This window comes from Agaribacillus sp. DX54 (assembly GCF_056858335.1).
In genome coordinates this window covers 1-115,343 of the sequence record NZ_JBXEQE010000020.1, presented here as the reverse complement: position 1 = coordinate 115,343, position 115,343 = coordinate 1, and the positions used below count along the sequence as shown (strand labels likewise).

Annotated in this window: 93 protein-coding genes and 1 pseudogene (1 of these 94 running past the window's edge); 35 read left to right on the top strand and 59 right to left on the bottom strand. The window is 41.5% G+C overall.

Annotation, left to right across the window (positions count from 1 at the left end; genetic code table 11):
• A protein-coding gene (hemH, locus tag AC04NP_RS19835) for a ferrochelatase (RefSeq protein ID WP_482861676.1) crosses the window boundary here: on the top strand, positions 1-904 show its 3' portion. Its footprint begins 143 nt before the window's first position; the window shows 904 of its 1,047 coding nt (coding positions 144-1,047); the start codon falls outside the window, past its left edge; it ends in the stop codon at positions 902-904.
• A gap of 24 nt (positions 905-928) precedes the next feature.
• On the opposite strand, the gene AC04NP_RS19830 is transcribed toward hemH, so the two are convergent.
• The 3 genes from AC04NP_RS19830 to AC04NP_RS19820 form a co-directional block, all read right to left on the bottom strand.
• Complete coding sequence (locus AC04NP_RS19830; protein WP_482861675.1) at positions 929-2,065, bottom strand: cysteine desulfurase family protein; 1,137 nt, start codon at positions 2,063-2,065, stop codon at positions 929-931.
• A 35-nt stretch (positions 2,066-2,100) separates the two neighbouring features.
• Entirely contained in the window at positions 2,101-3,495 is a 1,395-nt protein-coding gene (gene glmM / locus AC04NP_RS19825; protein WP_482861674.1) for a phosphoglucosamine mutase, read from the bottom strand.
• A gap of 77 nt (positions 3,496-3,572) precedes the next feature.
• Positions 3,573-3,800 (bottom strand): hypothetical protein, encoded by a 228-nt coding sequence (locus AC04NP_RS19820; protein WP_482861673.1) that lies wholly within the window; start codon positions 3,798-3,800, stop codon positions 3,573-3,575.
• A gap of 94 nt (positions 3,801-3,894) precedes the next feature.
• Between AC04NP_RS19820 and mazG the strand changes: the two genes are divergently transcribed.
• Complete coding sequence (gene mazG, locus AC04NP_RS19815) at positions 3,895-4,710, top strand: nucleoside triphosphate pyrophosphohydrolase (RefSeq protein WP_482861672.1); 816 nt, start codon at positions 3,895-3,897, stop codon at positions 4,708-4,710.
• Positions 4,711-4,818: 108 nt separating this feature from the next.
• Here mazG and AC04NP_RS19810 read toward each other — a convergent pair whose 3' ends face one another.
• The 3 genes from AC04NP_RS19810 to AC04NP_RS19800 form a co-directional block, all read right to left on the bottom strand.
• On the bottom strand, positions 4,819-5,889 hold the full coding sequence (locus AC04NP_RS19810; protein WP_482861671.1) for a hypothetical protein: 1,071 nt from the start codon (positions 5,887-5,889) through the stop codon (positions 4,819-4,821).
• Positions 5,890-5,956: 67 nt separating this feature from the next.
• Positions 5,957-6,901: a hypothetical protein gene (locus tag AC04NP_RS19805; protein WP_482861670.1), complete on the bottom strand. Its 945-nt coding sequence runs from the start codon at positions 6,899-6,901 to the stop codon at positions 5,957-5,959.
• Between the two features lie 278 nt (positions 6,902-7,179).
• On the bottom strand, positions 7,180-8,205 hold the full coding sequence (locus tag AC04NP_RS19800; protein ID WP_482861669.1) for an RluA family pseudouridine synthase: 1,026 nt from the start codon (positions 8,203-8,205) through the stop codon (positions 7,180-7,182).
• On the opposite strand from AC04NP_RS19800, the gene AC04NP_RS19795 reads away from it, so the two are divergent.
• Both AC04NP_RS19795 and AC04NP_RS19790 read left to right on the top strand, forming a co-directional pair.
• Positions 8,204-9,097 carry a lysophospholipid acyltransferase family protein gene (locus AC04NP_RS19795; RefSeq protein WP_482861668.1) on the top strand — a complete coding sequence of 298 codons (894 nt, stop codon included), beginning with the start codon at positions 8,204-8,206 and terminating at the stop codon, positions 9,095-9,097. The two genes, AC04NP_RS19800 and AC04NP_RS19795, sit on opposite strands and share 2 nt — an antisense overlap.
• A gap of 235 nt (positions 9,098-9,332) precedes the next feature.
• On the top strand, positions 9,333-10,295 hold the full coding sequence (locus AC04NP_RS19790; protein WP_482861667.1) for a 1-aminocyclopropane-1-carboxylate deaminase/D-cysteine desulfhydrase: 963 nt from the start codon (positions 9,333-9,335) through the stop codon (positions 10,293-10,295).
• A gap of 136 nt (positions 10,296-10,431) precedes the next feature.
• Here the strand turns inward: AC04NP_RS19790 and radA are convergent, their stop codons facing one another.
• The 6 genes from radA to uvrA all read right to left on the bottom strand — a co-directional run bounded on the left by radA (position 10,432) and on the right by uvrA (position 21,736).
• Positions 10,432-11,805: a DNA repair protein RadA gene (gene radA, locus AC04NP_RS19785; RefSeq protein WP_482861666.1), complete on the bottom strand. Its 1,374-nt coding sequence runs from the start codon at positions 11,803-11,805 to the stop codon at positions 10,432-10,434.
• A 157-nt stretch (positions 11,806-11,962) separates the two neighbouring features.
• The gene (locus AC04NP_RS19780; RefSeq protein WP_482861665.1) at positions 11,963-16,771 is read right to left on the bottom strand and encodes a hypothetical protein; all 4,809 of its coding nucleotides are present in this window, start codon (positions 16,769-16,771) and stop codon (positions 11,963-11,965) included.
• 142 nt (positions 16,772-16,913) lie between these two features.
• Positions 16,914-17,738, bottom strand: a complete 825-nt coding sequence (gene prmA / locus AC04NP_RS19775; protein ID WP_482861664.1) for a 50S ribosomal protein L11 methyltransferase — start codon at positions 17,736-17,738, stop codon at positions 16,914-16,916.
• 20 nt (positions 17,739-17,758) lie between these two features.
• Positions 17,759-18,109 (bottom strand): 7(1) septoil knot domain-containing protein, encoded by a 351-nt coding sequence (locus AC04NP_RS19770; RefSeq protein ID WP_482861663.1) that lies wholly within the window; start codon positions 18,107-18,109, stop codon positions 17,759-17,761.
• The gene (gene tpiA, locus AC04NP_RS19765) at positions 18,106-18,870 is read right to left on the bottom strand and encodes a triose-phosphate isomerase (RefSeq protein WP_482861662.1); all 765 of its coding nucleotides are present in this window, start codon (positions 18,868-18,870) and stop codon (positions 18,106-18,108) included. Before tpiA ends, AC04NP_RS19770 begins: the two co-directional genes overlap by 4 nt.
• A gap of 43 nt (positions 18,871-18,913) precedes the next feature.
• Positions 18,914-21,736, bottom strand: coding sequence for an excinuclease ABC subunit UvrA (gene uvrA / locus AC04NP_RS19760; RefSeq protein WP_482861661.1), 2,823 nt, complete (start codon positions 21,734-21,736; stop codon positions 18,914-18,916).
• Positions 21,737-22,092: 356 nt separating this feature from the next.
• On the opposite strand from uvrA, the gene AC04NP_RS19755 reads away from it, so the two are divergent.
• The 5 genes from AC04NP_RS19755 to AC04NP_RS19735 are packed head-to-tail and all read left to right on the top strand — an operon-like array spanning position 22,093 to position 26,694.
• Positions 22,093-22,692 (top strand): RNA polymerase sigma factor, encoded by a 600-nt coding sequence (locus tag AC04NP_RS19755; protein ID WP_482861660.1) that lies wholly within the window; start codon positions 22,093-22,095, stop codon positions 22,690-22,692.
• Complete coding sequence (locus AC04NP_RS19750; RefSeq protein WP_482861659.1) at positions 22,667-22,903, top strand: hypothetical protein; 237 nt, start codon at positions 22,667-22,669, stop codon at positions 22,901-22,903. The genes AC04NP_RS19755 and AC04NP_RS19750 overlap by 26 nt, the downstream gene beginning before the upstream one ends.
• Before the next feature lie 41 nt (positions 22,904-22,944).
• Positions 22,945-23,586 carry an endonuclease III gene (nth, locus tag AC04NP_RS19745; RefSeq protein WP_482861658.1) on the top strand — a complete coding sequence of 214 codons (642 nt, stop codon included), beginning with the start codon at positions 22,945-22,947 and terminating at the stop codon, positions 23,584-23,586.
• A 20-nt stretch (positions 23,587-23,606) separates the two neighbouring features.
• Positions 23,607-25,466 carry an asparagine synthase (glutamine-hydrolyzing) gene (gene asnB / locus AC04NP_RS19740; RefSeq protein ID WP_482861657.1) on the top strand — a complete coding sequence of 620 codons (1,860 nt, stop codon included), beginning with the start codon at positions 23,607-23,609 and terminating at the stop codon, positions 25,464-25,466.
• A 4-nt stretch (positions 25,467-25,470) separates the two neighbouring features.
• Positions 25,471-26,694 (top strand): glycosyltransferase family 4 protein, encoded by a 1,224-nt coding sequence (locus AC04NP_RS19735; RefSeq protein ID WP_482861656.1) that lies wholly within the window; start codon positions 25,471-25,473, stop codon positions 26,692-26,694.
• Here the strand turns inward: AC04NP_RS19735 and gldB are convergent.
• On the bottom strand, positions 26,660-27,667 hold the full coding sequence (gene gldB, locus AC04NP_RS19730; RefSeq protein ID WP_482861655.1) for a gliding motility lipoprotein GldB: 1,008 nt from the start codon (positions 27,665-27,667) through the stop codon (positions 26,660-26,662). The genes AC04NP_RS19735 and gldB overlap by 35 nt on opposite strands.
• Before the next feature lie 157 nt (positions 27,668-27,824).
• On the bottom strand, positions 27,825-28,622 hold the full coding sequence (locus AC04NP_RS19725; RefSeq protein WP_482861654.1) for an FkbM family methyltransferase: 798 nt from the start codon (positions 28,620-28,622) through the stop codon (positions 27,825-27,827).
• A gap of 905 nt (positions 28,623-29,527) precedes the next feature.
• On the opposite strand from AC04NP_RS19725, the gene AC04NP_RS19720 reads away from it, so the two are divergent.
• The gene (locus AC04NP_RS19720; protein ID WP_482861653.1) at positions 29,528-30,529 is read left to right on the top strand and encodes a hypothetical protein; all 1,002 of its coding nucleotides are present in this window, start codon (positions 29,528-29,530) and stop codon (positions 30,527-30,529) included.
• Positions 30,530-31,150: 621 nt separating this feature from the next.
• On the opposite strand, the gene AC04NP_RS19715 is transcribed toward AC04NP_RS19720, so the two are convergent.
• From AC04NP_RS19715 to AC04NP_RS19665, 11 genes and pseudogenes are all read right to left on the bottom strand, one after another.
• Positions 31,151-31,654 (bottom strand): hypothetical protein, encoded by a 504-nt coding sequence (locus AC04NP_RS19715; RefSeq protein WP_482861652.1) that lies wholly within the window; start codon positions 31,652-31,654, stop codon positions 31,151-31,153.
• Between the two features lie 42 nt (positions 31,655-31,696).
• Positions 31,697-33,925, bottom strand: a pseudogene (locus AC04NP_RS19710) (bifunctional UDP-N-acetylmuramoyl-tripeptide:D-alanyl-D-alanine ligase/alanine racemase).
• 125 nt (positions 33,926-34,050) lie between these two features.
• The gene (locus AC04NP_RS19705; protein WP_482861651.1) at positions 34,051-34,785 is read right to left on the bottom strand and encodes a gliding motility protein GldB-related protein; all 735 of its coding nucleotides are present in this window, start codon (positions 34,783-34,785) and stop codon (positions 34,051-34,053) included.
• 156 nt (positions 34,786-34,941) lie between these two features.
• Positions 34,942-35,739 (bottom strand): FkbM family methyltransferase, encoded by a 798-nt coding sequence (locus AC04NP_RS19700; RefSeq protein ID WP_482861650.1) that lies wholly within the window; start codon positions 35,737-35,739, stop codon positions 34,942-34,944.
• A gap of 156 nt (positions 35,740-35,895) precedes the next feature.
• On the bottom strand, positions 35,896-36,852 hold the full coding sequence (locus tag AC04NP_RS19695) for a DUF4249 domain-containing protein (RefSeq protein ID WP_482861649.1): 957 nt from the start codon (positions 36,850-36,852) through the stop codon (positions 35,896-35,898).
• Positions 36,853-36,871: 19 nt separating this feature from the next.
• Positions 36,872-39,514: a TonB-dependent receptor gene (locus tag AC04NP_RS19690; protein WP_482861648.1), complete on the bottom strand. Its 2,643-nt coding sequence runs from the start codon at positions 39,512-39,514 to the stop codon at positions 36,872-36,874.
• Complete coding sequence (locus AC04NP_RS19685) at positions 39,501-40,442, bottom strand: FecR family protein (RefSeq protein ID WP_482861647.1); 942 nt, start codon at positions 40,440-40,442, stop codon at positions 39,501-39,503. The genes AC04NP_RS19690 and AC04NP_RS19685 overlap by 14 nt, the downstream gene beginning before the upstream one ends.
• A gap of 125 nt (positions 40,443-40,567) precedes the next feature.
• Positions 40,568-41,125 carry an RNA polymerase sigma-70 factor gene (locus tag AC04NP_RS19680; RefSeq protein WP_482861646.1) on the bottom strand — a complete coding sequence of 186 codons (558 nt, stop codon included), beginning with the start codon at positions 41,123-41,125 and terminating at the stop codon, positions 40,568-40,570.
• A 31-nt stretch (positions 41,126-41,156) separates the two neighbouring features.
• Positions 41,157-41,669, bottom strand: coding sequence for a hypothetical protein (locus AC04NP_RS19675; RefSeq protein WP_482861645.1), 513 nt, complete (start codon positions 41,667-41,669; stop codon positions 41,157-41,159).
• Between the two features lie 32 nt (positions 41,670-41,701).
• A complete protein-coding gene (locus tag AC04NP_RS19670) occupies positions 41,702-44,170 on the bottom strand; it encodes a bifunctional UDP-N-acetylmuramoyl-tripeptide:D-alanyl-D-alanine ligase/alanine racemase (RefSeq protein ID WP_482861644.1) in 2,469 nt (822 codons plus the stop codon).
• Between the two features lie 19 nt (positions 44,171-44,189).
• The gene (locus AC04NP_RS19665; RefSeq protein WP_482861643.1) at positions 44,190-45,050 is read right to left on the bottom strand and encodes a GNAT family N-acetyltransferase; all 861 of its coding nucleotides are present in this window, start codon (positions 45,048-45,050) and stop codon (positions 44,190-44,192) included.
• Between the two features lie 128 nt (positions 45,051-45,178).
• Here AC04NP_RS19665 and AC04NP_RS19660 point away from each other — a divergent pair, with 128 nt between their 5' ends.
• Positions 45,179-45,628 carry a hypothetical protein gene (locus AC04NP_RS19660; RefSeq protein WP_482861642.1) on the top strand — a complete coding sequence of 150 codons (450 nt, stop codon included), beginning with the start codon at positions 45,179-45,181 and terminating at the stop codon, positions 45,626-45,628.
• Positions 45,629-45,706: 78 nt separating this feature from the next.
• Here AC04NP_RS19660 and AC04NP_RS19655 read toward each other — a convergent pair whose 3' ends face one another.
• From AC04NP_RS19655 to AC04NP_RS19640, 4 genes are all read right to left on the bottom strand, one after another.
• Positions 45,707-46,435 carry a 1-(5-phosphoribosyl)-5-[(5-phosphoribosylamino)methylideneamino]imidazole-4-carboxamide isomerase gene (locus tag AC04NP_RS19655; protein ID WP_482861641.1) on the bottom strand — a complete coding sequence of 243 codons (729 nt, stop codon included), beginning with the start codon at positions 46,433-46,435 and terminating at the stop codon, positions 45,707-45,709.
• Between the two features lie 354 nt (positions 46,436-46,789).
• Positions 46,790-47,488: a response regulator transcription factor gene (locus AC04NP_RS19650; protein WP_482861640.1), complete on the bottom strand. Its 699-nt coding sequence runs from the start codon at positions 47,486-47,488 to the stop codon at positions 46,790-46,792.
• Positions 47,460-49,106 carry a sensor histidine kinase gene (locus tag AC04NP_RS19645; RefSeq protein ID WP_482861639.1) on the bottom strand — a complete coding sequence of 549 codons (1,647 nt, stop codon included), beginning with the start codon at positions 49,104-49,106 and terminating at the stop codon, positions 47,460-47,462. The genes AC04NP_RS19650 and AC04NP_RS19645 overlap by 29 nt, the downstream gene beginning before the upstream one ends.
• Positions 49,107-49,211: 105 nt before the next feature.
• Positions 49,212-50,105 (bottom strand): DUF3078 domain-containing protein, encoded by an 894-nt coding sequence (locus tag AC04NP_RS19640; RefSeq protein WP_482861638.1) that lies wholly within the window; start codon positions 50,103-50,105, stop codon positions 49,212-49,214.
• 355 nt (positions 50,106-50,460) lie between these two features.
• Here AC04NP_RS19640 and lysA point away from each other — a divergent pair, with 355 nt between their 5' ends.
• Entirely contained in the window at positions 50,461-51,693 is a 1,233-nt protein-coding gene (gene lysA / locus AC04NP_RS19635; RefSeq protein WP_482861637.1) for a diaminopimelate decarboxylase, read from the top strand.
• Position 51,694: 1 nt separating this feature from the next.
• On the opposite strand, the gene AC04NP_RS19630 is transcribed toward lysA, so the two are convergent.
• Both AC04NP_RS19630 and AC04NP_RS19625 read right to left on the bottom strand, forming a co-directional pair.
• Positions 51,695-53,932: a tetratricopeptide repeat-containing sensor histidine kinase gene (locus AC04NP_RS19630; protein ID WP_482861636.1), complete on the bottom strand. Its 2,238-nt coding sequence runs from the start codon at positions 53,930-53,932 to the stop codon at positions 51,695-51,697.
• 552 nt (positions 53,933-54,484) lie between these two features.
• Positions 54,485-55,705, bottom strand: coding sequence for a Pycsar system effector family protein (locus tag AC04NP_RS19625; RefSeq protein ID WP_482861635.1), 1,221 nt, complete (start codon positions 55,703-55,705; stop codon positions 54,485-54,487).
• 218 nt (positions 55,706-55,923) lie between these two features.
• Between AC04NP_RS19625 and AC04NP_RS19620 the strand changes: the two genes are divergently transcribed.
• Complete coding sequence (locus AC04NP_RS19620; protein WP_482861634.1) at positions 55,924-56,856, top strand: SdiA-regulated domain-containing protein; 933 nt, start codon at positions 55,924-55,926, stop codon at positions 56,854-56,856.
• Positions 56,857-56,869: 13 nt separating this feature from the next.
• Here the strand turns inward: AC04NP_RS19620 and AC04NP_RS19615 are convergent, their stop codons facing one another.
• Positions 56,870-57,832 (bottom strand): hypothetical protein, encoded by a 963-nt coding sequence (locus AC04NP_RS19615; protein ID WP_482861633.1) that lies wholly within the window; start codon positions 57,830-57,832, stop codon positions 56,870-56,872.
• 137 nt (positions 57,833-57,969) lie between these two features.
• Here AC04NP_RS19615 and AC04NP_RS19610 point away from each other — a divergent pair, with 137 nt between their 5' ends.
• Genes AC04NP_RS19610 through AC04NP_RS19600 form a run of 3 tightly spaced genes read left to right on the top strand, consistent with a single transcriptional unit; the run spans position 57,970 to position 61,125 of the window.
• Positions 57,970-59,049 carry an N-acetyltransferase DgcN family protein gene (locus AC04NP_RS19610; RefSeq protein WP_482861632.1) on the top strand — a complete coding sequence of 360 codons (1,080 nt, stop codon included), beginning with the start codon at positions 57,970-57,972 and terminating at the stop codon, positions 59,047-59,049.
• 30 nt (positions 59,050-59,079) lie between these two features.
• Positions 59,080-59,787: a metallophosphoesterase family protein gene (locus AC04NP_RS19605; protein WP_482861631.1), complete on the top strand. Its 708-nt coding sequence runs from the start codon at positions 59,080-59,082 to the stop codon at positions 59,785-59,787.
• 12 nt (positions 59,788-59,799) lie between these two features.
• Positions 59,800-61,125 carry a D-alanyl-D-alanine carboxypeptidase/D-alanyl-D-alanine-endopeptidase gene (locus AC04NP_RS19600; RefSeq protein ID WP_482861630.1) on the top strand — a complete coding sequence of 442 codons (1,326 nt, stop codon included), beginning with the start codon at positions 59,800-59,802 and terminating at the stop codon, positions 61,123-61,125.
• A gap of 163 nt (positions 61,126-61,288) precedes the next feature.
• Here the strand turns inward: AC04NP_RS19600 and AC04NP_RS19595 are convergent, their stop codons facing one another.
• The 7 genes from AC04NP_RS19595 to AC04NP_RS19565 all read right to left on the bottom strand — a co-directional run bounded on the left by AC04NP_RS19595 (position 61,289) and on the right by AC04NP_RS19565 (position 66,089).
• Positions 61,289-62,401 carry a Gfo/Idh/MocA family protein gene (locus tag AC04NP_RS19595; RefSeq protein ID WP_482861629.1) on the bottom strand — a complete coding sequence of 371 codons (1,113 nt, stop codon included), beginning with the start codon at positions 62,399-62,401 and terminating at the stop codon, positions 61,289-61,291.
• 25 nt (positions 62,402-62,426) lie between these two features.
• Complete coding sequence (locus tag AC04NP_RS19590; protein ID WP_482861628.1) at positions 62,427-62,846, bottom strand: 3-hydroxyacyl-ACP dehydratase FabZ family protein; 420 nt, start codon at positions 62,844-62,846, stop codon at positions 62,427-62,429.
• A 69-nt stretch (positions 62,847-62,915) separates the two neighbouring features.
• Positions 62,916-63,152, bottom strand: coding sequence for a helix-turn-helix domain-containing protein (locus tag AC04NP_RS19585; protein ID WP_482861627.1), 237 nt, complete (start codon positions 63,150-63,152; stop codon positions 62,916-62,918).
• Between the two features lie 196 nt (positions 63,153-63,348).
• Positions 63,349-63,972 carry an NUDIX hydrolase gene (locus AC04NP_RS19580; protein WP_482861626.1) on the bottom strand — a complete coding sequence of 208 codons (624 nt, stop codon included), beginning with the start codon at positions 63,970-63,972 and terminating at the stop codon, positions 63,349-63,351.
• A complete protein-coding gene (locus AC04NP_RS19575) occupies positions 63,969-64,226 on the bottom strand; it encodes a SemiSWEET transporter (RefSeq protein ID WP_482861625.1) in 258 nt (85 codons plus the stop codon). The genes AC04NP_RS19580 and AC04NP_RS19575 overlap by 4 nt, the downstream gene beginning before the upstream one ends.
• A gap of 12 nt (positions 64,227-64,238) precedes the next feature.
• Positions 64,239-65,387 (bottom strand): MFS transporter, encoded by a 1,149-nt coding sequence (locus AC04NP_RS19570; RefSeq protein WP_482861624.1) that lies wholly within the window; start codon positions 65,385-65,387, stop codon positions 64,239-64,241.
• A 12-nt stretch (positions 65,388-65,399) separates the two neighbouring features.
• Positions 65,400-66,089, bottom strand: a complete 690-nt coding sequence (locus tag AC04NP_RS19565; protein ID WP_482861623.1) for an HAD family hydrolase — start codon at positions 66,087-66,089, stop codon at positions 65,400-65,402.
• Between the two features lie 108 nt (positions 66,090-66,197).
• Between AC04NP_RS19565 and AC04NP_RS19560 the strand changes: the two genes are divergently transcribed.
• The 9 genes from AC04NP_RS19560 (at position 66,198) to AC04NP_RS19520 (ending at position 81,355) form a co-directional block, all read left to right on the top strand.
• On the top strand, positions 66,198-66,947 hold the full coding sequence (locus AC04NP_RS19560; protein ID WP_482861622.1) for a DeoR/GlpR family DNA-binding transcription regulator: 750 nt from the start codon (positions 66,198-66,200) through the stop codon (positions 66,945-66,947).
• Between the two features lie 22 nt (positions 66,948-66,969).
• The gene (locus AC04NP_RS19555; RefSeq protein WP_482861621.1) at positions 66,970-67,152 is read left to right on the top strand and encodes a VOC family protein; all 183 of its coding nucleotides are present in this window, start codon (positions 66,970-66,972) and stop codon (positions 67,150-67,152) included.
• A gap of 204 nt (positions 67,153-67,356) precedes the next feature.
• Positions 67,357-67,620, top strand: a complete 264-nt coding sequence (locus tag AC04NP_RS19550; protein ID WP_482861620.1) for an ATP-binding cassette domain-containing protein — start codon at positions 67,357-67,359, stop codon at positions 67,618-67,620.
• A 52-nt stretch (positions 67,621-67,672) separates the two neighbouring features.
• On the top strand, positions 67,673-70,165 hold the full coding sequence (locus AC04NP_RS19545) for a M1 aminopeptidase family protein (protein WP_482861619.1): 2,493 nt from the start codon (positions 67,673-67,675) through the stop codon (positions 70,163-70,165).
• Positions 70,166-70,181: 16 nt separating this feature from the next.
• Positions 70,182-71,678, top strand: coding sequence for a TolC family protein (locus AC04NP_RS19540; RefSeq protein ID WP_482861618.1), 1,497 nt, complete (start codon positions 70,182-70,184; stop codon positions 71,676-71,678).
• Between the two features lie 12 nt (positions 71,679-71,690).
• A complete protein-coding gene (locus AC04NP_RS19535) occupies positions 71,691-72,758 on the top strand; it encodes an efflux RND transporter periplasmic adaptor subunit (RefSeq protein ID WP_482861617.1) in 1,068 nt (355 codons plus the stop codon).
• A gap of 27 nt (positions 72,759-72,785) precedes the next feature.
• Positions 72,786-75,917 carry an efflux RND transporter permease subunit gene (locus AC04NP_RS19530; protein WP_482861616.1) on the top strand — a complete coding sequence of 1,044 codons (3,132 nt, stop codon included), beginning with the start codon at positions 72,786-72,788 and terminating at the stop codon, positions 75,915-75,917.
• 1 nt (position 75,918) lies between these two features.
• Positions 75,919-80,658, top strand: a complete 4,740-nt coding sequence (locus AC04NP_RS19525; protein WP_482861615.1) for an efflux RND transporter permease subunit — start codon at positions 75,919-75,921, stop codon at positions 80,656-80,658.
• Positions 80,636-81,355, top strand: a complete 720-nt coding sequence (locus tag AC04NP_RS19520) for a hypothetical protein (protein WP_482861614.1) — start codon at positions 80,636-80,638, stop codon at positions 81,353-81,355. The genes AC04NP_RS19525 and AC04NP_RS19520 overlap by 23 nt, the downstream gene beginning before the upstream one ends.
• Positions 81,356-81,403: 48 nt before the next feature.
• Here the strand turns inward: AC04NP_RS19520 and AC04NP_RS19515 are convergent, their stop codons facing one another.
• From AC04NP_RS19515 to AC04NP_RS19505, 3 genes are all read right to left on the bottom strand, one after another.
• The gene (locus AC04NP_RS19515; protein WP_482861613.1) at positions 81,404-82,141 is read right to left on the bottom strand and encodes a PmeII family type II restriction endonuclease; all 738 of its coding nucleotides are present in this window, start codon (positions 82,139-82,141) and stop codon (positions 81,404-81,406) included.
• Complete coding sequence (locus tag AC04NP_RS19510) at positions 82,101-82,979, bottom strand: DNA-methyltransferase (RefSeq protein WP_482861612.1); 879 nt, start codon at positions 82,977-82,979, stop codon at positions 82,101-82,103. The genes AC04NP_RS19515 and AC04NP_RS19510 overlap by 41 nt, the downstream gene beginning before the upstream one ends.
• A 388-nt stretch (positions 82,980-83,367) precedes the next feature.
• Positions 83,368-83,547, bottom strand: a complete 180-nt coding sequence (locus AC04NP_RS19505; protein ID WP_482861611.1) for a helix-turn-helix domain-containing protein — start codon at positions 83,545-83,547, stop codon at positions 83,368-83,370.
• A gap of 890 nt (positions 83,548-84,437) precedes the next feature.
• Here AC04NP_RS19505 and AC04NP_RS19500 point away from each other — a divergent pair.
• Positions 84,438-85,172, top strand: coding sequence for a DUF6065 family protein (locus AC04NP_RS19500; protein ID WP_482861610.1), 735 nt, complete (start codon positions 84,438-84,440; stop codon positions 85,170-85,172).
• A 40-nt stretch (positions 85,173-85,212) separates the two neighbouring features.
• Here AC04NP_RS19500 and AC04NP_RS19495 read toward each other — a convergent pair whose 3' ends face one another.
• On the bottom strand, positions 85,213-86,070 hold the full coding sequence (locus AC04NP_RS19495) for an inositol oxygenase family protein (protein WP_482861609.1): 858 nt from the start codon (positions 86,068-86,070) through the stop codon (positions 85,213-85,215).
• A 190-nt stretch (positions 86,071-86,260) separates the two neighbouring features.
• On the opposite strand from AC04NP_RS19495, the gene AC04NP_RS19490 reads away from it, so the two are divergent.
• Entirely contained in the window at positions 86,261-88,060 is a 1,800-nt protein-coding gene (locus AC04NP_RS19490; RefSeq protein ID WP_482861608.1) for a glycoside hydrolase family 3 protein, read from the top strand.
• Positions 88,061-88,063: 3 nt separating this feature from the next.
• Positions 88,064-88,483 (top strand): helix-turn-helix domain-containing protein, encoded by a 420-nt coding sequence (locus tag AC04NP_RS19485; protein ID WP_482861607.1) that lies wholly within the window; start codon positions 88,064-88,066, stop codon positions 88,481-88,483.
• A gap of 462 nt (positions 88,484-88,945) precedes the next feature.
• Here the strand turns inward: AC04NP_RS19485 and AC04NP_RS19480 are convergent, their stop codons facing one another.
• The 6 genes from AC04NP_RS19480 to AC04NP_RS19455 all read right to left on the bottom strand — a co-directional run bounded on the left by AC04NP_RS19480 (position 88,946) and on the right by AC04NP_RS19455 (position 93,821).
• The gene (locus tag AC04NP_RS19480) at positions 88,946-89,314 is read right to left on the bottom strand and encodes a hypothetical protein (RefSeq protein WP_482861606.1); all 369 of its coding nucleotides are present in this window, start codon (positions 89,312-89,314) and stop codon (positions 88,946-88,948) included.
• A 35-nt stretch (positions 89,315-89,349) separates the two neighbouring features.
• Positions 89,350-89,865 (bottom strand): hypothetical protein, encoded by a 516-nt coding sequence (locus AC04NP_RS19475; protein ID WP_482861605.1) that lies wholly within the window; start codon positions 89,863-89,865, stop codon positions 89,350-89,352.
• A gap of 622 nt (positions 89,866-90,487) precedes the next feature.
• The gene (locus AC04NP_RS19470; RefSeq protein WP_482861604.1) at positions 90,488-91,195 is read right to left on the bottom strand and encodes a hypothetical protein; all 708 of its coding nucleotides are present in this window, start codon (positions 91,193-91,195) and stop codon (positions 90,488-90,490) included.
• A 1-nt stretch (position 91,196) separates the two neighbouring features.
• Positions 91,197-91,946 carry an LVIVD repeat-containing protein gene (locus AC04NP_RS19465; protein WP_482861603.1) on the bottom strand — a complete coding sequence of 250 codons (750 nt, stop codon included), beginning with the start codon at positions 91,944-91,946 and terminating at the stop codon, positions 91,197-91,199.
• A gap of 11 nt (positions 91,947-91,957) precedes the next feature.
• Positions 91,958-92,494, bottom strand: coding sequence for an LVIVD repeat-containing protein (locus AC04NP_RS19460; RefSeq protein WP_482861602.1), 537 nt, complete (start codon positions 92,492-92,494; stop codon positions 91,958-91,960).
• A gap of 94 nt (positions 92,495-92,588) precedes the next feature.
• Positions 92,589-93,821: a M14 family metallopeptidase gene (locus AC04NP_RS19455; protein WP_482861601.1), complete on the bottom strand. Its 1,233-nt coding sequence runs from the start codon at positions 93,819-93,821 to the stop codon at positions 92,589-92,591.
• 125 nt (positions 93,822-93,946) lie between these two features.
• Here AC04NP_RS19455 and AC04NP_RS19450 point away from each other — a divergent pair, with 125 nt between their 5' ends.
• Positions 93,947-94,828 carry a hydroxypyruvate isomerase family protein gene (locus tag AC04NP_RS19450; protein WP_482861600.1) on the top strand — a complete coding sequence of 294 codons (882 nt, stop codon included), beginning with the start codon at positions 93,947-93,949 and terminating at the stop codon, positions 94,826-94,828.
• 59 nt (positions 94,829-94,887) lie between these two features.
• On the opposite strand, the gene AC04NP_RS19445 is transcribed toward AC04NP_RS19450, so the two are convergent.
• Together AC04NP_RS19445 and AC04NP_RS19440 are read right to left on the bottom strand one after the other, a co-directional pair.
• Positions 94,888-95,832, bottom strand: a complete 945-nt coding sequence (locus tag AC04NP_RS19445) for a 3-oxoacyl-ACP synthase III family protein (RefSeq protein WP_482861599.1) — start codon at positions 95,830-95,832, stop codon at positions 94,888-94,890.
• 110 nt (positions 95,833-95,942) lie between these two features.
• The gene (locus AC04NP_RS19440; RefSeq protein ID WP_482861598.1) at positions 95,943-96,740 is read right to left on the bottom strand and encodes a T9SS type A sorting domain-containing protein; all 798 of its coding nucleotides are present in this window, start codon (positions 96,738-96,740) and stop codon (positions 95,943-95,945) included.
• Positions 96,741-97,193: 453 nt separating this feature from the next.
• Here AC04NP_RS19440 and AC04NP_RS19435 point away from each other — a divergent pair, with 453 nt between their 5' ends.
• Together AC04NP_RS19435 and AC04NP_RS19430 are read left to right on the top strand one after the other, a co-directional pair.
• Positions 97,194-97,379, top strand: coding sequence for a hypothetical protein (locus AC04NP_RS19435; protein ID WP_482861597.1), 186 nt, complete (start codon positions 97,194-97,196; stop codon positions 97,377-97,379).
• A 169-nt stretch (positions 97,380-97,548) separates the two neighbouring features.
• On the top strand, positions 97,549-98,568 hold the full coding sequence (locus AC04NP_RS19430) for a Gfo/Idh/MocA family protein (RefSeq protein WP_482861596.1): 1,020 nt from the start codon (positions 97,549-97,551) through the stop codon (positions 98,566-98,568).
• 6 nt (positions 98,569-98,574) lie between these two features.
• Here AC04NP_RS19430 and AC04NP_RS19425 read toward each other — a convergent pair whose 3' ends face one another.
• The 8 genes from AC04NP_RS19425 to AC04NP_RS19390 all read right to left on the bottom strand — a co-directional run bounded on the left by AC04NP_RS19425 (position 98,575) and on the right by AC04NP_RS19390 (position 107,451).
• Positions 98,575-99,762: a M20 metallopeptidase family protein gene (locus tag AC04NP_RS19425; RefSeq protein WP_482861595.1), complete on the bottom strand. Its 1,188-nt coding sequence runs from the start codon at positions 99,760-99,762 to the stop codon at positions 98,575-98,577.
• The gene (locus AC04NP_RS19420; RefSeq protein WP_482861594.1) at positions 99,763-100,290 is read right to left on the bottom strand and encodes an SPOR domain-containing protein; all 528 of its coding nucleotides are present in this window, start codon (positions 100,288-100,290) and stop codon (positions 99,763-99,765) included.
• 49 nt (positions 100,291-100,339) lie between these two features.
• A complete protein-coding gene (gene secA / locus AC04NP_RS19415) occupies positions 100,340-103,702 on the bottom strand; it encodes a preprotein translocase subunit SecA (RefSeq protein WP_482861593.1) in 3,363 nt (1,120 codons plus the stop codon).
• Positions 103,703-103,756: 54 nt separating this feature from the next.
• Positions 103,757-104,557, bottom strand: a complete 801-nt coding sequence (gene dapF / locus AC04NP_RS19410; protein ID WP_482861592.1) for a diaminopimelate epimerase — start codon at positions 104,555-104,557, stop codon at positions 103,757-103,759.
• 147 nt (positions 104,558-104,704) lie between these two features.
• Positions 104,705-105,058, bottom strand: coding sequence for a 50S ribosomal protein L19 (gene rplS / locus AC04NP_RS19405; RefSeq protein ID WP_482861591.1), 354 nt, complete (start codon positions 105,056-105,058; stop codon positions 104,705-104,707).
• 102 nt (positions 105,059-105,160) lie between these two features.
• A complete protein-coding gene (gene trmD, locus AC04NP_RS19400; RefSeq protein WP_482861687.1) occupies positions 105,161-105,838 on the bottom strand; it encodes a tRNA (guanosine(37)-N1)-methyltransferase TrmD in 678 nt (225 codons plus the stop codon).
• Entirely contained in the window at positions 105,828-106,376 is a 549-nt protein-coding gene (gene rimM, locus AC04NP_RS19395) for a ribosome maturation factor RimM (protein WP_482861590.1), read from the bottom strand. Before rimM ends, trmD begins: the two co-directional genes overlap by 11 nt.
• 10 nt (positions 106,377-106,386) lie before the next feature.
• Positions 106,387-107,451, bottom strand: a complete 1,065-nt coding sequence (locus tag AC04NP_RS19390; RefSeq protein ID WP_482861589.1) for a 30S ribosomal protein S16 — start codon at positions 107,449-107,451, stop codon at positions 106,387-106,389.
• A gap of 244 nt (positions 107,452-107,695) precedes the next feature.
• Between AC04NP_RS19390 and AC04NP_RS19385 the strand changes: the two genes are divergently transcribed.
• The 4 genes from AC04NP_RS19385 to lpdA all read left to right on the top strand — a co-directional run bounded on the left by AC04NP_RS19385 (position 107,696) and on the right by lpdA (position 115,080).
• The gene (locus tag AC04NP_RS19385) at positions 107,696-109,117 is read left to right on the top strand and encodes a redoxin domain-containing protein (protein WP_482861588.1); all 1,422 of its coding nucleotides are present in this window, start codon (positions 107,696-107,698) and stop codon (positions 109,115-109,117) included.
• Positions 109,118-109,263: 146 nt separating this feature from the next.
• A complete protein-coding gene (locus AC04NP_RS19380) occupies positions 109,264-111,981 on the top strand; it encodes a 2-oxoglutarate dehydrogenase E1 component (RefSeq protein ID WP_482861587.1) in 2,718 nt (905 codons plus the stop codon).
• Between the two features lie 52 nt (positions 111,982-112,033).
• Positions 112,034-113,617 carry a 2-oxoglutarate dehydrogenase complex dihydrolipoyllysine-residue succinyltransferase gene (gene odhB / locus AC04NP_RS19375; RefSeq protein ID WP_482861586.1) on the top strand — a complete coding sequence of 528 codons (1,584 nt, stop codon included), beginning with the start codon at positions 112,034-112,036 and terminating at the stop codon, positions 113,615-113,617.
• Positions 113,618-113,679: 62 nt separating this feature from the next.
• Positions 113,680-115,080, top strand: a complete 1,401-nt coding sequence (gene lpdA / locus AC04NP_RS19370) for a dihydrolipoyl dehydrogenase (RefSeq protein WP_482861585.1) — start codon at positions 113,680-113,682, stop codon at positions 115,078-115,080.
• The last annotated feature ends 263 nt before the right edge of the window (positions 115,081-115,343 follow it).

The following is a 115,343-nucleotide window of genomic DNA, read 5'->3' as shown; positions in this document are numbered from 1 at the left end:
GATGTTGGTAAATCTGATCATTGCCCCTTTCCGTGCCCCCAAATCGGCCAAAGTATATAAGGAACTGTGGGAGGAGCGCGGTTCTCCTTTATTGTTTTATGGTGAAGATGTCCAAAAACTGCTTCAGGAGGCGCTGGGTAATCGATATATAGTTGAATTGGCCATGCGTTATCAAAAACCTTCGATTAAAGATGGTCTGTTAAACTTAATGAACCGGCAAGTAGGTGAAATCATCATTATTCCTCTTTTCCCCCAATATGCTTCAGCTACTACAGGCTCAGTGATCGACAAGGTGATGGAAATAAGTAAAGAATGGCAAATAATTCCAAATCTCAGGTTTGTAAGTAACTTTGTCAACAATGATTTATTCATAAGCGCATTTGCAGCAATTGGCAAAAAATACATGGATCGAACCGACTATGATCATGTTATTTTCAGCTATCATGGAATCCCCGAGCGGCAAATAAAAAAAGGCTCTGTAGACAATTATTGCCGGCTGGCGGATTGCTGTAGCGTTTATCACAAAAAAAACCGGTTTTGTTACCGGGCTCAATGCTTTCATACTTCCAGGCTCCTGGCTGAAAAACTGGATTTGGATGAGAGCCGGTATACGGTTTCTTTTCAATCCAGGCTGGGTAAAGACCCCTGGATACAGCCCTATACGGATGACATAATCAAGCAACTACCCAGGGAAGGGAAAAAAAAGGTGCTGGCCTTTTCGCCAGCCTTTATTGCAGATTGCCTGGAAACCACCATAGAGGTGGGCGATGAGTTTAAGGAAATATTCATGGAAGAAGGCGGGGAGCACTGGCAGTTAGTAGAAAGCCTGAATGACCACCCGCTTTGGATTGAATGCCTGAAATCTTTAGTCATTCAAAATGAGACGGAGGTAGTAACCTCGTAGTATTTCTCCTGTGCCCACCAATATTTACACATTAACCTTGTAGAACTCCGCAAGTTTTTCTACGGTATAATCGATTTCTTCAGCAGTATTATACTTACTGAATGAAAACCTTATGGCACCTCTGTTCGGATCAGTTTTCAAAGCTGTTAGAACATGTGACCCTGCGTTGCTGCCACTGGAACAAGCACTACCACCCGAGGCACTTATTTTGTTAATATCCAGGTTAAATAATAACATTTCATTGTCACCTGATTCAGGAAGACATACGTTCAATACTGTGTACAGGCTTTTGTCACTTTCACAACCACCGTTAAAGCCAATCCCAGGTATGGCTTCTTTCAGTGATCTTATCATTCTTGTTTTAAGGCCTTGAATGTGTTTTCTGTGCTGGTCCATGTTCTCATAAGCCACCTCCATGGCCCTGACCAGCCCAATGATACCGCAAACATTTTCCGTCCCGCCCCGCATATTTCTTTCCTGAGCCCCTCCATAAATGAAGGGATGTATTTTATGGTCTCTGTTGACATACAAAAACCCAACTCCTTTCGGCCCGTGAAATTTATGGGCTGATCCTACAATACACTGGATGTTTAATTGCTGAAGGTCATGGACATAATGACCCATGGTTTGTACGGTGTCTGAATGAAAAACAGCCCCATATTCTTTACATAATTCACTAACTGCGGCAATATCGGTTATGTTGGCTATTTCATTATTGGCATGCATCAACGAAACGAGGGACTTGCTGTTTTGTTGAAGTAGTTGCTCCAGATGATTGAAGTCGATATAACCTTCTTCCAGAAGATTAACGTAACTCAACTTGACTTTTCCCTGTTTTTCGAGATGTTCCATGGTATGCATTACGGCATGATGCTCTACGCGGGAAGTGATACAATGTTGTATGTCTAGCGTTTCGACAGAACATCTGATGGCAGTATTGTCGGCTTCCGTGCCACCTGATGTAAAAAAAATCTCAGATGGTGTGGTATTTAGCAGGTCGGCTATGGTTTTACGGCTTTTTTCAATGGCGGCCTTCGCTTCTCTGCCGTGGGTATGAATTGAAGATGGGTTGCCAAAGATACTCGTAAAATACGGTTTCATGGCCTCGAATACCTGCACATCAACCGGAGTAGTGGCAGCATTATCCAGATAAACTCTCATTGTTGTTTGAATTATTTGTTGGGTTATTGTTTATGTTATTCCACCTTTGTAGTAATTATTTCCTTAATGTCGGAAATAATTTTATTGGCTAGATTATCTGCAGTTGCTAAAAGTGAAGATTCTGCATAAATGCGGATAATTGGTTCAGTGTTAGACTTTCTGAGATGCACCCATTCTTTGTCAAACTCAATTTTTACTCCATCGGTGGTATTTATGGGTTGTCTTGAGTATTTGTCTTTCACCCGGTTCAAGACATTATCGACATCGATTTCCGGAGTAAGCTCAATTTTGTTTTTGGAAATCTGATAATTAGGGTAAATACCTCTCAAATGTGTTATTGACTTGCCAAATTTTGCCAGATGGGTTAAAAATAAGGCTATACCTACCAGGGCATCCCGCCCATAATGCAATTCGGGATAGATAATACCGCCGTTACCTTCTCCGCCAATCACGGCCTGATTTTTTTTCATAGCCTCTACCACGTTGACCTCACCCACGGCTGCGGCAGCATAATTACCACCGTGCTTCTCAGTCACATCTCTTAGAGCCCTGGTAGAAGAAAGATTGGATACCGTATTGCCTTTCTTTTGGCTTAACACATAGTCTGCCACAGCCACCAAAGTATATTCTTCACCAAACGGCGTGCCATCGTTATTTATCAGGGCCAGCCTGTCAACATCCGGATCAACCACAATGCCTAAATCATATTGCCCCTTTTGCATTTCAGTACAGATGTGTGTAAGATTCTCCGGCAGAGGTTCAGGATTATGCGGAAATTGTCCATTAGGCTCACAATAGATCTCCTTGACCCTATCTACACCCAGGGCCTTTAACAACCTGGGCACGGCAATGCCCCCCGTAGAATTAACCGCATCGACCACCACTGAGAAGTTACTTTGCCTGATAGCTTCTGCATCTACCAATGGAAGTGCTGCTATCATCTCAATATGGCTGTCAATGTAGCTGTCATTCTTGGTATAGAAGCCTAATTTGTTTACACCGGCAAATTCAAATGTTTCCTCCGCAGCAATATTCAAAACATCTGCACCGTCTTTGGCCGATATAAACTCCCCCTTATGATTGAGCAGTTTAAGCGCATTCCATTGTACAGGATTATGGCTGGCAGTAAGTATTATTCCACCTCCGGCCTTTTCCAAAGGTACAGCAATTTCTACCGTGGGCGTGGTTGACAACCCCAGATCGATCACATCTATACCAAGCCCCTGCAAGGTGCCAACCACCAGACGGGTAAACATATCGCCAGATGGTCTGGCATCTCTGCCAATCACGATTTTCCGAATGTCCGTATGCTTAACCGCCCATGTGCCAAACGCTGCTGTAAATTTTACGACATCCAGCGGCGTTAATGAATTTCCTGCACTTCCGCCAATCGTTCCCCTTATTCCCGAAATAGACTTGATTAAAGACACCTGATAAAATATTTATTTTACTTTGAACAAAAGTAAATAAAATATTTATTAATTGAGTGAGGTAGCTGGTAGATAAGCTAAAATTTTGACATGACCTTGTTTACCTCGGAATCAGGGTTGGCACATGCTTCTCCGGCCGCTACATCTTTTCCGCAGTATCCACAGGTTCCCCCTTCTTTCTGTAAAAACGGGCTCTGCGAAGCACAAGTACCTTTAAATTCTCCATTCTTCAAAAAAATCAACCTCACCGACATGAGAATAAAAAACAGTGCAAGAAATCCTATTCCTAATAAAACCGTTGCCATAACTAAATTTATTTATGCAAATTTACATAATCGATAGTATAACACATAACCTAAGCCGAAAGTTTCTTTAAAACACAAAAGATATACAAATGATATGGCTAAAATAAAGGCAAAAAAAGATAAAAACAGGGAGGCAAAACTGGCCGCTTTTGACAGATTGCTAACCATTATGGACGAGCTACGGGAAAACTGTCCCTGGGACCGGAAACAAACAATGGAAAGCCTGAGACATTTGACTATTGAAGAAACCTATGAACTGTCAGACGCGATCATTGAAAATGACATGGAAGAAATAAAAAAGGAACTTGGTGATATCACACTGCATATGATTTTTTATGCGCGTATCGCTTCTGAATCCAACCAGTTCGATATAGGCGATGTGTTAAATGCAGTCTCTGAAAAATTGATCAGGAGGCATCCCCATATCTATGGCGATACGGTGGTAGAAAATGAAGAGGAGGTAAAACAAAACTGGGAAAAAATTAAATTAAGAGAAAAAGGTAACAAATCGGTTCTGGGTGGGGTTCCTGGCTCCCTGCCCGCCTTGGTTAAGGCAATGCGTATTCAGGAAAAGGCCCGTGGAGTGGGGTTCGATTGGGAAAAAAAGGAGCAGGTTTGGAAAAAGGTGGAAGAAGAAATGAGTGAATTCGAGGCTGAGCATAATGTGAAAAATGGCAAACCATTGAATCAGCAAAAAGCACAGGAAGAATTTGGAGATTTGTTATTTTCACTTATTAATTATGCCCGCTTCATCGGTATCAACCCTGAAGAAGCCCTGGAAAAAACAAACAAAAAGTTTATCAGGCGATTCAATTTCCTGGAAACAGCCTCCCGGCAGGATGGTAAGAACATAGCAGATATGACCTTGTCAGAAATGGATGAATACTGGGAGAAGGCCAAGAAGCTTTAGCCACCCAAGGATTTTCGTTTTTCCTCCCGGGAGGTACTTATTCATAAAATATCCGGTTTTTGGAAAAACATCGGTGGAAATGGTAATAAAAATGGGTTTTAACTGGTTTTAGTCGTTGTTTATTGGGTCATCTCCTTTTCCAATATAATTTTTCAATTCGCTATTTTGGTAGAAATCATAGTGAACAATCAACCAAAGCTTTTCAACTTCATCTTCTGTTTTGAAAATCTTTCTTGCTACCAACCTGTCATCTTTATCGTATATAAGTTGTTCTGTTATTGTCATGAAACCATTCTGATGGATTTCCTTCCTTTCAACAACCCCCAGTTTACTGAATAATCTGATCACATCTTTTTTGTCCTGCCCCGGATAGCGAATCACAATCCTTTTTAAAGAATTTACCCGGTTTAGGTCATAGACAAAACGGCAGTTTTTAAGCTTCCAATCTGTTGTTTTAAAGTAGGCTCTTTTTACTACTTTGTTGTCATAAGTCCTGTACCCCCAATTAGCCTGTTGGTTGATGAGATGATGCAAACTAAAGGCTTCTACATAATTGTCATGAATATGAATGGCAACCTGCTCATCAAAGTCTATCGATTTCGTTTCCCCATTTAAAAAAAATTCTTTGAGATATAATAGTTCGCCTGGCTTGTCAGCTAAATAAACTTTTTCAGATTTTACCGAATTTTCAATAGTATGGATATTGTCCACGTATTTTATACCTATTCCTTCTAATACCGAATGGCTGTATGTTTCAAACTCCTCTCCAGAAGACCCTCCCTCACCTTCCTGGCCCAATACCCCAGCTACCACACCATCTACGGCGCCCAACACCATTGCTTCACCAGGATTTGCCCCCCGTGATCCTTCATTAATCCTTTCCCCCACAATAACGGCATCAAGCCCCAGGTGCTGCGCTTTTGTTCTCAATTGTGCTGCCAGGTGCTGCGTTCTGAGGTGCCCTCTGACCGATACCCTCACTAAGCCTGCTTCAATATATGGTCGTTCAGGCTTCAAATCATCCGGGAAATAAATCCTGGTATAATCTTGTTTTTGTTCTTTCAGCGGAATTTCCGTGAAATACTGGATATCGTCCTGGTAGAAACGGATTGGATTACATTGTTGAAAAATTATCATTACAATAAATCCGGAAAGAAGGTAGTGTTGACGGGCATTCATAATCTAAGCAGGTTTGTTTTTACCTGAATAAGCTCAAATAATATGCCATTTTGCTCAAAAAAATCACCTAAAATTCCAGGATACCAACGATATTGTCATCTAAAAATCTGCCCCCCGGATAGTTGTTGGTATAATCAAAATTTAACCAGATATCGCCCTCCGGATCGGTATGGTAAAAAATACTGTTGTTATAGGCTTCCTGCTTAAAGGCTTCCTTTCTTATGAAATTCACGATCCTATTCAGCTCTTCTTCACTGGAAATTTTTAATTCGGGATATACATGGGTGGGTGTCCTTACCAACCTCACCCTGGCACCCACAAATTTTAAGCTCGCAGCCATCAGAATGGCATGATCATCACAATCGCCGTTGAACCTGCCATCGATCGACAGGTGTTCGATAGTTTCATGTGGGGAGGCGAAATATTCTTCCCCCTCAGGATCTGCGACATATACCCATTTTGAATTTATTTCCTTAAACACAGAGAGGTATTGAACCATTTTTCTGTCTGCAGGCTTATCTATTTTGTCCTGAAAGTGTTTGGTAGCAGCCTTTACGGCAAAATTTCTGGTGATGGCACTTTTTTCGCTGATAAGTTCCTGTAACTTAATAGCATTGATAAAGGGCTCATGATCAGAAGACATCACTGAAACCAACTGAGATTGATTTTGCAAGTCGCTTACCAATCCAAAATAATCTTTCACCAAATCTTTGTAGCCGTATTGTCCATACAAGGTGCTGATACCAAGCCCAAACACCACCAAAACCATCACAGCGTAAATCAGCATCCTGATTCTTTTTACCACGTACAGTAAAACCACCACAAAAAACAAAAAGGCAATCACATATCCGGCATAGGATCCTCCTAATACCGGCCAGTTCCATTTGCTGAAATAGGGTACTGTCCATAACAACAAGGGCCAGGCCGTGATAAAAACAATACCCAGAAGAAACACATTAGTTGTAAAATAATCGTTGAGTAATTTAACTTTCTGCCGCAATAACTCTTTCATAGTCCCGCAAAATATTTAGTTAAAAAAATAACCTTTTTTTAGGTGAGGTTCTAAACAGTTTAACGAATAGAAATCAAAAACCGCTCCAAAAATTTGTAAATACCGAAGATTTTAAGTTTTCAACCTGACCGAAGCCCAATTTTTGACTGGTTATGTCGCAGTATCCTGTTTTGGTTCAGCTAATTCTTCCTTTCATTATCATAATATTAATAATAGAAATTAATATATTCATATAAAAAAATGATAATAACAATACAGACTTAAGAATTATACCAAAATTACACGTGGTTCACATAATGTTCCCACTTTTCCAAAACACCACGGAAGTCTTCAGGAAAATCTGAGTCGAAAGCGATGTGTCTGGCAGTCTCAGGATGTACAAATCCAAGAGATTTGGCATGTAACGCCTGGCGGGGCATCATTTTGAAACAGTTATCCACAAAGGATTTGTATTTGCTAAATGAAGTACCTTTTAAGATTTTATCGCCACCATAAGTGGCATCATTAAACAAAGGATGCCCCAGATATTTCATATGAGCCCTTATCTGGTGGGTACGTCCGGTTTCCAGGGTACATTGGATTAATGACACATAGCGTAGTGGCTTAATAAGCTTGTAATGGGTAACGGCCCTTCTGCCAAACTCTCCTTCCGGAAACGCAGTAGTTACCCTTCTGTCTTTCAGACTCCTTCCCAGATTTACATCGATGGTACCTTCGCTGAGTTTTGGTTCACCCCAGACAAGGGCATGGTAGGTTCGTTCGATAGAATGATCGAAAAATTGTCTGGCGAGGCTATTCATGGCCGCTTCCGTCTTTGCAATAACCAGAAGGCCGGAAGTATCCTTGTCTATACGGTGAACCAGACCCGGCCTGCCTTCATTGGCTTCCATGGTCGGCAAATGCTGAAAATAGTAGACCAAGGCATTGACCAGCGTGCCGGTCCAGTTATTGTAAGCCGGATGAACCACCATACCGGCCCGTTTATTGACCACCAGAATCGACGCATCCTCATAGACAATATCCAGAGGGATGTTTTCAGGAATCACCTCTGTGTCCCGGGGAGGCTTTGGTAACATGATTTGTATGGAATCCTTGGGCTTTACCTTGTAATTGGCCTTTACTGTAGAATTGTTGACCAGCACAAACTTGTTTTTTATGCCTTCCTGAATCTTGTTTCTGGTGATGTTTGGTAGACGGTCTAATAAAAATTTGTCAATACGCAATGGCTCCTGGCCAGGATCGACTACCAGGTGATGATGCTCAAACAACTCCTCCTCTTCACTATTGATATGTTCGGAATCCATGAGGTATTTCTTTATTTTTGCCAATTATTTAACAAAATCAATGATATTCCTGAAATTATTATCCCGAATTCCATTGGGGGTCCTTTATTTACTTTCAAAGCTAGTGTATTTTATAACTTTTCATATTGTGGGTTACCGAAAAAAGGTGGTCTATGAAAACCTGAAAAACGCTTTTCCCCAAAAATCAGATAAAGAAGTTAAAACCATCGCCCGGGAATTTTACAAGCGATTTTCAGATTTCATAGTAGAAGCACTTAAAGGCATCACGATCAGTTCGGCAGAACTAAACAGAAGAGTCAAATTTATTAATGTGGAAGTTCTGGAGCCTTACAGAAGCAGGAACCAATCAGTGGTAGTGCTGGCATCGCATCAGTTTAACTGGGAGTGGAGTTTGCTGGCTGGTTGTTTACAGTTGCCCTTTCCAATCGATGTTATTTATCAGAAACTTAGCAGCCAGGCTTTTGATAAGTTAATGCTTTCCACCAGATCACGATTTGGTGGAAACCCGATAGAAAAAGACAGTGCGTTATTGGAAATCATGAGGCGCAAAAACAGATTAAAAGCTTTAGGCATTGTTGCCGACCAATCACCCACGCCTGATGCACCTAAACATTGGACCCATTTTTTAAATCAGGAAACCGCTTTCTATCTGGGGGCGCAGCAGATTTCAAGAGTAACCAAATATCCGGCCTTTTTCATGAAGGTTAAAAACATAAAGAGAGGAAAATATGAAGTGGAACTTATAAACATCGGGTTGCCTCCTTATGAAAAAAATGGTTTTGACATCATAGAAAACTATGCACGGGAAACGGAAAAAGCCATCAATGAGGACCCCGCCGGCTGGTTATGGTCGCACCGGCGATGGAAACTTGAAAAACCACTTTACACCTGAATGAATTATCGCAACATTGATCCCCGAATCATAATACCTCCCGGAGCCTACGGCATACAACCTTGGCGCATACCATAAATCCTTCGTAACAATAAATGTCAAAGACAAATCAAATGACGCAGTAGCTGATGCTTATTGTAAAATTATTGGGAATAGATAACGGTTTTAATACGCTTATTTACGAAAAGTCCGGTGGTAAAGAGTATATTTATTAGCGTTTTATGATGACAAAGAATTGGAAGATTTAACATCCAGGCATATTTTTTTTTCAAGCAAGGATAAAATTCCTATTGAAAACATACAAGACAGCATTACCAGAGACAGTGGAGTAAATTTGCTAATCAAGCGGGAAGACCTGCTGCACCCCTTTGTTTCGGGAAATAAATTCAGAAAATTAAAATATAATCTTGTGGAGGCGAAGAGACAAAATGCCTCCCGGCTCATCACCTTTGGCGGTGCTTATTCAAACCATATCCTGGCCGTAGCTGCAGCAGGCTATGACAACAATTTTCAAACCAAAGGTATTATCCGCGGGGAAGAAACCCAACCGCTCAATCCGACCCTCGCCAAGGCCCAAAATAGCTTTGGTATGAAGCTGTATTATGCAAACAGATCAAGTTATCGTACAAAGTCAAAGGAAGACCTGCCGGATATGCTGGGGATCAACCGCAGGCATACTTATATTATCCCTGAAGGAGGCACCAACACCCTCGCGGTTAAAGGTTGTGCTGAAATAGTGGAAGACCTGCAAATCGATCCCGATTTCATCTGCTGTAGCTGTGGTACCGGGGGTACCCTAGCCGGCATTATCTGTGCCGTCAATGCGAAAACCAAGGTTACAGGCTTCTCCGCTCTGAAAGGTGATTTTTTAAAGGATGATATTGAAAAACTGGTGAATGCCTGTAACAACAACAAACATGACAACAATAAGTCTATAAACTGGGAAGTGAATACCGATTTCCACTTTGGCGGTTACGCTAAATTTAATGATCGGTTAATTGAGTTTATCAACCATTTCCGGACATCACACGGCATACCCTTAGACCCCATTTACACCGGCAAAATGATGTACGGGATTTATGCGCTAATGAAAAGTGGTTATTTTAAGAAGGGAGATACAGTGCTGGCCATTCATACCGGCGGCCTGCAGGGCATCGAAGGGTTTAATCAGCGCTTTGGAAAATTGATTCGAAATTAAATAGCTTTTGGTTTTATTAATGTGCCCTACCGGGCTATTGAAATGATCAGGTGTTTTCGAATTGTCAACTAAGTCCACCAATTTTCCAATTAAGCGAACTTTGCCAACCATATTCTTGTTATAATGCCCAAAAAATTCACATCAAAACCTGCAACACCTGATCAAGCTTACTAAAATGCCTGATAGCAATTTTATACTTCTTTTGTGACACCGCCTTGGCGTTGAATTTTGAAATAAAAATCTCCTTAAACCCCATTTTTTCGGCCTCGGTGATCCGGTTTCCCACACGATTTACCGCACGGATTTCTCCCCCTAAACCGACTTCTGCGGCAAAACAAAGGTTATCGGGTATTGGAATTTCGTTCATTGATGAAACAATGGAGACGCAAACAGCGAGGTCGATGGCAGGATCCTCCACCTTGAGGCCGCCTGCAATGTTGAGGAATACATCCTGCGTACCCAATCTGAACCCACCTCTCTTTTCCAAAACTGCCAGCAGCATATTAAGTCTTTTAGCATCAAACCCTGTGGAACTGCGTTGCGGCGTTCCGTAGTTGGCCGTACTGACCAACGATTGGACTTCTATAAGCAGCGAGCGGTTACCTTCAAGCGTTGCACCAATCGCAATGCCACTCAGATCCTGATCCTTTTGGGATATAAGAATCTCAGAGGGATTACTTACCTCTCTTAAACCTTGTCCAAGCATTTCATATATTCCCAATTCAGCGGTGGAGCCAAACCGGTTTTTAGTGGTACGCAGAATACGGTAAGCCAGGTGGCGATCCCCTTCAAATTGTAAAACCGTATCCACCATATGCTCCAGCACCTTGGGGCCTGCTATTGCGCCATCTTTGGTAATATGGCCAATCAAAAAAACAGGTGTGTTGGTTTGTTTGGCATATTTCATTAATTCGGTGGCACAATTTTTTACCTGCGAAATACTTCCGGCGGTAGCCTCTATGTAGCTGGTATGCAGGGTCTGAATAGAATCGATAATCACCAGGTCAGGTTTTAGTGACGTTATCTGTGTGAATATGTTTTGTGTAGCTGTTTCAGTCAGAATGAAACAACTCTCGGAAGTCATTTGCATGCGCTCAGCACGCATTTTTATTTGCTGTTCGCTTTCCTCACCTGACACGTACAATACCTTAAACCCCTGAAGGTGGACGGCCAATTGCAGCATTAAAGTTGATTTTCCGATTCCCGGTTCCCCCCCGATCAAAATCAGTGAGCCAGGCACGATACCTCCGCCCAATACCCGGTTTAGTTCCCGGTCAGGAGTGATTATTCTCTGCTCATTTTTAGACGTTATATGCTCCAAAGGTTGCGGCCGGCCCGCCGGCTGTGAGGCTGCCTGATCTGTATGCCAGCCAGGCTGACCATTATTCTCTTTGGAAATAACCTCTTCAACAATGGTATTCCACTCATGACACGAAGAGCATTTACCCTGCCATTTGGCGTACTGAGTGCCACAGTTTTGGCAAAAAAAAGCTGTTTTTACCTTCGTCATTTGTTGAGTAATTAGCAGTTGGCAATGGACAATTTTTGAAGCTAAGTTGTCAATTGTCAATTAAAAATAAGATTATTGTATCTGTTGCCAAGATAACAATACAATACATTTAATGGTAAAATTGTTGGTTGAATTTAACCGGAAACAAAAACAATTATCAGAAACCTTCGTCATCATCCTCCACCTCTTCAGTGGTCTCCTCAGGGGTGAGTTCGGTAGGAGGTTTATCGTCAATGACCACTTCGGTGGGTCGGTCTAATTCAAAAGGCTCGTCAATGTCGTAATACACCTTTCTGAACTCGTCAACAAAGTTCTGCACCTCATTCATCTCGCCTAAAATGAAGACGTATTCACCAATTTTGGCTTTTGCCACGTTGGTTTTGTTTTTGATAATGTCGTTAAACTCGTCGTTGTTAGAGTATAAAACCAACCTGTTATCTGAAAAACCCAAATAGTACCAGCTTGAAGATATTTTTAAGAAGACATTGACCACCTCGCCATTTTCGGTTTTCCTGATTTCCACAAACCCGTCAACCATCGCATTGATATCATCCCGGAAAATATTGGAAATACCAATTTTGGAATCAAGTGGATTGTAAAACGCTTTGTCTGTTTCTGACCATACCAGGTCAATATCAGAAATAGCCAGGGCTTTTGCCAGTTCATTTGATACCGAAACGAGCGCTACGTAATCTTCTTCTGTTTTATCATCGTATAAAGAGGCCGCCCGTTCGCCGATTATTTCTGAGGCTTTATAAAGCAATTTGGTTTTGTCCTCATGAGCCTCGGGTATACCCAGCCTTTCAATCAAATCCTGAATATCCAGTGCCATGCTGCTCATGGCCGGGGCAGGCAGGTTGTAATCAAAAACCAAAAAGGCGTTGAGGTTGAATTCGTTGGTCTCTATGTTTCCTTCTCCTTTACCTGCCGCTAATAGTTTTACCTGGGTGGTGTTGGGCGATAGAAATTGTAAAGGGCCTTCGAAGGTAACTCTGGAATTTTCTTCATCATAGGTAAATGATCTTCCGGAGAAAGACTGCCCGCTGCTTTTTGCAGTCTCTTCAATTTTAAAAGCGTTAGCCTTTTCATCAAACAGTAACATTCCCCTGGGAATGAAAAAGTCCTCGTCGCCAAGACTTTTGCGTTCGCTGACAAATGTCGTATAAAGGCCGTAGTCACCCGCATCAAAATGCAGGCCTGAGGACGGATCGGTACCATCACTTGTAACTATCTGGTCATAATTGATGATCACCTGCTGGGTATCGGAGATGGATTTATATGCTATCCACGTGTCGTAACCGCTCATCTTTTTCAAATCCAGCTTGACAAATCCTTCCAATTCTAAAGCCTGATTGGTGGCATACATAGTGGCTGTTCCCTTAAATATCATCCTGGGCGAAACCAGGATCTTATCGGCTTCTTCAATAGTTCCCCTGGAAACTGTTTGTAATTTTTCCTTTTTCTTGCCTTCACCAACAGATTCCAACTCAAAGCTGTTGAACTTAATACCAAAAGTATCTGCGGCGGCTACAAGGTCGTAGGTTGCGTCTCCTACAAATTCGTTTCTGGAAATAATGGTTATGTGACCATCACTAAGGTTATGGTAGCCATTTAATGTATCAATAACCAGGGTCGCATTTTCCAGCGGTTGCAGCTCTGAATTCTCCAACACCGTCAATTCATTGTTTTCCGGAGTAATTTTGGCATCTGCCACCTTAATAAAGGGGATGCCAGTCACGTGCAACTTCAGTTCGTTAATGTCATAGGTCGCTGCGGACCCATTAAAAGCCAAAGAATCAAGTTCTTCCCTGGTACTGTAAAAATAGGAGCTGTTGATATCGACCTCCTCGGGTTTTTCCATATTGACTGACCGGTCCTCCAAATTCCATTTGGCGTTGGTGATGGATGTCTTCATCTGCGCATAAGGAAAATTGATGGCAGCCACTCCTTCGATTTCCGGACTGACATCTGCGATGTTGTTTATTAAATCGAAATGCAATCGAATGTCATCACCCGATAATGCGGGCTTTTCGGGATTGCTGGATTTAATTTCAAATTTTGCGTGGCGGGCTGAGTAATAGTTGGAGGTAAAGGCGAGTTCATCGGAAATGGCCTCTGAACCCCTTGTCAATAACTGCCCTCCGCCAAGCACTCCTTGGGGTGTAATGTTCATAAACCCGTTTAATGAAGCTGTTGATTGATAGAGTTGCACAGGCTGATCAATATTATGAACATACATGCTATCTTTATCAGGGATCCACTTCATTTTGTAGTTTTCCACATATGCATCCGGAAAATCGGCTACCCCTATGGTTTGATTTTCCATAGTCATTTTTGAACCCTGCGTAACGATAGAATCAACGTAAAATACAAAGTCCTCAGATTCCAGTGTGGAGCTTAAATATTCAATCCTTCCATTCCCTCTCAGGCCATTTTGATCCAGGGTCAATTTTTTAAAGAACTTTCCTTTATTACCTTTTATTTCATAACCTTCAATGGGCACCTGATGCTCGAAGCCAAGGGAATTATCAGGCATTATTTTTAACTTTTCCTGAAAATCCGGTAGCACCCCACTCGTCACAAAAGTTCCCTCAAAGCCAACCGACCTAACATCACTCCCGCTAAGGCTGTCCATTTTGAAAGGTGGTATGACAAAATATACAGACATGTCCCTGTAAGCCCCCCCCAGAATTTCTTCACCGTCAAAATATACAATGGCCCCATTAGTGGCGCTAAATGACGGATAGCCCGGATATACTCTTCGGGCCGATTTATTGTTGGGTTTGTTAATCAGCAAAGTTCCGGAGGTCTGGTTCATCTTACTATTGGCCATGGCATTTTGAACATCGAGAGAATCTTGCCCCACCAGTTTATTATCCAGTTTGGATTTCTCTCCTCCGATTTCATCCTGCTCCTGGATGTAAAACCTTACCGAATCGATGGTTTGCATATCCACCAGAAAACTATCATATTTAAACGTAAAATTTCTGCCTATATACTCAAAATTGCCCACAAACAATTGGCCGTCAAAGACGAAATCACGATTTTTCATGAGGCGCACTTCCTTGTTTTCGGGAATAATATACACATCCAGCATTTCGCTTATGTAAAACTTATCGACACCTCTCACAGTCATCTCCCGATCTTCGAAACGATAAGTAGCGTTGGGTTTATTAGTCAACCTGGAAGCGATCAGCAGATTATCATAATCCTTTCTCCGGTTTTTTGATAAAACATTGTGATAGGCTTTGCGGCGTACCTTTATATCGCCGCTTCCCACACTGTAATCGATAAAATGATAACTCATCAAAAACTCCATAGCCGACCGTACAACATTACCCGGTTGCTTTGAAAACCTGATAAGATCTTCGACATTAAATTCGGATGAATTAATTTTGCGTGAGTAGCCAATTACCAAAAACAAAGGATGAAACTTATAAATACCGGCCATTTCTCCAAACCGGTCAGGGTTAAAATACTCTCGCGACTCAAAATAGGCAGATATCTGGCTTCTGGCATTTAAAATCGAGATATCGAGACTGTCTGAATTTAAATCCCATTTAATCATATCGGCGGTAACATCCATGTTGAAGTATGAAGCAAAAAATGGAGCATACTTATATCTGCCCTGATCTTTCAACACGACCAGGTGATTATTGAGAAAATTGTATTTTATTCGTATGGCCGGGTGTGTGATTGAATCACCATTTTGATAGATGACTACCGAGGCTACATCCGCTTCTACCAGCGAGTCACTCATAAAATAACGGAATGCTTTGGAACGGAATTTCCGCTGCCCGTTTTTACTCACCTCAATCGAGGCAGGCCCCGCATATAAGGAAGAGCTTGATATTTTTTGGCCTTCCAGAGAAAAGCCACCTTTGTAAACCAATTCATCGTTGTTGGCAAGCTTTACTTTTACATTATTTTCGTAAGACTTAAACCTGGGGAATTTTGCCTTTTCTTTGCGCTCATGGCGGCGGCTTTCAAAATCAAAAACACCTTCCACCACCTTATCCAGTTTTCCCATATAACTCATCTTAACATTTTCTGCCGACAGTTTCGGTTTGGTTACATCAAAATTGTATTTATCAAAGTTACAATAAACCGAGTCGGGTCCCAGACCCGCTACCGACCAATCAAATTTACCTCCGGAGCCGACAAAAGTATAATCCTTTAACATCAACGATCCACTGCTGTTGACCAGAGCCGTGGAGTCAAAGGAAGTAACAAAAATCATATCAATACTTTCGAAAGTTATAACAGGACCTTCAAGCGCTGGTTGGGGTGCTCCAGCCAGCAGTAGCTGTTCAGGCCCAGGTTCCTCTACTTCTTCCTGGTTATCCCAATTGGTATCCCAGTCATCATTGCTTTCTTCTTCGTCCCAGTCGCTAAACCAATCTTCGCTATCTTCAGCTTCATCCTTAATTTCAGTTTCCTCCGGGATTACTTCCTCCACCGCCGACTCTATAAAATCAAACTGATAACTGGCATTTTCAAAATATAATTTGTTAAAGGGCGAATGATAAAGGGCCTTGTGGTCAAATATGGTTCGCAAGGTGGAAAAGAGATTTTTGATTTCCTTACTGTCATATTGTTCAACCGTTTTGTGACTTATTTCCAATAATTTGGAGAGGCTTTGTCCACTAAGGTTTTCTTTACTCACTGCGTAAACCAGCGATGCAAAAAGATTTTCAAAATGCGGTCTGACAGGTACACCTTTATCGTATAAATCGGAAGCTATTTCCATGATCTTTTTCTTCTGATCCTGCGAAAAAGCGTTTCCGTTCCAAAGTTCCTTAAAACCTGCCCCTACCTCCTGGGCGGTAGGGATTTTGGTACGATTCATCATTTCCACTACCTGTGTTGAAAAGGCCGTATCAACCTCAAATTTGTGGTCCTGTGAAAATGCCTGGTAACTACTTACCAAAAACAATGTCAATATACAGTGTATGCTAAATTTCATTCACTCACCATTCAACAGAACTATGTTAGCTCCAGTCAATTTATTACATTTTTTTAACGTTCGGATACACAAAAAAATGTAATTTTTATGGATTATTACTTTCAATTTGCTGATTTATAGCGTCATGTAAGTTATTACGGTACTATTTCTCAAATAATAAGCAGGACCAGTCGTTTTTGCATGAAGTCACGGAAAGTGTAAAACCCAGCTCAGTCGCAAGCCTGATCAGCATATCTTCATCATGGCGGTAAAAACCACTCAGAAGTAGTTTTCCACCGGAAGATTCAATTTTCTTCGCATAATGAGGCAGATCATGTATCAACACATTACGGTTAATATTGCCCACAATGATATCATACTTTCCTGAGACAGTGGTCACATCACCTTTTTGAACCCGGATCTGACCGCATTGATTGAGTTCGATGTTTTCAAGGCAGTTTTCAATGCTCCATTCATCAATGTCACAGGCAGTAATCAGCCTGGCACCCCGCAGTTTTGCCATGATCGCTAAAACACCGGTGCCACAACCCACATCCAACACACTTTTATTTTGATGGTCGATAACCAATTGGTTTTTCAGCATCAGATAAGTAGTTTCATGGTGTCCGGTACCGAAGGACATTTTCGGGTTGATAACAATTTCATAAGGATATGATTTTTCGAACTGATGAAATGACGCCCTCACAACACATTCATCTCCGATAAAAATAGGTTCGTAATTGCTTTCCCACTGCTGATTCCAATTCTTTTTTTCTACCGCATTCAACTCATAAGAGAAAGAAAAGACCGGCAGGTATTTCTCCCGGATTGCGTTGAGTAAGTCCTGGTCTGCTTCACCGGCTTCGAGATAGGCGTAAAACCCGTTTTCATTTTCAACAAATGAGTCAAATCCCATTGTTGAAATTTCTGCGATCAGAATATCGTTGAATTCAGCAGGGCAGTTTATCTTAATCTCCAGGAAATCCATGGCGAAAAGTGTCAAATCCGCTAATCACACCCGGCATAGGAAATTACATCCGTGTAGTAAATAGTAAAATCGGCATTGGAGGGTTGGTTCTGGACAAAAATAGTGAAGTCAGCAAAGTCTCTTTTATCAGTAAAATACCATAGTCCGGTGTCATCAGCCAGTAGCCGGTTTTCCTCTCTAAATACTCGCAAATCGGCAAAGGCCTCTGTTTTTTCCTCATAAACAATATAATCGGCCCTCTTTTTTACTGGTTCTAGGTAAACCACACCAAAAATGCTGCAGGGGTCTGCCTGCCGTTTTGCCAGGTTTTGATCAATCGGCAAAAGGCCGGTGCACCATTGGGCCAGTAACCAAATAACGCCAATACTCATTGAAACGATTTTACAATATCAACAAAATCCCTGGATTTAAGGGAAGCGCCACCGATCAGACCACCGTCGACATCTTTTCCCGCAAATAGCTCTCCTGCATTTGCGGGTTTAGCACTTCCTCCGTAAAGGATACTCAATCCTTCAGCAATTTCCCGGCCAAATTTCCCGGCCAAATGATTTCGAAGCACTTCATGCATTTCCTGTGCCTGTCCCGCTGTTGCGGTTTTCCCTGTACCTATGGCCCATATGGGTTCATAGGCAATAACAATCCCGGTGATTTCTTCCTCATTTAAATGAAACAGGCTCTCCGTCAATTGTTGGCAGACAAAGTCGAAATGAGTGTCATTTTCCCTGATTTCCAGTGACTCGCCACAGCAAAAAATAGGCTTTAACCCATGAGCGAGGGCCGTGTTGACTTTTTTAGTCAGCAGTTCGTTGGTTTCGTTGAAATATTCCCTTCTTTCACTGTGCCCTAAAATAACATATTCAGCCTGGACTGATTTAAGCATGGCTGCAGAAACCTCACCGGTGTAAGCACCGGACACGTGCTCATTGCAGTTCTGTGCACCGAGAAAAATGTTGGTTGCCCCATCCAATAACCTGGATACGCCTGAAAGATGAACAAAAGGGGTGGCCAATATCACGGTTACTTCATCATTGACCTCGTCTTTTACCATATGAACGATTTCAGAGGTGAGTTGAAGACCTTCTTGCAGGTCATTGTTCATTTTCCAGTTGCCAGCAACAATTTTTTTTCTCATTATGATGAAGTTTTTAGTGAAAATCGAAGGCCAAATATAGGCATTAATTTAATTTCTGTTTTAAAAAGCCTGCGGTATAACCCTCTTTAATTTCCACCATTTCTTCCGGGGTACCTGAGAATACAACATTACCCCCTTTTTCACCACCTTCAGGGCCTAAATCTATGATCCAGTCTGCGGATTTTATGACCTCCATGTTATGTTCTATAATTACCGCGGTATTGCCCTGATCAATCAGGGCATTGATCGCTTTAAGTAACTTTCTGATGTCGTGAAAATGTAATCCGGTAGTAGGCTCGTCAAAGATAAATAAAATATGTTCCCTGGCATTTCCTGATCCTTTACCTAAATAGGACGCCAGTTTTACCCTTTGAGCCTCACCTCCACTCAGTGAGCTCGACGATTGTCCTAAACGGACGTACCCCATCCCAACTTCCTGAAGTGGCAACAGTTTATTGAGAATGGCAGTTTTGTCATTAAAAAACTCAACACTTTCATCAACAGTCATGTCGAGGATCTCCGAAACTGTCTTTTCCTTGTAGGTAATCTCCAATATCTCACTTTTAAAACGTTTGCCTTTACAGCTTTCACAGGTCAGTTGAATATCGGCCATAAATTGCATTTCTATTTTGACGATGCCTTCACCCTGGCAGGTTTCACAACGGCCTCCATCAACATTAAAAGAGAAATATGAAGGTTTGTAGCCCCTTTGTTTGGCCAGAGGTTGTTCGGCAAATAATTGTCTGATGCCGTCGTAGGCTTTTACATAGGTGACAGGGTTGGAGCGGGAAGATTTACCAATTGGGTTTTGATCAATGAACTCTATGCGATCAATGCGTTTGTAATCACCTGCCAACTTGTCGTATTTACCTGACATATCACCTACGGTACCCAGGATTTTGCCGATGGCAGGGTACAAGATTTTCTTGAGTAAAGTGGACTTACCCGAGCCACTGACACCTGTTATCGCTGTTAGGACATCAAGGGGTATTTTAACATCAATGTTTTTGAGATTATTTTCCCTGGCGCCGATAATTTCGACCGCATCGCGCCATTTTCGCCTTATCTTGGAGATTTCAATCGTATCTACACCCATCAGGAAGTTGGCCGTGTGGGTATTTGTACCATCCAAATCGCTCACTTTTCCCTGGAATACCAACCGCCCCCCCAGGGTACCTGCGCCTGGTCCAATGTCTATCAACTGATCCGCTTCACGCATTATCTCTTCTTCATGCTCCACGACAATAACCGTGTTGCCTAAATCTCTCAAAGATTTTAAAACACTGATAAGACGTGCCGTATCCCTTGGATGCAAGCCTATACTAGGCTCATCCAAAATATACATAGAGCCTACCAGTGCGCTGCCCAGAGAGGTAGCTAACTTAATCCTCTGAAATTCACCTCCTGACAAAGTACTTGACAATCTATTGAGAGTCAGGTAACCTAAACCTACCCGTGACATGTAATCCAGCCGGTTGTTGATTTCCTTTAAAATTCTGGCAGCAATTTTTCGGTGAAAAGTGTTTAACTTCAGTTGTGCAAAATAGTCTTGAACCCGCTCGATAGGCAGCAACACGAGGTCAATGATCGAACGACCATCAATTTTGACATACGCGGCATCCTTTCGCAACCGGCTGCCACGGCAATCAGGACAGACGGTTCGCCCCCGGTAACGGGAAAGTAGTACACGGTATTGGATTTTGTGCGTTTTGGATTCGAGATGTTTGAAAAAAGCATTTAAGCCTTTAAAATATTTGTTCCCCTTCCACAGTAACTCCTGTTCTTCTTCGGTAAGTTCGTTGAATGGCCGGTGTATGGGGAAATCGAATTCCATAGCACTATTAATCAGAGGATCCAGCCATTTTTTCATGGTTTCGCTACGCCAGGGAGCAACAGCACCTTCAAAAACCGACAACCCTTTATCCGGAATGACAAGATCCCGGTCTATACCCAATATTCTGCCAAAACCTTCGCATGTACGACAAGCCCCATAGGGATTGTTGAAGCTGAACAAATTGACACCGGGGATTTCAAACCGCTGTCCATCCAGTTCAAATTTGTCTGAAAATACCTTCTTCTTACCCCCTGCAATGGTAACCTGGCAGCTTCCCTCGCCTTCAAAAAAAGCCGTCTGAACCGAATCCGCCAACCTGAATTGCGTTTCCTCGTCATCTTTTTTTACTATAGCACGGTCTATGAGAATAAATCGCGCGCCGGCATTTTCAAATACATCTGCATTTTTTTGCAGGTCTTCAATAAAGTAAAGATCATCATCAACAACCAGACGGGTATAACCTTTACTTAACAATATATTTAATTCCTGTTCTGCCGTTCTGTCCCTCCTTAGATGAAAAGGGCTTAATATCATAATCTTACTCCCCTCTTTCAGCCCCTTTATAAATTCTACCACATCCGTAACGGTATCTTTGGTGACTTTCTCTCCGGAAATCGGTGAGTATGTGACGCCTATTCTGGCGAATAATAGCTTCAGGTAATCATAAATCTCGGTAGTTGTACCTACGGTCGACCGGGGATTCCGGGTGCTCACCTTTTGTTCAATGGCAATGGCGGGTGAAACACCCCTGATATAATCAACCTCTGGTTTTTCCATACGCCCCAGAAACTGTCTGGCATAAGAACTAAGGCTTTCTACATACATTCTTTGACCTTCGGCAAACAAGGTATCAAAAGCCAGGGAAGATTTGCCTGAACCCGATAGTCCCGTGATGACCACAAATTTGTATCTGGGTATGGCGACAGAAACATTTTTCAGATTGTTTACCCTGGCCCCTTTAATGATAATGTATCTTTTGGGATCTAATTTTTCAAGGTCATGAATTTCTTGTACTGCTAATGCCTCCTTCATAGTCCGACAAAGATAATATAATAGGTTAAATTTTGGATATTACAAATCTTGAATTATCAAAATCTACAATTGAACAAGAAAACATACATTAAAGTTAAATACAAACAAAATTTTTTGAGGCATTGTTTTTGTTGTTAAAAAAGTACCGAATTATCAATGAGATCGAAACAATCGACTATTTTAACGACATATAACCAAATTATTATTTTTACTTTTTCAAAAAAATAAGTACATTTAATTTGCATCTTAGACGCATTTTGCTAGTTTTGATAGTTGTTTAAATATTTTTTTCTAACCATAAACATTGCTTCACAATATGAAATAGACCTCTACGTTAACTAAAATGTGTGATTATAATGAAGAAGTATTCAGTAAGTGATAGCAAATTAATATCACAGTACAAAAACGGTAACGAAGAGGCTTTTGAACTACTATTAACGAGGCATAAGTCCAGAATTTTTACAAGTATTTATTTAATCGTAAAAGATCAGTATATTGCTGAAGATCTTTTACAAGAAACGTTCATTAAGGTCGTTAACACTATTAAGAATGGTAAATACAACGAGGAGGGAAAGTTTTTACCATGGGTAATGAGGATAGCGCACAATTTATCTATCGATCACTTTAGAAAAGTGAAACGCTATCCGACTATTGTAATGGAAGACGGAACTAATGTATTTAATAACTTAGAGTTTTCCGAGGAGTCCTTCGAGACTCAACAAATCAGGAAGGAGACGCACAAAAAGTTAAGGAATTTGATTAAGGAGTTGCCTTCCACCCAAAAAGAAGTGTTAATAATGAGGCACTACATGCAGATGAGCTTCCAGGAAATCGCTGATGCAACCGGAGTGAGCATCAATACGGCACTTGGAAGAATGCGCTATGCCTTGATCAATTTAAGGAAGAAAATGCTCAAATATAATATCGCCTATGATCAAAACATTTACCCCAAATGATGTCATCAGATACTTATACAATGAAACATCAGAGGAAGAAAACAAAGCAATAGCTCAAGCACTGATTATTGACGCAGAGCTGCTCGAAATATATATGCAATTGAAGCAATCTGCCGAAAAACTGGATGAAATAGAGAAGAATCCTTCTGAAAATGTCATCAATAACATTTTAAACTATTCAAAATCAAAGGATTTAGATTCTGTTTGCTAGCAAAGGCAAGGCTCAGTAGAATTATTTGGTGAGAGATTCGTATGACAAGAAGGGAGCGCTACCAGGCTTTTATAGCGCATTTTTCGGAAAATAATCCCGATGCTGAGACCGAGCTAAACTTTAGCAACCCATATGAGTTGCTGATAGCAGTGATATTGAGTGCGCAATGCACAGATAAGCGCATCAATATCGTCACCCCTGCTATCTTCAGGGATTTTCCTTCCCCTGAACATCTCGCCTCCAGTAATTTTGACGAATTATTTCCCTATATTAAAAGTGTGTCGTATCCAAACAATAAAACCAAACATTTATTGGGTATGGCTAAAATGTTGGTGGAAGACTTCAACTCGGAAATCCCTTCTGATCTGAAAGACTTGCAGAAACTTCCGGGAGTGGGCCGGAAAACGGCCAATGTTATCGCTTCGGTTATATTCAACCAACCGGCCATGGCGGTAGATACCCATGTATTCAGGGTTTCTAAAAGAGTGGGCCTTGTTACACAAAATGCTAAAACACCACTGGACGCTGAACGTCAGTTAGTAAAATACATTCCCGAGGAACATATTTCCAAGGCGCACCACTGGCTGATTTTGCATGGAAGGTATGTATGCCTGGCCCGGAAACCCAAATGCGAAATTTGTAAAATCGACTCCTTTTGCCGTTATTATGAGAAAAATTATTAGCAAACAGGCTTCTTTTTTCCATGTGTGGAATCAATGTCATCATAGATAAAAAAAACCAGCTTACCCCGTCGAACATCTTAAAAATGAACCGGGCCCTCGCCCACAGGGGACCGGATACCAGCGAGTATAAAACATTTCCTTTTGGCAATCACAGCATTTACCTCGGCCATACCCGCCTCAAAATCATGGATCTAAGCGACCGGGCCAACCAGCCCATGACCATTGCACCGGATCGGTACTTTCTGATTTTCAATGGTGAAATTTATAATTTTTATGAATTAAGAAATGAACTGGTAGATTTAGGATGCCAATTTACTACCTCTTCAGACACGGAAGTACTGCTTCAGTGGTTGATTTGTAAGGGATCCAAGGGTTTGACAAGCCTGCGGGGTATGTTTGCGTTTGTTTTAATAGACGTGCAGGAAAACACTTTATTATGTGCCAGGGATCCGGCCGGTATGAAGCCTTTTTTTTACTTTGAAAATGAAACGTATTTTATCATCTCATCAGAAATCCATGGTCTGTTGGCTTCGGATTTAATAAACAGGGAACTTAACATAAGGCAGGTTCATCACTATCTGAATTTCCGGCATACACTGGGGCCTGATACTTTTTTTCAAAACATATTTGAACTTTCTCCAGGCCATCAGTTGACCTGGTCAGGGGAAAAAAATATCCTTCGATTTCATCACCATAGCAACAGCGGCGAGCCGGAGGCAAATGATAAGAACATCAGGGACCATGTCGAAGAATTATTAATCGATGCGGTGGGTACGCATTGGGTAGCAGATGTTCCGGTAGGGCTGTTTCTAAGTGGAGGCATTGACTCTACCTTGTTGCTCGCCCTGCTCAAAACCCATTACGGTCAGAAATGCCGGACTTTTGCAATCACCCACCGTCGTAGGGAGGGGTCATTTGGTACTCAGGACGGTCACTTTGCCAGGCTGGCAGCCAGGCAATTTGGTACCATTCACGAGGAACTGGAAGCAGAACCCGGTATGTTAAGCGATTTTCAGGACTTTATTTCAAAACTGGATCAGCCTGTCGGTGACAGTGCGGCCCTGCTGACTTTTTTTCTGAGTGAACTGGCAAAGAGGTCGGTAGGCGTAGTTTTATCAGGAGCAGGGGCTGACGAATGGTTTGGGGGATACAACAGACACCTGGCTTATTTTAAGTATTTGAAAAATTATGGTATATACACTAAGCTGATACCGCCACTTAAAAAAGTGCTAAATTGGTTCCCTTCCGGCTACAATCATCCCTTTAGAAAAAATTTTCAGCTTTGGAAAAAGTTTGCCACCAGCATTGACCCTGATCCTACGCAAACTTTTCAAAATATGACATCATTTGGATTTACGGAGCATAACGGAGCATTTGCGCACTGGAACAAAGAATTCACAGGAATTGACCGGGTTGACCACTATCTGGGACAAGGTTTAGATTATGACAGACAAAATTACCTGGTCAATGATATATTGAATCTCAATGACAGAATGACCATGCGACACAGCCTCGAAATGAGAATGCCATATTTATCCCATAATTTAACGCAATACATGCATAATATCCCTCCGGCCTGTCTTTTGGCAAAAGGAAGAAAATGGCTGTTGAAAGAGTTGCTTAAAAAATACGAGGGGCAGGCATTTGTGAACAGGTCTAAGGAAGGGTTCGGACTTCCTTTCGGCAATTGGTTAAGAAACGGGAAAGCAAACCACCTGCTGGAATTTTTATACAATGAAAAAAGTATTATTTTTGAAACCGGAAGCAAGGAACTAATTATTAACCAGTTAAAAAATCACAATGAAGGGAAAGCCGACAATACTTTGTTTTTATGGTCGGTGATTGTTTTAGGTAATTGGTTGGAAATACATTTTGGTTAATACATTGAAGATTTTATATATACATCAATACTTTAAAACCCCGGAAGAAGGAGGAGCCATCAGATCTTACTACCTTGCCAGGGGATTGGTTGAAGCGGGATATGAGGTAGAAATGATTACTGCGCATAACAGGCCAGCTTACGAAAAAAAGGACGTTGAAGGGATAACGGTACACTACCTGCCTGTTCCTTATGAAAATGCTTTTGGTTTTTTAAGACGCATTATTGCCTTTGTGAAGTTTTACTTCCTGGCTTATAAAAAGGCAAAATCGATAACCGGAACAGATATCATTTATGCCACATCCACACCGCTAACCGTAGGTTTACTAGCATTGCGGTTAAAAAAGAAATTGAAAGTTCCCTATTATTTTGAAGTAAGAGACCTGTGGCCGGAAGCCCCGGTGCAGATGGGCGTTATAAAAAATCAGTTTCTGAAGCGCTGGCTTAAAAAGCAGGAAGGTAGAATTTACCGGGAAGCTGATAAGATTGTCGCACTATCTCCCGGTATCAGGGATCATATTAAAAACATCGTTCCTCATAAACCGACCTATATCATTCCCAACATGTCGGATTGCCATTTTTTTAACCTAACACCGAAAAATAAAAAACTGGAACAGGAAATTGGTTTTAAGGATCAATTCGTTATCGGATACTTTGGTGCTATTGGAAGGGTCAATAAACTCGAATATTTTCTTGATTTTATTGAAATGCTTAATGAAACAAATAGTAAAGTTTCATTTTTAATTATCGGCAAGGGTGGCAGTTTATCCGGTTTGAAGGAAAAGGCTGAAAGGAAAAATATCAAAAATTTAAAATTTCTGCCTTTTCAGAATAAAGCAGGTGTCAGACGCCTGCTCGGTGTAATGGATGCAGTGTATATTTCATTTGATCAGAAAGCCGTTTTGGAAACCAATAGTCCCAATAAATATTTTGATGCTTTGGCCGCCGGTAAGTTGGTAATCACCAATACAGACGGATGGATACGAGAAATGGCAGAAAGCCATCAATGTGGATTTTACGCCGATCCGAATAATCCGAAATCTGTTTATGAAAAACTGGCCCCTTTTTTCAAGGACAAAAACCTGCTGTTACAACATCAAAGAAACGCCAGAAATCTGGCGGAGCTATATTATTCCAGGGAAATTCAGGTAAAAAAACTGATCCATATATTCGACAACAGGCAGCCCCTGAGAATTAACGAGGATCCGGTCTATATTTTGACTGCGTGAAAATTTTGTTCGCATCGGTTTCTTTCATCAATGCCGCGAATTCCGTACCGGTTTCCTCCCTGTACTTCCTGATGACCTGCCACCCGAGCCACCTGGCTATTCTGCCGGGACATTTATCTCCGATTTCCGGAATATTCGGGCGCTCATTCAGGTATTTGATCTTGACAAAATGGTTGGCCTCATACAGCAGCGATTCTTCAATGAAATGAGCCCAGATTCGCTCCTGGTTATAATTAATGCCATCAATTTCCTCCTGACTATACCCTAAAAGCACGCCGTCAGGAATACAAGGCAGCATTTCCCTGGTAAAAGCATAAGCCTTGCCGAAATAGATCATTTCAGCCAACATGGTTTTATTCTCCAGGTTGGTGGCATTAAAAGAATCCGATAAAAACAATATACAGGAAGAAACAAGGTGGGCCTTGTTTAACCTTCTTCGTATGTACTGCGGAATGTCCTTGGGGCGAAAGGTAGCACCTTCACCTAAAAACCAATCCAGCCCCAGGATAATTAAATCCGGTGACACATATAAGTCACTTCCATCTCCCAAACCGGTGATAATGGTTTGTATTTTAGGTGGCTCAAACCCGGGATAGTGGTATTTGATCCGCTTAAATGCCTCCTCGAATGAATCCCTGATATCGTTCAAATCACCAAAAAGCAAATCCACCTCCATGCGCACGGTATCCAGGTGGGGGCTGGAAGATAACCCCAACAGCTTATTTACCAAAACCGAGTCATGGGGATATTGCGAACGTTGATAAAATGCCTCGGCCAATACCGGGTGTGCATCCATGAATCCGATGGCTTCTTCTGCTGAGTTTAATGCAAAAAATGCATCTTCCAGTCTTTCTATTTCAACATTGACGGTTAAGTGTTCTGTATTGATATCCTCTCCACATTGCTTTTCCGCACATGAAGAAATTAACAGTAAGCTTAGTGGTATTATTAAAACCTGATAGGCGCTCTTCATACATGTTTCAATTAAATGATACCGGAAGCCAGATCCCGACAAAAAAACCCTCCTTATAACGTCAAAACTATAAAAATAATGCAATATTATTTATGCTATTGAGATCCATTCTTACACAAAAAACTAAAATACCCCTATGTCGAAATTTTAAGCTGGTCTATTTACTGCTCAGTAAATCAATCAGTTTGGGTTCTGATTTGCTGACGGCAATAAAATTAGGCCCTAGGAAGTCCTCATATTTAAATTCATACTTTCTGAACTCCACTACTTTTGGGAAAATTTTTCCTAGAACGTAGTTATGAGACTCGAAAAATTTGTAGTAATCGATCAACAACTTTTTCGTTGAAATATTTATGTATCCGTATTCAAACTGTATTGCTTTAATATTTCCATGTTTAAGGCTATTTTCAAATCCTTTCAAGGCATCGAATTCCGCTCCTTCGACATCAAGCTTTAAAAAATCCAGGCAATCTATTTGGCGTTCTCTCATAAAGTCATCACCCCGCACAAGCTCAATAACGACCTTTTGATTGGCATTATATGACAATCCTTCAATATCATATAAAGAGGAGTGGGCATCTGAATTGAATATGTTAATTTCCCTGGAGCAGTTGTCTTTGAATAACCCCCTTTTAATAGGAACAACATTTTGACAGTCTTGCAAATTTTCAACCAATTGCTGAAAAGTGCTTTCGACCGGTTCAAAAGAATAAAGCTTGCAATCAGGAATAACCTGCTTGATGGCAAGGGAATAGTCTCCGGTATTCGCTCCTCCATCCACGATGATCTGTGGGTCAATTTCCGATATTTTCTTCAATATGGTTAATTCGCCATTGCTGTATATATCGTGATTTCTGTTTTCATAAAACCGGTTTAACGACAGTCCAAAACCTGCCAGGCCTTTAAAAAATACGTTATGGCAATTCCTTTTAAGGAGTCTTTTTGCACCTATCATGTCAGTTTAGGGATTCTGTTATATTTAAATAATTGTCTACCTATATTGTCAGGCCAGAAAACAGGACAAATGCATTTAAAAATTTGATGAAAAAACTGCCATAAGGAGCCAATAAGTCCTGAGACACAAAGCATGTCTCATGATGTTTTATTTTTCCAAAATCGCCAGTCCGTTTGGCCAGCCTAGACTCGGTAAAGATAGATAATTAGCGCATTATTTCTAAGCGCTTTTCTGCTATTTTTGGACAAATGAAAGGCTCAGGAAGGATATCAAAAGGCACTAGGGGATACATCACCAGATCTGGAAATCTACCATTTCTAATGTCTTTCTCTCAGTATGAAAAGACAAAAATAGATAGAAGGTATCTGGAATTAAAGACAGAGTTTTGTTTGGATGTTTATGCCAAATTAGTTCTCTGATGACAATTCTCTGTTGAAGCAATACTTTTTGTTGTCGGATGGCTTGCTTTTTTAGTATTAATGTTTAGTTTTTAATTTTAGATATTTTTCTTAATGCTTTGTCAAATGACAAGCCATTTTGTTTGGGGCCTAGCTGTGGTTTTTCAATGAATACTTGTGAAAGATTTCCAAGAAAGAAAGGTGTAGCTATTAGTCTAACGTAAGCACAGAAAGAAGAATACCAGCTAAGGGTCCATGTGGTATTTGGATAAAGATAGTTGGGGTGTTAGCAGACATAGTCTTTTCATTAGGGAACAAACTAGCAACAGGAACCACTATGGAATACTTAACCGATTAGTGTTTGATATAATTCAGTGCTCGTGAAGATCCATGAGTATGGATTTTCACCAACCTGGAAACATTGGGAAAATACAATGGTGGGCAGGCGTGGCACACACTTAACAACTGGCATATAATAATAAATTAATCACCAAAACCCTTTCTAAAATGAGCAAACTAACATTTTTCTTAAGTCTATCATTATTGCTATTTGCATGCACCGATGATAATGAGGTATTACTCGCAGAGCGTAATTCTAACACTACCATCAAATCCATTGACGGAAGATTGGTTGTTAGTGACACAGATCAATTTTTTCAGATTTTTAGAGATCTTAGTGATTATACCCATGAACAATTAGAGGCCTGGTCCAAAAATTTTTCTTATAAATCTTTGAACAAGGCATTGAGTGATTTCTCCCAGGTTAATGGAGCGACAAATCCAGCTTTGGAAGATCTGTCAAGCTTTAATTTTCCCCAGGCCTACTTATATCTGCTGAATGAGCAAGGGTTGATGCAGGTGGGAGATGAAGTCATATTTTTCCAGAAGGGCCAACAACATTATGTGGATCATCAAAGTGTCCGGGATTTTCGCGAAATAAAAACGGATCCCGATCTTATCAAAAAGTCATTCGATGTGAAGGTAAGTTATTATTCTCCCGATATTTCCATCAATAACGGAAAGACTGATTTGGGTTTGATTGATTTGGATGCGAGGTGGCAAAATGAATTTGATATTAAATCTCATATGGGTGTGCCTATATCAGGTAGAAGAAAGTATGTTCATGAAATCTTAACATTTACTTCTATGAACATATCCGTAGTAGTGTTACAAGTAAAGCTAGAGTGGAAAGGAAGTGGTGGGTGGAAAGAAGCCGGGGAAAAAAGAAATATCACTCTCGCATTAAATACTAACACAAAAATGTTAAGAGCGAGTACCGGCTCTCTTTTCTGCGCCCCAACCACTAAAAGCATAAATTTAAGCCTAACAAATTATACAGGGATGTACAGTAATCAGATTGGGCTTTTTATGGATGAGCCGACACCTTGCGAATTCATTTATGATGATTCTTTCTGGCAAATAGAGGTTGCTGGGTTCATTAAACATGCCGTATCAGGCGATGATCCTGACAACGAATGGGTAATTATTATATCTAAGAAAACAAAGTAGACCAGAAAAGTAATAAAATTACAGCCAACCCCATTCTTTTAAACTTTTAAGCTATCAAAGTCAGTATTGATACAATGGGATTTCAAAAGGTCATTTTCGGTTAAATACACCTATACTAAACTGCAAAAAAAACACTAAATTAGTAAAAGGGAGTTTCTGCGGATTCTACTACTGGCGACTTCAGTTTTTTATTTTTAAATCTCTTATTAACAACAGGTTAACCCCTTAAGCAAACAACATTGAATACCCATCATTAATTAGGCCTTCCTTCTAATTAGATTTTGACAAGGTATGCAGAAGAATATTTGGTTCAATTCTTTCGTGTTTTTATAAAACATAGAAAAAAGCTTGTCAAGTGGTATTTTGGTAAGTGAATACCCTTTCACTGTTGTTAAATCTTGCAAATTCCAAAGATTGTTTGGAGTCCCTGATTACTGACCTTGTCTTAAAACCCCATTTTCGATATAAAATGGTTAAAAACGGGGGTTTTGTCTGCATTATAAAAGAGCAAAAACCCTGTCTAAGCGTCTTAAATGATGTTTTTTTCGTAATTATTAATTAGAAGGGAAGCCTAATTACAAATGCAGAACAAAAAAGTTTATTTATAAAAAATCCCTGATTTCAGGCAACGTGCATTTTCACGATCCCCTTGTAACGATAGAGTTTTAAACCAAAGTGATTGCCAATAAAATACTTCAACCTGTTTTCGGCCAAAACCGCGCTGTGCTCATTTTCGTAGAAAACGGTTAACGCCAAAACAGCTTTCAAAAACCTTGGCTCACGACAAAAATCTTTTGACCAGATGGTGAAGCACTCTTCCCAGTCCTCCTGGTATTTTTCATAATGTGTCTTACCATCAAAAAGTAATTCTAACTGGTTGGTTCCGATTTGATAACGGAATATTCCCGATATACAGTCATAGAATGCTTCAAGGTGCTTTATGCGATGAATTTTGTATGCCTGTATCCTCAGCACTGTATCATCCAGCAGCCCAAGGGGGTTGGATTGCTTCAGGTAGGCAGTTTTGACGTTTTCTATAAGTGCTTGTAAAAAAGGCACTTTTTTTTCAGCCTGAACTTCCTTTAACACATAATTTTTATCCAGCAGAAAATATTTTCGATTCATGCTTACGCTAAATAGTTGCTGCTTACAAATATAAACAACTGGCTACTCACTGTAAAACACTCTTTTCACACGCCCGCTCACTTCGGTTAGTATTTCATAGGGGATGGTGCCAATCTTTGAGGCAATTTCTCTAAGGGGCAATTCCTTGCCGAATATTACTACCTGATCTTCTTCCCGTGCCTCAATGCCGGTAATATCGATCATCGTCATGTCCATGCACACATTCCCAATTACCGGCGCCAATTGGCCGTTGACCCAGACAACACCTTTACCATTGCTGAACCTGCGGTCAAAACCATCGGCATAGCCAATGGCAAGAGTGGCAATCTTTTTTGGGCGATCGGCTTTTCCTACACGATCATAGCCAATTGTATCACCTTTTTTGACTTCCCGGATCTGTGAAATGGTCGTTTTCAGAGAGGCTACCGGCTCCAGTTCCTGTTGAATTTCCTGGTTGTAACCAATGCCATGTAATCCAATGCCCAACCGTACCATATCGTAATGGCGGTCAGGGAAACGGATAATACCTGAAGATTTGAGGATATGCTTTATGGCCCGCACTGACAATGATTGTTCGATAAATGACGCTCCCTGATCAAACAATTTAAACTGATTTTGCGAAAATTCATCATGTTCGGCACCTTCTGAGCCTGCCAGGTGGCTAAAAATCGATGCGATACTTATTTACGGATATTCTTTCAAAATTGCCACCAGGGCTTCCAGATCTCCCTGATCAAATCCCAGCCTGTGCATTCCCGTTTCAAGCTTAATGTGGATTTTGACGGATTTCCCGTTTGACCTTAAAAACTCAGCTAAAAATCTGGTCATTTTCAGGCTGTAAACCTCTGGCTCGAGATTGTATTCTATCAGTTTCCCAAAGCTTTCAGGAGCGGGATTCATGACCATGATGGGGAGGGTAATACCATTTTGTCTCAGAATGACTCCTTCATCAGGGTAGGCAACACCCAGGTAGTCCACCCTGTGAAACTGCAGCAGGTTGGCTATTTCCAAAAAACCGGAGCCATAGGCAAATGCCTTTATCATCACCAGTATTTTGGTGGAAGCTTCCAGTTTGTTCCGGTAAAAATTCAGGTTATGGGTAATGGAATCAAGGTTGATTTCCATGACTGTACCATGAATTTTTCTTTGTAAAAAATGAACAATTTCCTCCAGTGCAAACCTGCGGGCGCCTTTGATGAGAATAACTTCATCTCTGAAATCATCCCCTTGGGTTGTGCTGAAAAAAGTTGGTTTGTCAGCATAAAACGTAGCGGCACCATTAAAAAGCCGCGCATGTTTTTTTAGTTCCGGACCAATGCCAATAAACCGGTCGATCGACTTGCTGGCTACCAGGGCCGCAACTTTTTTGTATAATTCCGGTTTATCAGGCCCTGCCTCAAGAATATCAGAGAGAATGAGGGTTTTTTTTGCCTTTTGATTTTGTTGCGTCAAAAAATCAAGGGTGATTTTCAAGCCGGCAAAATCATTGTTATAGGTGTCGTCAATGAGGTAGCACCCATTAATTCCCTGCTTTAAAGCCAAACGCATCGACACCTGGCTCAAACCCATGAGCCCTTCCTGGATCAGCTTTTTGTCAAAATTAAGATACAGACACACACAAATGCAATTGATGATATTTTCGAGGGAAGCGGGATCATGAAAAGGAACTTTAAAAAAAAGCCGGTTGTCATTAAAATCCAGTTCCAGCGCTGTCATGTTGCCATGTGCGTATACGTCTTTTATCAAAACATTGGCCGGTTGGCTTTTAGACCAGGAGAACAGCTTTTGAGGAGGTCTGGTTTGGGCTAAAAGCACCTTGTAGACGGCCTCGTGGTCCCTGCAGCAGATGACTACCTGTGCATTTTTAAAAAGTTTTGCCTTTTCCTGAATTTTCTCCAGCTGCGAGGTAAAGCCCTTGTCATGGGCGGAGCCTATGTTGGTAAAAACGGCAATGGTAGGACGCAAAACCTTTTCTATCTTCTCCATTTCCCCAGGTTTGGAGATACCTGCTTCAAAAACCCCAACCTGATAGTGGTCACTAAGCTGCCACACTGAAAGGGGCACTCCTAGCTGGGAGTTATAGCTTTTGGGGCTTTTTACCACCCGCAATTTTCCTGAAAGCATTTGACTGAGCCATTCTTTGACAATGGTTTTGCCATTGCTGCCCGTAATTCCTATAATCGGAAAACGAAAACGTGACCGATGAAAAGCCGTTATCTTTTGAAGAGCTTCGAGGCTGTTTTGTGCCTTGATGACATTAGCGCCGGACAAGTGATTGTAGCGCGTTTTGTCTCCGGCTTCGACCAGAAACTGTCTGATTCCGTCCTCATAAAGCTTATCGATGTAGTCATGTCCGTCATGAAAGTCTCCCTTTTTTAAATAATTAACTTTCTGTTTTACCCCCCATAGTAACCTAAAATTATACTGTCAGGGGTGCAGGGCAGCATTTCCTTTGTGAAGGCGGCATAAGCTTTACCAAAATAAATCATTTCTGCCAACATTGTTTTATCTTCCAGGGCAGTAGCATTAAATGAATCGGATAAAAACAGAAGGCATGAGGGTACCAGGTATGCCTTGTTCAGCCTTTTCCGAATGTATTGCGGGATATCCTGAGGCTGATAGGTACCTTTTTCACCTAAAAACCAATCTAAACCCAGAATGATCAATTCCGGTGAAACATAAAGATCACTTCCGTCTCCCAGTCCGGTAATAATGGTCTTTATTTCAGGTGGCTCGAATTCGGGGTAATAGTATTTGATGCGTGCAAATGCATCCTCAAATGACTCCCTGACGTCAGCCAATTCGTCAAACAATAAATCCACTTCCGTTCGCACGGTATCTAAATAAGGGTTAGAAGATAGCGCCAGTAACTTATTTACCAAAATCGAATTGTGAGGATACTGTGAGCGCTGATAAAACGCCTCTGTCAATACCGGATTATCATCCATAAATCTAATGGCTTCGTCTTTTGACGTTAAGGCAAAAAAATCGTCCTCGAGTCTTTCAATTTCGAGATTGATATTAATATCACTGGTATTTATATGCTCACCACATCGTTTATTTCCACAGGAGGAAATCAATAGAATGCTTAAGAATAATGGCAATATTGATACCTGATAAATTTTCTTCATACATGTTTAACTAAAAAATACGAGCGCTACCACTTAGTGGCAATAAACCTTCGATATAACGCCAAAACTATAAAAAATTATGTTACAATTTTTATTGTATTTATGCCTGTCCTTACACAAAAAGGAAAATACGTCCCGGACGAAACTGTAGATAGTCTATTTTTTGCTCAATAAATCAATCAGCCTGGAATCCGATTGACTAACCGCAATGAAGTTAGGCCCCAAAAAGTCTTCATACTTAAAATCATACTTTCTGAATTCTACCAATTTGGGGAAAATTTTGCCTGCGATATAGCCATTTGATTCAAAAAATTTGTAGTAATCAATCAGCAACTTTTTGGTTGAAATATTGATATAGCCATATTTAAACTGTATCGCTTTAATGTTGGTATGTTTGATGCTATTTTCAAACCCTTTGAGCGCATCGAATTCCGCTCCCTCAATATCAAGCTTTAAAAAATCTATATAATCTATTTTATGCTTTTTCATGAAGTCATCTCCTCGCACAAGTTCAATCACAAGTTTTTGATTTATTTTATAGGGTAACCCTTCAATATCATACAAAGAGGAATGGGAATGTGCGTTAAACAAATTTATTTCCTTGAAGCAGTTATCTTTGAATAATTCCTTTTTGAGGGGAATAACATTTCGATGATCTTTTACATTGTCAACCAGTCGCTGAAATGTGCTCTCTACTGGTTCAAAAGAATATATTGTACAATCAGGAATAAACTGGTTGATTGACAAAGAATAATCTCCGGTGTTCGCTCCTCCATCCATAATAATCAAAGGGTTCAGCTTAGAGATTTTTTTCAAAATGGTTAGTTCGCCATTGCTGTATACATCATGGTTCCGGTTTTCATAGAACCGGTTTAATGATCGTCCAAAACCTGCAAGGCCTTTAAAAAATGTGTTATGGCAATTCCTTTTTAGGAACCTTTTTACGCTTGTCATGTCAGTTCGGCAATTCTGTTATATTTAAATTATTAGCTACCCAGGTTATTAATCCGGGAAAGACTTATCTGTGTCATAAGTTGAAATACCTGTCAAATGAAAAGCCGATTAGGCATTCCCCGTGATCTCATGAATTTCAATTTCTGAAAGAAAAAATCAGTTTGTCATCTTTATGGTGTTGAAAGATGCATTGTATCCTGAAAAAATACCAAGACCATTTTTCACATTGGTTCGAACTTGAACTGGTAATGAAAATGGATTTTCCCTGGTTTCAGCTTCCTGCAACCTCGCGGTGGTGGCATATTCAAAGTGGGCTTTGTTTATATGTTTCAAAATTGCCTTAAAGCTTGTGGTTTGATCCGATACTTGATACCAAAGAATGGCAAATTGATAGGTGTATAACTGGCCGTCAAATGAGGCATCACTTAAGTATATTTCCCGACTTAAAGCAGAATTTGACTCCGTAAACCCAATTTTTTGCTCCAATAGTGAAACGATTTCGGGACTAAACGTGTAGTGTATATCATCATGACCTCTCATTTCCACCATAATTTCAAGGGCATAGAAGTTTTCTTCACCAGGTGGATCCTGAAAAGATATTTGAGCAGGAAGACCTGCTCTCTCATCTGGTAAAGAGATCATTACCGGGTCTACCTCAAAATCTGTCAAAAGAATTTTAGAAGGTACATTTGTTGAGGCTTCTACCGGTTCAAAATCAGGAGCACTTACATTGATAGCATAAAGATTTCCTTCAGATGCAACAAAACCATTTGTTGTATAAACGTTTTGTTTTCTGATTGTATCCCCTAAATCCAAATAAGTTTGAGGTTTCAGTACCTCCAGAAATTCTCCGTTCTGATATAGTTCAATAGTGGCATTATTCACCTCAAAGGGGGTGCGCTCCAAATCGGTATAGGACAGAATATGCTCTGTTCTACTTACTCTTATGACCATGGTACTATCCGTATTGAATAACCCGCCAACTACAAGTTTGGATGGCTTCTCCGGTATTTCAAGTTCAATAGTATTTTCACAGGAAAAATTGAAAAGCATCAGGATACCACAGATGGTGAACCGGTTAAAATTTCTTTGTTTATTGCTATATGCTTTCATTGAACAAATAAGTTATTTTCTAAAATTCAAACAGATACGATACTGACGGCACAATAGGGAAAAGCGTACGTTCCCGGAATAGCCTGACCAGCCGGTTATCAGTAAAATCCTGGACCGGCCTGGTTTCTATAAAAAGAGGATTTCTTCGGTTATAGGCATTGTAAATCGTCACTAACCAGGTCCTTTTTCCCCATTTTTTCTCTTTGACAAAGCTGATACTAATGTCTAACCTGTGACTTGCCCTTTGCCTGAACGCATTTCTGGAATCAAAGTCTAATAGGTCTAAATATGCAACGTCTTCCTGGCCGACGAGACTCGTAGTTCCAAAGTATTCGGCAAAAGGTAATGTTAACGCAATTCCAGTACCATATACCCAATTAGCTGAAGCCTGAATATTATCCCTTAAATGACGGGTAAGTACCAGGTTAACGTCATGCCTTCTATCATATCTGTAGGGAAACGATTTACCAAAATTTATTTCCTCAAAAGTCCTGTTGGACCATGCCAGGGTATACCCCAGCCAACCTTCCATTTTGTCCCAGTTTCTGCGAATAAAAAATTCCATACCATAGCTTTCACCACGGCCACTGACAACCTTATCCTGCCAATCTTCATTTAATCTTAAAAAATTTGCCCCTTCCTGATACTCAATCAGGTTATCCAATTCTTTATAGTAACCTTCTATGGTTGCCTCCAGTCCTAATTCAGGAAGTGAATATGCAAACCCCAATGAATACTGGGAGGACTCCTGGGGGGCTATTTTGTCTGTGGCAGGTACCCAAAGATCTGTAGGCAAACCCAATCCGGGATTTGTAAGCAAATGCAAAAATTGAGCCATCTGTGAGTAAGACGCCTTCACTGAAAAATTTTCATTTAACAGGTAGCGCAATGAAATCCGTGGTTGAATAGACTTGTAAAATTTGGAATTTACATCAAACCCTGATAGATGCACCCCCATGTTTGCCTGAAATTTGGCCGACAGCTTAAAATCATCCTCCACATAAAACGAATATTCCCTGGCGTTAATGTCTGAAGTGTTGAAGGTGGTATCTACCCTTTCACTTGCCAGCATTCCTACCACATTTGGTTTAAAGTTATGATCAATAGCTTGTAATCCAAATCTCACATAATGATCGGGGTGAGGGAAAAAATCAAAATCAAGCTTTACGCCCAAATCCCGAATATCTGATGAGGTTCGGAAGTATTGAAACTGAGTAAGGGTATCTGTAGCATTTTTGGTTTCCTGGAAGAACTCATCGGAAGCTTCAAAATCATACGAACTTCGGGTCAGGCTCAGGTTGCTGAACAATTTCGGCGTAATGACATAATTCCAGCGTAACAATGCAATCGAGTTACCCCATTCGACCCTTGACTTATTTTGGTTTTCGACATGAATCGGGTCAAATGGTACTACACTCTCTAGTGTTTGCTGACTATCTAATAAAGATCCCTTATCCCTTCCGGCATAAGCGCTAAAATAAACCCTGCTTCTGTCAGAAAACCTGTGGTTTATTTTAGCATTTATGTCAAAGAAATTATAGCTGTCATCTGTAAATGGTTTGGCTATCAAATCAAGGTAGGTACGACGGCCGGAAACCATAAATGAAGTTTTATCTTTAACAATCGGTCCTTCTAAAGTAAGGCTGCTTGTCATAAGACCTACATTCCCGGATCCCCGAAGCTCCTTCATATTTCCTTCTTTCATACTCATTTCAACCACCGACGACAGCCTTCCACCATACCGGGCAGGAAATGCTCCTTTAATCAATTTAATATTATTGATAGCATCGGAGTTAAATACAGAAACAAATCCAAAAAGATGAGAAGTATTATAAACAGGTACGCCGTCTAATAGTATAAGATTTTGATCCGGACCACCCCCTCTTACATAGAAGCCTGCACTTCCTTCATTGCCTGCCTGCACACCGGGTAACAGTTGCAGTACCTTAATAACATCTGTTTCACCACCGATGGCAGGCCTTGTTTGCATTTGCTTTCTGGTGAGATTGATGGTTCCCATTTCAGTAGTTTCCTGTATAGCAACCTGTTTATCAGCAGATATAATTATCTCTTCAAGCAATGTACTAAGATCCAATCCTACATTGACAGTAGTATCTTTGCTTAAGTAAAATGTTAACAGACTTTTCGGTGCCCCAACATATGAATAATCGAGTGATACCTCTCCCACCGGAAGCGTTAAGCTATAATAACCATAATAATTGGTGGTAGATCCTAACCCGCTGTTTCGGTCAAAAACAGTGGCTCCTATTAAATTCTCACCGCTGCCATTTTCCCTTAGATATCCATTGATAGTAGCTTTCTTTGGAGATGGTTTTCCGGTCGATAGTCTCTTTTTTAAGATTACTTTATCATTTTTTACAATGTATTGAACCATTTTTCCCTCAAAAAGCAAATCCAGGTACTCTCTTACGGCACCACTATCTTTAGAGATGATCACCTTCTGATTTACATCAATTTTTCCATTATCGTAGATAAACTTTATGTCCGTTAATCGCTCAATTTGTGATAGAACCTCCTTAATTGTACCTTCTTTTAAGGACAATTTGACAGGTGCATCCAAGACTGTTTGTGCAGTAAGCATATTGCTAGTCAAAAGTACTAATGACACCACTATGATCTTGCGTGTGTTAATTAATTTCATTGATAGTTTCAGTGATTCTGATTTCAGCTTCCGTACTAAGAATTATAAGTGAGATGATTTCCTCCAGCGGCTGATTGTCGAAGGTGGCTGTCAACCGGGATGTAGTGGATTCATCCCATTCAAGATTTACATCAAAATGTTCTGTCAATACACCGATCACCTGTTCCATAGGGGTATCATCAAATATCAGTATTCCGGTTTTCCAGGCTAAAAAATTGGGATCTGTGTTTTGTTTTTCGGTCAAGTTTTTAGAGGATAAATCAAAGCTTCCGATTTCTCCTTCTGTGAGAAATAATGAATCTTTACTATTATTAAATAATAATACCTTGCCTGATAAGACCACAACATTAATAAATTCCTTACCAGCGGCATCTACATTAAATGAAGTACCAACTACCTGTGTGGTTAGCTCACCGGTATGTATGGTGAAAGGCCTTCTACTATCCGGATTTACTTCAAAATATGCTTCTCCTGTAAGAAATACATGTCTTGAGGACTTACTTTCTTTAAAAGTAATTTCACTATCCCTGTTTAGCCAGGCCAAAGACCCATCGGGTAATTCAATATTAAATTGTCTTTCATGTTGCGTTACGATTTTTACTGGCGCCTCATTGAAAATAAAAAGGTATAACAAAGTTACCATTATCAGTATTGAGGCCGCCGTGCCTGCAATCCATCGATATAAGTGTGGATAATAGTTTTGCCTGGGTCTTTCTTTTACCTTGTCTAAAAATTGTTCCCAGGCATTTTCAACATTTGGTGAAAATGGGCTGCGGGTTTTGGTGGCCTGCTCCCATATCATTTTGGTTTCTTCAAAATAATGTCGGTTTTCAGCTTTTTTGGAAAGCCATGTTAAAAACGCTCTTTCTTCATCTTCCTCCAACTCTCCCCGAAGAAACCGGCCGATACGAATGTCCAAGTAGTTCATTTGATAAATAGTAATTGTTTACCTTCACAAATAGGACATTCAAAAGCAGGTGCAATACCCAAATAGAGAATAAAAAATTTTAGGGCATACCCTGATGATTAGATCAGCAGCAGTACATCAGGTTATCATGATATGAGTAAATACAATATCCAAAGGATTGCCAGGATTATTCCTTCTATAATCAGGTATGGTTTTAATTCCTCACGCAATTTTTTCAGTGCTATTCCTATTTGATTGTCCACTGTCTTTTTACTCACTCCAAGATGTTTGGCAATTTCACTACCGGACATATGTTCAAATCGACTCAGATTAAAAATCACCTGGCATTTTGGAGGCAGTCTTTTAATGGCCAGATCAATTCTTTGTTGCAGCTCATTTAACTTAACTTTCTTTTCGGTAACATTATCACTATGATCCGTAAGCGAAGCAAGGCTGACTATGGTTCTGCTCTTTGAAGACTTTAGATAGTTAAGGCTGGCATTAATCGTTGATTTTTTAACGTAGGCATTAATATCACTGACAACTATCATATCTCTTTTATTCCAGATTTTGATAAAAAGATTTTGTACAACGTCTTCGGAGGCTGACTGATCACCAATAATATTGAAGGCCAGGCCACAAAGCTGTTTGTAATAAGATTTATAGATAGATTCAAAAGAGGTCAGATCTTTAAAAACTTTCATAACTATTCCTAAAGTAAAAAAATACCTCTATTCAGGCAACATGCATGCTCATGATTCCTTTATAACGATAGAGCTTTAACCCAAAATAATGACTGATAAAATATTTAAGCCTGTTTTCGGCCAGGAGGGCGCTCTGTTCATTTTCATAAAAAACAGTTACAGCCAGCACCGCTTTTAAAAATCTGTCCTGATGACAAAAATCTTTCACCCAGGTGGTAAAACATGTTTCCCAATCTTCCTGATATTTTTCATAGTGCGTCTTTCCATCAAAAAGTAATTCCAACTGGTTGGTTCCTATCCGGTACCTGAATATTCCCGACAGGTGGTCATAAAACTCCTCCAGATGCCTGGTTTCGTGAATTTTATATGCTTGTATATGCAGCACGGTATCATCGATAAGGCCAAGGGGGTTACACCGGCTCAAATAATTGATTTTTACATTTTCAATTAATTTTTGCAGAAAAATTACTTTTTTTTCAGCCTGAACTTGCTTTAACAAATAGTTCTTATCCAGGAGAAAATATTTTCGATTCATTGTCATCATAATGGGTACCAGCTACAAATATAAACAACCAACTACTCAATGTAAAACACCCTTTTTACGCGACCGCTCACTTTGGTCAATATCTCATAGGGAATAGTACCAATTTTTGAGGCGATTTTACGCAAGGGCAATTCTTTGCCAAATACTACCACCTGGTCTTCTTCTTGTGCTTCGATACCGGTGACATCGATCATAGTCATATCCATACAAACATTTCCTATCACTGGTGCCAGCTTACCATTGACCCAGACGACACCCTTCCCGTTGCTGAACCGCCGGTCAAAGCCATCAGCATAGCCAATGGCCAGTGTGGCAATTTTTTTTGGTTCATCGGCTTTCCCCATACGGTCATATCCTATAGTATCACCCTTTTTCACTTCCCTGATTTGGGAAATAGTCGTTTTCAGGGAGGCCACCGGCTCAAGCTCCTCCTGAACTTCATCGTTATATCCGATGCCATGCAATCCAATGCCCAGCCGTACCATGTCGTAATGGCGGTCCGGGAAGCGGATAATGCCCGAGGATTTGAGGGTGTGCTTTAAAGGCCGGACCGACAACAATTTTTCAATAAATGCCACTCCCTCATCAAACAACTTAAATTGATATTGTGAAAATTCATCGTGTTCAGCATCTTCAGACCCTGCCAAATGGCTGAAAATTGAAGCAATTTTTATTTCCGGATACGCTTTTAAAATTGTCACCAGTGCTTTCAGATCTTCCGGAGCAAATCCAAGCCTGTGCATACCTGTTTCCAACTTAATATGGATTTTCACAGACAGATTGTTTGCCCGTAAAAATTCAGCCAAAAGCTTTGTCATTTTTAGACTGTACACCTCCGGTTCAAGATTAAACTGGATCATTTTCCCAAAACTTTCCGGCGCAGGATTCATAACCATGATGGGCAAGCTTATACCATTTTGTCTTAAAATGACACCCTCATCCGGATAAGCAACCCCCAGATAATCCACCCGGTGAAATTGCAGCAAGTTGGCAATCTCCAAAAAACCGGAACCATAGGCAAATGCTTTTATCATCACCAGGATTTTGGTAGAGGCGTCCAGTTTATTTCTGTAAAAATTCAGGTTATGGGTTATGGCATCAAGATTGATTTCCATCACCGTGCCGTGAATTTTCCTTTGTAAAAAATCTACAATTTCTTCCAGGGCAAATAGGCGGGCACCTTTTATGAGTACAACCTCATCCCTGAAGTCCTCCAAATTGGTCGCCTTAAAAAAAGAGGGCTTATCAACATAAAATTTTCCGGTATCATTGAAAAAACGGGCGTGCCTTTTAAGATCGGGGCCGATACCAACAAACCGGTTTATCGACTTACTCGCCACCAGGGCTGCTACTCTTTCATATAATTCCGCTTTATCGGAGCCCGCCTCCAGAATGTCGGAGAGAATGAGCGTTTTTTTTACTTTTTGATTTTGCTGTGTCAAAAAGTCAAGCGCAATTTTCAAACCAGCCAAATCGTTGTTGTATGTATCATCAATAAGGTAACACCCGTTGATTCCTTGTTTTAGTGCCAGGCGCATGGATACCTGGCTCAGGCCCATAAGGCTCTCCTGGATCAGTTTTCTGTCAAAATTTAAATAAAGACAAACGCAGATGCAGTTGATGACATTTTCGAGGGAGGCTGGGTCGTGAAAGGGAACTTTGAAGAACATCCGGTTTTCATTAAACTCCATTTCGAGGGCAGTCATGTTTCCGTGATCATAGCTATCTTTTATGAAAACATCAGCCGATTGACCTTCAGACCAGGAAAACAGTTTTTGCGGGGGCCTGATCTGATTGGAAAGCACCTGGTGGATTGCTTCATGATCCCTGCAGTAGATAACTACCTGCGAATTTTTAAAAAGTTTTGCCTTTTCATGGATTTTCTCATCTTGGGAGGTGAAACCTTTGTCATGGGCGGATCCAATGTTTGTAAAAACGCCAATGGTAGGTTGCAGAACTATTTCTATCTTGTCCATTTCTCCTGATTCAGAAATCCCCGCTTCAAAAACTCCGATCTGGTGCTGGTTACTCAGTTGCCAGACCGACAGGGGTACCCCCAATTGGGAGTTATAGCTTTTAGGACTTTTTACCACCCGCAGTTTTGCGGATAACATCTGGCTAAGCCATTCTTTGACTATGGTTTTACCATTGCTACCCGTGATACCAATGATTGGAATACTGAAGCGGGAACGGTGAAAAGCCGTTATTTTTTGCAGAGCTACCAGGCTGTTGCCGGTCCTGATCACATTGGCTCCGGTCAGATGATTGTATTTTGTTTTATCACCGGATTCTACCAAGAACTGTCTGATGCCATCCTCATAAAGCTTATCGATATAATCATGCCCGTCATGAAAGTCTCCTTTTATAGCCACGAACAATGCTCCCTGCCGGATAGATACTTTACGGCTATCGGTTAACAAACTTTCTACAGCCATGTCCGATGAGAATGATAAAATTTCCCCACCGGTTATTTCCTCGAGTTGACTAAAACGTAAATGCACTTTTGTTCAAATTTTAAATTTACAGCATCAATTTCAATTCATACTGATCTATTTCATTAACAAAACCCAAACCTGTTAAGAACCGGGTGATTGATTTATGTTCCCGGTTGACATTGATAACAGTTAAAGCCCGCCCCGCACAATCCCGGAAGGCATAGCTGATTAAGGCACTACCTACTCCCCGCTGCCGGTATTTTTGATCTACCCCAATCCTTGAAATCCGTCCATTGGGTTGATAGACTGTATAACCTACAGTTACATTACTATGTTTGGCTGTAATAATAATTTCATTTGTTACGTTGTTTTGAAGCAATGACTGACTATCCAAAAAGGAGGTGTCGATATCATTAAAGCTGGCAAACAAATCCCAATCCGGTTGGGTGCATGGGGCAATCTCTACGCCTGACATTAAAGCTCCTTTTATTCCGGGCGTCGAAGGTAGCTTGAAACAGTTAAAATACCTGGCTTTTTCAAAGCCGATGGCTTCATAAACCCGGAGTGCTCGGTGGTTGGTGGTCAAAACTTCCAGGATACATTGACTTACATTTTGTTGTTTCAACAGAGGCAATACAAACGTATACAATTTTGAGGTGAGCCGCTGCCCGCGAAAATCAGGCACCACCCCGGTACCACCGTTGTATGCAGTAAGCCGACCATCGTAACAAGCCAGGCTGGTAAATATAAAGGCAACTATGTTGCCTCCATGAAATGCGGCCGGTGACAAGCCAAAATTAATGTTCAGCTTTTCTACAAATTTTTTGTAAAATTCCTTTTTGGTGAAGTCAAAGCGAAGTGGATAATCGGAAAATGCCGCCAAAAAAGCTTTATGCATTTTTGAAAGATCCTTGGACGCCATGCTTCTCACCAGCAAATTGCTCATATGTTATAGGTAACCGGATTATTCTTTGATAATCTAAATTGACAGTTCAAACAAAATTGTAACCATTTATCACAAATAACGTTACTTACATAAACATTTTCGCGATTTTTAGATATATTTATCGCTTCATGGTTAAATTTCTCAAATATGTAAAAGCGCTTACTGCTGTTCTTATAGCTATGGTGCTGTCATTAGGAACTGTGGTTGCTATAGATAATACCGATGCAAGAGGTAAAAATTCAGAGACAGAAATCGTTAACCCTGAGCCAGGCGTCGAACTCAACAAAACGGAGAAAGAAAAGGTGTTAAACGCCGATAGTCTCAAATCTGCCGAAAAAATAGGAGCAAACACCACAAAAAGCGCAGATGGTCAATCCAAGGTAAAAAAATCAGACAATACTGCTCCTTCGATTTTCTCCTATAACTTTGTTTTTTACCTGATGTACAAATTTAAAATTGCGGATATCTTCAACATTTCCAAGGAAAAAAACCAGGCCATCAAGCTACCCGATGAGTCATCGATTATTGTAAACGGTAAAAAACTGATCAATACGTTGCTACACAGAATTAGATACTAAGTAAAAACAAAATATAGATAAAGTAAAAAGCCAAACGTCAACGTTTGGCTTTTGTATGTTAGTCGGTTTATATCAAAATCAACTGGTTACCATAAACCTGTCAAGATCTTTCAACTTGATTTTTCCTTCATAATAGGCCTTTCCAAAGTGAACGCCCCAAACCCCCAACTCCTGCAGTTTTTCTATATCATCGATAGACCGCACCCCTCCGCTTGCAATCAAGCATATAGATGGGAATCTGTTAATCAGTTCTTTGTACAATTCAAAAGAAGGTCCTTTCAGCAAGCCATCTTTGTCGATATCGGTGGTTTTAAGATATTTTAAACCACGGTCGTAAAAGTATTGGACATGATCGAAAATGTTTATTTTCGTGTGTTTTTGCCAACCTTTGACGATGATGTTTCTGTTGATTGAGTCCGCGGCCAGTGTCACATTCTCCCTGCCGTACGAGACAATCCAGGAAGCGAATAATTCTTTATCGTAAACAGCTATGGTAGCGGCTGTAATATAATCAGCCCCGTATTCGAACGCTTTGCTAATATCACCATCCGTATGAATCCCCCCGGTGAAATCAACTTCCAGATTAGTATGCCCTGCGATGGCCTCCAGCACCCCGTAGTTAATAGGGCTGCCCCTTCTTGCACCATCCAGATCCACCAAATGGATTTGAGATATTCCATGATCTTCAAATTCCATGGCTACATCCAGGGGGCTGTCATTATAAACAATCTGATTTGAAAAATCTCCCTGCTTGACTCTTACACATTTACCCTGAATAATCCATATGGAAGGTAGAATTTTAATCATAATCGTTTTATTAATTTATAAAGCTGCTAATCTATTAAAAATTTTAGTATTACCGGCGTCTCTCCTGGCAGCGTCACCATCCAGCCGGCAAACCTTTGGGCATTTATTTAATGATAATCTTGTAAGTAAGTTTCTGAAATGTGGCTTCAAGGAAACTTTAATATACCAAAAAATTAAGTTAATAACAAATGCTGGAAAACAAACTTTTCAATACCGGACTACATGAATCGGTCGGTTTTCCTGTTAGATGGCCATATCAATGTTGCTTACAGTAGGGCAGGCCTTCAATATGCATTGGGTCAACTAAAAGTTAAAACTTCAACCTACAATAACTGTAAGTGGCTAAAGAAGTGATCAAACTGGTTTTTCTACCAGCTTAAATCCTGTGCCCCTAACTGTTAAAATCTCCAGCGCCGGATCCTCTTTCAGGTATTTTCTTAATTTGGTAATGTACACATCCATACTTCTGGCATTAAAGTAACTGTCATCCCTCCAGATAATTTTCAGGGCAGTGCTGCGATCCAGGGTTTGATTAATATTCAGACAAAACAGTTTTAACAATTCTGCTTCCTTGGAGGTTAGTTTGATGTCAGAATGCTTCGAAGTAAGTTGGTGGAGGTCATAGTCAAATGTAAATCCTCCAATTTTGAATATCTGGGCTTCAGGCTTGCTTTGAGTGTTATTGCCGGAACGCCGGAGTATGGCTTTTATTCTCAACAGTAACTCCTCCATGCTGAAGGGTTTGGTAATATAATCATCTGCACCTATCTTAAATCCCTCGATGGTATCTTGCTTCATTGATTTGGCAGTCAAAAAGATAACGGGTGTGGTCTTGTCAGCAACCTTAATCTCCCGGGCCAGTGAAAAGCCGTCTTTTTTGGGTAACATAATATCAAAAATGCATAAATCGAATTTGTCATTTTCAAAGGCCTTGAAACCCTCTTCCCCGTCACGGCATAATTTGGTATCAAACCCTTTTATATCCAGGTATTCCTTCAATATCTGCCCCAGGTTAGGGTCATCTTCAACCAAAAGTATTCTGTGTTTTTGCATTTTTTTTAGGGAAAAATAGTTCGAACATGCTGCCTTTATTCAGCTCACTTTTTACATGAATAGAACCTCCATGTGCTTCAACCATGGTTTTTACATAAGCCAGTCCTAACCCAAAACCTTTGAAGTCATGAACATTTCCGGTAGGAACCCTGTAAAACTTATCAAAAATCTTGTTCAGGGACTCTTTGGCCAGACCAATGCCCTTGTCAATTATCTTGATGCTTATGCCATTGGGTTTGTCCTCCGTTCTGACTGTAATTTTAGGTGTTACGGGCGAATACTTATTGGCATTATCCAGTAAATTTCTAATGATATTTGAAAGGTGTAACTCATCAGCCTCGATCATAGGTTGTTCGGCTTCCAATGCCTTTTCTACCGAACCACCTTTCTTTTCAACCTGCATATAAATATTGGAGACAGCCTCTTCAATTACCTGATTTACATTTACCTCAGAGAGTTTGAGGTCGAATTCACCCTTATCCAGGGTGGCCATCTGTAAAACTTTTTCAACCTGCACCGCCAGTCTTTTGTTTTCTACCTTTATGATGTCCAAATATCGCTCACGAACGCTCTCATCCTGGCTAATCTCTTTATCCTGTAAAGCCTCACAGGCCAGAGAAACCGTGGATATAGGCGTTTTGAACTCGTGTGTCATGTTATTGATGAAATCATTTTTAACCTCCGACAGTTTCTTTTGCCGGATGATAGTAGTTATGGCATAGGCAAAACAAAAAATAATGATCAGGATCAATAATATAGAAGAGGCCAGAGTAACACCCATTTTACGCATCAAAAATTTTTCCTGATTGGGGAAGTACACCAAAATTTGGTTAGAAGCACCTACCACGTCGTTGGGAAAAAGAGAAGCCCGTAAATCAGAATCACGTAACTTGTGATGATCATCGTCAATCTGTGCAAAGACAAACTCCTGGCTGTCTTCGTTTAAAACGCCATAATCAAAGGATAAGTTGATACCTTTATTGATAAATTCTGCCCTTAACAGGGAATCTAGTTGCCGTGGTTTTATCCTGTTCTTAATTTGTCTTTTGCCTGAAAGTATTTCGTTTAACACCACATTAAACATTTCTGCCTTTCTGGCAATCTTTTGAAAATCCTGCTTTATGTGTTTTCCGATTTCGCTATCATTATTGTATTCTTTACGAAGCACTTTCACCGGGTTGTTCCCGTCCCTGATATTGGTCTCTTCACTAATGTTGGCCTGATTATCGATCTCGGCGATAATTTCAAAACCATCTTTCGCTTCAAACTGGTAGCTTAAAACGGTCTGATTGGGTATGGATGTACTGTCACTATTCAAATCGCTGCGATTTACCACTCTTTTTTGGAATGAACTTTCGAAAAACTCAATGGTGTCTGAGTCGAGGTTCAATGGATCACTCCACCGGAACTTACTTTTAAAGTTATTCTGAGCGATCAAGAGGGTTTCCTGCTTTTCCAGTTTTTGCGCAACGAGGTTCAATACCTCGTGTACATCCTGTTTAAACCTGGCTTTATTGATTCGCTGGGCATTATTGACCCAATAGATCTGAAAGCCCACCAGCCCCAGCAAAGCCGCGGTCATTAGAATAATGATTAAACGGATGGTTTTTCTGCTCATATCACCGACAAAATTAATCTTTTAACACTAATTACGTTCGTTGTTTAACAATGTTTAACAATGCTTAACGGCACTTTAACGCAATAGCAAAAATTATTTTGATGGCTATTCTTCATAACTACGGGCAGAATAAACCAAACCCAGATTAAAAAACTGATTTAACTGCACCTCATCTACCTGGTCAAAATCGTAAATAACAATCGCTCCCAGGTTTACACTTAAAAATTTATTAACCTGAGCGTTTATAATCAGGTCAAGCCGGTGGTCCCACTTATCAAAACTCAGGTTCTCGTAATTCAGAAACAGAAGGTATTTCCATTTCAGATTCAGATTTTCGGCGATGTCTTTGTCAAAGTCTACCAATGCCTGGAAGGCCAGCCATTCCGACCTTACCTGATCTCCCGGATCCACACCATAAGCCCCCAGGTCCGATAAGCCGTCATCTGCTACAAAGGTAAATCTCGGCGTGAAAGGAGAAAGTCTGACATTAAAATAATCAACAGGCTGATATTGAAATCCCCAGGCAAATGTCAAAAACGCCGGGGCGAAAAACTGGGAGATGAGACTATCCCTCACTTCACCATTTGGAAATTCAACGTCGTAATTAAAGCCGTTGGCAAACTGGGTTAGCAAATTGGCCGAGGAAAACAATTCCCAGGAGTCACTTAATGTCCTTCCGTATTTGGAATCAAGAAAAATCCTGTCAATAGACTTCCTGGCACTCTGGTCCTGATTTTTAACAACTCCGTAAGCCAAATCAATTTCATTATCCCATGAATGGTTATCCTTTCTGTATTTTGCTTTAAAATTAAGTAAAGCATTTGCGCCGATTGAATTAACTCCTCCACCTGTCCAGTTGGAGGTAAAAGATGCCTGCGTAAAACTTATCCCAACTTTAAAATCCTTTTTCCAATAAGTGGTATCAGGGTTATCCTGGGCCAGGACAGCCAAACTCTGACATAGAAAAAGTATAATTAATGATGCAGCTTTAGTATTCATAATTTTCTAAAGTTATAGTTTTGGTTATTCTCAGGTTAAAGTTGACAAATATAAATAAAGCCAATAAAGTGAAGACATTATTATTAATTAGACCAGTATAAGGATTTTTCCGGTCAAGCCGTCCGACACCGCCGTAAGTGGCTGTTGCATAACGCTTTGGATAAATTTCTTGGTGTCTTGATACCTCCGTGGTGCCCCTTTTTTAACCGCAAAGTTCCCCAAGGTCAGACAATATTTGGGAAATCAGCATATCACTAAAATGTTTGATAATTCCTAAATTTTAATTGTTCTTTTATAAAACATTTCAATTTGATACTTTTGCCAAGTTTCAGATAAAAAGTAAAGTATTACAAGTATGAAGCTGGTGAATAACAAGTATCAAATGCAGGGGGTTGACCTGGAGAAAATAACTAAGGAGTTTGGCACTCCCCTGTATGTGTACGACGGTGAAAAGATCATCAATCAAATCAGGTATTTGAACAAGGCATTTTCAGGCTTAAATGTCAAAATCAAATACGCTGCCAAGGCGTTGACCAATTTATCCATTCTTAAATTGATACGGAAGGAGGGAGCCGGGATTGATGCGGTATCAATTAATGAAGCACACCTCGGTATTAAAGCCGGCTACCAGCCTCATGAAATATTATTTACCCCTAACTGTGTATCTTTTGATGAGATCAAAGAGGCAGTGGCGCTTGGGTTGATGATTAATATCGATAATATTTCAATTCTGGAGCAATTCGGTAATGAGTACGGCAGTTCGGTACCATGTTGCGTCCGGCTCAACCCACATATTATGGCTGGTGGCAATGCTAAAATCTCGACTGGGCATGTTGACTCAAAATTTGGTATCTCCATTTTGCAAAAAAGACATATCCTAAGGGTGGTTCAGACTTACAAAATAGATGTCATAGGTTTGCATATGCATACAGGCTCCGACATCCTCGATGCAGAGGTTTTTCTGAAAGCCTCACAAATTGTGTTTGACATTGCCAGGGATTTTGAAAACCTGCAATTTCTCGATCTGGGAAGCGGGTTCAAGGTAAGTTACCGCGATGGGGATGTCACGACCGACATCAAACTACTGGGAAAAAGCATTGAAAATACTTACAAAAGCTTTTGTAAAGAATATGGCCGGGATTTGGAATTGTGGTTTGAACCGGGAAAATTCCTGGTGAGTGAATCAGGGGTTTTGCTGGTTAGAACCAATGTGGTTAAAACCACCCCGGCCACAGTTTTTGCAGGAGTAGATTCAGGAATGAATCATCTGATCAGGCCTATGATGTATGATGCTTATCATGACATGGTAAACATTAGTAACCCGAAAGGTACAAAGAGAGTGTATACCGTAGTGGGTTATATCTGTGAAACAGATACCCTGGGATGGGACAGGCAACTCAATGAAGTAAGGGAAGGTGATATTATTGCTATTAAAAATGCCGGTGCCTATGGTTTTTCAATGGCTTCTAATTATAATTCGCGGCTCAGACCCGCCGAAGTATTGATTCTTAACGGCAAGGCTCACTTAATCAGAAAACGGGAGACTTTTGAGGATTTGCTGAGACATATTGTTGAAGTAGAGGTTTAGCTTAGCTTCTTTCGTCCGGTTCATACGCTTCAAATTCGACGATAAAGTTAGCCCCCTCACCAAAAGTACTTTCGCATCTTACTTCCCCTCCCATGGAGTCAACAAAACGTTTCACGATGGAAAGCCCCAAACCTGTCGAGTCTTCATTACCTGTAGGCCTGGCCGCCAATCGTTGAAATTTCTTGAACAGCCTGGGCATGTCCTCTTTCCTGATTCCAGGGCCCTGATCAATTATTTCTATTCTAACGAGTTTCTTGTGTTTACCTGCTTTGACACGGATGGCTTTTCCCCTGGGTGAAAATTTAATGGCATTTGACATCAGATTTTCCAATACTTGTACCATATAGTTCAGGTCAGCCTTCACAAAACACCCATTTCTTTGGAGTTCACTGTGAATAGTCAGGTTCTTCCGGTTGGCCAGTTCTACAAAATTTGTCAACACCTCGTCAACCACCTTCGATACATCAAAAACCTCCTCCCGGGGGTCGATCTCCTGCTTGTCAATATTGCGGATGTTCAAAGTACGGCCAATTAAACCCCTCATTCTTTCGGTTGCGTAAGAGATCATATCTATGTATTCCTGATTCTTACCTTTGCCATCCGAATTCATTTTGATTACATTTACCAAACCCTTGATCTGGTCCAGGGGACTGCGAAGGTCGTGGGCAACCATATTCACTAAATTGTCTTTTTCCTCGTTGAGCTCAATCAATCGTTTATTTTTTTTCAGCAGGTTTTCCTTTTGCTTTACAATTTCATCCTTTTGGTTGATCAAAATCTTATTGTCATCCAATTTGTTTTTGTAAGCTATAATGGTTCCCAACGAAAATAAAAGAAGCAGAATCATACTGCCAATCAAGGTGTTATTTTTCAACTTATCGTTCTTGGCATTAAGTTGAAACAATTCACTGTTTTTTTCCTCAACTGCCAATTCGCCTCTTTTCTGGGTTTCAGCCACTTTAATCTGGTTTGCTTTTTCCTTTTCAAGTGACAGTCTTTCAATCTCCCGTTCACGGTTTTCATACTCATTCTCCAACGCCACTATTTGAATCTCTTTTTGCTCCTGAAACAATTTATCCCGGTAGCTCGCATATCTTTTATAATAAGTCAGGGCCGGCCCGAACTTGTTTGATCTTGTGCTGATGTCCGAATAAATGAGATTCACTTTCATTAACGCTTCGGTAAAACCTTCCTTTCTGGCAATTCCGTACGCCCAGTCAGCATTTTTAGTGGCCAGTGAAAGCCGGCCCAATTGCAGATAGCTGCTTGCCCGCTCAATATAGTTTTTGGCCATCAAGCTTTTATCGTTAAGCTTTCTGGCGTATTCATGTGCTTTGAAAAAATAATTCAAAGCAGCTTTGGGGTCTGCTTTACTTTTGTAGGATAATCCTATAAAGTAATTCAAGTTCATCTGACCGGTAATATCAGCCGCTTGTTCGTAATGTTTCAAAACATCTGTGTAGAGTGCAATGGCCTGCTGATATTTTTTCTGATTATAATAGATATGAGCCACTTTCAGCTTAGCTGCTGATGCCAGCTCCCGGTCACCTGAATGATCCCCTATATCAATGGCCTGAAAGTAGTATTCAAGCGCCTTCGGTGTATTTCCCTGTTTATTATACAACACCCCGGCAGCTATCAGGTTGACCCCTGCAAGCTTGTTTTCATTGAGCGATCTGGCAAGATCAATAGCCGCAACATGTTGATCGATGGCTAATTGGTAATTTTTCCTTTGGCTGTAAATTTTTCCCAAAGTCTTCAGCGCCTTGATTTGCCCCAGCTTATCCTCATTTTTACGATTGAGTGCCAGGGCTTCACGGGCTAATCTCGTAGCCTCCAATGGCGAACCATCGAGGATAACGGTGGCCAGCCCAAGTAAGTAGTCTTGCCTGTTATCCAATTTAACCCGAAGGCTGTCAGCTTGTCGTATAAGCTGCCTGAAAAACAAAGCGGCCTTTTCATTATTGCCTTTTACATGTTGAGCAAATCCGTTGCCTCCCAAAGCCTGTAACCGACCTTTATGGTATTGAATCTCTGCCGAAACCTTGCCAGCCTGATTGAAATAATAAATAGCGGAGTCAGCATTAGCAGATAAATATGCCTCTCCCAATTGAGTGAGGATATTTACCTTGGAGGAATCCGTAGCCGTCGCAAGTTGGCGTTTTAATTCATTGGTGCTTTGAGCCAACAGATCAAAGCAAGCTAAAAGTAAACACAATATATAAATAGAAAATCTCACGATTGTAAAGCGGGCAGTAGTTTAGGGTTAAATTAAACTAAGAGACCAAAAACATATTTAAGGTAATATTTAAACTAAATATACTAAAAGACTTAAAACCAATTGATTATGCTCAAAAAAGTTTTAAATCGACCTTGAATTTCGAGATTTTATCCAATTATTAACTTGAATATTAATAATAATTAATGACCTTTCAAAGAAAACTGGCTTAATTAATTTGCCTGTATAGCTCGCAAAATGCCCCACAAAAATCCGTGTTTTGAAATCCGTATCACCTGCGATTAACTCACAAATAAAGTAATTATTTATGTGAAATCCGTCAAAAAATTGTCTTAATCAAAGAATTGACGGGTTTTTTGTCTGTATCGCATAACAAATAAAAATCTATTTGAAAGCCGGGATTATAACTATTTTTAGAATCAATTCCCGCTCCAGGTCAATTAAATTTATGGCTCCCATTTTTTTTAACCTGCTTGCGGGAGCAAAACCGTGTCTGTGGCTACCCCACCAGGTAAAAAATTTCTTTGATAATCAGAATTTTGGAATCGGCCATCAGGCCGGCTGCATAAAAAAGGAGGCTATAAGAAAACTCAGGATGGATACGACAAAACCATACATGAAAATAGTATAAGAAATCCTCAGCATTTTGTACTTTTTACCTAAAACTATTCCCAGAAAATAAATGTCTCTGATTAAACTGCTGTACAGGTAATCTTTGTCCTTCATCATTTCTTTCATTCCCCATTCATAATCACCCAGGTCCATACTATGAAAATTTCCGAAAAACAAAAGGTTAGTCCGCTTGTTTACGATGTCTTCAGAAGTAAATTTACCCGATGAAACGTTGGGCCTGGTGGCAAATACCGCAAAAACGATGGTTAAAAGGCTTGTAATGGTTAATATCAGGGCAGGCACTATCAAATTGGGAAAATCATCAAACTTCCTGGTAAGTACTGTCATTAATATTGACAGGATGATGGAATTAATGGAAATCATAATATTGGCCTTGTTATCCGCCATACCACTTAATGTCAAATGGTTTTTTGAGGTAATGCGAAACATGGTTTCAATTCCCCTGGTTGGCCTTTGATTTTCCTCACTGAATTTCTCACGGAGTTTCTTAACCTCTTTTTCAAGATTTTTGACGTACTTTTTGTCCGATTTTAGCTCCTTTAATCTGGACTTGATCTTTTTTAAGTTTTGTTCTTTTCTGGGTTGTAAAACTTCCTTGCCATAAGTGGTGAAATAATCATGCTGGTTAAAAAATGCCACATTCATTTCCAGCCACTCAACATCATCCAGGGTCAAACCTTTGGTTTTTGCCATTTCTTTTTTCAGTTGCTCCGATTTGTCAAAGTATTGGTCAGAGGACAGATGATACAGGTCGGCATCGCACATCACTTCTTCCATGATATTGGTGGGTTTTTGGGGCATTTTAGTGGCTTCAATGATACCCACTACCTCGTCGATCCGGGTGGGGTCTACATTTTGCTTGATTAGAAAACTCCTGGCTATATTAATACTTTCCTCTTCATGAAGGTCGGATTTTCCGTTGTGATACCCCGTATCGTGAAGCCATGCCCCCAGCATGATGGTTTCAATCTGTTCTTCCGAAAGATGAATGGCCTTGGCAATCTCATAGCTTGCCGAGACTACATCCCTTGTATGCTGTGCATCGTGATAACACATATGACTAGGCATCTTCTTCTCCAGAATACTTTCAGCATACGTTCTGGTATGCTTCATCAAGGTGGTCTCTTCTGCAACAATCATGGATCAACTAGACTTGGTTTCTAACATTTTTGGGATTTAGCAGACCCTTTCAGCATCTAATGTAAATTATTCTTTCGGAAGTTCATATTTTTCCGGCAAATAAATTGTCCGCAGAAATAACATGAAAAGCCTTGAGATTGTTGTTAAAATTGTATTCAAATGTCGCTAATTGGACTAAATTAGTAGCGAAATCTATTTGTTGATTGCCCTGCATGCCTATGACCGCTCAAAGCTACTCGCTAAAAACCTATAAGATATCATTAGTATTGGTTTTGCTATTTGCTGCTGGTACGGTGAGTTGCTACCTGCCAAAAGAAGAAAAACCAGACCCGGAATTTGTACGTAAACAGGCAGAACGATTAGGTTACGACCTGGAGAATCCCAAAGAAAAAATCAAGTTGCATTACGACCTGCAGGAGATATCGGGCTTATCCATAGTAGAAAATGGGGTTTTGGCTTGTGTGCAGGATGAGCTGGGCAGGGTATATTTTTATGATCTAAATGAGAAAGAGATCATAAAAAATATCAAATTCGCCAAAAGCGGTGATTATGAGGGTATTGAAATTGTCAATGGAAATATCTATGTAGTGGAAAGCAATGGGACTTTGAGCCATTTTAACACTACCGGAGGTAATGAAAAGGAAGTAAAAGCAAACAGCATTAGGACACCGTTGACATTAAAAAACGATGTAGAAGGCCTCGGTTTGTTACCAAAATCCAACAAATTGTTAATAGCCTGTAAAGGACAAGCAGGCATTGGGGGTGAAAAGGTAAAAGGAAAAGCGGTATATGCCTATGACCTGGATGAAAACCAGTTTGAAATGCAACCCTTTTTGCGGATCAGAAAAAGTGATGTAACTAAATTCATGAAAAAAAATCCTGACAATTACACCATGGAAAAGGCCCCTGATTTTAAGCCGTCAGGTATTGCCGTTCATCCAAAAACCAATAAAATTTATCTATTGAATTCAGTAGGTAAATTATTGATTATTTTGGACGGGCAAGGGAATATCGAGGATGTAGCTGTTTTAAATCCAAAAACTTTCAGACAACCCGAGGGTATTTGCTTCGCACCCAATGGTGAACTCTTTATTGCCAGTGAAGGTGGTGGTGGCCGAGGATATATATTAACTTTTAGTTACCTCAAATAAACGCCCTGCAAAATCACAATCTCATATAAAAAAATAAATTGGCTTCAATGCCCTGGGGTTCTTCACTGACAGTGTAAAAGCCCGATCCGTCGACCTTCCAGCCTAGGGCCTCTCCCTGAGGTTCACGGAAATAAGGAAGCCTTACCGGTTCGGTTTGCAGTAAACTGACGATATTTTCATCTCCTTTCTTTTCCCAGTAATAGATGGCAGAATAGGTTTTAATTAACACTTCATTACCTTTGGCAGAAATATCACCACCTACCACATTCGATAAATTCATTGCTCCGACTTTCTTAAGCAGGTTGCTTTCGGTTGTGGAATATGGATACTCCAGCAGGTAAATGCCAACCTTAGGTTCACGTTTGGAAATGACGTATAAGTCTTTGCTCAGCGGGTCCAGCATCAAGGTTTCTGCATCTCTGATACCATCAGGGAATTCAAACCTGATGGTTTCTATACCCGTAATTTCACCGGTGATCTTTTCATCCACCGAAGATACGTCCGGCTCGATCATCCGGTAAATAGTTTTTTCCCGGTACTGGGCAACGTTATCGCCAATGTCGCCTATATAGATGTAGGTTTTCCCATCTTCCGGCCCGGGGCCGATAGCTATGTCTTCCCAATCCCTGTTTTTAATGCCCGCTAACTTAAAGACACCCCTATCATCGCCCTTTGAACCCACAAGGAATAATCTTGTTTGATCACCACTATCGTTGTGAGACCATATCAGATCAGGGTTGCTTCGGCTGACCACCAGCCCTGAGGCTTCTGACAGGTCTTCATTTTCAATAAGCCCCTGAGGGACCCCCGGTAAAAATGCCGTATCCGTCTCGATGACCACAGGGTTGGTATCAGGATCAGCAACAGGCGGTTGATCGTTTACGGTGTTCTCGTTGTCACCGCAGAACTGGAAACAACAGAGGCTTATACAGGCAAACAGGCAGGCAAGGATTTTATGATAGTAATAACTATTCACCGCTCATTTAATCAATCATAAAACTCAAAAGTAATCCAAGTTAGCAGCTTTTTAAAATTTATTGGGCAAACGAGGGAAAAATAAGCATTTACTTTATCTTGCAGCCTTAAATCTGAACATAACTAGTTTTAATTGACATGGATGGATCGGCCATTATACTCGCTAACGGTTTGCTCAACACGGATTACGCCAAAACTGCGCACGGTTTGATTCGTGGTACAGAAAGGTATGAAATTCTGGCGGTTATTGACCCTGAATCTGCAGGCATGGATGCCGGAGTCATCACTGACAATATTCAGCGTAATATTCCGGTTTTTGAAAGCATAAGTTCCATGAAACAGGCTGTTAACAGAAAAATAGATTATGCTATTGTAGGCGTAGCAACCAAAGGGGGCGTAATTCCGACCGGGTTGATGAATGATATTACCGATGCCATAAGAGAGGGCTACATCATCGTCAACGGGCTTCATCAATATTTAAGTGACAAACCTGAACTTGTAAAACTCGCCCAGGCTCACAACACTGAGTTATGGGATATACGCAAGCCTAAACCAGTCTCTGAGCTTAGATTCTGGACGGGAGAAATAACAAAAATTGACACACCTGTTATAGCTGTACTGGGTACGGATTGTGCTTTGGGTAAAAGAACCACGGCACGTTTTCTCAGAGACAGTGTCAGGAAAGCAGGGTTAAGTTGTGAAATGATATACACGGGACAAACCGGATGGTTGCAGGGAGGCGATTATGGATTTATTTTTGACGCCACCCTGAACGATTTTGTTTCCGGCGAAATGGAGCAAGCCATTGTATCCTGCCACCGGGCATTAAATCCGGATCTGATTATCCTCGAAGGTCAGGCCGCCATGTTAAACCCCAGCGGACCTTGCGGTCCTGAATTCATCATCTCAGGAAACGCAAAAGGCGTAATACTTCAACACAGTCCTGAAAGAGTATATTACAATGGGTGGGAAGACCTGAAACTGGAAATCCCCCCGATTCAACAAAACATAAACCTTGTGAAATCACTTGGTGCAGAGGTTTTGGCCCTCACGCTCAATACCAAAGATATACCTTATAAAAAGGCAAAACAGTATCAAATGGAGCATGAACACACCTGGCAAATTCCAGTGGCATTGCCGGTTGAGGAAGGCGTGGATAGCCTGATACCTGTATTGAAGGGCTACATTGAAAATTGTAAAAACAATAAGGCACATTGATAAAAGGAAATAGCCGGAAAGTAAATCAGGATGTCCGTAAATCGTCCATGGGGTCATAAAATTGCAAAACAGGAATATACGAGGCGGCTCGTAATTCCCGATATCCACGGTTGTATAAAATCCCTGGAGGGAATAATGAATAAGGTAAACCTGCAAAAGCGTGATCTACTGTTTTTTTTGGGTGACTATGTTGACAGGGGGCCATCCAGTTCAGGTGTATTGGATTTGATTTTGGATCTGCAAAAAAATAACTATGCTGTTTTTCCCTTGAGAGGGAATCATGAACAAATGCTGCTGGATACCGCCTTGTATAATCCTGAGGAGTTGGAAAACCAGGCCAGGATGAACAATACAAAGGATTTGTTGGATGGGAGTCAGTTGAAGACTGAATATTTCAATTTCCTGAGCACGTTGCCTTATTATTATGAGTTGGATGACTGCTTTTTGGTGCATGCAGGTTTTAATTTCGATGCACGAAATCCTTTTGAAGATTATTATGCCATGTTGTTGGTTCGTGGTTTTGTTCCCGACAATCGGTGGTTAAATGATAAGCCCGTAATTCATGGGCATGATCCCGCCACTATGGAGGAAATAGAGGGCAGCATAAAACATAAAAAATTAAAAATGCCTCTGGACAACGGCTGCGTCCACTACGGTATCCGCCCGGGCATGGGAAATCTGTTATGTTTAAATTTGGATACCATGCAATTATTGATTCAGGAAAACATCGATCACTAATCCATAAAAATATTGAACAAAATCACACTTGTTAATTCCGTTTTATTCCCGCTCTTCCTGGGCTTTATGATTTCAGGATGTACTTCCTTAAAACCTAAAAAACTCGCAAGAACCCTGGAAAAGCAATTCCATCAATCAAAAGTCTTTAACCAGTACTTCATGGGCTTTTCTTTGTATGACCCGGAATCGAAATCCACCATTTACGAGTCCAACAGCGCCAAATATTTTACCCCTGCTTCCAATACAAAACTATTCACTTATTATGCCTGTATAAAATACCTTGAAGACAGTATACAGGCGTTGAGGTACAAGGAAAAGGAAGACTCTTTGATTTTCTGGGGTACCGGTGACCCTACTTTTTTACACCCTGATTTACATCAAAATAAAAAGGTTTTTGATTTTCTGAAAAACTATCCCGGGGTGTTGGTCTTTTCTGATAAAAACTATTTTAACGAAAGACTTGGGCCGGGGTGGGCCTGGGATGATTATCCGTATTATTTCTCCGCTGAAACCGCCCCTTTTCCTATATACGGAAACGTTGTGAGATTTTCGAAAGTCCCAATGGCGCGCCTAAAGATAGCTCCGGGAATCTTCTTTGACTCCACTTTCAACAAGCCTTTTAATCTTGCTCATCAATCGGGTGTCATGAGGGATGAGTATACCAATAAATTTTTCTACCTGCCCTGGAAAAAATCTGCTGATACCACAGACATCCCCATAAAATATTCTATTTCAACACTTCTTAATCTGTTGCAGGATACCTTGGAAAGGCAGGTGGTCTATAAGCGCATACCGGTTGACACCACCAACAGCATCATGTATAGCATTCCTGCTGATAGCGTTTACAAAAGAATGTTGCAGGAAAGCGATAACTTCCTGGCAGAACAATTATTGTTATTGGTTGGGGACAGGATCAATGATTCCCTAAGCACTAAAAACACCATAGCATTTTTGCAGGATAGCCTGTTGGCAGATTTTCCTGATAAACCGATTTGGGTTGATGGTTCTGGCCTGTCCAGATATAATCTGTTTACCCCGAGAACCATGGTCAGGTTATTGGAAAACATTTATTATTCCGTTCCCGAAGAGCGATTGTTTCAATTACTGCCGGCCGGGGGAGTAAATGGCACTTTGTCTTCCTGGTATGCTGATAATGAAGCATACATTTTTGCCAAAACAGGGACTTTGAGTAACAATCATTGCCTGAGTGGCTACCTGGTCACTAAAAGTGGGAAAAGGCTTATTTTCAGCTTTATGCATAATAATTTTCCTTTTTCTTCGTCGGTGACAAAGAGCGCTATGGAGGGTATTTTGGCTTTTGTCCGGGATAATTATTGAAGATGGAATAGCGGGTAAAATAAAACTATCCTGAACATGTTACATAAACCCTCAAAAAAACGTTCCTTCGGGACAAAATGTCGGTAGCAAAACGTTGATGAGACTGCATATCAGATCAAAAGGGGAAGCAAAGCAAGCAGTGTTGTATGACATATTATTCCAATTATTCCAGGAAAATAGTTTTTCCGGTTCTGGCGGAAAGTTTAGCGGCTTCGAGAATTTCCATAACCATCATGTTATTTTCAAGAGATGATAAATCGTACTTACCCACCGATGCGCCCCGGACAACCGCGGCAAGGTAGGAGAATGGATCATCAACCGGTTTGGGAAGTGGATCGGCAACCAGCTTTTGCTCTTGTCGATCAATGCCAAGGCGTACACGCATGTTTTCACGGTTGGCATTCACGATGTATCCGGTAGTTCCGTAGATTTCAATATCCTTTCTATGTACAGGCCAATTCCAGGAAGCTTGTATGATGCCTTGTGATTTCGGGTAAGTAAGAATAATGGTGGCTTCATCTTCGACTTTCGGATATATTTCCGGTTTGAATTGCTGAATGACTGCTGTTACCGAAATCGGTTTCAGGCCCTTCATTAACCAGGTGATAAGATTAGCCCCGTAACAGCCAAAATCGGTAAGCGCTCCGCCCCCATTCTGGACAGGGTCGGTAAGCCACTCCAAAAACTCCTGGTTTACCCCGATTTCCTTAGGGCCCGGATGTCCGTCATTGACCATTATTTTTCTTATACTACCGATGGCCCTTTCCTCATGAATCATCTGGTAGGCACGATGATTGGAACCATACCAGGTTGTCTCATAATTTGTCAGCAAATGAATGTCGTGTTGCTTGGCGAGCTTTTCCATTAACACGGCATGTTCGAGGTTTACCGCCAGTGGTTTTTCCACCATAACATGAATGCCTTCAGGAGCACAAACCTGCACCACCTTCAAATGATCGTAGATGGTATTAAAGGCAGTAACAGCCTCGGGCTGGGCTTTCTCTATCATCTCTTCTATGGTATTATACACCAACTCCATAGGATAACCATGCCTTTTGGCATATCTTTCGGCGAGAGATCTGTTGGGCTCCACAATACCCACAATTTCAATATCTCCTCGATCTTCCCTCCCTAAAATCCAGTGAACATGTGAATGGGTCAGCCCTACGACACCCACTCGCAGTGGTTTTTCGCTACTTTCCCGGGCATATGCAGAGGTGGTATGGATCAAGTGCGAGGCCAATACGATAGAAAAAATAAAAAAGAATTGACGCATAGTTAATTTTATAATTGATAAAACATCAGGTTCCGGAACCCATTTTTATTGACATCCATGCAGCTTCAACCGCCGTATCTCCTTCATACAAGATAATTCCGGACTGGCTTATCAGCTTTTCACCTATTTTATTGTTCCTGATTTTATAAGTGACAGGGGTATCATAGTTCACCCCCCTTAAAAATTTAGCGTTTTTAATACTCACCAAGGCAAATATTCCATCCGCCAAGGCCAGTTTTCTTACACCGGCTCCTCCACACTGGGCTATGGATTCGATGAGTATCATTCCGGGTACATAGCCTTGTTCAGGAAAGCTCCCTCTTAAAAAGGTATTGGTGCCATCAAATGTTTTAACACCGACAATTTCCTTTTCATTGGCAGAAATTATCCGGTCTACAAACAAAAAGGAAGCTCGGTGAGGTAATAGTTTTTCTATCTCATTCATTGGCCGAAGATTAAAGCAAGCTATTGTAATTTAGTTAAAATCAGAGGTATTAAGAAAGCATGGCAGGATTTAATTTTTTCTCAGGGCATTCGGATTACGGCCAAATTTTTGCCTGAATGCTTTGGAAAAATTTGCTGTTTGCCTGTACCCGGCAATAGCAGCAGCCTCAGTTCCTGATTTTTCGGTTTCCAGCATGAGCCGATAGGCATATTTTAGTCTCATTTGTAAGAAGCCGTTGTAAAAACATCTTAATGGAGGACTATTTCTCTTAGTGTTTTTGTCTTCGATGGGGCTTTTTTTAACCATAAAGTTCCCAAGATTGGTGGGGTCGAGCCTCAAATGCAGATAAATTTACAGCGCATAGTGCGAGCGGACGTGGCTGTTGCACAGCTCATTATTAGGTGACGCATTTATTTTCGTTTTAGTCATAGTATGACTTCGAGTCATACTATGACTGGTGATCTCCGGTGTTTCATCCGGCTCACCTTTGCAAGTACGCAGGTTAATCGAAATATACTGGTTTTTCCGGATCATCCAGGTACTCAAACATCAAATCAACCTGAGAAGGTATGTTCCTGTCCATGGACAACGCTGGAATACCATTCCGGGCAAAAAAACCCACATCAAGCGTTTCTGTCCCGGTTTTTATATGGCCTCCCGAAAAATCACATAAAATAAAAAATTTGTAGACATAAAACGGCTGGGGTGGATGATCGTGGCATTTTTTGTCAACAATAGCCAAAATCCGATTTGGGGTAACCTCGATGCCGGCTTCTTCCCTTACTTCTTTTGCCGCTACTTCTGATGGCGTATACCCTACATCGGCCCATCCTCCCGGCAGGGCCCAGCGCCCATCGGCAGACTCCTTTACCAGCAAAATCTTGTTTTCATGAAATACCACCGCCCTGATATCCACCATAGGTGTTTGGTATCCGGTTTGATTGGCAAATAAATCCCTGATAACCTCCACTTTTTCATCTGTAATTAAATGCATGAGAGCCACTCTGATGGTTCTTAGTTCCTCGAATCGCTCCATGTCATATGGATTCTCCGTGTAAGTAATGCCGGCCTGGGCTATGGCCTGAATGCGCTTGGTTAAGTTTAAAAACCGGTGTTTTTTCATCATCGATCTTTATATCGTAATTTAAAATAGATTAATGTAACTGCCAGAATAAGTGTGACCACATTGGCAGCTATTATGGGGTATTCATTGATCATTATACCATAGATCAACCACAAGACAACACCACCGGTAAAAAACAGGAACATGCCCAACGACAGGCTCGCTGCTGACTTGCTTTTGTAGGTTTTCACTACCTGGGGTACAAAAGCAACGGTCGTGCAGAAAGCAGCAATATAACCTAATAATTCCGCATACATGATATCATTCGTTTACTTGGTTTTGGTGAAAGCAGAAAGCAGTACTGCAATAAAAGTCATTAAGACAATAAAACCGAGCCCATAATTCAAATTTGCCTCTTCCGCGATAAATCCGATGACTGGCGGACCAATTAAAAAACCCACATAACCCAGCGTAGCAACCATGGCAATGCCAGTCCCGGGAGCAATCCCTTTCACCGTGGCTGCGGCACTAAATAGAACGGGAATCATCAGGGAAAAACCGAACCCTGCAACGGTGAATCCTAAAATTGCCGGTAACGGGCTGGAGATCACCACTGCCAAAGCCAATCCAAGGGTAGCGATAACACCACAAACCTTTAGAATTTTGTTTTTTCCATATTTAGGGATCACACTGTCTCCATAAAACCTTCCCAGGGTCATGGCCAAAGAAAACCCGGCATAACCAAGGCTGGCCTCCATCTTGTTGCCCAGGGCAGCGTTTTTGATAAAAACAGCGCTCCAATCGGCAATCGCCCCTTCTGCAATCAGGATACAAAAAGTAATAAGGGCCAGTCCCAATATGGGGCCTTTGGGCAGAACAAAAGCCTTGCCCGCCTCATGATCGTCTTTAATTTTTGAAAGTGTAGCAATAAGTAAGACGGATAAAGTCAACATCAGCCCAGCCGCCATGATCATATGCGTCGGGTGATGGACTTCCTTTTGTGCGATAAATCCGGCAATACCAGCGCCAATCATACTCCCCATACTCCACATTCCGTGGCTGGTCGACATGATTGAAACTTTATACTTTTTTTCGACGGCAGCGGCGGCGGCATTCATGGCAATATCAGTGGCGCCATTGGTCAGGCCAACCAACACCAGGAAGAATGTTAACCAGAACAAAGAATCAGCCATCACCGGCGGTACCATGCAAAGGCAATACAAGATGACAAAAAGATAAGACAATTGCCCGGCACCCCGCTTACTCAGCAGCCAGCCCATAAACGGCATGCTGATCATCGCACCAATAGAAAGACCCAGAAGAGCAATCCCCAATTGGGCTTCAGATAATTGCAACCTGTCCTTGACATCAGGTATCCGGGCGGCCCAATTGCCAAACATAAAACTGTTGATCGCAAAGACAAGACCTACCGCTCGGCTTGGGGCATGGGAAAAATATGAGCTTAAGTTACCAATCAAGGAGCAATGCGTTTAAAAGGCCAGAACATTTGATTTATGGATACTGATATACCGGCTGGCATTACTATTGACAAAATCAATCACCGTAAAATCAGGCACTACATAACGTGCCCCAACTGATTTCAGCACCGGCTGCATGGATTGTTTATTGATGCCAATAGGATACATTCCCGCTTTGGCGGCTCCGGTGATACCGCTGATGGAGTCTTCAAACACAACACAGTCCGCCGGTTTTACGCCCAGCTTTTCTGCCGCCAGCAGAAAAGGTTCCGGATGGGGTTTCCCTTGTTTTACCATGTCAGCGGTTACCACCTGATGGAAAAAGCTTGTTAAAACAAGTTCTTCAAACACTTTGGAGACTTTCTTTAAATAACCACTGGTAACCAGTCCTACCGGTATGTTATTGTCTGATAATTTTACTAAAACATCATGAATACCATTAATAAAATGATAGGACAGGTTCGCCTCAGTTTCATGGATTTCATGCATCAGGGACTCCAATTCGGAATCGATAAGCATCGGAAAGACTTTTTCGATGGTCAACCAAACCGGACATCCGTGGATGTACTCGTCCATTATTTTTTCCGAAATTGTAAAACCTTTGTGGTTAGCCCAGCGTTGCCAAAATGCTTCTATTCCCGGCTTGGTGTCGATTATCACCCCGTCCATGTCAAATATTACTGCCTGATATTTATCATTCATTGTTAATTTCTTTTTAAACCCCCGCAACATTTGCGGTTTTTTGGATATTTTTTTAAAATTACCTAAATTTATGCATAATAAAAATTAAATACACGCAAATACACGCAAATGTTAAAGCACGAAAGGAAGAAATTTATTTTAAACAAATTATCCAGTGATCAAAAGGTACTGATTCAGGATCTTTGCGAGGATCTGCAGGTGTCAGATGATACCATTCGAAGGGATTTGAAAGAGCTTTCGGAGATTGGTTTGCTGGAAAAAGTGCATGGGGGTGCCCTTCCAAAATCCCCGATTCCATTTGAATATACGCAACGTGAAGATTACGCCGTCAAAGACAAAAAAATCATTGCCACCAAAGCCGCAAAACTGATAAAACATGGCCAGACAATTTTGCTGGATGGCGGCACCACCAACCTGGAATTGGTACGGGCCCTGCCCGAAGACCTGGAGATTACGATTTTTACCAACAGTTTTCCACTCGCCAATGAGTTAATGCACCACCCTGGCATCGAGGCCTATTTTCTAGGGGGCAAAATTGACCGGAAATCCAGGGTGGCGCTGGGTGTCGAGGTGATTGAAGCGCTGAAAGGGATCAGGGCTGATTTATGTATGCTCGGTATATGCAGTATCGATCACAAAGCAGGCGTAACCATGAGAAGCAGAGAGGAAGGTGCCGTGAAAAAAGCTTTCATGAAAAGTGCCAATAAAACTATCGCGCTGTCTACTTCGGATAAGATAGGAACTGCCGAAACTTACGTGTTGTGTGATATCGGGGAAGTGGATGTTCTCATCACCGATAATGGCCTCCGTAACCGGGTAAAAGCTAAATTTATCAATAGAGGTGTAAAGGTATTGTAGTATTCTTTTCTATACTTACTTTTTGAAATTTGAAAATGGAGCACGCCTGAAATTAATGCCAATGCCTGGTATTCAGGAAAATACCAATAACATCCTGAAACCGTACCAGGGTTTAATTCACTGGGCCTTCGCTACGGGCTCGCCTGAAAATGTCGATGAACGCACCAGCCGGCTGAAATCTCCTGTTGCCATTGATATTATTTAATTGGTGATGGTTTCATTATTTTACTACCTTTCCCGATACATGATTTTTTAAGTTTGATTTATTATGGGTAAACAGATCTTCCTGTGGAAAAAAGCCTCAAGGCATTGGTAAAACCAGATATTAGATGGCAGGCTTATAGGGTAGTAAAATCGTGCACTAATAAAGAAGATTTTGAAGCTCATTTTTTAAAGAACCCAAGGTCCAATGAGAATCGAAATAGAGTCATTGTCAAAAGTCTACCCCAATGGTCACCGGGCACTCAGCGACGTAAATCTGACCATTGAAAGTGGCATGTTTGGCTTACTGGGCCCCAACGGTGCCGGTAAATCCAGTTTGATGCGGATATTGGTAACTTTGCAGGAATATACAAGCGGAAAAATCACCATTGATGGCCTGGATATTAACAAACACAGAAAAAAAATAAGAACCCTCTTAGGCTACCTGCCACAGGACTTTACCTATTTTTAATGTCACTGCCACCGATACCAATATCAATTTTCAGGCTTACATCTACTACCCGTTGCTAATCAGCTTTCCTAATATCATCTTTACCACCAGCCTGTCTTTCCTGCTGGTCAGCGTACTGCGAAATCAAGCTATCGGCATTATCTTTCTATTGGGCCTGGTGGGTGTAATCCTCATCTATTTTCAAGGCAACTATTATTTCCTTCCGGACTACATCGCCTTTAAATTGCCCCTGTACGCTTCCGATATAGCAGGTTTCAGCAACCTGAACCAACTGGTTTTGCATAGAACCATTTATCTCTGCCTTGCCGGTGCATTTTTTCTGGCTACCATTTCATTTTTCCCGAGATTACCTCAGCGAAAAGTGAACAGGCTAGCATCAGCCATACTTACCATTTTGTTTTTATCGGGCACTACAGGGTTGGTATGGGTTTATCTGGAAAAAGAAATAAATGATAAGGCACTCAGAAAAACCATGATTGCCCTGAACGGCGAAATGGCAGAGACCCCTAATATTGACATTATATCCTGTTATCTTGACCTCAATCATTCGGAAAATACAATAAGTTGCGGGGCAAGGATGATTGTACAAAATAATCAGGTACATCAGTTAAAAAAACTCTTTGTAACATTAAATCCTGAATTGTCGGTGAACAGGCTGATCTTCGAAGGGCGTGCGTTGAATTTCACCAGGAAGTCACACCTGATCCTATTCGAAATCCCGGTACCGATTCTTCCGGGAGAGAAAAAATCTTTGGAAATACAATACGAGGGTGGTATAAATGAAGCGGTTTGCTATCTCGATATCCACGGAGACCGTTATGAAAAACCCCGGGCAACATTCATGTATAACATCGACAAACGCTTTGTCTTTCTGGAGCCTGATTACGTTTTGCTCACCAAGGATGCACTTTGGTATCCGCAGGCATGGGTGGGGTACAACAAGACAAGCCCGGGAACCGGAAATCATAATTTTATTGACTTCCGGTTGAAGGTAAATACCAGGGAAAACCTGACAGCCATATCCCAGGGAAAAGTAATGAACGAGGCTCCGGGAGTTTATGCGTTTTCACCCGAGGTTCCTTTGCCACAAATCTCGCTGATCATCGGTGACTACGATCAAAAAAGTATCACAGTCGACAGTACTGATTTTAACCTCTTTTTTCATGAGAAGAATGATTATTTCAGTGAATACTTCGATCAGCTACAGGATACCTTAGCGACGCTTGTCCGCGACTTGAGAAATGGATATGAGCAGGATCAGAACATGAAATATAATTTTTCACGGTTTCAACTGGTAGAAGCCCCGGTTCAGTTTTATGCGTTCACAAACTTATACGAAAATCATCAGGCATACATTCAGCCGGAAACCGTTTTACTGCCAGAAAAAGGCGGCGAAATATGGGAGCTTGACTTCAAAAGCCAATTCAAGGTGATGAATCACCAGACCAGAATAAATAACCACGTGATGGATGGCAAAGACAAGCAGGCCAATATTTTCAAAAACTTCGTAAAATCCGTTTTAACCAAACAGCAAAACTCCTGGCAGTTTTCCTGGCGAGGCGGCAATAATGCAGAAGGGGCAAATTACGCTGTTTTTCCCAACCTATATTGGTATCAAACTGGTATAAATAGTAAAAAATGGCCATTACTCAATAAAAACCTGGCAGATTATTTGAACCAGGAAGCGCAGGTCGACGATAACATGTCCAGAAACTGGAGGGGTATTTCTTTCACCGAAGATTGCAACAGCCTGATGCGGGAAAAAAATCTGGAAGACATTTTGTCACAGGAAGAAAGCTTTGACAAAGTCTCCGGAATTATAAAGCTGAAGGGCGATTATCTATTGAAACACCTGGAATTGCAAATTGGGAAGGAAGCATTTAAATCTTTTCTCTATCAAATGATTGCAGAACATGCGCATCAAACCCTATCCTACGATGACTTCAGGACCGCAGTTTTGAGACGGTTTCAGTTCGACATCGAACCCATTATCGATCAGGTATACTCACAGGTCGAACAACCCGCATTTATTATTTCCGATATCAGTGATTATCAGGTAAGAGACGGTGACCGCAACAGGTTTCAGGTAGCTTTCAGGGTGGAAAATGTAGAAGATGTGGATGGAATGATCAAAGTACAATTTCATTATAACCGTCAAAGTGCCGCATTTGCACCTCCGGACATGAATGATAAAGCGAGTGTATCTTTTATTCCCAAAGGACAGCAAAAAGAAATTCGTTTCCTGCTGGATGAAAGGCCTGACCGGATTATGATCAACACTTTAATATCCAGGAACATTCCCTCAGTGATTAATTTACCACTAGGGCAATTTGAAATGAATCAAAAACAGCAACCACTGTCAGGTGAAATCATCCTCCTGAACAATGAAGAGGCCGCAATCACGGAAATCATAATCGACAATGAGGACCCTGGTTTTACCACCTTTACCCCCATCCGCGAACCCTATTTGAGAAAGATGATTCTTAAAAGGAACAATGAAAACAGATCGGTATTTGCAGATGCGGTGAAATGGGTTAAACAATAAATAATCAAAACTCAAAATGAAAATATCTCATCAAATCAGAAAAATTATCAGGGCGCTATTGCTACTGCCAGTCTATTATTCTCTCAATCTGTTGCCGGCCTTTGGCCAGCGCGTATTGACCCTGGCAGAATCATTGGAAATTGCAAAGAGTAACAGCCCTGATATCAAAAGATCCATACTCAACCTCGAAAGTAACAGGAAGACACTCGATGCCCAGCAAGCCAGTTTAAAATCCAGGTTTTCTTTGGAAATCACACCTTTCGATTTTAACAGAAGGCGTGTTTTCGATGAATTTTTTTCTACCTGGAATACAAGTGAAGACTATAATTCATCCGGCACCTTTTCGGTGATTCAGCCAATTACCAAAACGGATGGAACCCTCTCCCTTAACAACACTTTCGGATATCGCGATAACTTTAGTGAATTCCAGGATATGCGGACCAAAACCTATTACAACAATCTCTACCTGCAACTGGATCAGCCAATTTTCACTTACAACCGAACCACTTTACAGCTAAAGGAATTAGAGTTAAACCTGGAAAATGCACAGATAAGTCATTCGATACAATTACTAAATCTGGAAAAAAATGTAACCCAGGGTTTTTATGATGTATATCAGCAACAAAACGCCGTGCAAATTGCTATGGATGAACTGGAAAATCAGCAGACCAGCTTTGATATAACAAAAAATAAGGTGGAGGCTGGTCTTTTAGCGAAAGAGGAACTCTACCAGGCAGCGCTTAACCTCGCGAGCAGTAAATCGACATTGCAAAACCAACAGGTGACCCTTGAAAATTCCAGGGACAATTTTAAAGTGATGATCGGCATGTCAATTTACGAAGACATCAATATACTGGCAGATGTGGGCTTAAGTCCATACCAAATCGATCTGCAAGAGGCTATCGAACATGCGCTGGAGCAAAGGCAGGAATTAAGACAACGTGAAATCGACATTGAAAGATCCCAGTTTGAGCTGATAAGAACCAATGCCCAAAATGAATTTAAAGGAAACATCGCCCTCTCAATGAGTATCTTTGGTGACGATACAAAGTTCGGTGAGGTATACGAGTCACCGACCAATAATCCAAGGGTAGCGGTTTCATTCAACATCCCGCTTTGGGATTGGGGAGAAAAAAGGGCCCGTATGGCCGCATCAAGGGCCAACCTCGAAGTCAGCAAAGTCGACCTCGCGGATCAAAAAAATGACATCATCATCAACATCCGGCAGGTATACAGAAGTTTGCAAAATCTCGAAACCCAAATTGACATCGCCTGGCAAAATGTAAAAAATGCCGAACTGACTTATGAGATAAATCTGGAGAGATACCAAAACGGGGATCTCACAAGCATGGATCTCAATCAGTTTCAGATCCAGCTATCTGACAAAAAAATGGCTTTATCAAACGCATTGATAAGTTACAAACTGGAGTTATTGAATTTAAAAATTCAGTCTTTATGGGATTTTGAAACACAGCAGTCTATCCTTAACACCTCATTTAGTCCAAATAAGTAAAACCGTAGCCCAATGAGATCTTACAGCGCAAAAGTTATATCGTTTTTATTTCCGGTGGTCCTGTTGCTGCATAGCGCCTGCAACCAACAAGATGCCAACATCAATACGGAAATCAAAGTTCCTGTCTCGGTGATTAATGTTAAACCGCAATCTATCGAAATGTACGTTCAAACCACCGGAACGGTCTATGCCACACAGGAAGTTTATCTCAGATCGGACTTATCCGGAACCTATTATCTCATGAACAATGCTAATACGGGAAAATTATTCGCTTTGGGTGACCAGGTTAAAAAGGGACAGACAATCATCAAACTTGAAGACAAGGAATTTGAAAACAACGCGCAAATAGACTCCAAAAAACTTAATCTGGAAGTATCAAAGAATAACTATGAAAAGCAAAAGTCTTTGTATGATAAAGGAGGTGTCACTTTCAGGGAATTGAAAAACGCTGAAATCGAATACATCAATGCCAGGTATTCCTATGAAAATGCTTCACTTCAATTAGATAAGGCTTATGTAAAAGTGCCATTTAGCGGCACAATCGTTGAACTTCCGCATTATACCCAGGGGGTAAAGGTCGACGAGGGTAAGGAAATGGTAAAAATTATGAATTACAGCCGACTGCTGCTTGACGTAAAACTGCCGGAAAAACATCTGGCCGAAGTGAAGCAGGGTCAATCCGTGAGGGTGGTCAATTACACGGTTAGCAAGGACACCTTAATGGGTACAATAAACCAGATTTCACCGGTGATAAATCCTGATACAAGAACTTTTCAAAGCACATTACTTATTAACAACAGGGGACAGGCCATCCGCCCGGGCATGTTTGTGAAAGCAGAGATACTTGTGGAGAAAAAAGACAGTACCATAGTAGTGCCAAAAGATATTGTTATATCCAGGCAAAACCGGAAGATACTCTTTGTCATTGAAAATGGAATTGCCCTGGAAAAGAGTATTAGTACCGGGTTGGAAAACCCCGACTTTATTGAAATTACCAAAGGAATTAAAATGAACGATCGTTTGGTAGTAAAGGGTTTTGAAACGTTGCGAGACAAATCCATGGTAAATGTTGTCCGCTGAGTTAATAATCATAAAGCACTATTTTTCATGATGAAAAACATTGTAAGCTTTGCTGTCAAACATCCGGTTACCATATTCATGGTGGTATTGGGGATTCTTTTGCTGGGATTTATTTCTTTGGACAAACTAAGCATCGAGTTGTTCCCCGAGCTAAACAACCCCAGGCTATTCGTAGAACTGAAAGCAGGAGAGCGTCCCCCTGAAGAAATGGAGCAACAGTTTATAGAAGGCATTGAATCACTGGCCATCCGTCAGCGCGGCGCAGTGGAGGTGAGTAGTATTTGTAAGGCTGGTTATGGCCGGATAACCATTGAATATAACTGGGACAAGGACATGGATGAGGCGTTTCTCGAAATACAAAAAGCGTTATCTTCCTATACCCAAAATGAAGACATCGAAGAACTGAATATTTCACAATATGATCCCAACGCAGCGCCGGTGATGATTGTAGGGCTCTACCATCCTGACATAGATGATTTCAACGAGCTTAGAAAAACAGCCGAAAACCAAATCAGGAACGAACTGATCAGGTTGGAAGGAGTGGCAGATGTCAGGATTGCGGGACAGCAGGAAAAGGAGGTAATCATTAACACGGATCCCGGGCTATTGGCTTCTTATGGTTTGACGGTTGACCAACTTGTAACCAAAATTCAAAATTACAACCGAAGTGTTTCCGGCGGATCGATAGAAGAACTTGGTAAAAAATATGTTATCAAAGGAACGAGCATCGTCAAGGATGTTGAGGATATTGAAAGCATCGTGGTCGGGTACACGTCCAGGTCTTCTCAGGATCGTGCAGATCCGCAAAATGCTACGGCTTCAACTCCTGTATCTGAAAAGACACCTGTTCTTCTAAATGAAGTTGCCACTGTCAGCATTATGGACAATGAAGCATCTGATATCGTCAGCATAAATCAAAAAAGGAGCCTGGGATTATCCATCTACAAAGAGACCAAATATAACACTGTTATAGCAGTCAATGAATTAAACAAATCATTGTCTGACCTTGAACGTTCTTTGTCCGGTTATGAATTCATCATCATTCAAAATCAGGGTAATTTTATTCAGGAGGCCATTGATGAGGTAAAGCAATCCGGATTACTCGGTGCCCTGTTCGCCATCATTATATTGTTTGTGTTTCTTCGACGCCCTGGTACCACGGCCATTATCGGTATCGCCATTCCTGTTTCCGTTGTTGCAACTTTTAATCTCATGTATTTTAATGACCTTAGTTTAAATGTGATGACGCTCGGAGGATTGGCATTAGGCGCGGGTATGTTGGTGGATAATGCCATTGTAGTGATGGAAAACATATTCAGGCATAGAGAAAACGGGAAAGGTATTAAAGCGTCGGCCATTAAGGGCACCACTGAAATAGGCGGTGCCATCATTGCCTCCACACTGACTACCATTATTGTTTTCCTTCCGATTGTTTACGTTCGTGGTGCTTCAGGGGAATTATTCAAGGACCAGGCCTGGACAGTAGCTTTTTCCCTGATATCCTCGTTGGTAGTGGCCATTCTGGTCATACCCACACTATTTACCAGAATTTTTAAAGACCATAAACAACAAGAACCACAAAAGACTTTCACCTTTCAAGGGTATGGACGCATCCTGACCAGGATACTTGACCATAAATGGAAGTTTATAGTATTAGCTGCCACACTGGTGACCGGAGCTTATTTCTTACTGCCAGTAATCGGAAGTGAATATATGCCGAGAACTGAAACCAGAACCCTTGCTATAGATTTAAGTCTGCCGGAAGGCACAAGGCTGGAAAGAACGCGTAACACGGTCAGTCAGATCGAGCATCAGTTGTTTTCAGTCTTTGGTGAGCACATCGATAAGGTGTACACCCATATCGGTGGCAGCGACAACAGCACTTTTGAAGAGAGCAGTATTGAACATGAACACAAGGCAAGTCTGAAACTAATATTCAAAGAAGAAAGCCCTGTTAAAACTGGCAGGGTCACCACGATAATGGGCGATTTTCTGCAAAACATTCCTGGGTTATCGGTAAATTTTTACAATGATAAAAGTGCCCTGGAGTCTGTAGTAGGTACAGATGAAGCTCCGCTTGTGGTGGAGGTAAGGGGAAGATCGATAGAAGGAATAAAGTCAGTCCTGGACTCGGTGATGTACACGATGAAGATGGACCAAAATCTGTATAATATCACCTCTTCTATGGAAAAGCAAATTCCGCAAATAGAAATAAAAGTCGATAAATACCGTGCCGGACTTCAAAACATGTCCACAGAGAGTATTACCAAACAGGTGAAGGACCAATTGTCGGGAAAGGACGCCGGAAAGTTGGAGAAGTCAGGGGAAACACAAAACATTTTGATCAAAATTCCTGAGATTTCATTGATACAACTGGATGACATATTACTGAAAAACGGGGATCAGGATTTGCGTATCGATGAAGTAGCTACGATAGAAACAGTGCTGAGCCCCAACACCATCAGTCGCAGAAATCAAAACCGCGTAGCGACAGTCAGCGCCCAAATCAATGAGCAAATTCCATATGACCAGATTGTTAATAAACTGGAAGGAGAATTATCATCGTTACACCTCCCTCCGGATTATGGCATATCTATTATAGGCGAAGAGCTGAAAAGAAAGGAATCGATCAAAAATCTGGGTTTTGCATTGTTACTTTCTGTCGTGTTGGTGTACATGGTACTGGCTTCGCAATTTGAATCATTGATTCACCCGTTTACTATCCTTTTAACGATTCCATTGGCAGGCGTGGGTGCGGTATTGACTTTTTTCATGCTTGGTCAACCACTGAATATAATGGCTTATATTGGTATCATCATGCTTACCGGTATTGCTGTTAATGATTCTATCATTCTTGTTGATGCTATCAATCAATTTAAGAGACAGGGATGGTCGGTGAAAGAGGCTGTTGCCGCGGCCGGACAACAAAGGATTCGACCGATTATTATGACCAGCCTGACCACGATTCTAGCCCTTTTACCCCTCACTTTCGGGTTTGGGGAAAGTGCCTCCCTGCGATCACCTATGGCACTTGCTGTGATTGGTGGACTGTTTTCTTCAACGTTGCTTACGCTTGCAATCATTCCCTGTGTTTATTTGGTAATTGACAATATGTGGCTGGCTGTCATCAAAAAACCTCAAACAGAAAAGGCACTATAACATGGCGCTGTTGAAATTTATCATACACCGGAAAACCCTGATCAGCATGTTGTTCCTGGGTTTAACCATGCTGGGTTATATCTCTTATGAGCAGTTGCCTGTTGAACTGTTCCCCAACGTAGAGCTACCGTTTTTAATAGTTCAGATTAACACTACCTCCGAAGTGGACCCCCGTTACCTGGAAAACGAAGGGATCATACCACTGGAGGGTGCGATCAGTACCTTGCAGGGAATTGAAAAAGTGGAATCCAGTGCAACCGGCAACCAGGGTATGATTTTTATAAGCTTTACGCAAAATACCGACATTAAGTATGCCTACATCAAATTAGAGCAAAAAGTCAATGCCCTCAAGTCAAGCCTGCCTGAAGAGTTTATTGTCAATATCCTCAGGGTCGATACTGAGCAAATAGCCAGTCAGTTTATGTCATTACAGGTTTTAGGTGAAGGTGGGGTTGACCGTGTCAGAAACCTGACAGATCAGGATATTGTAACGAAGTTAAATAACATAGATGGTATCGCGGGGGTTCAGGTTTTTGGTGGAAGGGAAAAGACCGTCGAAATAATTCTGGATAATGACGCCTGTGAAGCCAACGGTATCACCCCGGGCAGCATTCAGTCAGTACTCTCCCAAAACTCAGGTCAGAAAACTTTTGTGGGACATGTAAGGGATGGCAACCGGAAGCTTTTTGTCAATGTAACAGCCGGATTGAAGGATATAAAAAATCTGCAAAACCTGGTGGTTTCCGAAAAAGGTCCTCTGTTACTGAGTGATGTCGCAGATGTTTACTTCGGCGTAAAGGAGCAGACCTCCTTAAGCCGGGTAAATGGCAAAGACGCCGTTTCCATACAACTATCGAAAGACACCCAGGTAAACATCATTGAATTGTCGCGCCGCACCAAAGCGGCCATAGAGGGGATTAACAAATCCCTGGCACTGAAAGGTGTCAACATCATTATCCAGTCCAACCGGGCGGAGTTAATGGAGAAAAACATTGACCAGATTATCAACCTCGCGCTGGCGGGTGGACTATTGGCTATCTTCATAGTATGGATTTTCCTGAAAAGAATCCGGTTGATCATCACAATTGCACTGGCCATTCCGGTTTCGATTTTCACCGCCTTTAATTTTTTCTATGCTTTTGACATTTCGATAAACAGTTTAACGCTAATTGGCATGGCACTGGCGATCGGCATGTTGCTGGACAATAGCGTGGTGGTGATTGAGAACATATACAGGCAACTGGGAAACCGGAAATCACCCGGAGAAGCGGTAATTTCCGGTACAAAAGAAGTGAGCCGGTCGGTAACTGCCGCCACACTAACCACAGTAACTGTGTTTTTACCCTTTGTCTTTTCTTCCAACTTTCTGGTAAAGTTGATTGGTACACATATCGGCGTTTCTATTGTCTCCACATTGCTGGTTTCACTGGTTGTATCGCTGGTACTGATCCCCATGATGGCTCATAGCACCGTCAAAAGGTCACCTGACCTTCCTATCACTTCTTTCAAAAATACCTCTATCAGAAACCGGTTGGTTCAACGATACGTCATCCTGCTGAAAACCTGCCTGAGAAATCCGGCCCTGACCATCGTGGGTGGGATGGTTTTGTTTTTCCTGACTATACTAATCAGCCTGCTGGTTAGCGTAAAAGACCTCAATGAGGTCGGAAAAAGGGAATTGAATATGTATATTACCATGCCTCAGGGTGCCTCCATAGAAAATACTGATCTCATTGTTAAGGATATTGAGCAAAAAATTTTGCAAATCGAAGAAAAGGAAAAAGTAATAAGCAGGTTGAATGAGTCAGATGCCACTATCAATATTCAGTTACAGGAAGACTTTGAGTCCATTAATGGTAGTTCCATAGAAGATCTCCGAAATAGACTGCAAAGTATCAACAATTTGTATCCCGAATTGGACATCACCATGGATGAAAGACAAGCGAGTCGCGCCAATACCGGGGGGGGTGGCGCATCGCCGATGGAGGGGTTTGAAAAGCTGCTGGGAATCGGAACCCAAAAGGAAAGTATTATCTTAAAAGGTCAGAATTTTGAGCTAATGAAGTCCTTAGCCAGCGATCTGAATACCTATGTAAAAAACCTGGCTTCAGTCGGTAACAGCAATATAAACATCAGTCCCGATCGTCCCGAAGCCCATATTTTCTTCGATCAACAGCTAATGAGTGATCAGGACATTACCCTGGCCAATGTAGCTTCGGCCCTGAACGGATTCCAAAAATCTTTTCCATCCGGCACCAGGTTCGAAAGTGGTAATGAAGCATACGATATAACGATAAGAACCGATAAGCTGGAACCGGATTTGACCAGGTCTATAGAGGATTTGAACGCATTGCAGGTCAAATCTGAAACTGGTGGAACCCATGAACTCCAAAGTTTCAGCCAGGTTGTTTTTGGCTCAGGCATTAGTGATATAAGAAGGTTGAATCAGGAAAAGCAAATTGAAATCCGCTATAATTTTATCAATGAAGTATTGTCATCCAAATCATTGCTTGAAGTATCCAGGCTGGAAATCGATCAGCTCATTGCGAACTTGAACATCCCCTCGGGAATTGCTATTGAAGTGGTACATGAGGAATCTGTTTTTCAGGAGTTTTACTTCCTGATTTTTGCCGCTATCGTTATAATTTTTATGATTCTGGCGACGGTTTTCGAGTCTCTTTATTTACCATTTGTTATCATGTTTTCCATTCCCATGGCAGCAGTGGGCGCCTTTTTAGGATTGATTTTTACTGGCAATTCATTATTTAATGCCAATACGCTCATTGGGTTTTTGATCTTGTTGGGCGTGGTGGTAAACAACGGGATAATACTAATCGACTATGCAAGAATTCTTGGTAGCCGTGGATACAATCGATATCGCGCTTTAATCACGGCAGGTATCTCGCGCATAAGACCGATATTTATTACGACGATCACCACTATAGTAGCCATGTTGCCCATGGCCATGGGTCAGGCCGAATATGTTACTACCATCGGTGTTCCCTTCGCAGTGACAGTAATGGGAGGGCTGGCATTCAGCACTTTTTTGACGTTGGTGTACATTCCTACACTTAGTGCGGGGCTCGGCGACGCCCTGCAGTGGTTCCGGGGGCTTGGTTTCTGGTTGAAAATGCTGCAGATCTTTGCCATGGTCATGATCGCCTGCGTGATTTATCAGTATGTCGATGGCCTGTTATGGCAAATCATAGGCGTCTTGCTCACCATAATATTGGTGCCCGGCATGACCTTTTTTCTCTTAAATACCCTGAAACAAGCCAATCGCAGAATCATTGGAAAAGATGAAAAAATTACGATTCGGATTCAAAGCCTTGTAAAGGTTTATGGCAGGGACCGAAGGTTTATGCGGGAGTGGAAGGCCGCAAGACTGAACTATGAAAAAAGAGGTGAAAAAACCACTTCGCTAAAATCATTGACCGAAAAGGCTATCTGGCAAACTGCCATCATCGGATTTCTGATTTACTTCATTTACTTCTTTCTCGACAGCTTGTTCTGGCAAGGATTTTTTATGGTGATATTGTTCATTTTCTTTATCGATTTCCTTCAGGTATGGGGGCAGGCTACCGAATTCCGCTCCAAAACAAAACTTCAAAAAGCATTTCACTACCTATGGCGGTTATGCCTCTGGGGTATCCCGGTTTTTAACATGCTGTTGCTGGCCAACCGGGCCGAAAACCTGTTGCTGATCATCCTGTTTGGAATCTTATGGTTGACAGGTGTCTGGGTATACCTTGCCGGTAAAAAGCTCAGCGGGGGCAACCTGGACATTAATGCCATTACCGGAAAGTTTGCAGGCATTAAAAGGGCTTATTACAGATTCCTCTTTGCCATTCCCATTATCGGCGCGAAAAAAAAGCCTTTCAGGGCCCTGAGCAACGTAACCCTTACCATTAACCATGGCATGTTCGGACTGCTGGGACCAAATGGAGCAGGTAAAACGACCCTGATGCGAATCATTTGTGGTATACTGGATCAAAGTTATGGCAAAGTTTGGATCAATGGTCATGATACGAATATGAAGCGGGAAGAACTACAAGGTTTGATCGGCTATCTGCCCCAGGCATTTGGAAGTTATGAAAACATGACCCCCTACGACTTTTTACATTACCAGGGAATATTAAAAAATATCCCGGACAAAGACGTCCGGGAACAACGCGTGCAATATGTTTTGAACGCAGTCCACATGACCAACCATCAGCATAAAAAGATAGGCTCGTTTTCAGGCGGCATGAAACAAAGGATCGGTATTGCTCAGATTTTGTTACACCTGCCCAAAATATTAGTGGTAGACGAACCTACGGCAGGATTGGATCCGCTGGAAAGAATCAGGTTCAGAAACCTTCTGGTTGCTTTGAGCAGGGAAAGAATTGTGATTTTTTCAACGCATATTATTGAAGACATTGCCAGTTCCTGTAATCAGGTAGCCGTATTGATTAGAGGCAAAATAGAATACCTGGGGTCGCCTTCAGCTATGGCCGAACTAGCAAAGGGTGTGGTTTGGGAGTTTTCTGTAGATCCATCGACATTTGAAAAAATCAAGGAACAACATTTAATTGTCCATCACATGAAGGATGGCGACCAAATCAAAATCAAATGCCTGGCAGCCAAAAAACCGCATGAAAATGCCTGCCAGGCTACTGCTCATTTAGAGGACGCCTATCTGTGGCTAATGAGAGAAAAAACCAAGATTAAAACTGCCCATGAGCCCATTGAAAGTCAGTAATTTTTTAGACCTATTCTTTAGATTATTCAGGTATAATATCAAAGTCATATTTGCCAATAAGTTTATTTACTTTCTGATAGCCGCGTTTTTGTTTTTTGTATTTATCATTACCATTTCCATCATTAACGATGCCCACCTGGGAGAGGAGACGATATATGGTTTCCTGGTATTTCCCGGTATTCTTCTCATTTTTTATCCGGTGGTCTATGGTATCCAAAACGACGACGACGCCAAAATGCTGGAAATCATATTTGGCATTCCAAATTACCGCTTCAAAGTCTGGTTGATACGCTTTGTGATGACCATGGTGGTGGTAACTGTGAATTTATTCGTACTTGGCCTGCTCGCCCATCTCACCCTATACCACATTGAAATTCTTCCGATGTTGGGACAGGTTTTGTTTCCCATTACCTTTCTGGCCAGCCTGGCCTTTATGTTTTCAACCCTGATCAAAAGTGGTAATGGTACTGCGATCGTGATAGTAATCTTAGGGGTTATTTTTTTGATTTTCAGCGAAACTTTGGAATACAATGCCTGGAACCTGTTTTTAAACCCTTACAAACAACCCCGTGAAATGAGCGAAACTATTTGGCTGAATATTATCTTCAAAAACCGTCTCTACCTTTCCATTGGCAGCATACTAGCCCTGCTCTACGGACTTTTCAACCTGCAGTTCAGGGAGAAGTTTGTCAGTTAGGAAAATTCATTAAATATTTTACCCTAATTCTTATTCCATTTCTGCTTGTTATGTTTTCTTGGCAGAATTAAACTGAACAAGCTTTTGCCAATCTATCTCTCCCTTATCTGTACAATATTCGTTAGCAAACTCTTTTGTGAATTTATTAATCATTTGGGAATATGCTTCCTGAAAACTATCATTTTTTTCCTTTGCTTTATGCCCCAAGGGATCAATAATTTCAGTATATAAGTGCTCATCCCCAGAAATAAATTCCCAGAAAACCTGGCCACAGTATTTAAAATAATCACCCTTGTCCGGATGATTATCGCGACCATAGCAGCACCCATTTACAGCCACAACATTAAGTTTGGAATTACTTGTTCGTAACGTTCTCCGGGCGGTTTTAAAATCGAATATCATTTTTGAAATCTGGCTACTATTCCCCCAATTTGGACCGGACTTAATATTTACAATATACCTCCTGCCCTCATTATCGAATTCAAGGTCTATATTAGGTATCCCGGATTTTTTTCCATTATAAACTTTACCATTAATAAAAATTGCCAGTCCTTCGAGCCAGTCCCCAAAAATTGTTTCCTCATTGGAAGAAATATGGGCATCTACAATTCCTGTAATAATTTTTTCCGCTGTTAAAACATACTTTGCTTTGAATAAATAAGGATTTTTGCGTTTTAGCACTTTCGATAAGCTTAAACCATTAAGGCTTGAAATTCTCTTTTGATGAAAAGTTCCAATATTATCTTCAACGTATTGGCACACGTCCGTTAAGTTTAACTTTTTCATATTTGGCTTCGGACTCAAATAAATATAACTCTACAGGATTAATTTGACTTTTGACCATTTCATAGTATTCAGGTACTATTTCTATACCAATAGAATTCCTTTTCATCCTGCTCGCGACAAAGTTGGTTGTTCCTGAACCCATGAAAGGATCGAGGATCATATCACCCTCTTTTGTAAATAGTTTCATAAACCATTCAGGTAGCCCTTCGGGGAATGCGGCGCTATGTTTTTTATTGTTACACTCAGTGGCTAAATGCAGTACATTAGTCGGATAAGCCATATCTCTATCTACCCAATTTGATATATTTTTTCCAAAACCACTACCCACTTTAGACTCGTCACGTATTTTATCAGTTTCACTAAGGTTTTTGAGTCTTGATTTTGCCCAATCACCCATAGGAACCATCACTTCCTCCTGATACATATTAAATTTTTTGTCCTTATTAAATTGTAATAACCGCTCCCAAGCGTCTCTAAATCTATTTGGCCATTTCCCTGGAAAACAATTCTTTTTGTGCCATATGAATTCTTCTGTCCAGAGCCACCCTTGTTTTCTCATTTCTATGATAAGTTCCATCACGTAGGTACTACGTTCTCCATTTACCACCTTTTCTTTAATATTTAACCCAAAAGTACCATCAGGTTTTAAAACTCTTAACAGTTCTTTTGAAATTGGCAGGAACCAACTCACATATTTATCCGGATGAATCCCTCCATAAGTACTTTTTCGTTGGTCTGCGTAAGGAGGGGATGTGAAAATTAAGTCAACTGAATTGTCCGGAAGCTTCTTCAATACTTCTTTACTGTCTCCAAGATAAATTTCTGTGTTTATTTTCATGAATAATCCTTTTTCAAATTTAAGAGTTCAGACTTTTAATGTTTATGCAGGATATCCTAATTAAAGTATATAACTCAAAACTTCTTATATCTTCATCGTTAAATTTACCAAATCTAACAAATTTATACTTGGCTTGGGTTGGGTATTTCTGAAATCTTTTCAAGCCGGATAAAATTCTGTTTTGATTAAATGATAGCTGCTTGAAAGGACAGTTGTAACCCATCACAGTAACTTAATTTTCTCCAATCGAAATTGAGATACGTTCAGCCTTCACAAAAACTTACCTTTTTACTTCAGGCCGTAATCGCATGACAGTAGGATTGAAGCCTCAATCACTCCAAATGATTTTCAAACTCGTCAAACACAAGATTAACTAAGGTGCCCGGACTCATGTCAAGTGCCTTGGCAATGCGTTGTATGTTTTGTAGGATGGGGTACGTTGGGCTGACTCATAGTGCTGAATGGTTCTTCTGTCCAGGCCGGTCATTTCAATAAGCCTGACCTGAGACAAGCCCTTCTTTTTTCTCTCACGCTTCAAAACTAATCCAAAAGCCTCAGCAAGTTTCATAAATGGAAAGCTAGGGTTACAGAAAAATAACCAACGCACATTTGCAAGCCCGAAAGTCTCTAATTAGATTAAATAAAACTCATAGATTTTTAAGCCTCAGCAAGCACCTGAAAAGCTATTATAAGTAGCAAAGCCAAATCGAATACACCATGGGACATAGTGGCAAAAGAGTATTCATATAACATTCCGGCAAATAAGGATATTGATGATCGTATAATAAGAGCGTATTTTACTTCCCTGAGTAAGAAAATGAGTATAGCCGGAGTTTGAAAAACTTAAACGAACTTATAGAAAAGTTAGATAAATTGGAGGGTGCTTCCGAATTACCGCCACGAGATTTTTCCGATCCTCCAAAAGAACTGCTCAGAGAAGAGTCCAATCGGCATGACATAAACCTGCTCTATTTTCAAAGTTATGAGCAAGATATAAAAGAAAGAAATACGCTAGTCGAATATTTACATTAATTACAGGGTGGCTGGCGATAATTCTCTTCATTGTTGTTTTTCAGGGAATACGGAGTTTTCCATTTACCAATAATCCATTTGTGTTAACAGATACCGTAATGGTCACATTAATCACCACAACTACTGCCAACATTGCGGCTTACTTTTTAGTTGTAACCAAATACCTATTTCCAAATCATAGAAAGTAAGCGTTAGATTTTTAAAATATAGGCATATACTGCTTTTTAAGGTGAGTTTAGTTGATGTTTTGATGGTATCCTTTTCCTGGTTAAAATCTAACCCTCTAAAAAATAATAGTTTTGACAACGAAGTCATGCTGCCAGACTGAAATTTTCATTCTTTATACTTATCTTAGAAAAGCCAGAAGTGCTTATACTCAATACATAATAACCTTTAATAATCATTCCAGCGACCCAATCAAGGAAAATGAATATTACCGCCTACATTGTAAACGATACAAGTAACAAATTACTTACCATAGAGCCCGCCGGGAAAACAAGAAATTGGATGGACGCGTCATCAGGTAAGTATGCTTACAATTGCCTGCCCTTGGTGATAGCCAATCAGCTTGGCTGGGTAGTTAAGGCAGCGCCTTCGTTTAGTGTAATATGGGATGGAAGGAATGAAAAGGACGCCATCAAATTCCATTTTCATGAACAGGAACCGGAAATGTCACAATTTGTAGTTTCTCATTTTGGACAGGGAATTATCTCTTTCAGGCTCCCATGGGTATTCCGTACCGATCCCGGCATCGGTTTAATTGTCAGAGGTCCCTCTAACCAATGGTTACCCGGAGCCCATGGACTGGACGGGTTTGTGGAGACGTGGGGACTGGAATCCACATTCACTATGAACTGGAAGATTACCATACCTGACTTTACAGTTCACTTTCCCAGCCATTTTCCCTTTTGCCAAATATTGCCATATGAGATTGCCACTATCAATAACTATGCCTGCTCAAGAAAGCATATCTCCGAAAACGAAGAACTGGATCTCAAATATTCGAAATGGCTGAGCCGGAGAAAAGAAACACTAAAAAACGTGTTCAGTGGCACTAAAACCACCAACTATTACGAAAAGAATTACATCAAGGGCCAGGATGTGGAAGGTGAAAAGGTCGAAGGGCATTTTAAAAAACTCGACCTATCGCAGTTTAAGTAAAACAAACAACTGAACAGAAAAAAGTGCAAAGCATCTAGTTTTAAAATTTAAGCGCTGCAGGCAGGTATTTTGAGGCCAATTGCTCGTAGTAGGGTTTCAATTCCTCCACATTCGGTGGTGTGGGGGATTTGGAATACAGATCATAAGGATTGAATGCCTGAACCCATTTGAACATTTTGTGGTCATAATCGTCCATCAGGTGGTCGTAGGCATTTTCACGGTGTTGGGCGTAAAAAGAGTGGTACCTGATCATGTAAAGTGCCTGGTCAGGCAGGTAGTCTTTCATGATATGGTACAGGTACTCATCGTGTCCCCATGACATATGGACATTCCTCAAACCACAATTCGGTTCATAAACCCCGTATTTTGTATTGTACTTTTCATTGTGATGGTCGGGATTATCTTCAAAAAATTCGGGATATACAATTTTGTCAGAAAACCGGCACCCCACCGGGAAGGTATCACCGACCACCGCCCATTGCGGCTCGCCAAACAGGCAAAGGACTTTGCCCAGATCGTGCAAAAAACCGGTTAACACAAACCAATCGGGATGACCATCGGCCCTGATGGCTTCCGATGTTTGCAAAAGGTGCTGAGTTTGGTCGAGGTCAATATCAGGATCCGAGTCGTCTATCAATGTATTCAGAAATTCTACCGCTTCCCAAAGAGACATGTTCTTTTTTTCAAACGATAAAAACTCCCGCTCCTTTTCCAGAACAAAATCATAGGTTTGATGCGTATGGTTGAGCCGGTAGAACTCTTTTACGGTGTCCCTGGCAGGGTCATCATAGTTTCTGTATGCTTCCTGGTTTTTGTGGGAATTTTCGGGATATCTTTTTAAAAGATCTTCTTCCCACAATTCCTCCATTTTATTGAAGTCCGACTTTTCGCTATTCATGATAGTTAAATTTTACAACGGAAATTATCCGATAGAAATCACTGCATATATAGTACTAATATAAGCATTACATGCCATAGATAAAATATCTTTACAACTTCCGGCGGCTTGGGAGCGTAAGGGATGTATTAAATTTTTGTCTTTTTCTATTTTTTCTTGATATTTTGACAAAAAGAAAGGTACTTCTTAGATGCGAGACAAACTATATGGCAATACAATTCTACAACTACTGCTCAGGGCTGTCATTTGTCTGATAGTAGTTGCGGGTATATTCCGTTGTACCACACCTGAGACGCCATTGAATGCCGAAGAACCTGATTCATCGGCGGTGACCCGTATAGTGAGGCCGGCTTTCTTATCCGATGATCACACCTGGGCAGACTCCATCTTAAAAATCATGACCTTGGATGAAAAGATAGGCCAGTTAATTATGGTCCGGGCCTATTCAAACCAGGGCTACCGGCACCGGAAAGACATTGAGAAGCAGATTGAAAAATACGGAGTGGGGGGCTTGATATTCTTTCAGGGAGGTCCCGGGCGGCAGGCAATATTGACTAACCGGTACCAGTCCATCTCAAAGATCCCGCTTTTTATCGCCATGGATGGTGAATGGGGACTGGGCATGCGCCTGGACAGCGTATTGAGTTACCCTTATCAGATGACATTAGGAGCGATACAGGATGATCAACTCATCAAATCCATGGCGGAGGATATGGGCCAACAGTTCAGGAGACTGGGTGTTCAATGGAATCTGGCACCGGTGGTGGACGTTAACAACAATGCCAACAACCCTGTCATCAATTACCGGTCATTTGGTGAGGACAAATACAATGTTGTGCTGAAAAGCCAGCAATACATAGCAGGCCTGGAAAAACAGCGCATCTTAACCGCGTTGAAACACTTTCCGGGCCATGGTGATACAAGCACTGATTCGCACAAGGCCCTGCCGGTCATTGACCATGAGCTCGGTAGGCTGGAAAACATCGAATTGTTTCCATTTATCCAGTTAATTCAAAAGGGGGCGCTGGCTGTCATGGTAGGCCATTTAAGCGTACCAGCGCTGGACTCCACGCAAAAATACCCTACTTCCCTTTCAAAAACTGTCATTAATGAACTATTGAAGAATGAAATGGGATTTGAAGGCCTGGTCATCAGCGATGCCATGGATATGAGGGGACTGACTGACTACGTGGAAAAAGACAGCGCTGAAGTCCTGGCCCTGCTGGCCGGTAATGATATTATTGAATTGGTAGAAGACGTGGAGTTTGCTGTTCAATCCATTAAAAAGGCGGTATTGACTAACAAAATCCCTGTATCTGAAATTGACCAAAAATGTAGAAAGGTACTGCTGGCAAAATACTGGACCGGGCTTTTCAAAAAATCACCAGTGGCATTGGAAAACCTGTATAAGGATTTAAACGACAGCGCATTTGTTACTTTGATATCGGAACTTTATCGCCGGTCAATTACTTTGTTGGAGAACAAAGACAGTGTATTGAACAATCTGACTTTGGGTGACCGGTCCGTTGCGGTCATATCCGTTGGCAGCGGCAGTGCTTCGCCGTTTGCAAAAAATGTGGCTCATACACTCCGCACCAGGCCACTGGTGTTACCCAGGTATGCCAGTCACAACCATACTATGGAACTGCGAAAGAATATTGAAAAGGCCGACTACGTTTTACTTTCACTGCATCAGATATCCCGGCAACCTGGAGTCAAACCGGGCTATGGCAAAAATACCAGAGCTGTAATAGAGGAGTTACTGGGCCAACATAACGTGGTACTGGTCAGTTTCAGGAATCCTTATGTTTTATCTCATATCAAAAATGTGGAAAAGGCCAGAGTGGTGTTACTAACCTACCAGGATAATGAGGTGACACAAAACACAGTTTTGGAGATATTCAACGGAAACTGGCGTATTTCAGGAAAATTGCCCGTAACAATTAACGACAACTGGCGTGCAGGGCATGGTATTACCTTAGAAAAATAGATCATGAAGGATTTGTTTAAGCGGCTAAAGTCCTGTAGAAAACAATTAGGGTTTTCCCAGGCCGAAATGGCGCAGAAATCATATTTCGAACAAAAAGATATCAGCCGCTTTGAAAATGGCAAAGTGAAATTTATCCCTATCCCCTATATTGTTTTTTTGTATCGACAGGGCATTAACCTGAACTGGCTCTACAGTGGCGAAGGCCCGGCTATGATTGAAGATCTGGCTATCCCCGACCATCCGAAGGACCCGGAACTTAACCGCCAACCGTCAATTCCCACCGAGATTCAGCACAAAATAGAAGAACAAAAAGAGCAATTGCTTACCCTGCAGGTAGAAAATAAGCTCCTCAAAAAACAGGTAAAGGAATTGAAGGTTGAGCGTAAGACATTGCTTGAAGCTTTTAAAACAATTGGGAGGTAAAATGGAACATCGTAATTTTTTTAGTCCATTTCCGGTGTTTTTCGGGGCATCGGGAGCCTGGTCAGTCAGTACGGATGTCACGGTGGTGATTTAATTGGGAATTTTGTTTTACAGATAATGATTTTTAAATTATTTCAGCACCAATCCAATCTTAAACCCAATCGTTACACTATATCTGAAATCCGATTCAGGATGCAGATCTTCCCCTATTTTCCAAATTGCAAAACCCATTTTCAAAAATTATCAGCCTAAATCGTGTATGGGCCGTTCTTTAAATAGGGTGTGGCAAACAGAAAAAAGAAGGTAATAATTATTGGACAAACGTATGAGTACAGGCTAATATCGCTACAGGAAGTATTGGTAGCCCCTGTATACCATAAATTCTATGGCCATTAAAGCCATCGATATACTTCCCAATAGCATTTCTTGCAGATAGGAAAACATCGCTGCAGCGAAGAAAATTTAGTTTCCGGTTCCATCGGCCGGATGCTCTGCATCAATTTTAATAAGGGTTCTGATTGTTGATTTACTTGAATATTTAGCGATTTCCCTGGCATCCTTTATGATAGAAAATTTACCCTTCAACATATCAACTAAATCAAACTTTTTTGAAAAATCATCCATCAAATATTGTTTTCCTTTATAGAGTACTAACGTAGATTGACCCTGTTCCTTGTTGGAATAATAAGCTTGTAAAGCGTCTTTTTGTTCATCAAAAGTACTATTTGAGAAATCATTTTCATGGGTTATTGCATAATCGTTATTCAAAGATTTTGATCCGCTGCAAGCAGTTAGTAATAGCACCATCATTAATACTGATAATCTCATCATCTGTTTTAGTTGGTTAATTGTAATATACAAAATTTTCAGCTCAAATTTTTATACCTCTTTTTATTTATGCTCGCATATTCATCATCACCAGGGGGGCAAATCGGGTCAAGCCCAACACAGTTAATGCCGCAAGGCACGAAGATTGATGCACCTGTGCTATCATCAGTGAAAAGGGTTCCATATACCCAACATCCCGACTGCGTGAAAAAATACCCTTTTTCGATTTTATTGGTTCTACCATTTCTAACAGAAGATTGATCAAGCCCCTTTAATTTATAAAAATTAGCCATGTAGTCGGAGTTTTCATCTTCCACGTTTTTTACTTTGATTAAGTCGTCTGAAAATAGCTCACCGGGATTATTTGTAGCATAGGTAACTTCAATTTCGATGAAACCATTTTCTGATGCAGAACTTTCAAAAAGCATGGTCAATTCCATAAATTCCGGTCGTTGTAATTCACCTTCTGTCGAACAGGCAAAGCTAAAGGTTAAAAAAAGAACGGCTAAAAAAAGACATTGTTTAGACTGACAAAATGGATAGACTTTTTTCATAGATCAATGTAGTTTAAAGTGAAAACATAATGACTATTTATTCCGATTGGCATAATTACTGGTTGATTAAATAAAATCGTTGTTTAAAAAAAGAAAATTATTGTTAATTTCAAATATCTTGAGAAGATATATGAGACTAAGATATTCTTTCCTCACATAGTACTTCATTTAACAATTAATCCGTAACAGCCCGGTAGAAATCTAATTTAGCAGCAGATTGCTGGAAAAATTAATCCTTAATCACTACAAAACATTTGATAAAATAGTCTATTAGTCGTTGGCACCAGGAATTTCCTGGAATTACTGTTTAGAAAACAGACCTCCGGATATTGATCTGCTTTTTCTTTTACCTTTACATATTTGCCAAGAACATGACATGTTTGAGAAGAATTTCCATAGGCGCTAATATAGATTAGTCCAAAAATAGGTTTGTAGTTTTAATAATAAAACTTTTGTACATAGCCAAAGAAATTCAGCATACGGTGTAATAAACAATCAAACTTTTTTGAATTTATTTACAGAAATTGAAAAATTGATTGCTGGCAGTCATTTCCGGATAATATCCGCTTGTGCCGAAAGAGATAGCCTGTAATAAAAGTTCTTAGCCTAGTGTTTTTTTAAATTATTTCAGCACCAATCCAATCTTAAACCCAATCGTTACACTATATCTGAAATCCGATTCAGGATGCAGATCTTCCCTTCTGACAACTTCTGATGAATTCAGATCCAAACCCGACACATCAAACCACTTATACTTATAGCCCAGTCCCAAAAAGTAATCCAGAGAGAAGGTTTCACGATAAATACGCTGATTCCCAATCTTGAAGTGAACAGCAGCTTCCTGCCTGACGGCCTTAAAATCCATCAACCGAAAAAAATCGCAACCTTCATCACAATTTATTCCCAAGACCTGCTCTTCATCTCCAAATACATAGCCGTAAAGCAGTTCCGGAGCGAGATAAAAACCCTTCTGGCTTTTTCTTGCAAAATCCAGGTAAAACCTGACCTCGTTACGAAACTTGAAGCCGACAGGATTGTTGATAAACTCATCTTCATCGAAATCATAGTCGTTAAATCCCGTAACAATACCTATACCATGCTGGAGATACAAAGTCGGTTTTACCCGGTATTCCACATCAATTAATAAATTGGAATAAGTATCAAAAAATGACAGTAGATCTAACTTTAAAATTACTTTGGGTGGAGCTAACGGTTCTTTGTAGTAGGTTGTATCACTAAAATATTGGGCGTTGCCCTCGTTGACATACAACAGGCCGGTCACCAGTGTCAAAATGAGCTTAAACCTTATCAGGCAGGTGAAGTTTTTCAATTTATTGAACGGAAATTTTACTTAAAAAGGTCATGTCGTCGGGGTTGGAATAATCATATTGATAAAGCCCGTCTTTTCCGATAACGATTAAATGTCCATTATTAGGGATCACATCGTATCCATGAAAGCTGTTGATTTCAAACCTGAATACCAAATTAAACGGATCACTGGCATCAATAATCTTCAACCCCTGCTCTCCTTCCGTGACAAATAGTGACATTCCATCTATCCCGAGGCCATGCGGATTGTACATAAGGTATGTGGAGACTGCCCGCGGTTCTCTTAAATTGCTGATGTCTACCACATCCAACTGGTTTTCACCAAACCTGCACTCCACACCGTCTCTGATGGTTACATAAGCATAGTTGTCCTGCACCACCACCGGATCACAGGCTGTTACATGACGGTAGACCGATAGTTTTAAAGGATTCGTGGGTGTAGAAATATCGTATATGTGCATACCGGTTGTCGAACCGATAAACAGGTTATTACGATAAGGAAAAATAGTTTCAATACCGAATCCTATATTTACACGCCCTTTGGGTTCGGGGTTTGTGGCATCGGCAATATCAAAAAACAGGAGATTCTGATTATCTACGATGTATAAGTTATTTTTACTGATAGCAAACCTCGCCATAGAACCTGCCTGCCCTGCACTATCGAGACGCATGCTGTCATTGCTTTCTTCACACCCTGAAAAAGCCAGCGATAATAGTCCAATGGCTATAATGGCAAAAAGTGTTTTATTCATTTTTTTCATGACTATCTATAGCATTTAGGACTTACCAGTATTGTAGCTTCCCATCCTGTAACCACTCCCTTACGTGCATCTACACACTCGAAATACACATCATTACCAGGTGGAAAATTGTTCCCGGCGGGCAACACATCCTCAATTCTTTTCAATACTTCCACCTGATTTCCACTAGTAATTCTCACTGCCACCAAATCGTTGTAGTTGTCAAAGTAAAAAACATCACCTTTGGCAGCAATATCTACATTGCCAGGGATACTGATAAAGGCAACAGGTTCAGGTGAAGAAGGATCAGTATTGTCAATAATATGGACCCCTTTTGCCAACTCATTAATATAGAGGAAGCCGCCCTTTCGATAAATCTTACCGGGTCTCTCTAGTTGCCGCGGGGCCTCGATCCGAATGTCTTTCAATTCCGCAAGATTACCATAGATGGGTTTAAGCCCTTCCACCTCGCCCTCGGGAAACGCAACAGGTTGGTCTTCATTGATGCAACCTGAAATAACAATTAGAAAGGCTAGTAGCAGGTAAAAATATATCTTCATGGACAAACAGTTTTAAGTCTCGCCAATAAGACGCTTAAAAGTTGTATTTAGTTGCCAAAGATTTGGAAAATGGTCATACCTGACGGCTATTTATTCACTTTTTTACCCTTTCCAAGAGGATCTTCATTAAAGAGACAGCGGCGGCCTTTCCTCTTTCCCTGATGACCTCCCTGTCTGTGCTGTCTCCAACCTCATAGGTGACAGCCGCCGCATGCAAATAGTTGTAAAACCAACTTTTGCTGGTGGGGGATAAATAACCTCCCGGCCTTTCGTCTGGTTCAAAATCAGGTATTTGTAGTGCCATCCCCTCCAATACCTCGGGTATCAAGCCAGGAATATAGGCCAGGGTGTCCTGCTCGTTTAAATAAAACAGGTCTGACCAGGTAGAATGAAAGTCACCTCCAAAGTATATTTTTGTACCTCTTTTTCTTACAATTCTTGTGATATCCTCAAAAATAGCGCGCACTTCCGGCTGTCTGTAAAAATGCCAGTCCCTGTTCAGATCCACCCCTCCGGCATTATGCCTCCAATGGCCCATGTCCACCCCATCCGGATTAACCATGGGATAAACGATCATATCAAATCTTCTACGAAATTCCTTTGCCAATTCACTTTGGCCCCATATGGTTTCCACGAAAGTCTTCATAGCCATGTAACCGGTAACCTCCGGAGGGTGCTGGCGGCTTATTACCAGGATTTTGTTTTGGTTGACCGGAGCGTTTTCTTCCAATTTAATAATCGGCCTTCCGAGAACAGATTGACCCACGATCTTTTTCGTGACATAGTTGCGGTCGCCTGCCACCTTATCAGACCAGTCACTGGCATCCTGAAAAGGCAAAATTTCCTGCGCGGCTACCCACAGTGTATCGGCGCTTAATTCGACCTGAAAACTGGTTCCCAGAGCGTCCGAATGATAATCTTCCCGAGGTATCTTACGCCAGTCCGACCCGTTTTCACTGACTTTTGGCCAGTACCGGTGATTACCGTGTTCATAAATCAAATTGATCCTGATCATAACCTCCTCGCCAGCCCATACCTTAAAAGCGTACCAAGGGCTGTCATTGATGGGACTGTTCTCAGGTCTTATTAATATCGTAAAAGTTGTCTCGTTATCCTGCGCAATGCCATTTAAACGGGCTGACGGAAAATCGTTGCTAAAGCCGACCCCGTTGGGAAAGGCAAAAGTTTGCTTCTTCTGGAAAACCACCGGTTTGGTATGGGTATCGACAAAGGCACTGGAATCCAGGGGCAGGTTGAACTGAGCATGGCAATTGAAAGAAAACCAGGCTAAAAAGCCTACGAAAATAGGGACTGGAGAAAATTTCATTGTATTTCAGGCTTTGGTGACTGTTACCTTCAATTTATTTAATTTTTATTTGAATTAATAATCTATAACTTTATATCACGTATTTTTTACGGTTATTAATCTGATAGCATACTTAGTTTTAAGCCATGGCAAAAAAAATCTCCCGTAAAAAAGCCATCAGGAATCTTGGTGCAGGGGCAGCATTGCTTACTTTAACGCCCCATGCCTTTGCCAATAGCCTTAAAAACGCTAAACGCCCTAAATCCGACAGTCAAATGAATCATTCAGTATGTCAATGGTGTTATAGCAGCATCCCGCTTGAAACCCTATGCGAAGCAGCAAAGGAAATAGGATTAAAGTCAATAGAATTATTAGGGCCTTCACAATGGCCGGTCATTGAAAAATATGGCCTCACTTGCGCCATGTCAAATGGCAGTTCCCTGGGTATTGAGCGAGGATTCAATGACCCTGACAATCATGCCCAATTGAAAAAGGATTATCTTGACCTGATTCCCAAAGCTGCGGATCATGGCCTTAAGAATATTATTTGCTTTTCAGGAAACAGAAACGGTCTGGATGATAAAAAGGGAATCGAGCATTGTAGCAAGGGGCTTGAGCCGGTGGTGAAAGAAGCACAAAAATATAAGCTGAACATTGTGATGGAGCTGTTGAACAGTAAGGTAGACCACCCTGATTACCAATGTGATCATACGGAGTGGGGTGTTGCGTTGGTAGATAAACTGGGTGAAGATAATTTTAAACTTTTGTACGACATCTATCACATGCAAATCATGGAAGGTGACATTATTGCCACCATCAAAAAATACAGCAATTACATCGCCCATTATCATACCGGAGGCGTTCCCGGAAGAAACGAAATCGATGAAACCCAGGAGCTAAATTATAAAGCCATCATGAAAGCCATACAGGCGACCGGCTTTCAGGGATTTGTGGCACAGGAGTTTATTCCAAAAGGTAAAGACCCGTTAGCTTCTTTGCAGCAAGGTGTCAGCATCTGTGATGTTTAACCGGGTCTGGTAACAACCTGTACGGGCACCGGCCCGACGGTCCATCTTCTGCTTGAAGGCTAGCATTCAATAAGCATGGCACCATAAGAATAGCCCCCACCAAAAACTGTTACGACAATTACATCACCGCTTTTAAACCTGGATTTGTTTTCATCCATCGCTATTGCTGCGCCAGCGCAGCCTGTATTTCCCAGGTATTGAATATTGGAGAGCGCTTTTTCAGGATCGACATTCAAACTCTCAGCTACATTTTTTGTAATTCTTAAATTGGCCTGATGGGGGATCAGGTAGTCGATATCTTCAATCGTATAATTATTCTCTTCAATGATTCGTTTGGTAACACCGGACATATACTGGCAGGCCTTTATAAATACGTCTCTGCCAAAAGGCATCTCAAAGCCCTCGTAGCCCGGCCTTAGAAAAACACTATCCGATGCCTTTCCAACATTTCCAGCACCTCCTGTGATTACCTGCTTGATTGCAAAATCATTTTCCTTGAGCTTTTCCCTGGATATAAAAACTGCCGCAGCACCGTCACCCCAAAGATGTCCGGCCTTTTGGTCTTCATCTTTACTATACAGTGTATTGTGCTCTGACAAAACCACCAACGCTTTGCTGGCTTTGTTAAGGGCAAAATACCCCTCCACTACTTCTACGGCATTAATAAAAGTGGAGCAGGCGGTGGATATTGATAAAACCGGAATATCACTTCTATCCAAAAGCTTTTGAATGGCATGTCCCAGGGTGAAAATCGTATCATAGGGTGTATAGGTACCTCCTACAATCAGGTCTATTTCCTCAGGTCCATAGGGCAAGTCTTCCAAACCATTTTTAACGGCCTCTATACCCATAGTCTGGGCATTTTCCGACTTACCGGCCTTGCGCCGTTCCTTTATTCCGGTGCGCTCCAGAATCCATTCATCACTCAGTCCATTCAAATTACCGAAGTAATCATTGGCAATTCTGTTAGAAGGTATATAGCTGGAAATATGGTTTATATACATCTTAAATATTTCGAATAAATCAGGCTCAAATATAAAGTACTTGATTTAATTTATTCAATTATTTAACACGTATCTATACGGTCGAAATGAAATAATCGGGGAAGTATGTTTCAACTGTTTTTGAACAGCGACCGATAGCCTATCAGACTAACTTCAACCATATATACGCCGAAGGGTAAGGCAGAAATATCCACTTTTCTTTTCAGGTCTGTGATGGATTTTCTGAATCGCATCGATTTGAGCTCTTTGCCTTTTTCATCCAGGAATTTTACAATCACATCTCCCATGATGTTGTTATTTACGCGGACATCCAGATAGTCTTTGCTTGGATTAGGATACATCCTTAAAGGCTGATTAACATCTTCCAACACCAGCCCCGTATTTTGCTCTGTCTTCTGGTAGGCGCCGTCAAAAAGAGAGCGTCCGTATTCTGAAATCGCCCTTATCCGGTAGTAGTAGGTTGAATTCTTTTCTACTGATTTGTCACAATAAATATTTTTATTGGCAGGCACCTTTCCAACCTCCTCGAATCCCCGGTCAGGGTACTGAGAACGTTCTACCGAAAAACCCAGCTCGTTGTCGGAGTTGTCTTTCCAGATCAAATCAATCTGCCCCTGGCCTACTACCCTGGCAAATACATGACTGGGCGCAGATGGGAACTCAGCCTTTTTCACAGACAACACCTGATTAACAGCGATATGATTCAATATTTGCTCCTCATTTGAAGGCCAGACTATTTTTAAAATATCGATCGTTTCATTTCTGCCAAGGTCAAAATCAGCCTCCAACTCAGTCTGATGGTCGTTTGCCGGGCACATAATTTTTTTGGTTTGCCAGGTATCTTTAATTTTTAGAGAAATCGTCATTTGCTTGGATTCAAATCGCTCATCGGTGTTCAATAGCTTCACAGTGAGCCAATTGCCTGACTTTGTTGCAAATGAATCTTGATATAATCCAACAAAGAGCAAAAATGACAAAATCAATCTAAGCAGAGGGTAAATGTTTGTTGATACTTTAAGTGGCATAAGTGGCTAACAAATTTTGTGTTTTGGTGTTATTTAAAAAGTACAATTAACAGGCTGCCAATACTAGCACTTTATCTTGGAAAAAAATAATCAAAATTCTTATTTTCTTTCATGAAATTTATTTTGAATTTTCCTTGATAAGTAATTGAATTACAGAATATTGTAAGTAAGAATAATTTTGAATTTTCTTTGTTTTTTCCGAAAACAATTCAAAGATCTGACTTTTCTTACATCAGAAAACTCCTAAACTTTAAATTTTTAGAAAATTTGCTTTTGGAAGGTTGTCAGGAAAAACCAAAGGTAAAAATCCCCTGCCAAAAATTTACGCCCTCCAAATTGATGTTAAAACGTGGTTTCCAGGAAATATTATATTTTTCTTTTCCCCAAAGTGTAGAATTTTTCTACACTTTGGGGAAGGGGTGGGTATGGGTTACCGGTTCCGGGTTCAAGGGTATGAGTTCGTTGAGAAGGGAGGGAGTAATGGAACAGGGAGTTGCCGGAGGTGTAAGGATTGGGGGGTAGAATAGTGGAACGGGGAGTCGGCGGAATTATGGGATTTTTAAGGGAGTGAAATAGGGAATGATGGGGAGTTTCTTGCGCATCAGATCGATATAAACTGATTTAAGATTTTATGGGGGAAGCATGATAAACCCCGCAAGAAATAATATCTTTGGATTTTGTTGGCTAAAACATGATGAGAAAAAAGAAGTTTGCCATTATAGGTTGCGGGCGTATAGCAGGCCGCCATGCCCGACATATTGATAATTTGGGGTCATTGGAAGCTGTATGTGATATTAAAAAAGAACGGGCGGAGGCATTGGCCGCAACTTATGGAGCTAATGCTTACTTTGATATCGGGGAGTTGCTAATCAACGAAAAGGAGATTGATGTCATCTCCATTTGTACACCTAACGGCCACCATGCCACTCATAGCATTATGGCGCTTCAGGCGGGCTTCAATGTGCTTTGTGAAAAACCTATGGCTCTTAGTGCAGATGACTGCCAGGCGATGATCGATGCAGCCGAAAAATTCAATAAGATGTTGTTTGTTGTCAAACAAAACCGATTTAACCCACCCATTGCAGCTGTAAAAACCGCTATCGATGAAAACAAGCTGGGTAAAATATACAGCGTACAGTTGAACTGTTTCTGGAACAGAAATTTTAACTATTACCGGCAATCAGACTGGAAAGGAAAAAAAGCAATGGATGGAGGAACGTTATACACACAGTTTAGCCACTTTATAGATCTGCTGTACTGGATGGTGGGAGACATCGCGGAGGTAAATGGGTTGTTAGGCAATTTTGCACATGAAGGTGTCATTGAGTTTGAGGACAACGGTGTGGTACTGCTCAGGTTTAAAAGTGGGGCGATTGGCTCTATCCACTATACTGTCAACAGCTTTAACAAAAATATGGAAGGTTCAATTACGGTGTTTGGTGAAAAAGGAACAGTAAAAGTGGGAGGGCAGTACCTTAATGAATTGGAGTATCAACAAATCGAAAATTTCGAGATTAAAAACTTACCTAAAGGCAATCCCCCCAATTATTATGGGGAATATACCGGATCAATGTCAAACCATGACAAAGTTTACGAAAATGTCATCGAGGCTTTAGCCGGAACAGCCATGATTGCTACCAATGGTTTAGAAGGTTTAAAAACAGTAGAAATTATTGAAAAAATCTACAATCAGGCCAAATTTATCCACTGATACAACCTACGCCAGAGATTGAATGGCTATCCAGGCCATCAAACCGCAGCCGATCTCCAACGCGTCTTCGTCAATATCAAAAGTAGGGGTATGTACGAAAGAGGTAATTCCTTTGGCTTCATTCCGCACGCCCAGCCTGTAAAAGGAAGCGTCGATTTCGTGTGAATAGAACGCAAAGTCCTCACCAGCCATCCATATATCCAGGTCCACCACATTGTCAGCACCTAAATAGCTTACCGCTGCATTTCTGGCCAGATCAGTTAATTCAGGATTGTTTTCCAGGTAAGGATAGCCATTTACTATATTAAACTCACAACTTCCTCCCATACCCTCAGCAATGCTCTCTGCCATTTTTTTCATCTTCTTTTTGGCTTCGCTACGCCATACTTCATCCATGGCCCGGAATGTCCCCTCGATTTTTACCTCATCCGGAATTATATTGGTTGCTCCATCGGCAATTACTTTACCAAAAGACAGTACCGAAGGCGTTTTAGGGCTGGCATTGCGGCTGACTATTTGCTGCAAGGCGACAATAATGTGCGCCATAATCAGCACCGGATCAATGTTCAGTTCCGGCATGGCACCATGTCCCCCTTTGCCTTTGACAGTAATATACAATTCATCGGTACTGGCCATATACATCCCCTTCCTGAAGCCTACTTTTCCTACTTCTATCAGGGGCATTACATGCTGGCCAATAATTTTTGTCGGGGCCGGATTTTCAAGTACACCGTCTTTAATCATCAACGATGCTCCTCCGGGTGCCTTTTCTTCGCCTGGCTGAAAAACTAACTTTACAGTCCCTTCAAATGCCGGTTTAAGTACTGTTAATATTTTGGCTGCCCCCAACAATGATGTGGTATGTACATCATGACCACAGGCATGCATAACACCATTAACACGAGACTTGTAAGGAACTTCGTTGGCTTCCTGAATGGGGAGTGCATCCATATCAGCGCGTAAAGCTATTACTTTGGACGAGGGGTTCCTGCCCTCGATAATTGCAGTAAGACCGGTACCTGCAACACCCTCTTTGGGTGACAAACCAAAATCCCTGAGTTTACCGGCCACAAACTTTGCCGTATTAAATTCCTGAAAGGATAGCTCCGGGTTGGCATGCAGATGCCTGCGTATGGCAATCAACTCCTCTTTCACCTCGCCGGCCAGGCGCTGAACTTGTTGCTTTAGTTCCATTTAGTATTTGGAAGGAGGAAAAGTATTGGGGATACGGATGGGTAGCAGGATAGCCTGAGGAAAGTGCTGCTTAAGCTCGCTGTAATGTTTTTGGGCTTCTATTTTCTCTATAAAGTTGCCCACCCTGACTTTGAAGTTAGGGGCTACCCACCCTACCTTAGGTCTGGACGAGGGCATCTGCTTATAGATTTCCGATTTAACCATATCGGCATTTTCACGGCTTGCCCCCGAATAAACCTGAATGGTATAACCTGAGGCGTAATCTATCTCCTCGTTTTTTTTAATGATCTCATTCAATATTTCGTCCAGCTTTTCGGTTACATCTTGTTGCGGTTCGCGCTTAACTTGTGGATCAATGCGGTTTTCAAGTGTATCCTCCTTTTGGATATCGCTCAACTTTTCGTCATACCTTGGCCTGAGGCTGGTGATGTTTTCTGAATAAGCGGAAGAGGTGCTACCGGGTTTACGAAGGCCTGTGCAAGCTGTCAAAGCTACCATCAAAAACAATATTCCCCCTGATCTTTTCATAAAATCAAATTGGTCATTCATAAAACATGTAAAACTAGATAAATAAACGCTAATCTTCAATCAACACACATTTATTATTTCTAATATCTTCTTCTACAGTCTTAAATTTAACGTTTTTCTTGATGCTTCCATCGGAATACTGAACGGTAACTTTTTCATTCCGGCCGGCAATTTTCTGGGATTTGGCTGGTGTAACAACCTTTTGTTGCACAGGGGCACGGTGGTTGGTGCTTTCCCCACCACTAAGCAATGATTTGGACTCCTCTTTCGTCTCTCTCAGCCGCTGCCTGGTCTTTTGCGTATGGGCTTCCCTCACGTCCTGCGATTCCTTGACCGGAATATCGGCTTTCATCAAAAACGATACAGTATCTTCATTCACCCGGGCAACAAACCGTTTAAAGAGCTCAAAGGACTCAAACTTATAGATCAACAACGGATCCTTTTGTTCGTAGACTGCATTTTGTACCGATTGCTTCAGGTCATCCATTTCCCTTAAATGTTCCTTCCATGCCTGATCAATAATCGCCAGTGTGATCATTTTCTCCATGGACCTGATCAATTCCCTGCAGTCGGTGTCCACATTTTTTTTCAGGTTAGACACTACACCAATTTGCTTTTTGCCATCGGTAAAGGGCACCATAATGTCGTCGACGGTCGCACCCCTGGTCCTATCTAATTCTTTGATAATGGGGACGGAACGCCTGATAATTCCTGAATTCTTCTCCTGGTAATGTTTTAAGGCTGCGTCATAAAGTTGTTCGGTCAAACCTTCCTGACTTACACTATTGAAAGCCTCCAAATCCATAGGAAAATCCAGGCTCAGAATGCCCAGGCAATTTAACTTGAAGCTGTCGTAATCCTCGGAAGCTTTGGCATTTATCACGATATCTTCACAGGTATCATACAGCATTGTAAGGATATCCAATTGTAACCGCTCCCCGTAAAGCGCATTTCTTCTCCTTTTATAAATAACTTCTCTTTGGGAATTCATGACGTCGTCATATTCCAGCAATCGCTTACGGATGGCAAAGTTGTTTTCTTCCACTTTTTTCTGAGCTCTTTCAATGGATTTGGTTACCATCGAATGCTGAATTACTTCCCCTTCCTGCAAACCCAGTCTGTCCATGATCTTGGTGACTCTTTCAGACATAAACATCCTCATTAGATTATCTTCAAGGGAAACAAAAAACTGCGATGATCCCGGGTCACCCTGGCGACCGGATCTACCCCTCAACTGCCGGTCAACCCTTCTTGACTCATGTCTTTCCGTGCCGATAATGGCGAGACCACCAGCCGACTTTGATTCCGGGGTTAGCTTAATATCAGTACCCCTTCCTGCCATGTTGGTGGCAATGGTCACGGTACTTGGCTTACCTGCCTCAGCTACAATGTCAGCCTCTTTTTGATGTTGTTTAGCATTTAATGTCTGATGACTAATATTTCTGATTTTAAGCATTCTGCTTACCAGCTCAGAAATTTCCACCGAAGTGGTTCCTACCAAAACCGGCCTTCCTTCCTTGGTCAGGTCGACAATTTCATCGGCCACTGCGTTAAATTTCTCCCTGACTGTCTTGTAAACCTTATCTTCCATATCCCCTCTTACGATGGGCCTGTTGGTGGGTATTACCACTACATCCAGCTTATAAATTTCCCAGAACTCACCGGCCTCGGTCTCTGCTGTTCCGGTCATACCGGCCAGCTTATGATACATTCTAAAGTAGTTTTGTAAGGTGATGGTGGCGTAGGTCTGGGTTGCATCTTCGACTTTTACATTTTCCTTGGCTTCGATAGCCTGGTGCAGACCATCAGAATACCGGCGCCCATCCATAACACGGCCTGTTTGCTCGTCGACAATTTTCACCTTGTCATCGGCAATGATATATTCTACATCTTTCTCAAAAAGCGTATAAGCCTTTAAAAGTTGGTTGATGGTATGAATGCGCTCGGCCTTGGAGGCATAGTCTTTAATCAGTTCATCCTTCTTATGTAGCTTGTCTTCATCGGAAAGTTCACCGTTATTGTCTATTGCCGCCATCTCCATGCCAATGTCCGGAAGGATAAACAGTTTCGGGTCCTCTCCTTCACCAGTAATTAAATCCAAGCCTTTTTCCGTAAGGTCGATGGTATTGTTTTTCTCATCGATGGTAAAAAACAAAGGCTCGTCGGCCTCTGGCATCATTTTGGAGTTATCCTGCAGGTAAAAGTTCTCCGTTTTATTAAGTATTTGCTTTTTCCCGGTTTCGCTGAGGTATTTTATCAAAGGCTTGTATTTCGGAAGGCCTCTGAAAGCGCGAAACAGGGCCAGGCCACCTTCTTTTTCATCATCTTCATTGATAAGTTTTTTGGCTTCTATGAGGTATTGGGAAATCAGTTTCTTCTGGGCGTCGACCAGTTTTGAAATTCTCGGTTTTAATTCATAAAACTCATGCTCATCACCCTTGGGAACAGGCCCCGAGATAATCAGGGGCGTACGTGCCTCATCTATAAGGACCGAGTCTACTTCGTCGACCATGGCATAGTGGTGCTTTCTTTGCACCAACTCTTGCGGATCCCTGGCCATATTATCCCTCAAATAATCAAATCCGAATTCGTTGTTGGTGCCATAGGTAATATCAGATTGGTAGGCCTTTCTTCTTGACTCGGAATTGGGTTCATGTTTGTCTACGCAATCTACCGTGAGACCATGAAATTCAAACAACGGTGCCATCCATTCGGAATCCCTTTTAGCCAGATAATCATTAACCGTCACTATGTGTACACCACGCTGAGCCAGGGCATTCAGAAATGCCGGTAGGGTGGCGACGAGTGTCTTACCTTCTCCGGTGGCCATTTCTGCAATTTTTCCCTCATGCAATATAATCCCCCCAATTAGCTGGACGTCATAATGCAGCATGTCCCACACGATCTCATTTCCCGCAGCGATCCAACGGTTATGCCATATGGCCTTTTCCTCTTTGATCTCCACATTACTTTTATGTGCGGCAATTTGTTTGTCCGGCAATTCGGCTGTTACTTCCAGTTTTCCATTTTCCTTAAATCTGCGGGCGGTTTCCTTGACAACTGCAAATGCGTCAGGGAGCACCTTAAGCAATACTTTTTCCAGCTCTTTGTTCCTGTCCTCCTCCAGTTTGTCAATTTGATCAAAGATTTCCTCCTTCCGGTGTATATCCAGGTCCGGATTATCCGCTACCTCCTGATGCAACCCGGCAATCCGGTCATCAATTTCCTTCAGATCCTGGGCGATAATGCCCTTGATGGCTACAGTTTTACCCCTCAACTCATCATCGCTAATCGCAGACAATGTCTCATAAGCCTCATTCACCTTTTCTACCAAAGGCATTACCTTTTTAATATCTTTCTCCGATTTGTTGCCAAAGATTTTGGTTATCCCTTTCGTTACAATATCTAACATATGGTCTGACTTTTCTAGATTGAATACTTAAAGTTAATGGTTAAAAGGGACATTTTATAAAATATTTATAACCCCTTCAAATACCATTCCGGCCGGCCCGATTAAATAAATATCTTCAAAATTTTGTTCATTTACCTTCTTAAATGACACCTGAAGGTCGCCTCCACGGGTTTTAATCTTGACAGGACTGGCAAAATTTTGGTAGCTTGCTGCCAAACTGACAGCCGTAACGCCAGTGCCACAAGACAAGGTTTCGTCCTCTACCCCCCTTTCAAATGTTCTGACAAATAATTCATTGCTTCCGCATGTCTCCACAAAATTGACATTGGTTCCTTCCGGGGCAAATTGTTGTTCAGAACGAATCGCCTTACCTTCCTTATATACGTCAAATTCATCGAGATTACTGATGAATTTAATATAATGTGGCGATCCGGTATCAATGTACCAATGACCATTCATTTTTTTGACCTCGCTGACATCATGCATTTTAAGATGAATCAGCCCCCCTTCAATAAAGGCCTCATGAGCCCCATCAACCGCCAGAAAACGTGTCGACTTCTCAATGATGCCCAGATAGTCGGCAAAGTGAACTGCACACCTGCTGCCATTCCCGCACAGGCTTTGGGATCCGTCAGCATTGAAATATATCATTTCGAAGTCATAGTGGTCATGATCGCGAATTAGAATCAAGCCGTCTGCCCCTATCCCGAATTTCCTGTCACACAAGTTAGAAACAACCCTGGTATCGAATGTTTCAGCCCTGGCAGCGTCATAGGGGAAATGGCGGTCTCGATCGTCAATCATGACAAAGTCATTACCTGTACCCTGATATTTGTAAAACCTTATCGAAGCCATGTTCGGAATAATCAACTAAATTACAAATTAACCTATATTTACTAAAGTGCAACGGTTAAATTGTTTTTATAGTTATTAAAATATTTGCCCATAAAAAAAGCCAACTTTTCAGTTGGCTCTTCTTTCGATATTTTTGCATGAGTTTTATTATAACTTCTCTTTAATTCTGGCAGCTTTACCATGACGGCCCCTGAGATAAAACAACCTGGCCCTTCTTACCTTACCTTTTCTCAGTACTTCTATCTTGTCAATGTTAGGGGACAATACCGGGAAAATTCTTTCCACACCAACGCCGTTGGAGATTTTTCTGACCGTAAAAGTTTCACCGTTAGTATTGGCATTTCTTCGTTGAATGACGGTTCCCTGAAACTGCTGAATCCTTTCTTTACTACCCTCACGGATTCTTACGTGGACGTTCACCGTATCTCCAGCCTTAAATTCCGGAAGTTCTTTCCTTTTTTCCGCGTATTCCTGTTCTATCAGCTTGATTAGCTCGCTCATGATCTATATAGTGATTTCTTGTGTCAAAAAAATGGATTGCAAATATAGAAATAATTTTAATAATTGTCAGGGAATAGCAGATTATTTTAAATCAACTGTGTTTCATTCCCCGATAACGCCCGGCCTTCTCTGTTTTGTTCGTTTTACCGCTTGCTCAAACCGCCATGCTTCAATTTTCTTTTCATGGCCCGACAGCAAAACATCCGGTACCTTCATCCCTCTGAATTCAGCCGGCCGCGTGTAAACGGGTGGGGCTACCAGGCCATCCTGGAAAGAGTCTGTCAGGGCGGAGGTTTCATCGGATAATACCCCCGGGATCAATCTTATTACAGCGTCAGACAGCACCGCTGCGGCCAGTTCCCCGCCTGATAAAACATAATCACCTATGCTGATTTCCCTGGTAATGTAATGTTGCCTGACACGTTCATCCACCCCTTTATAGTGACCGCACAAAATGATTATGTTTTTTCGCAGTGAGAGCTCATTGGCCAAAGACTGGTTGAGTAACTCACCATCCGGACTCATATAAATGACTTCATCGTAAGTTCTTCCGGACTTCAAATGTTCAATGCAATCCGCAATTGGCTCAATCATCAATACCATACCTGCCCCACCACCATACGCATAATCATCCACCTGTTTTTGCCGGTTTTTGGCAAAATCCCTCAAATCATGCACCTTTATCTCAACAAGCCCTTTGTTTTGTGCCCGCTTTAAAATCGAGTCTCCAAAAGGGCTTTCTAAAAGCTTTGGCAGGCAAGTTATGATATCAATCCTCATCATCTGAGTTGAATTCTTCCAGATAGACCTCCAATAGCCCTTCGGGAAGTTTAACATGAATTTCGCGCGCCTTCCGGTTCAGATGTTTGATGATTTCGTCTTTTACCGGGATCAACACCTCTTTTTGGTGATAAATCACTGCAAGCAGGTCCTGATTGGGAAGGGAATAAACCGTATTCACTGGTCCCAACTTGCCATGTACATCATCAAGCACCTCAAAACCTATGATCTCATGGTAATAAAACTGATTGTCCCCAAGCCGTGGCAGTTGATCCAGAGGCAGATAAAGTAAACATCCTTTAAGCGCTGTAGCGGCTTCAATGTCTTTAACATCCTCAAATTTTACCACCGCCTTGTCTTTTCTTATGGCAATGGAGCTAATAAAAAATGGAACCAGCTTTTGATCTATTTCGATAAAAACCGATTCCAAATGCTTGTAGTGTTCCGGAAAATCTACGTCAAGTAAAATTCCGACTTCACCCTTAATGCCATGGGCCTTGATTACATGGCCTAGTTGATAACACTGATCAACATCCATGACAACCGGATTATTCCTTGCTTTCCTCTTCTTCTGACTTATCTTCAGGCTTAGTTTCTTCGGCTGCGGCCTCTGCGACCGGTTCCTTGGCCTCTGCCGTATCCGCAGTAGCTTCCGCAGCGGGTGTTTCCGTTTTGGCCTCAGGTTCCGGAGTCACCTCCTCAGCAGATGTTTCTGCAATTACCGGAGCAGCTTCGGCTTGAGTAACTTCCCCGGAATTAGCCTCTGTCGTTGTGTCTTCTGCTTTGTTTTCAAGTGTTTCTTCAGCTTGAGGTTTTTCGTCAGCATCTACTGCCGGAGTTGCATCTGCCGGCGCTTCTGCCTCCACTTGGGCTTCAGTCGCTCCCTCCGTTGCATCCGGAGTGTCTTCGGCTGCAGTAGCTTCGGGAGTTACTTCTGCCGGCGCTTTGGTATCGGCAGCTTCTCTGGTTTCCCCTGTTTTTTCTTCTGCTTTGGCCTCAGAAGTTTCGACAGCTTCCGTACCCGCTCCTGCCTCCGGGGTTGATTCTCCTGTAGCCTCGGCTGCAGGTGTTTCTTCTGTAGCTGCTTCGGTTTGAGCAACGGATTCTTCTGCCACAGTTTCAACCGCTGCTTCGGCGGCTGCCTCAGGTGCTTCAGCCACTTGTTTCTTTTTAAGAGCTTCGATCCTCGCCTCCTTCACTTTGGTTTCAGCATCTAACCTTGCCTTGGCATCGGCTTCTTTCTTTTTGGCAAGCTGATCAATCTTGGTAGAGATTTTAGCCTCTTTTTCTTTCAACCAATCTGCCAGTTTCGTATCAGCTTCCTCCTGGGTTATGGCTCCCTTATTCACACCTATCTGTAAATGCTTCCTCAGCATCACGCCACGATAAGATAGCATAGCCCTCACCGTATCTGTAGGCTGGGCGCCGTCCATGACCCATTTAAATGCCCTCTCTGCATCAATATTGACCGACGCAGGGTCTGTGTTAGGATTATAAGTCCCGATTTTTTCAATAAAGCGACCATCCCGTGGTGCTCTGGCATCGGCTACGACCACGTCGTACATGGCCAGTTTCTTGCGTCCTCGACGCGCTAATCTGATTTTTACTGCCATTTTTTATTTAACAATTTAGTTAAGCGATGGAACACGTCCACCTAAAAGGTCTGCAAAGGTAAAACTTTTTTGTAATTTAATTGCCATTAAGGCTAAAATATCTAAGAATATAGACTAAATCATATTTTGATCGTTTTGAACTTATATATATATATCCATAGCAGCATCACAATAACTTATATTTATTATGCCAAATTTTGGGCTTGTGGCTATATTTGCCATGATATCAGAAACATCTTTTTCAATGAAACGCTGTTCATACCTGATTATATTCGTATGTTCCTTACCAGCCGTAGCGCAGGAAGGTTACAACATTAGTTTTGAAATCGAAGGACTCAGAGATACCACCACTTATCTGGGTTATTATTATGGTGAAGGCACCTATCTCAAAGACACGGCCCTGATTGATCATACAGGAAAGTTTTCTTTTAAGGGAAACAATAAATTGCCTGCGGGTGTCTATTTTGTTGTGCTCAATAAAACCAGGCTCTTCGATTTCATTGTTAACAAAAATCAAAGGTTTAAAATCACAGCCAGCCAGGAAGACTATCTGAAACATCTAAAAAGTATCGATGAAAAGGAAAATGAAGTGTTTTTCAACCATATGAGATTTATGCTGAAGAACAATGAATCGGTGCAACCTTACTTAAGCATACTAAAAGACAGCACTGCCAGGGATTCGGACAAACGACAAGCTCAGGCCAGCGTAGAGGAAATAGACAATCTGGTCCAAAACCACCAGCATGTATTGGTGGAAAGGCATCCTGATTTGCTGGCGGCAAAATATATTATGGCTCAGCGTCCTTTGACAGTTCCCGAGGAAATCCGGCTAGCCACAGACAAAGAAAAAACCCTGCAGTATTATAAAGATCATTTTTGGGATGGTTTTGACCTGAGCGACGATGCATTTCTACGCTATCCTCAACCGATCTACCGGCAAAAGGTAGAAGATTACCTCGGAAACTTATTTGTACAACATCCTGATACCTTGCTGGAAGCGATTAATCTACTCATTTCGGCTGCTAAAGAAAATCCTGAAACCTATAAATATCTGGTATGGAATCTGGTATTAAACTATCAACAACCAAAGATAATGGGGCTGGATGCTATTTTTGTTGCGCTCTATGACCAGTTTTTTGCCAATGGTGAAATGGATTACTGGGCCAATGACCAGTTAAAAGAAAACCTTAAAAAGCGGGCGGATCAACTTAGGAGCTCCCTCATTGGCCGGCAGGCCCCTAATCTGATTATTCAGGATTTGGATAAAAAACCGAGATCCCTGGAATCTATTGAAAGTAAATACACCGTCATTTATTTTTACGATCCCGACTGTGGTTTTTGCAAGAAAGAAACACCCAAACTCCGCGATTTTAGTAACAAAACAACCCTGGACGTTAGCATCTACGCAGTCTGCGCAGACTCTTCGCTTACCAAGATGACTACCTATATTGAGGAGATGAAAATTGATCATTGGATTAATGTAAATGGTCCCAGGACTTACACGCAGCATTATAAAAACATTTATGACGCCGATACAACCCCCACGATTTATCTGCTCGATGAACGCAAAAAAATAATTGCCAAAAAAATTGCGGCAGGTAAGATCCAGGAATTCCTGAATAATCACGAAAACAATACCGCTTCCAGCCAGACCAGGACCAGATAATACGAACGCATTCATTAAGGCGTTAATAAAAGGGATAAAGTAAGTATTTGATTATATTTGCGTATGCGAATTGACAATTTTTGATAATAATGTGAACTTTGTACCTTTGTCAATAGTTTTAAGCTTACAAAAACTTTCCAGGGAAGATGGATAAATATTCGTACATAGCCAATGCACATGGATCTTATATAGATGAGCTTTATAAGTCTTACAAACAAGATCCCGGATCTGTAGATCAAAGCTGGCAAAAATTTTTCGAAGGCTTTGATTTTTCCTTACAAAAGTATGGAGAAAATGGGATCGAGGCAGCAGAGATCGATCACAGGGAGACTAACGTCAGGGATCTAATCCATGCGTACCGTTCGCGTGGTCATTTGAAGTCCGATACCAATCCCGTTAGGCCCAGGAGAAAGCACAATGTAAAACTCAACCCGGGCGACTTCGGATTAACCGAGGCCGACCTTGACCATGAATTTGACATAGGTGCTAAAATTGGCCTGGGCAAAACCTCTCTGAGCAAAATACTGGAAGCACTGAAAAAAGTATATACAGGTTCTATCGGATTTGAATTTATGCACATCCGCGATCAGGAGATCCTGGATTGGATGATTGAAAAGTGTGAAAGATCTTACCTTAACTACAACCCCGGTATAGAAGATAAAACGGGTATTCTGACCAAATTAAACGAGGCAGTGGTTTTTGAAAACTTTTTGCACACCAAGTTTCTCGGGCAAAAAAGGTTTTCCCTGGAGGGGGGTGAGAATACCATTCCGGCTCTTGACAAAATCATCAACAGGGCAGCCCAGATGGATGCAGAGGAGGTGATAATCGGCATGGCACACCGGGGAAGACTGAATGTGCTGGCCAACATCATGGGCAAGACTTACGAAGAAATATTCAGCGAATTCGAGGGCAACATTAAACTCGACTTAACCATGGGTGACGGGGATGTGAAGTACCATCTCGGTTACTCCAGTAGAATTGATACCATTGCCAATAAAAAGGTTTATGTAAAACTTGCGCCTAATCCCAGCCATCTGGAGGCAGTAGATCCTATCGTTCTCGGTTATACCAGGGCACAGATTGATGATGAGTGCGAGGGCAATGTAAAAAAGGCCATACCTGTTTTGATTCACGGAGATGCGGCTATCGCAGGGCAGGGGGTTGTATACGAGACTGTACAAATGTCAGGACTCCCGGGTTATGATGTGGGTGGCACGATTCATCTTGTAATAAATAACCAGGTGGGTTTCACCACGGATTACGATGATGCCAGGAGCAGTATTTATTGCACCGATGTGGCAAAAATTGTAGACGCTCCTGTGATACATGTCAATGGTGATGATCCTGAGGCAGTCACATTTGCGGCAAACCTGGGTGTGGAATACAGGCAAAAATTTGGAAAAGACATATTCATTGACCTGCTATGCTATCGCCGTCACGGCCACAATGAAGGCGATGAACCCAAATTCACCCAACCTAAACTTTACAACATAATCGCCAAACATCCGAATCCCAGAGAAATTTATGTCAAAAAACTTATAGAAAGGGGAGATGTCGATGCAGAACTGGCCAACAGGATGGACAAGGAGTTCAGGGCACAGTTGCAGGACAGACTCAATGAAGTAAAGCAAAATCCGTTGCCCTATCAGCCTCAGAAAATAGAAGAAGAATGGCAACAGCTCAGAAAATCAAAGCCTTCGGATTTTGATGAGCCTTTTAACACTAAAATTAATCAGAAAACTGTCGATATCGTTGCCAAAGCGCTTACTACATTGCCTGAAGGGTTTAAACCGTTGAAGCAAATTGAGAAGCTGTTCAGGGATCGTAAAACCAATTTCTACGACAAAAAAATGCTGAATTGGGCAGATGGGGAGCTATTGGCCTACGGTTCGTTGCTATTGGATAACATCATCGTACGTATGTCCGGACAGGATGTTAAAAGAGGTACCTTTTCGCACCGTCACTCTTATGTGTTCGATGCTAACACAAATGAACCATATTGTAACTTGGATCACATCAGTGAAAATCAGGAGAAGCTCCAAATCTATAATTCACTGCTGTCGGAATATGGTGTGCTGGGCTTTGAATACGGCTACGCAATGGCCACTCCTCATGCGCTTGTCATCTGGGAAGCACAGTTTGGGGATTTCGCTAACGGCGGTCAGGTAATTGTCGACCAGTTTATCAGCAGTGCTTATACGAAATGGCAACGTATGAATGGACTTGTGCTGCTCCTGCCGCATGGATATGAGGGCCAGGGGCCGGAACACTCCAGTGCCAGGTTTGAAAGGTATTTGCAAATGGCAGCAGGCTACAACATGTTCATATGCAATATCACCACGCCGGCCAACCTTTTTCATGTGTTAAGAAGGCAACTGCTGCTACCATTCAGAATGCCATTGATCATAATGTCTCCAAAATCCCTGTTAAGGCACCCCAAAGTGGTCTCCCCGATGAAGGATTTCACCTCAGGCACTTTCAAAGAAGTAATAGGGGATGATTATGCCATCAAATCCACTGTCAAAAGAGTTATTTTATGCTGCGGCAAAATATATTATGATTTATTGGAAGAACAGCAAAAATCAAAACGCAAGGATGTGGCGTTGATCAGGATCGAGCAACTGGCCCCTTTCCCTGGTAAAAAAATAATGGCGGAGATTAAAAAATATAAGCAGGCGAAGGTTATCTGGGTACAGGAAGAACCGGAAAATAAGGGTGCCTGGTCTTATATTTTAAGGGTATTCAGGGAGTTTCCTCTCGATATAATTTCCAGAAGGGCCGCAGCCTCCCCGGCTACAGGTTATAACAAAGTGCACAAAGATGAGCAAGCTGCCATCATAAAAGCTGCCTTCAAGCTATGATAATTTCTCAAAACATCATCCTATTCCACAGACAGTAAACAGATCTAAAAATATGACTTTAGTAATGAAAGTACCAGCCGTAGGAGAGTCAATCACCGAGGTGACTATTGCCCAATGGCTGAAAAACGACGGTGATTATGTTGAAATGGACGAAATGATCGCCGAAATTGAAACAGACAAAGCCACCCAGGAACTACCCGCAGAGGCTGCCGGTATGCTCAAGATTGTGGCACAGGAAGGAGATACGATTGAAATAGGGGCCACCATATGTGAGATCGATACCGATGCGGCACCCGCTTCACCACAGTCCGGAACACAACAGCGCGAGGCTGCCAAACCTCAGGAGTCCTCAGGGGGGGAACCTGTCAAAACCGGGGAAATCAAAGAAATGGTGGTACCGGCGGTTGGCGAGTCCATTACTGAAGTAACCATAGGGAAATGGGTAAAAAGCAATGGAGACTTTGTTGAAATGGATGAAGATATCGCCGAAATCGAATCGGATAAAGCGACTTTCGACCTGCCTGCCGAAGCCTCGGGATACCTTCAGATTGTTGCTGAAGAGGGCGCTACACTGGAAATTAGCGAGGTGATATGCAGAATTGAGGTGGCTGAAGGAAAAGCACCTGCCACAGGAACTGCTCCGGTGGCCGACACAGGTACAACTGCCACCCAGGCCGCGGCTGCCGCCGCACCTACGCAGCCGGCAGAAAATGCCGGGACATCACCGGCCACTTACGCCACCGGCCATCCTTCTCCCGCGGCAGCAAAAATATTAGCTGAAAAGGGCCTGCAACCCGGTGATGTGAACGGTAGCGGGGTGGAAGGAAGAATCACCAAAGAAGATGCTGAAAAAGCTCAAAAACAACCCACCCCTGTCGCTCAGGATGGGCCGTCTGTCCCGCCAACAGTAGTTACCGGTACCCTGCCCAACGGTGCGAGGGAGCAAACCAGAAAAAAAATGTCCAGTTTGCGGCGCACCATTGCAAGGAGACTCGTAGCAGTAAAAAACGAGACCGCCATGCTCACCACATTTAATGAGGTGAACATGAAGCCCATCATGGACTTAAGAAAAAAATACAAAGAGCAATTCAAGGAAAAGCATGGCGTTGGATTAGGATTTATGTCATTTTTTACCAAAGCTTGCTGTGCCGCCCTACAGGAGTGGCCCGCTGTCAATGGCATGATCGATGGTGATGAAGTTGTGTATAATGACTTCTGCGATATCTCTATCGCCGTATCGACCCCCAGAGGACTGGTTGTGCCGGTAATCCGGAATGCCGAGCTGCTCGATTTCAAAGGCATAGAAAGTGAGGTAATTCACCTGGCAATCAAAGCAAGGGACAATAAATTAAGTATAGATGAAATGACCGGAGGTACCTTTACCATCACAAACGGAGGCGTTTTCGGCTCTATGATGTCCACACCTATCATCAATGCCCCTCAATCAGCCATATTGGGTATGCACAATATTGTTGAAAGGCCGGTAGTGGAAAATGGTGAAATTGTCGTAAGGCCTATGATGTATGTGGCCTTGTCTTATGATCACCGGATTATCGATGGAAAGGAATCCGTTAGCTTCCTGGTTCGGGTGAAACAGCTACTGGAAGATCCCATGAGACTTATGCTGGGGGTATAAAATAGCTATAGTGTTTTTATGTAAAAAAATTAATAAAGAATCATACTTTAAGGAATATAATTATGCAATATGATGTAACCGTGATCGGTTCGGGGCCAGGAGGTTATGTGTGTGCCATCCGCTGCGCACAACTGGGTTTTAAGACCGCAATCATTGAAAAATACGACACCCTGGGTGGCACTTGTCTCAACGTGGGCTGTATTCCATCAAAAGCTTTACTGGACTCTTCAGAGCATTTTCACAATGCAGAACAAACCTTTAAGGAGCATGGAATTACCATCAACCAGCCTAAAGTGAATCTCAAGCAAATGATTCAAAGAAAAAGAGACGTTGTGAAAGTGACCTGCGATGGTGTGGAATTTTTAATGAAAAAGAACAAAATCGACGTTCATCACGGTGTGGGTTCATTTGTGGACAAAAACACTATTAAGATCATAGCGAAGGATGGCAAAGCCACTGAGATAAAAACAGATAAGGTCGTCATTGCCACCGGCTCCAAACCAGCTAATTTGTCTTTCATTAAACTAGACAAGAAGCGGATTATTACCAGCACCGAGGCTCTTGAGCTGAAGGAAGTACCCAAACATATGGTTATCATTGGTGGGGGTATAATCGGTATGGAACTTGGATCTGTTTACGCACGTTTGGGTGCCAAAATTACAGTTTTAGAGTTTCTGGACCGGTTGATTCCGGGTATGGATGGAACCATGAGCAAGGAACTTCAGAGGTCGCTCAAAAAACTTGGCTTTGATATCAAAGTAAGTCATAAAGTCACCGCCGTTTCGGTCAAAGGAAAGGAAGTGATGGTCACAGCAGAGAATAAAAAAGGTGAAAGCATAGAAGTTAAGGGAGATTACTGCCTGGTTTCCATTGGCAGAAGACCATATACGGAAGGACTTGGGCTGGAAAATGTAGGCATTACCCCAGACAATGCCGGACGGGTTGAAGTAGATGACCACCTGAGGACCAATGTCGATAACATTTATGCCATAGGAGATGTTGTTAAAGGAGCCATGCTCGCCCATAAGGCCGAAGAAGAAGGAATCCTGGTAGCAGAACAGTTGGCCGGACAGAAACCGCACATTAATTACAACCTGATACCGGGCGTAGTGTACACATGGCCTGAAGTAGCTGGTGTGGGTTATACTGAGGAGCAATTGAAGGAAAATGGCAAGGCGTACAAAACCGGAACCTTTCCCTTCAGGGCATTAGCCAGGGCCAGGGCCAGTATGGATCTGGATGGCATTGTAAAGGTATTGGCAGACAAAGAAACCGATGAGATTTTAGGGGTACACATTATCGGTGCCAGGGCCGCTGACATGATCGCTTCCGGTGTGACTGCCATGGAATATCGCGCCTCTGCCGAAGATGTGGCCAGAATGTCACATGCTCATCCAACATACATGGAAGGGTTCAAAGAAGCTTGCCTGGCAGCTACTGAAGACCGTCCTATTCACATTTAGTGTTTTTGTTTTTGGCGGTTGACTTTTCTGTTCAGCAGGCAACAGTTGTAGAAACATCGGTTTTAGTTTGTTTGCATATCGGCTGTTTGAGGGATTAGCTTAAGATTTTAGAACCAGGTTCTATTCAATCAGGGCAAGAGGTTTGAAAACTTTCGGTAGTGGCTGGGAACTAAAAGGTAAAATTTCTTTGAAACTTCCCTTCGAGGTGAGTTTTTAAAAAAATCAAACAAATCATCAATTGCCCATTGTCAATTGTTAATTAG

Bases quoted from the DNA above. Each gene is read 5' to 3' on its own strand.
- AC04NP_RS19830 (WP_482861675.1), bottom strand. From the start codon at position 2,065: ATGAGAGTTTATCTGGATAATGCTGCCACTACTCCGGTTGATGTGCAG.
- AC04NP_RS19820 (WP_482861673.1), bottom strand. From the start codon at position 3,800: ATGGCAACGGTTTTATTAGGAATAGGATTTCTTGCACTGTTTTTTATT.
- mazG (WP_482861672.1), top strand. From the start codon at position 3,895: ATGGCTAAAATAAAGGCAAAAAAAGATAAAAACAGGGAGGCAAAACTG.
- AC04NP_RS19810 (WP_482861671.1), bottom strand. From the start codon at position 5,889: ATGAATGCCCGTCAACACTACCTTCTTTCCGGATTTATTGTAATGATA.
- AC04NP_RS19805 (WP_482861670.1), bottom strand. From the start codon at position 6,901: ATGAAAGAGTTATTGCGGCAGAAAGTTAAATTACTCAACGATTATTTT.
- AC04NP_RS19795 (WP_482861668.1), top strand. From the start codon at position 8,204: ATGAGGTATTTCTTTATTTTTGCCAATTATTTAACAAAATCAATGATA.
- AC04NP_RS19800 (WP_482861669.1), bottom strand. From the start codon at position 8,205: ATGGATTCCGAACATATCAATAGTGAAGAGGAGGAGTTGTTTGAGCAT.
- radA (WP_482861666.1), bottom strand. From the start codon at position 11,805: ATGACGAAGGTAAAAACAGCTTTTTTTTGCCAAAACTGTGGCACTCAG.
- AC04NP_RS19780 (WP_482861665.1), bottom strand. From the start codon at position 16,771: ATGAAATTTAGCATACACTGTATATTGACATTGTTTTTGGTAAGTAGT.
- prmA (WP_482861664.1), bottom strand. From the start codon at position 17,738: ATGGATTTCCTGGAGATTAAGATAAACTGCCCTGCTGAATTCAACGAT.
- AC04NP_RS19770 (WP_482861663.1), bottom strand. From the start codon at position 18,109: ATGAGTATTGGCGTTATTTGGTTACTGGCCCAATGGTGCACCGGCCTT.
- tpiA (WP_482861662.1), bottom strand. From the start codon at position 18,870: ATGAGAAAAAAAATTGTTGCTGGCAACTGGAAAATGAACAATGACCTG.
- uvrA (WP_482861661.1), bottom strand. From the start codon at position 21,736: ATGAAGGAGGCATTAGCAGTACAAGAAATTCATGACCTTGAAAAATTA.
- AC04NP_RS19755 (WP_482861660.1), top strand. From the start codon at position 22,093: ATGAAGAAGTATTCAGTAAGTGATAGCAAATTAATATCACAGTACAAA.
- AC04NP_RS19750 (WP_482861659.1), top strand. From the start codon at position 22,667: ATGATCAAAACATTTACCCCAAATGATGTCATCAGATACTTATACAAT.
- nth (WP_482861658.1), top strand. From the start codon at position 22,945: ATGACAAGAAGGGAGCGCTACCAGGCTTTTATAGCGCATTTTTCGGAA.
- asnB (WP_482861657.1), top strand. From the start codon at position 23,607: ATGTGTGGAATCAATGTCATCATAGATAAAAAAAACCAGCTTACCCCG.
- gldB (WP_482861655.1), bottom strand. From the start codon at position 27,667: ATGAAGAGCGCCTATCAGGTTTTAATAATACCACTAAGCTTACTGTTA.
- AC04NP_RS19725 (WP_482861654.1), bottom strand. From the start codon at position 28,622: ATGATAGGTGCAAAAAGACTCCTTAAAAGGAATTGCCATAACGTATTT.
- AC04NP_RS19720 (WP_482861653.1), top strand. From the start codon at position 29,528: ATGAGCAAACTAACATTTTTCTTAAGTCTATCATTATTGCTATTTGCA.
- AC04NP_RS19715 (WP_482861652.1), bottom strand. From the start codon at position 31,654: ATGAATCGAAAATATTTTCTGCTGGATAAAAATTATGTGTTAAAGGAA.
- AC04NP_RS19705 (WP_482861651.1), bottom strand. From the start codon at position 34,785: ATGAAGAAAATTTATCAGGTATCAATATTGCCATTATTCTTAAGCATT.
- AC04NP_RS19700 (WP_482861650.1), bottom strand. From the start codon at position 35,739: ATGACAAGCGTAAAAAGGTTCCTAAAAAGGAATTGCCATAACACATTT.
- AC04NP_RS19695 (WP_482861649.1), bottom strand. From the start codon at position 36,852: ATGAAAGCATATAGCAATAAACAAAGAAATTTTAACCGGTTCACCATC.
- AC04NP_RS19690 (WP_482861648.1), bottom strand. From the start codon at position 39,514: ATGAAATTAATTAACACACGCAAGATCATAGTGGTGTCATTAGTACTT.
- AC04NP_RS19685 (WP_482861647.1), bottom strand. From the start codon at position 40,442: ATGAACTACTTGGACATTCGTATCGGCCGGTTTCTTCGGGGAGAGTTG.
- AC04NP_RS19680 (WP_482861646.1), bottom strand. From the start codon at position 41,125: ATGAAAGTTTTTAAAGATCTGACCTCTTTTGAATCTATCTATAAATCT.
- AC04NP_RS19675 (WP_482861645.1), bottom strand. From the start codon at position 41,669: ATGATGACAATGAATCGAAAATATTTTCTCCTGGATAAGAACTATTTG.
- AC04NP_RS19665 (WP_482861643.1), bottom strand. From the start codon at position 45,050: ATGAGCAATTTGCTGGTGAGAAGCATGGCGTCCAAGGATCTTTCAAAA.
- AC04NP_RS19660 (WP_482861642.1), top strand. From the start codon at position 45,179: ATGGTTAAATTTCTCAAATATGTAAAAGCGCTTACTGCTGTTCTTATA.
- AC04NP_RS19655 (WP_482861641.1), bottom strand. From the start codon at position 46,435: ATGATTAAAATTCTACCTTCCATATGGATTATTCAGGGTAAATGTGTA.
- AC04NP_RS19650 (WP_482861640.1), bottom strand. From the start codon at position 47,488: ATGCAAAAACACAGAATACTTTTGGTTGAAGATGACCCTAACCTGGGG.
- AC04NP_RS19645 (WP_482861639.1), bottom strand. From the start codon at position 49,106: ATGAGCAGAAAAACCATCCGTTTAATCATTATTCTAATGACCGCGGCT.
- AC04NP_RS19640 (WP_482861638.1), bottom strand. From the start codon at position 50,105: ATGAATACTAAAGCTGCATCATTAATTATACTTTTTCTATGTCAGAGT.
- lysA (WP_482861637.1), top strand. From the start codon at position 50,461: ATGAAGCTGGTGAATAACAAGTATCAAATGCAGGGGGTTGACCTGGAG.
- AC04NP_RS19625 (WP_482861635.1), bottom strand. From the start codon at position 55,705: ATGATTGTTGCAGAAGAGACCACCTTGATGAAGCATACCAGAACGTAT.
- AC04NP_RS19620 (WP_482861634.1), top strand. From the start codon at position 55,924: ATGACCGCTCAAAGCTACTCGCTAAAAACCTATAAGATATCATTAGTA.
- AC04NP_RS19610 (WP_482861632.1), top strand. From the start codon at position 57,970: ATGGATGGATCGGCCATTATACTCGCTAACGGTTTGCTCAACACGGAT.
- AC04NP_RS19605 (WP_482861631.1), top strand. From the start codon at position 59,080: ATGTCCGTAAATCGTCCATGGGGTCATAAAATTGCAAAACAGGAATAT.
- AC04NP_RS19595 (WP_482861629.1), bottom strand. From the start codon at position 62,401: ATGCGTCAATTCTTTTTTATTTTTTCTATCGTATTGGCCTCGCACTTG.
- AC04NP_RS19590 (WP_482861628.1), bottom strand. From the start codon at position 62,846: ATGAATGAGATAGAAAAACTATTACCTCACCGAGCTTCCTTTTTGTTT.
- AC04NP_RS19585 (WP_482861627.1), bottom strand. From the start codon at position 63,152: ATGGTTAAAAAAAGCCCCATCGAAGACAAAAACACTAAGAGAAATAGT.
- AC04NP_RS19580 (WP_482861626.1), bottom strand. From the start codon at position 63,972: ATGATGAAAAAACACCGGTTTTTAAACTTAACCAAGCGCATTCAGGCC.
- AC04NP_RS19575 (WP_482861625.1), bottom strand. From the start codon at position 64,226: ATGTATGCGGAATTATTAGGTTATATTGCTGCTTTCTGCACGACCGTT.
- AC04NP_RS19565 (WP_482861623.1), bottom strand. From the start codon at position 66,089: ATGAATGATAAATATCAGGCAGTAATATTTGACATGGACGGGGTGATA.
- AC04NP_RS19560 (WP_482861622.1), top strand. From the start codon at position 66,198: ATGTTAAAGCACGAAAGGAAGAAATTTATTTTAAACAAATTATCCAGT.
- AC04NP_RS19550 (WP_482861620.1), top strand. From the start codon at position 67,357: ATGAGAATCGAAATAGAGTCATTGTCAAAAGTCTACCCCAATGGTCAC.
- AC04NP_RS19540 (WP_482861618.1), top strand. From the start codon at position 70,182: ATGAAAATATCTCATCAAATCAGAAAAATTATCAGGGCGCTATTGCTA.
- AC04NP_RS19535 (WP_482861617.1), top strand. From the start codon at position 71,691: ATGAGATCTTACAGCGCAAAAGTTATATCGTTTTTATTTCCGGTGGTC.
- AC04NP_RS19530 (WP_482861616.1), top strand. From the start codon at position 72,786: ATGATGAAAAACATTGTAAGCTTTGCTGTCAAACATCCGGTTACCATA.
- AC04NP_RS19525 (WP_482861615.1), top strand. From the start codon at position 75,919: ATGGCGCTGTTGAAATTTATCATACACCGGAAAACCCTGATCAGCATG.
- AC04NP_RS19520 (WP_482861614.1), top strand. From the start codon at position 80,636: ATGAGCCCATTGAAAGTCAGTAATTTTTTAGACCTATTCTTTAGATTA.
- AC04NP_RS19515 (WP_482861613.1), bottom strand. From the start codon at position 82,141: ATGAAAAAGTTAAACTTAACGGACGTGTGCCAATACGTTGAAGATAAT.
- AC04NP_RS19510 (WP_482861612.1), bottom strand. From the start codon at position 82,979: ATGAAAATAAACACAGAAATTTATCTTGGAGACAGTAAAGAAGTATTG.
- AC04NP_RS19505 (WP_482861611.1), bottom strand. From the start codon at position 83,547: ATGAAACTTGCTGAGGCTTTTGGATTAGTTTTGAAGCGTGAGAGAAAA.
- AC04NP_RS19500 (WP_482861610.1), top strand. From the start codon at position 84,438: ATGAATATTACCGCCTACATTGTAAACGATACAAGTAACAAATTACTT.
- AC04NP_RS19495 (WP_482861609.1), bottom strand. From the start codon at position 86,070: ATGAATAGCGAAAAGTCGGACTTCAATAAAATGGAGGAATTGTGGGAA.
- AC04NP_RS19490 (WP_482861608.1), top strand. From the start codon at position 86,261: ATGCGAGACAAACTATATGGCAATACAATTCTACAACTACTGCTCAGG.
- AC04NP_RS19485 (WP_482861607.1), top strand. From the start codon at position 88,064: ATGAAGGATTTGTTTAAGCGGCTAAAGTCCTGTAGAAAACAATTAGGG.
- AC04NP_RS19480 (WP_482861606.1), bottom strand. From the start codon at position 89,314: ATGATGAGATTATCAGTATTAATGATGGTGCTATTACTAACTGCTTGC.
- AC04NP_RS19475 (WP_482861605.1), bottom strand. From the start codon at position 89,865: ATGAAAAAAGTCTATCCATTTTGTCAGTCTAAACAATGTCTTTTTTTA.
- AC04NP_RS19465 (WP_482861603.1), bottom strand. From the start codon at position 91,946: ATGAATAAAACACTTTTTGCCATTATAGCCATTGGACTATTATCGCTG.
- AC04NP_RS19460 (WP_482861602.1), bottom strand. From the start codon at position 92,494: ATGAAGATATATTTTTACCTGCTACTAGCCTTTCTAATTGTTATTTCA.
- AC04NP_RS19455 (WP_482861601.1), bottom strand. From the start codon at position 93,821: ATGAAATTTTCTCCAGTCCCTATTTTCGTAGGCTTTTTAGCCTGGTTT.
- AC04NP_RS19450 (WP_482861600.1), top strand. From the start codon at position 93,947: ATGGCAAAAAAAATCTCCCGTAAAAAAGCCATCAGGAATCTTGGTGCA.
- AC04NP_RS19445 (WP_482861599.1), bottom strand. From the start codon at position 95,832: ATGTATATAAACCATATTTCCAGCTATATACCTTCTAACAGAATTGCC.
- AC04NP_RS19430 (WP_482861596.1), top strand. From the start codon at position 97,549: ATGATGAGAAAAAAGAAGTTTGCCATTATAGGTTGCGGGCGTATAGCA.
- AC04NP_RS19425 (WP_482861595.1), bottom strand. From the start codon at position 99,762: ATGGAACTAAAGCAACAAGTTCAGCGCCTGGCCGGCGAGGTGAAAGAG.
- AC04NP_RS19420 (WP_482861594.1), bottom strand. From the start codon at position 100,290: ATGAAAAGATCAGGGGGAATATTGTTTTTGATGGTAGCTTTGACAGCT.
- secA (WP_482861593.1), bottom strand. From the start codon at position 103,702: ATGTTAGATATTGTAACGAAAGGGATAACCAAAATCTTTGGCAACAAA.
- dapF (WP_482861592.1), bottom strand. From the start codon at position 104,557: ATGGCTTCGATAAGGTTTTACAAATATCAGGGTACAGGTAATGACTTT.
- rplS (WP_482861591.1), bottom strand. From the start codon at position 105,058: ATGAGCGAGCTAATCAAGCTGATAGAACAGGAATACGCGGAAAAAAGG.
- trmD (WP_482861687.1), bottom strand. From the start codon at position 105,838: ATGAGGATTGATATCATAACTTGCCTGCCAAAGCTTTTAGAAAGCCCT.
- rimM (WP_482861590.1), bottom strand. From the start codon at position 106,376: ATGGATGTTGATCAGTGTTATCAACTAGGCCATGTAATCAAGGCCCAT.
- AC04NP_RS19390 (WP_482861589.1), bottom strand. From the start codon at position 107,451: ATGGCAGTAAAAATCAGATTAGCGCGTCGAGGACGCAAGAAACTGGCC.
- AC04NP_RS19385 (WP_482861588.1), top strand. From the start codon at position 107,696: ATGAAACGCTGTTCATACCTGATTATATTCGTATGTTCCTTACCAGCC.
- AC04NP_RS19380 (WP_482861587.1), top strand. From the start codon at position 109,264: ATGGATAAATATTCGTACATAGCCAATGCACATGGATCTTATATAGAT.
- odhB (WP_482861586.1), top strand. From the start codon at position 112,034: ATGACTTTAGTAATGAAAGTACCAGCCGTAGGAGAGTCAATCACCGAG.
- lpdA (WP_482861585.1), top strand. From the start codon at position 113,680: ATGCAATATGATGTAACCGTGATCGGTTCGGGGCCAGGAGGTTATGTG.